Origin of the sequence: Suilimivivens aceti, from assembly GCF_025567405.1 — a bacterium.
GTDB lineage: Bacteria > Bacillota > Clostridia > Lachnospirales > Lachnospiraceae > Suilimivivens > Suilimivivens aceti.
This window is the reverse complement of sequence record NZ_JAOQKJ010000009.1, coordinates 57672-158658: the sequence shown is the minus strand read 5'-3', so window position 1 is coordinate 158658 and position 100987 is coordinate 57672. Positions and strand designations below refer to the sequence as shown.

At 42.3% G+C, this 100987-nt stretch carries 104 protein-coding genes and 3 pseudogenes (1 of these 107 running past the window's edge); 102 read left to right on the top strand and 5 right to left on the bottom strand.

All coding sequences use genetic code 11. The annotated features are described in order from the left end of the window. The first annotated feature begins 219 nt into the window (after positions 1 to 219). The 75 genes and pseudogenes from OCV77_RS12160 (at position 220) to OCV77_RS11795 (ending at position 77317) form a co-directional block, all read left to right on the top strand. A complete protein-coding gene (locus tag OCV77_RS12160) occupies positions 220 to 381 on the top strand; it encodes a cyclic lactone autoinducer peptide (protein ID WP_006859203.1) in 162 nt (53 codons plus the stop codon). A 3-nt stretch (positions 382 to 384) separates the two neighbouring features. Further along, positions 385 to 966 carry an accessory gene regulator B family protein gene (locus OCV77_RS12155; RefSeq protein ID WP_148449037.1) on the top strand — a complete coding sequence of 194 codons (582 nt, stop codon included), beginning with the start codon at positions 385 to 387 and terminating at the stop codon, positions 964 to 966. 374 nt (positions 967 to 1340) lie between these two features. Beyond that, positions 1341 to 1766: an RNA polymerase sigma factor gene (locus OCV77_RS12150; RefSeq protein ID WP_006859205.1), complete on the top strand. Its 426-nt coding sequence runs from the start codon at positions 1341 to 1343 to the stop codon at positions 1764 to 1766. A 705-nt stretch (positions 1767 to 2471) separates the two neighbouring features. Beyond that, on the top strand, positions 2472 to 2867 hold the full coding sequence (locus OCV77_RS12145) for a hypothetical protein (protein WP_015516261.1): 396 nt from the start codon (positions 2472 to 2474) through the stop codon (positions 2865 to 2867). 81 nt (positions 2868 to 2948) lie between these two features. Next, on the top strand, positions 2949 to 3107 hold the full coding sequence (locus tag OCV77_RS16710; protein WP_006859206.1) for an SHOCT domain-containing protein: 159 nt from the start codon (positions 2949 to 2951) through the stop codon (positions 3105 to 3107). A 90-nt stretch (positions 3108 to 3197) separates the two neighbouring features. Beyond that, complete coding sequence (locus OCV77_RS12140; protein WP_262575276.1) at positions 3198 to 4814, top strand: recombinase family protein; 1617 nt, start codon at positions 3198 to 3200, stop codon at positions 4812 to 4814. After that, positions 4786 to 5685 carry a recombinase family protein gene (locus OCV77_RS12135; RefSeq protein ID WP_262575274.1) on the top strand — a complete coding sequence of 300 codons (900 nt, stop codon included), beginning with the start codon at positions 4786 to 4788 and terminating at the stop codon, positions 5683 to 5685. The genes OCV77_RS12140 and OCV77_RS12135 overlap by 29 nt, the downstream gene beginning before the upstream one ends. 12 nt (positions 5686 to 5697) lie before the next feature. After that, entirely contained in the window at positions 5698 to 7344 is a 1647-nt protein-coding gene (locus tag OCV77_RS12130) for a recombinase family protein (protein ID WP_262575273.1), read from the top strand. A gap of 208 nt (positions 7345 to 7552) precedes the next feature. After that, positions 7553 to 8146: a hypothetical protein gene (locus tag OCV77_RS12125; protein ID WP_148448879.1), complete on the top strand. Its 594-nt coding sequence runs from the start codon at positions 7553 to 7555 to the stop codon at positions 8144 to 8146. A 170-nt stretch (positions 8147 to 8316) separates the two neighbouring features. Continuing rightward, positions 8317 to 9273: a hypothetical protein gene (locus OCV77_RS12120; RefSeq protein ID WP_007885387.1), complete on the top strand. Its 957-nt coding sequence runs from the start codon at positions 8317 to 8319 to the stop codon at positions 9271 to 9273. Positions 9274 to 9393: 120 nt separating this feature from the next. Continuing rightward, positions 9394 to 11865 (top strand): HD domain-containing protein, encoded by a 2472-nt coding sequence (locus OCV77_RS12115; RefSeq protein ID WP_148448877.1) that lies wholly within the window; start codon positions 9394 to 9396, stop codon positions 11863 to 11865. A gap of 650 nt (positions 11866 to 12515) precedes the next feature. Next, positions 12516 to 12989: a DUF6075 family protein gene (locus tag OCV77_RS12110; RefSeq protein ID WP_262575272.1), complete on the top strand. Its 474-nt coding sequence runs from the start codon at positions 12516 to 12518 to the stop codon at positions 12987 to 12989. After that, positions 12989 to 13168: a hypothetical protein gene (locus tag OCV77_RS12105; RefSeq protein WP_015516251.1), complete on the top strand. Its 180-nt coding sequence runs from the start codon at positions 12989 to 12991 to the stop codon at positions 13166 to 13168. The genes OCV77_RS12110 and OCV77_RS12105 overlap by 1 nt, the downstream gene beginning before the upstream one ends. Before the next feature lie 32 nt (positions 13169 to 13200). Further along, a complete protein-coding gene (locus OCV77_RS12100; RefSeq protein ID WP_262575271.1) occupies positions 13201 to 13983 on the top strand; it encodes a ParA family protein in 783 nt (260 codons plus the stop codon). Continuing rightward, positions 13976 to 14863 carry a ParB/RepB/Spo0J family partition protein gene (locus tag OCV77_RS12095; RefSeq protein WP_138345479.1) on the top strand — a complete coding sequence of 296 codons (888 nt, stop codon included), beginning with the start codon at positions 13976 to 13978 and terminating at the stop codon, positions 14861 to 14863. Before OCV77_RS12100 ends, OCV77_RS12095 begins: the two co-directional genes overlap by 8 nt. Before the next feature lie 22 nt (positions 14864 to 14885). Beyond that, entirely contained in the window at positions 14886 to 15950 is a 1065-nt protein-coding gene (locus OCV77_RS12090; protein ID WP_117831502.1) for a DUF6017 domain-containing protein, read from the top strand. Continuing rightward, entirely contained in the window at positions 15931 to 16263 is a 333-nt protein-coding gene (locus tag OCV77_RS12085; RefSeq protein ID WP_138345481.1) for a DUF6050 family protein, read from the top strand. Before OCV77_RS12090 ends, OCV77_RS12085 begins: the two co-directional genes overlap by 20 nt. Then, positions 16260 to 16532, top strand: a complete 273-nt coding sequence (locus OCV77_RS12080; RefSeq protein WP_138345483.1) for a hypothetical protein — start codon at positions 16260 to 16262, stop codon at positions 16530 to 16532. The genes OCV77_RS12085 and OCV77_RS12080 overlap by 4 nt, the downstream gene beginning before the upstream one ends. Positions 16533 to 16557: 25 nt before the next feature. Next, a complete protein-coding gene (locus OCV77_RS12075; RefSeq protein ID WP_262575270.1) occupies positions 16558 to 17208 on the top strand; it encodes a hypothetical protein in 651 nt (216 codons plus the stop codon). A 24-nt stretch (positions 17209 to 17232) separates the two neighbouring features. Beyond that, a complete protein-coding gene (locus OCV77_RS12070) occupies positions 17233 to 18387 on the top strand; it encodes a hypothetical protein (protein ID WP_138345485.1) in 1155 nt (384 codons plus the stop codon). A gap of 296 nt (positions 18388 to 18683) precedes the next feature. Further along, positions 18684 to 19157: a PcfB family protein gene (locus OCV77_RS12065; protein WP_262575269.1), complete on the top strand. Its 474-nt coding sequence runs from the start codon at positions 18684 to 18686 to the stop codon at positions 19155 to 19157. A gap of 110 nt (positions 19158 to 19267) precedes the next feature. Beyond that, positions 19268 to 22150 (top strand): DUF4368 domain-containing protein, encoded by a 2883-nt coding sequence (locus OCV77_RS16705; RefSeq protein ID WP_416910558.1) that lies wholly within the window; start codon positions 19268 to 19270, stop codon positions 22148 to 22150. Further along, complete coding sequence (locus tag OCV77_RS12055; protein ID WP_033119194.1) at positions 22147 to 22491, top strand: TnpV protein; 345 nt, start codon at positions 22147 to 22149, stop codon at positions 22489 to 22491. The genes OCV77_RS16705 and OCV77_RS12055 overlap by 4 nt, the downstream gene beginning before the upstream one ends. 135 nt (positions 22492 to 22626) lie before the next feature. Then, on the top strand, positions 22627 to 23457 hold the full coding sequence (locus OCV77_RS12050; protein ID WP_025483373.1) for a TraX family protein: 831 nt from the start codon (positions 22627 to 22629) through the stop codon (positions 23455 to 23457). A 364-nt stretch (positions 23458 to 23821) separates the two neighbouring features. Beyond that, the gene (locus tag OCV77_RS12045; protein ID WP_148447517.1) at positions 23822 to 24064 is read left to right on the top strand and encodes a hypothetical protein; all 243 of its coding nucleotides are present in this window, start codon (positions 23822 to 23824) and stop codon (positions 24062 to 24064) included. Between the two features lie 107 nt (positions 24065 to 24171). After that, complete coding sequence (locus tag OCV77_RS12040) at positions 24172 to 24492, top strand: DUF6572 domain-containing protein (protein ID WP_055260677.1); 321 nt, start codon at positions 24172 to 24174, stop codon at positions 24490 to 24492. Positions 24493 to 24620: 128 nt separating this feature from the next. Further along, complete coding sequence (locus OCV77_RS12035) at positions 24621 to 24980, top strand: DUF3847 domain-containing protein (RefSeq protein ID WP_055260675.1); 360 nt, start codon at positions 24621 to 24623, stop codon at positions 24978 to 24980. After that, positions 24946 to 26442 carry a MobQ family relaxase gene (gene mobQ, locus OCV77_RS12030; RefSeq protein ID WP_055260673.1) on the top strand — a complete coding sequence of 499 codons (1497 nt, stop codon included), beginning with the start codon at positions 24946 to 24948 and terminating at the stop codon, positions 26440 to 26442. The genes OCV77_RS12035 and mobQ overlap by 35 nt, the downstream gene beginning before the upstream one ends. After that, complete coding sequence (locus OCV77_RS12025; RefSeq protein WP_055260671.1) at positions 26439 to 28310, top strand: AAA family ATPase; 1872 nt, start codon at positions 26439 to 26441, stop codon at positions 28308 to 28310. The genes mobQ and OCV77_RS12025 overlap by 4 nt, the downstream gene beginning before the upstream one ends. 142 nt (positions 28311 to 28452) lie before the next feature. After that, positions 28453 to 28611, top strand: a complete 159-nt coding sequence (locus OCV77_RS12020) for a transposon-encoded TnpW family protein (protein WP_004845310.1) — start codon at positions 28453 to 28455, stop codon at positions 28609 to 28611. 41 nt (positions 28612 to 28652) lie between these two features. Next, positions 28653 to 29477: pseudogene (locus OCV77_RS12015) on the top strand (VirD4-like conjugal transfer protein, CD1115 family); the annotation flags it as partial. Between the two features lie 134 nt (positions 29478 to 29611). Further along, complete coding sequence (locus OCV77_RS12010) at positions 29612 to 29752, top strand: Maff2 family mobile element protein (protein ID WP_002594237.1); 141 nt, start codon at positions 29612 to 29614, stop codon at positions 29750 to 29752. A gap of 272 nt (positions 29753 to 30024) precedes the next feature. Continuing rightward, positions 30025 to 30510 (top strand): RNA polymerase sigma factor, encoded by a 486-nt coding sequence (locus OCV77_RS12005; protein ID WP_008818014.1) that lies wholly within the window; start codon positions 30025 to 30027, stop codon positions 30508 to 30510. After that, positions 30503 to 31207, top strand: a complete 705-nt coding sequence (locus tag OCV77_RS12000; protein ID WP_015527904.1) for a zf-HC2 domain-containing protein — start codon at positions 30503 to 30505, stop codon at positions 31205 to 31207. Before OCV77_RS12005 ends, OCV77_RS12000 begins: the two co-directional genes overlap by 8 nt. A gap of 158 nt (positions 31208 to 31365) precedes the next feature. After that, entirely contained in the window at positions 31366 to 31824 is a 459-nt protein-coding gene (locus tag OCV77_RS11995; protein ID WP_023921375.1) for an RNA polymerase sigma factor, read from the top strand. Then, complete coding sequence (locus tag OCV77_RS11990; RefSeq protein ID WP_005921293.1) at positions 31802 to 31999, top strand: helix-turn-helix domain-containing protein; 198 nt, start codon at positions 31802 to 31804, stop codon at positions 31997 to 31999. The genes OCV77_RS11995 and OCV77_RS11990 overlap by 23 nt, the downstream gene beginning before the upstream one ends. 57 nt (positions 32000 to 32056) lie before the next feature. Next, positions 32057 to 32467, top strand: coding sequence for a hypothetical protein (locus OCV77_RS11985; RefSeq protein ID WP_015527903.1), 411 nt, complete (start codon positions 32057 to 32059; stop codon positions 32465 to 32467). A 439-nt stretch (positions 32468 to 32906) separates the two neighbouring features. Then, the gene (locus OCV77_RS11980; protein ID WP_040647222.1) at positions 32907 to 33305 is read left to right on the top strand and encodes a plasmid mobilization protein; all 399 of its coding nucleotides are present in this window, start codon (positions 32907 to 32909) and stop codon (positions 33303 to 33305) included. Beyond that, a complete protein-coding gene (locus tag OCV77_RS11975) occupies positions 33277 to 34896 on the top strand; it encodes a relaxase/mobilization nuclease domain-containing protein (protein ID WP_044945864.1) in 1620 nt (539 codons plus the stop codon). The genes OCV77_RS11980 and OCV77_RS11975 overlap by 29 nt, the downstream gene beginning before the upstream one ends. A gap of 174 nt (positions 34897 to 35070) precedes the next feature. Continuing rightward, positions 35071 to 35265 (top strand): hypothetical protein, encoded by a 195-nt coding sequence (locus OCV77_RS11970; RefSeq protein ID WP_006573562.1) that lies wholly within the window; start codon positions 35071 to 35073, stop codon positions 35263 to 35265. Beyond that, positions 35255 to 35995, top strand: a complete 741-nt coding sequence (locus OCV77_RS11965) for a phage replisome organizer N-terminal domain-containing protein (RefSeq protein ID WP_044945867.1) — start codon at positions 35255 to 35257, stop codon at positions 35993 to 35995. The genes OCV77_RS11970 and OCV77_RS11965 overlap by 11 nt, the downstream gene beginning before the upstream one ends. Next, positions 35992 to 36831, top strand: a complete 840-nt coding sequence (locus OCV77_RS11960; RefSeq protein WP_008402238.1) for an ATP-binding protein — start codon at positions 35992 to 35994, stop codon at positions 36829 to 36831. Before OCV77_RS11965 ends, OCV77_RS11960 begins: the two co-directional genes overlap by 4 nt. Positions 36832 to 36843: 12 nt before the next feature. Next, a complete protein-coding gene (locus tag OCV77_RS11955; protein ID WP_005946147.1) occupies positions 36844 to 37035 on the top strand; it encodes a transposon-encoded TnpW family protein in 192 nt (63 codons plus the stop codon). Positions 37036 to 37169: 134 nt separating this feature from the next. Then, positions 37170 to 38777 carry a recombinase family protein gene (locus tag OCV77_RS11950; protein ID WP_097800099.1) on the top strand — a complete coding sequence of 536 codons (1608 nt, stop codon included), beginning with the start codon at positions 37170 to 37172 and terminating at the stop codon, positions 38775 to 38777. Positions 38778 to 38876: 99 nt separating this feature from the next. Then, a pseudogene (locus OCV77_RS11945) lies at positions 38877 to 38960 on the top strand (Maff2 family mobile element protein); the annotation flags it as partial. A gap of 3 nt (positions 38961 to 38963) precedes the next feature. Beyond that, positions 38964 to 39836, top strand: a complete 873-nt coding sequence (locus tag OCV77_RS11940) for a VirB6/TrbL-like conjugal transfer protein, CD1112 family (RefSeq protein ID WP_138345502.1) — start codon at positions 38964 to 38966, stop codon at positions 39834 to 39836. Positions 39837 to 39848: 12 nt separating this feature from the next. Then, entirely contained in the window at positions 39849 to 40256 is a 408-nt protein-coding gene (locus tag OCV77_RS11935; protein ID WP_055307226.1) for a PrgI family protein, read from the top strand. Further along, positions 40204 to 42675, top strand: coding sequence for a VirB4-like conjugal transfer ATPase, CD1110 family (locus tag OCV77_RS11930; protein ID WP_118413195.1), 2472 nt, complete (start codon positions 40204 to 40206; stop codon positions 42673 to 42675). The genes OCV77_RS11935 and OCV77_RS11930 overlap by 53 nt, the downstream gene beginning before the upstream one ends. Further along, positions 42676 to 45384 (top strand): CD1108 family mobile element protein, encoded by a 2709-nt coding sequence (locus OCV77_RS11925; RefSeq protein WP_262575266.1) that lies wholly within the window; start codon positions 42676 to 42678, stop codon positions 45382 to 45384. Positions 45385 to 45402: 18 nt separating this feature from the next. After that, entirely contained in the window at positions 45403 to 45666 is a 264-nt protein-coding gene (locus OCV77_RS11920) for a DUF4315 family protein (protein WP_055264214.1), read from the top strand. After that, a complete protein-coding gene (locus tag OCV77_RS11915) occupies positions 45641 to 47386 on the top strand; it encodes a CD1107 family mobile element protein (RefSeq protein WP_262575264.1) in 1746 nt (581 codons plus the stop codon). The genes OCV77_RS11920 and OCV77_RS11915 overlap by 26 nt, the downstream gene beginning before the upstream one ends. Positions 47387 to 47388: 2 nt before the next feature. Next, positions 47389 to 48855 (top strand): annotated as a pseudogene (locus OCV77_RS11910) (DNA topoisomerase); the annotation flags it as partial. 11 nt (positions 48856 to 48866) lie between these two features. After that, a complete protein-coding gene (locus OCV77_RS11905; RefSeq protein ID WP_118667849.1) occupies positions 48867 to 50789 on the top strand; it encodes a recombinase family protein in 1923 nt (640 codons plus the stop codon). Beyond that, positions 50786 to 51169 (top strand): TnpV protein, encoded by a 384-nt coding sequence (locus OCV77_RS11900; RefSeq protein WP_005930786.1) that lies wholly within the window; start codon positions 50786 to 50788, stop codon positions 51167 to 51169. Before OCV77_RS11905 ends, OCV77_RS11900 begins: the two co-directional genes overlap by 4 nt. Positions 51170 to 51278: 109 nt before the next feature. Then, positions 51279 to 51527, top strand: coding sequence for a ferredoxin (locus OCV77_RS11895; protein WP_262575261.1), 249 nt, complete (start codon positions 51279 to 51281; stop codon positions 51525 to 51527). After that, entirely contained in the window at positions 51505 to 51795 is a 291-nt protein-coding gene (locus OCV77_RS11890) for a molecular chaperone (RefSeq protein ID WP_253095036.1), read from the top strand. The genes OCV77_RS11895 and OCV77_RS11890 overlap by 23 nt, the downstream gene beginning before the upstream one ends. Before the next feature lie 264 nt (positions 51796 to 52059). After that, complete coding sequence (locus OCV77_RS11885; protein ID WP_262575260.1) at positions 52060 to 52629, top strand: DUF6560 family protein; 570 nt, start codon at positions 52060 to 52062, stop codon at positions 52627 to 52629. Positions 52630 to 52718: 89 nt separating this feature from the next. Continuing rightward, on the top strand, positions 52719 to 54254 hold the full coding sequence (locus OCV77_RS11880) for a plasmid recombination protein (protein ID WP_262575259.1): 1536 nt from the start codon (positions 52719 to 52721) through the stop codon (positions 54252 to 54254). Positions 54255 to 54421: 167 nt separating this feature from the next. Then, positions 54422 to 54931, top strand: a complete 510-nt coding sequence (locus tag OCV77_RS11875) for a DUF5104 domain-containing protein (protein ID WP_003864561.1) — start codon at positions 54422 to 54424, stop codon at positions 54929 to 54931. 207 nt (positions 54932 to 55138) lie between these two features. Then, positions 55139 to 55777, top strand: a complete 639-nt coding sequence (locus tag OCV77_RS11870) for a CHC2 zinc finger domain-containing protein (protein WP_173859827.1) — start codon at positions 55139 to 55141, stop codon at positions 55775 to 55777. Continuing rightward, complete coding sequence (locus OCV77_RS11865) at positions 55689 to 57065, top strand: virulence-associated E family protein (RefSeq protein ID WP_077711718.1); 1377 nt, start codon at positions 55689 to 55691, stop codon at positions 57063 to 57065. Before OCV77_RS11870 ends, OCV77_RS11865 begins: the two co-directional genes overlap by 89 nt. A gap of 248 nt (positions 57066 to 57313) precedes the next feature. Continuing rightward, complete coding sequence (locus OCV77_RS11860; RefSeq protein WP_097780884.1) at positions 57314 to 57511, top strand: hypothetical protein; 198 nt, start codon at positions 57314 to 57316, stop codon at positions 57509 to 57511. 65 nt (positions 57512 to 57576) lie between these two features. Beyond that, positions 57577 to 58251: a DNA topoisomerase gene (locus tag OCV77_RS16700; RefSeq protein ID WP_262575281.1), complete on the top strand. Its 675-nt coding sequence runs from the start codon at positions 57577 to 57579 to the stop codon at positions 58249 to 58251. A gap of 68 nt (positions 58252 to 58319) precedes the next feature. Next, the gene (locus tag OCV77_RS11850) at positions 58320 to 59060 is read left to right on the top strand and encodes a hypothetical protein (protein WP_186867836.1); all 741 of its coding nucleotides are present in this window, start codon (positions 58320 to 58322) and stop codon (positions 59058 to 59060) included. Positions 59061 to 59216: 156 nt separating this feature from the next. Further along, positions 59217 to 59513 carry a hypothetical protein gene (locus OCV77_RS11845; protein ID WP_262575258.1) on the top strand — a complete coding sequence of 99 codons (297 nt, stop codon included), beginning with the start codon at positions 59217 to 59219 and terminating at the stop codon, positions 59511 to 59513. Positions 59514 to 59598: 85 nt separating this feature from the next. After that, the gene (locus OCV77_RS11835; RefSeq protein WP_331488865.1) at positions 59599 to 68127 is read left to right on the top strand and encodes a DUF3849 domain-containing protein; all 8529 of its coding nucleotides are present in this window, start codon (positions 59599 to 59601) and stop codon (positions 68125 to 68127) included. A 432-nt stretch (positions 68128 to 68559) separates the two neighbouring features. Further along, positions 68560 to 69519, top strand: a complete 960-nt coding sequence (locus OCV77_RS11830; RefSeq protein WP_252970362.1) for a hypothetical protein — start codon at positions 68560 to 68562, stop codon at positions 69517 to 69519. 106 nt (positions 69520 to 69625) lie between these two features. After that, entirely contained in the window at positions 69626 to 70198 is a 573-nt protein-coding gene (locus OCV77_RS11825; RefSeq protein ID WP_055288251.1) for a DUF6033 family protein, read from the top strand. A gap of 119 nt (positions 70199 to 70317) precedes the next feature. Then, positions 70318 to 71049, top strand: coding sequence for a hypothetical protein (locus OCV77_RS11820; protein ID WP_262575256.1), 732 nt, complete (start codon positions 70318 to 70320; stop codon positions 71047 to 71049). Positions 71050 to 71065: 16 nt separating this feature from the next. Next, positions 71066 to 71728, top strand: coding sequence for a hypothetical protein (locus OCV77_RS11815; RefSeq protein ID WP_262575255.1), 663 nt, complete (start codon positions 71066 to 71068; stop codon positions 71726 to 71728). Positions 71729 to 71753: 25 nt separating this feature from the next. Beyond that, positions 71754 to 72425 (top strand): hypothetical protein, encoded by a 672-nt coding sequence (locus tag OCV77_RS11810; protein WP_262575254.1) that lies wholly within the window; start codon positions 71754 to 71756, stop codon positions 72423 to 72425. A 69-nt stretch (positions 72426 to 72494) separates the two neighbouring features. After that, complete coding sequence (locus OCV77_RS16910) at positions 72495 to 72659, top strand: winged helix-turn-helix domain-containing protein (RefSeq protein ID WP_331488863.1); 165 nt, start codon at positions 72495 to 72497, stop codon at positions 72657 to 72659. A gap of 12 nt (positions 72660 to 72671) precedes the next feature. Then, positions 72672 to 72824 carry a helix-turn-helix domain-containing protein gene (locus OCV77_RS16905; RefSeq protein WP_331488862.1) on the top strand — a complete coding sequence of 51 codons (153 nt, stop codon included), beginning with the start codon at positions 72672 to 72674 and terminating at the stop codon, positions 72822 to 72824. A 217-nt stretch (positions 72825 to 73041) separates the two neighbouring features. Continuing rightward, positions 73042 to 77106 carry a YodL domain-containing protein gene (locus tag OCV77_RS16685; protein ID WP_262575253.1) on the top strand — a complete coding sequence of 1355 codons (4065 nt, stop codon included), beginning with the start codon at positions 73042 to 73044 and terminating at the stop codon, positions 77104 to 77106. A gap of 4 nt (positions 77107 to 77110) precedes the next feature. Then, the gene (locus OCV77_RS11795; RefSeq protein WP_118413184.1) at positions 77111 to 77317 is read left to right on the top strand and encodes a transposon-transfer assisting family protein; all 207 of its coding nucleotides are present in this window, start codon (positions 77111 to 77113) and stop codon (positions 77315 to 77317) included. Positions 77318 to 77473: 156 nt separating this feature from the next. Here OCV77_RS11795 and OCV77_RS11790 read toward each other — a convergent pair whose 3' ends face one another. The 3 genes from OCV77_RS11790 to OCV77_RS11780 form a co-directional block, all read right to left on the bottom strand. Beyond that, complete coding sequence (locus OCV77_RS11790) at positions 77474 to 78463, bottom strand: Abi family protein (protein ID WP_117831463.1); 990 nt, start codon at positions 78461 to 78463, stop codon at positions 77474 to 77476. A gap of 62 nt (positions 78464 to 78525) precedes the next feature. Next, on the bottom strand, positions 78526 to 79896 hold the full coding sequence (locus tag OCV77_RS11785; protein ID WP_262575252.1) for a relaxase/mobilization nuclease domain-containing protein: 1371 nt from the start codon (positions 79894 to 79896) through the stop codon (positions 78526 to 78528). After that, positions 79845 to 80186, bottom strand: a complete 342-nt coding sequence (locus OCV77_RS11780; RefSeq protein WP_262575251.1) for a MobC family plasmid mobilization relaxosome protein — start codon at positions 80184 to 80186, stop codon at positions 79845 to 79847. The genes OCV77_RS11785 and OCV77_RS11780 overlap by 52 nt, the downstream gene beginning before the upstream one ends. Before the next feature lie 486 nt (positions 80187 to 80672). Here OCV77_RS11780 and OCV77_RS11775 point away from each other — a divergent pair, with 486 nt between their 5' ends. From OCV77_RS11775 to OCV77_RS11730, 10 genes are all read left to right on the top strand, one after another. After that, on the top strand, positions 80673 to 81383 hold the full coding sequence (locus OCV77_RS11775) for a LytR/AlgR family response regulator transcription factor (protein WP_055264237.1): 711 nt from the start codon (positions 80673 to 80675) through the stop codon (positions 81381 to 81383). A gap of 11 nt (positions 81384 to 81394) precedes the next feature. Then, a complete protein-coding gene (locus OCV77_RS11770; protein ID WP_006859239.1) occupies positions 81395 to 82801 on the top strand; it encodes a sensor histidine kinase in 1407 nt (468 codons plus the stop codon). Then, entirely contained in the window at positions 82791 to 83624 is an 834-nt protein-coding gene (locus OCV77_RS11765) for a hypothetical protein (protein WP_262575250.1), read from the top strand. Before OCV77_RS11770 ends, OCV77_RS11765 begins: the two co-directional genes overlap by 11 nt. A gap of 18 nt (positions 83625 to 83642) precedes the next feature. Continuing rightward, on the top strand, positions 83643 to 84203 hold the full coding sequence (locus OCV77_RS11760; protein WP_262575249.1) for a hypothetical protein: 561 nt from the start codon (positions 83643 to 83645) through the stop codon (positions 84201 to 84203). 132 nt (positions 84204 to 84335) lie between these two features. Next, complete coding sequence (locus OCV77_RS11755) at positions 84336 to 84827, top strand: hypothetical protein (protein ID WP_262575248.1); 492 nt, start codon at positions 84336 to 84338, stop codon at positions 84825 to 84827. Positions 84828 to 84887: 60 nt separating this feature from the next. Continuing rightward, positions 84888 to 85505 carry a hypothetical protein gene (locus OCV77_RS11750; protein WP_006859236.1) on the top strand — a complete coding sequence of 206 codons (618 nt, stop codon included), beginning with the start codon at positions 84888 to 84890 and terminating at the stop codon, positions 85503 to 85505. A 43-nt stretch (positions 85506 to 85548) separates the two neighbouring features. Next, positions 85549 to 85971: a hypothetical protein gene (locus tag OCV77_RS11745; protein ID WP_172679188.1), complete on the top strand. Its 423-nt coding sequence runs from the start codon at positions 85549 to 85551 to the stop codon at positions 85969 to 85971. An 80-nt stretch (positions 85972 to 86051) separates the two neighbouring features. Continuing rightward, complete coding sequence (locus OCV77_RS11740; protein WP_262575247.1) at positions 86052 to 86735, top strand: DUF3879 family protein; 684 nt, start codon at positions 86052 to 86054, stop codon at positions 86733 to 86735. Between the two features lie 50 nt (positions 86736 to 86785). Beyond that, positions 86786 to 87064, top strand: a complete 279-nt coding sequence (locus OCV77_RS11735) for a hypothetical protein (protein ID WP_055264245.1) — start codon at positions 86786 to 86788, stop codon at positions 87062 to 87064. Between the two features lie 203 nt (positions 87065 to 87267). Then, entirely contained in the window at positions 87268 to 87603 is a 336-nt protein-coding gene (locus OCV77_RS11730) for a winged helix-turn-helix domain-containing protein (protein ID WP_331488861.1), read from the top strand. A 21-nt stretch (positions 87604 to 87624) separates the two neighbouring features. Here OCV77_RS11730 and OCV77_RS11725 read toward each other — a convergent pair whose 3' ends face one another. Then, positions 87625 to 87882, bottom strand: coding sequence for a helix-turn-helix domain-containing protein (locus tag OCV77_RS11725; RefSeq protein ID WP_006859232.1), 258 nt, complete (start codon positions 87880 to 87882; stop codon positions 87625 to 87627). A 169-nt stretch (positions 87883 to 88051) separates the two neighbouring features. Between OCV77_RS11725 and OCV77_RS11720 the strand changes: the two genes are divergently transcribed. Next, on the top strand, positions 88052 to 88387 hold the full coding sequence (locus OCV77_RS11720; RefSeq protein WP_006859231.1) for a hypothetical protein: 336 nt from the start codon (positions 88052 to 88054) through the stop codon (positions 88385 to 88387). A 93-nt stretch (positions 88388 to 88480) separates the two neighbouring features. Here the strand turns inward: OCV77_RS11720 and OCV77_RS11715 are convergent, their stop codons facing one another. Next, the gene (locus tag OCV77_RS11715; RefSeq protein ID WP_171029199.1) at positions 88481 to 88831 is read right to left on the bottom strand and encodes a helix-turn-helix domain-containing protein; all 351 of its coding nucleotides are present in this window, start codon (positions 88829 to 88831) and stop codon (positions 88481 to 88483) included. A gap of 526 nt (positions 88832 to 89357) precedes the next feature. Between OCV77_RS11715 and OCV77_RS11710 the strand changes: the two genes are divergently transcribed. The 16 genes from OCV77_RS11710 to OCV77_RS11635 all read left to right on the top strand — a co-directional run. Beyond that, the gene (locus OCV77_RS11710) at positions 89358 to 89798 is read left to right on the top strand and encodes a sigma-70 family RNA polymerase sigma factor (protein WP_006859230.1); all 441 of its coding nucleotides are present in this window, start codon (positions 89358 to 89360) and stop codon (positions 89796 to 89798) included. Then, positions 89782 to 90030 (top strand): helix-turn-helix domain-containing protein, encoded by a 249-nt coding sequence (locus OCV77_RS11705; protein ID WP_006859229.1) that lies wholly within the window; start codon positions 89782 to 89784, stop codon positions 90028 to 90030. Before OCV77_RS11710 ends, OCV77_RS11705 begins: the two co-directional genes overlap by 17 nt. A 439-nt stretch (positions 90031 to 90469) precedes the next feature. Then, positions 90470 to 90622, top strand: coding sequence for an SHOCT domain-containing protein (locus OCV77_RS11700; protein ID WP_425609813.1), 153 nt, complete (start codon positions 90470 to 90472; stop codon positions 90620 to 90622). A gap of 64 nt (positions 90623 to 90686) precedes the next feature. Beyond that, on the top strand, positions 90687 to 92612 hold the full coding sequence (locus tag OCV77_RS11695; protein ID WP_262575246.1) for a recombinase family protein: 1926 nt from the start codon (positions 90687 to 90689) through the stop codon (positions 92610 to 92612). Between the two features lie 124 nt (positions 92613 to 92736). After that, entirely contained in the window at positions 92737 to 92952 is a 216-nt protein-coding gene (locus tag OCV77_RS11690; RefSeq protein ID WP_262575245.1) for a replication initiator protein A, read from the top strand. Then, entirely contained in the window at positions 92945 to 93688 is a 744-nt protein-coding gene (locus tag OCV77_RS11685) for a DUF6017 domain-containing protein (RefSeq protein ID WP_262575244.1), read from the top strand. The genes OCV77_RS11690 and OCV77_RS11685 overlap by 8 nt, the downstream gene beginning before the upstream one ends. Then, positions 93685 to 94488: a ParA family protein gene (locus OCV77_RS11680; protein ID WP_262575243.1), complete on the top strand. Its 804-nt coding sequence runs from the start codon at positions 93685 to 93687 to the stop codon at positions 94486 to 94488. Before OCV77_RS11685 ends, OCV77_RS11680 begins: the two co-directional genes overlap by 4 nt. Beyond that, positions 94469 to 95377 carry a ParB/RepB/Spo0J family partition protein gene (locus OCV77_RS11675; protein ID WP_262575242.1) on the top strand — a complete coding sequence of 303 codons (909 nt, stop codon included), beginning with the start codon at positions 94469 to 94471 and terminating at the stop codon, positions 95375 to 95377. The genes OCV77_RS11680 and OCV77_RS11675 overlap by 20 nt, the downstream gene beginning before the upstream one ends. Before the next feature lie 129 nt (positions 95378 to 95506). Continuing rightward, positions 95507 to 95827 carry a helix-turn-helix domain-containing protein gene (locus tag OCV77_RS11670; RefSeq protein WP_074649984.1) on the top strand — a complete coding sequence of 107 codons (321 nt, stop codon included), beginning with the start codon at positions 95507 to 95509 and terminating at the stop codon, positions 95825 to 95827. Between the two features lie 13 nt (positions 95828 to 95840). Further along, complete coding sequence (locus tag OCV77_RS11665; RefSeq protein WP_217798537.1) at positions 95841 to 96155, top strand: hypothetical protein; 315 nt, start codon at positions 95841 to 95843, stop codon at positions 96153 to 96155. Positions 96156 to 96177: 22 nt separating this feature from the next. Beyond that, positions 96178 to 96975 carry a hypothetical protein gene (locus tag OCV77_RS11660; protein WP_262575241.1) on the top strand — a complete coding sequence of 266 codons (798 nt, stop codon included), beginning with the start codon at positions 96178 to 96180 and terminating at the stop codon, positions 96973 to 96975. Between the two features lie 282 nt (positions 96976 to 97257). Continuing rightward, entirely contained in the window at positions 97258 to 97425 is a 168-nt protein-coding gene (locus tag OCV77_RS11655; protein ID WP_262575240.1) for a hypothetical protein, read from the top strand. A gap of 215 nt (positions 97426 to 97640) precedes the next feature. Continuing rightward, positions 97641 to 97829, top strand: a complete 189-nt coding sequence (locus tag OCV77_RS11650; protein WP_262575239.1) for a ribbon-helix-helix protein, CopG family — start codon at positions 97641 to 97643, stop codon at positions 97827 to 97829. Between the two features lie 17 nt (positions 97830 to 97846). Then, positions 97847 to 99289, top strand: coding sequence for an Eco57I restriction-modification methylase domain-containing protein (locus OCV77_RS11645; RefSeq protein ID WP_262575237.1), 1443 nt, complete (start codon positions 97847 to 97849; stop codon positions 99287 to 99289). Beyond that, the gene (locus OCV77_RS11640) at positions 99289 to 100395 is read left to right on the top strand and encodes a DNA cytosine methyltransferase (RefSeq protein WP_262575236.1); all 1107 of its coding nucleotides are present in this window, start codon (positions 99289 to 99291) and stop codon (positions 100393 to 100395) included. The genes OCV77_RS11645 and OCV77_RS11640 overlap by 1 nt, the downstream gene beginning before the upstream one ends. Next, positions 100388 to 100987, top strand: partial view of a BpuSI family type II restriction endonuclease gene (locus tag OCV77_RS11635; RefSeq protein WP_262575235.1) — the 5' portion only. 1947 nt of this gene lie beyond the right edge of the window; the window shows 600 of its 2547 coding nt (coding positions 1-600); its start codon is at positions 100388 to 100390; the stop codon falls past the right edge of the window. Before OCV77_RS11640 ends, OCV77_RS11635 begins: the two co-directional genes overlap by 8 nt.

Here is a 100987-nt window from a genome sequence, read left to right as displayed (position 1 = left end):
CAAAAGTGGAAAGTCGGGTACAAAATTTGCAGGTCGCTTTCAAAATGTGAAACTCGTTTACAAAACGGGAATCTCGGATGACTATTGAACAATGGAATCACAAAACTGGAGTGAACTTGCAACTTATTACAGCAAACCTGCAACTTGTTACAGATAGATTGATTTTTATATGGAAACTGTTAGAGTGAAAATATCAAAAAAAGGAGGGTTTTACTAAAAATGAAGAAAAGAAACTGGATGTACCGACTGAGCAGCAAATCCATGAGTGTGATGGCAGCACTGGCACTTATGGTGACAACCATGGCAACGAACCGTTCCTGCATGTGGTATCTGGGACAGGACAAGATGCCGGAAGATTCCAAAAAACTCAGAAGGTTTTAAATCATGACGAAATGGCTCAGCCATCGTATGGTTGAGCGGGGAATCATAAAAGAGGAGGAGCAGGAATTATACCAGTTTGGAATACGCAATGGTATGATCCTGCTTCTAAACGTTGTGACGGCACTGGTCATCGGTCTGCTCACAGAGCAACTGGCGGTTGTGGCAGTGTTTACCCTTTCTTTTATGGTTCTTCGCAGCTATACCGGTGGATATCACTCAGACAGCAGGATTTTCTGTTACCTTGGTTCCAATCTGGTGCTGCTGGTTCCGGTTTATACACAGGCTGTGTTTTACAAGACATCGCTGGCAAGGCTGCTGGCAGTATTGCTGGTGTCCGCAGGGATCATTTTTTTACTCAGTCCCATGCACAGCAAGAACCGGAAGCTGGATAAAGAGGAACAAAAGCATTTTGGCAGAAAAGCAAGGCTGATCGCAGTCTTGGAACTGGCTGTGCTTGGCATTTTGTGGCATGCAGGCCAGATACCGTATGCTTACGCTGTTTATACGGGCATCTGCATCACGGCACTGTTCATGATCGTAGGAAAAGCACAGCTATGGATACAGTCGCATACCGAAAATGGATAGTCCTTTCCGAACATGCGGAAGGGACTTTTTTTCTGGAAAACAGGAGGGATGACAATCCAAGACGGTAACTTATTACAGGTACCGTAAGACTTATTACACTTATATTGAAGCGAACTTTCTTTCCAAGTATAGTACCGCAAAAAGGCTTAGGAGAAGAAAGGCGTGGCATGTTTTGGGGAATTCATGCCGCACCGGATTGCAGGGGGCGGCAGAAAGGGAAAAGTTCATAAGGATAACATCCGGGTGCAGTTTTGCATGCTTTATTTTGCATGGGAACAGCACCTTTTTTTATTGTCTTTTTCCAGTGAAGTAAAACCCAGAGGTCCTCCAGATGTCCTTCATTTCAAAAAAATTACGAAATGGAGGACATTTGAATGTCAGAATGGATCAGGATCAGAGTAAAGGATTTTTATAAAGATGCAGTTGGTGAACTGGAATACACCTATGTGACCAGAGAAGTCTACGAGGCACTTGTCGATACGTTCCGCAAAGAAGCCCACGCACAGGAAATGCGGGATATCAGACATACGACCAAGGACGGATATACAGAGGGAGAAACGGAAGATCTGGTGGAGCTGACCGGGGAATCGGTAGAGGATACGGTCATCCGGCAGATGGAAATAGAAACCCTGCAGAAAGCAATGCAGTCACTCACCCCAGTGCAGAGAGAGCGGCTGCATTTTTATTTTTTTGAGGGCATGACATACCGGCAGATTGCAGCGAAAGAAGGGGTCGGAGAGAAGAACATCCGGGAGAGCATAAACGGTGCGGTAAAGAAAATAAAAAAATATTTTGATTAATACCCCCTCAAAACGTGTTTTTCTGTGAGTACCTTATGAGAGGAACTTTTTCTGGACAGATGGTCTCTTCCGGGAATCCTCTCATGTCTCGTGTGTGGATACGACACAGGCAGACAAAACGCACATTGAAAAATGCCGGAGAGGAATGCAGGGCTCCGAGCGCAGGATGGAATCACGCCATATCCTGCCAGCCATATCCAGCAGTTCAGATACGTTAGCCGTTTCATGAGCCGTAACCGGGGCGCAGTGACACTCCTGCAGCAATCGGGCAGATGTTCTTTCTGCCAGCCATGCTGTGAAAAAGATCGCATCTAAGGAGCCGAGCGGGAAAGCCGGGGTACAGCCTGTCTGTGGTGGACAGGCGCGAAGAGGGGAATGGCCTATAATGATACACCTTGAGATTAGCCAGCACGCAGTGGTGGAGGTGAGATACCTGTGATGTCTGCCTGTCCGAGTGGCAGGGACCAAAGACAGTCTGGACTGACTGCCCATGAAATGCCGGCTTTGGGATTTTTTCTTCTCTGTTTTGGCGGCGTTTTGGTTCCGGGGAGTAGTGACGAATAGGGACAGACACTTTTTATTTATGAAGTGAAGGATTATGGCAGTAAGACTTAATTACAGAAACCATGCGGCGGAGGGGAACTTCCGCCGTATTCTTGTGGAGTTAAGAAAAGCTGAAAAATGGGGAATGGAGGAAAACAGGAGATGAAGAAAGAAGATACCGAAATGATGTTAAGGATTTTTGAAACGGAGAGGGCAGGATATGCCTATCTTTATCCGAGTGATGGAGGGGAGCGGAAAGAGGACTATATCTCGACCACGGCAGAAAATATCGCAAATTATATCGGCAGCCACATGTTTGAGGCTGAAAAGATCGTCATCACAGATATGTGTGACAGGCTGATATTAGATACCTGCGGCTATTTTATCAATAGCTGTCCGAATCAGGAATTCTGCAAGGAAATCAATCCGTTCTTAATCCCAATCCAGATGGGAGAAAAGGACGCAGGAGAGGTGCTTTCAGTCAGCAGGGATGTATCGGAACAGTATTTCCGGGAAGAAGATGAGGCTGCAACCATGGCTGAAATCGGGATGATGTAAAGGTGTTTCTTCTGGGCAAAAGTGTTTGGCTTGGGAGAATGAATTTAACGTTCTTAAATTGCGGGAGGAAAAAGGGAAAAGATGATGGAAGGCGGAGCGAATGAGGTGCGGTATAAGATTGCCGAATTTCTCTTAAAAAGGATGCATGAAGATAAGCTGTTAACCGAGGAAGAATGGGAAAAAATCCGGGTTTTGAATGTCAAGACTTTCTCCCCGGAATTAGCAAAAGTATATCTGTAATAACACTGGATATATAAAGGACTATGTGGTAGTGTATGTTGCTGACAGGGAGTGCAAACCCTTGAAAATACTGGGAAAGGAGAAAAAAGCATGGCAAAAAAAGTGACTGTCATAAAGGCAGCAAAAGCGCAGAAACATACACAGGAAGAACGCAGGCTGAAAGTGTGCGGATATGCCAGAGTCAGTACCGGCAGTCAGGCACAGGCAACTTCCTATACTGCACAGGTCGAGTACTATACGGAAAAAATCGAGAGCAACCCCCTGTGGGAGTTTGCAGGGGTGTATGCGGATGAAGGAATCAGCGGAACAAACGTAAAGCACAGGGATGAGTTCCAGATGATGATTTCAGACTGTGAGGATGGGAACATCGACCTGATCCTTACGAAATCCATCACAAGATTTGCAAGAAATACGGTGGAATGCATCCAGACCATCCGAAAGCTGAAGGAGATCGGCGTTGGAATCTACTTTGAAAAAGAGAATATCAACACGCTGTCAGAAAAAAGCGAGCTGTTCATTACCATCCTGGCATCGGTGGCGCAGGGGGAATCAGAAAACATCTCAAGCAACAACCGCTGGGCGATACAGAAACGCTTTCAGGATGGAACCTATATCATATCCACGCCAGCGTATGGCTATGGAAAAGACGAGGATGGAAATTTAGTCATCATAGAATCCGAGGCAGAAACCGTAAGGTGGATTTATGAGTCTTACTTAAACGGCATGGGAGTGTATGTGATAGCAAAGGCACTGAACCAGAAAGGCATTCCAACAATCCGGGGTGCAGAAAAGTGGCAGGACGGGGTGATACAGGACATTCTGAAAAATCCCATTTATGAGGGAGATATGCTTCAGCAGAGGACATATACAGAAACAAGGTTCCCATTTGTCCGCAGGGTAAACAACGGACAGAGAAACCAGTATCTCATCAAAGACAGCCATCCGCCAATCGTCACACATGAGGAGGCAGAAGCGGTACGCAACCTGATGGCATACCGGGTGGATGTACTGCACATGAACAAGAGTGACTACACCAAAAGATACCTGTTTTCCGGCAGAATCATCTGCGGAGAGTGCGGAAGAACCTTCCGGCGGCAGAAAATCTACATCGGGAAACCATATGAAAAAATCATCTGGACGTGCAGCGGACATGTGGAGGATAAAGAGCGCTGCTGCATGAAAGCCATCCGGGAGGATGTGCTGCACCGGGCTTTTACAGACATGTGGAACAAGCTGTACACCAATCAGGGAACGATATTAGAGCCGCTGTTAAAAGGGCTGACGGAACTTGTGGCAGCAAGGCAGGACAGTGAGGAAATCAGACAACTGGATAAGGAAATCAAAGATATAAGCGGGCAGAGCCAAATCCTAAATCAAGTCATGAGGAAAGGATATATGGACTCTGCTCTTTTTATGGAGAGCAGTAGCAAGCTTGGCTGGCAGCTGACGGAATGCAGAAGAAAAAAGACACTTTTGACCAGAAAGCTGCGGAGGACAAAAGAAATTGTACGGACCGAACAGCTTATCCAACTGATTGCAGAACAGGACGGATTAAGGGAGGAGTTTGACGAGCAACTGTTTAAAATGACAGCAGAGAAGATCGTGGTCTCCAAGGAACACGACATCACCTTCTGCCTGCACAACGGACTGAAACTGACGGAGAGGGGAGGCGGACAGGATGCAGTGGCACATGCCAATCGGCTATAAGGTTGTGGATGGAAAAATTACCATCTGTGAAGAGCAGAGAAAAATTGTGGAACAGATATTTACAGACTATGACAGCGGGGTGGCGGCAGGCAGGATCGCCCAGAACCTGAAAGGGAGAAACATATGCAATGCAAAAGGGAAAGTGTCCTGGACCCACGCATCCATCGGCAGGATACTGGAAAACCCAAGCTACCTTGGCACAGACTACTATCCGCAGCTCATAGGAGAGGAACTGTTTGAGAGAGTCCAGTGCAGACGGGAAAAGGTGAGGACAGAGCTTGGAAGGGCAGACCACAGGCCCGGCAGGGATGAGAGAATCCTCTTCGGAGGTGTCATCTGGTGTGCAGAATGTGGGGCAGTATGCAGCCATATCCAGCCGAACCACAAAAAAGAGCGTGGCGGCACTGCCAAGTGGAAGTGCAGGAACTATGTGACTGGCAGAGCAAAAAACTGCAGGAACAGTTTTATTACAGACGGGCAGGCAAAGCAGGTGTGTGTGGAAGCCATCAATGCAGTGATACGAAACAAAGGCCTGCTCCGGGTACAAAGGCAGGAGGAAAAGCTCAGCCCTCAGTACCGGGTTCTGGAGCGGAACCTGCAGCACATGAAAGAAGAGCAGGAACGCACAGAGACAGACCTGATGAAACTGCTCTATGAAAGGGCAGAGGAACGATACCGGACGCTGGAGGTCAGGGATGGGGAGTTCCGGACAGAGGAGATCAAAAACATCCTTGCAGGAAAAAAGGAACTGGAAACATTTGATGAAAATTTATATAGAAAAATAATCGCACGCATCTGGGTGCATGGTGGAAACATGGCAGAAGTAGAGCTTATCAATGGGAGCCGTGTCACAGCCGGATACAAGGATTAGGAGGGAGAGCAGATGGCAGAAACAGCAAAAAAGATCAGCATGATACCTGCCAAGGTGCAGTATGACCGGAATGTGAAACTGTCAGAGAAGAAAATGAAGGTCGCTGCCTACTGCCGTGTCAGTACGGAACTGGAAGAGCAGGACAGCAGCTATGAGGCACAGGTGGAGTATTATACCAGCAAGATATCCGAAAATGAAAACTGGAAAAATGCCGGCATCTATGCGGATGACGGAAAGAGCGGAACAAACACCAAAAAGAGGGCAGACTTTAATGCCATGATACAGGATGCCCTTGCAGGAAAGATCGACATGATCCTTACAAAGTCGGTCAGCAGGTTTGCGAGGAACACGGTAGACTCGCTGGTGACCATCCGAAAACTGAAGGAAAAGAACGTGGCGGTGGTGTTCGAGAAAGAGGGGATCAATACACTGGAGGGAACCGGCGAAATCCTTATCACCATCTTGAGCAGTCTGGCACAGGAGGAGAGCCGCAACATCAGCGAGAACATCCGCTGGGGAGTCGTGAGGAAATTTGAAAAAGGCAAGGTCATCGTAAACTGCACAAAGTTCATGGGATACACCAAAAACGAGGACGGGGACTTGGTCATCGTACCCGAAGAGGCAGAGATCGTAAAGCTGATTTTCCGGCTTTATCTGGAGGGCTACAGTACCGGGAAGATCGCAAAGCATCTGGAAGAGCAGGGAATCAAGACCGCCACAGGGCAGGACAAATGGCATTCCACGGTAATAGACAAAATGCTCCGCAATGAAAAATACATGGGAGATGCCTTGCTGCAGAAAACCTATACGGTGGATTTCATGACAAAAAAGAAAGTCAAGAACACTGGAATCGTACCGCAGTATTATGTGGAAGATGACCATGAGGCGATTATCCCGAAGGAGCTGTTCTACAGGGTACAGGAAGAAATGATGCGGAGGGCATCCTTATGCAAGGCGGCTGTCACCCGGAAGAAGAACCAGAGGAGCAGGTATTCCTCCACCTATGCACTGACCGGCATGCTGATCTGCGGAAAATGCGGGCAGGAGTACCGGAGGGTCACCTGGGCGAGAAACGGGAAAAAGAAAGTTGTCTGGAGATGCAGCAACCGGCTGACCAACGGAGTGAAGAAATGCGGGGAATCCGAAACACTGGAAGAGAACGCATTAAACAGGGCGGTGATGGAAGCCATCCACAGGATCACGAGTGATGATATGGAATTTATGGAAAACTTCCGGCAGAACATCATCCATGTCATCGGGAACTACAGCACCGCAAAAGAGTCCGGGGAATACGAAGAAAAGATAAAAGAAAAGATAAAAGAAAAGCAGGAAGAGATGGTGGCACTGATTGCGGAGAATGCAAAGACCGGCTCCTACACACCGAAGTTTGATGAACGCTACCGCACCATAGCAGAGGAAATCAATGCCCTAAAAGAGGCACAGAAAACAGCCAGAAACGAGAAACGGATGGCTGACAGCTATGAACAGAGAATCCAAGATATCGACCATTACTTAAGCACAAGCACCTGCCAGATACCGGAGTTCGACAATGACCTTGTCAGACGGCTGATCTCGACCATCAAAGTGGAATCCAGCGAGAAGCTGCTGATACAGTTCCAGTCAGGTATTGTCATGGAACAGGAGATTCGATATGAGTAAGGCTGCGGCAGGAATGGCAGCAAGTAAATAGGAAACGTTGTTCCTGCCAGTTTATGGTAAGAATAAAATGCCCGATGATCCGGGCGTTTTATTGTTGGCACAAAAATAGGAAAGAACAGCAGGAGCGATATATAGCGGAAAATGAGTAAAGGGAAGTGGATATAGAAAAAGCACATGAAGTAAGTGTGCGACAGGAGGAGAAAAGCGTATGAATTATGAGCAACTGATAGAAGAACTGAGGGAGGAAATGTTACAACTTGTAAACACGAAATGTGATGCACTGCTCCAGATGTACCGGAGTGGGGAGATGCATACAGATAAGAGAGATACGATCCGGGAAAGCAGCCTTATCACAGTATCCCCGGCGGAACTGAAAGGGAAAAGACCACTGGCAGTCCAGTTTGCGCCGGGAGAATGGATAGAGACACCTACATGGAGAAAGGTGGCACAAAAGATTTTGCAGACCTGTAATGAACAGCCGGATATCCATGAGCGGTTTATGGAAATGTGTGGAAAAGTAGCCGGACGCTGGAGGACGATCCTTGGCAGTTCACCGGAAGAAATGGATGTACCGATAAAGGTGGATGAGGAACTTTATTTTGAGGGGAAATTTGACACCGAGGCGATGTTAAACATGTTAGAGAAAAAAGTGCTGGAACCGGCAGGGGTTGATTATAGCAGCATTAAAATCCGGTATATGGCAAAAGTGCAGGAAGCAGCGAAAAATATAGACCATGTACCGGAACAGGATGTTTTGGAACATGAGGAGCAGGAACAACATGTTCCAGTGCAGACAATGTAAAAATGGATGGAATCAAGACTCCGAGTCTATGGCAGGTTTGGAGTTTTTCTTATGTTCATTTTCCAAATGTAAAAATTGATTGTATAAAAGAAATGGGTAAGTTATAATATAGGTGTGGTCAGATGCCTTTTTGGGGATGACTATATCTGTTACAAAAAGGAGGAAGGCCAGTGAATACAGAATTGAAAAATGCAGTGAAAGCAACAGATTCAAAAGCACAGTATGATACGAGTGCAAAGCGTCTGTTAGGACAGAAAAGCATACTGGCACATATACTGGTAAAAACAGTTGATGAGTTTAAGGGCATGAATCCCAAGGATGTGGTCGACTGCATTGAGGGAACACCACATATCAGTACGGTACCGGTAGAGCCTGGACTCACAAATGCAGCCAGCGAAAAAAATGGTGAGAGACTGGTCGGTTTCAACACAGAAAATGAAGAGATCAATGAAGGTCTGGTAAGATTTGATATCGTTTTTTATGTGCGTATGAGAGACGGATTGTCACAGATCATCATAAATGTGGAAGCACAGAAAGATGAGCCGAAGGGATACGAAATCTTAAACCGGGCAATCTTTTATGTGAGCAGACTGATCTCATCACAAAAAGAACGTGATTTTGAGAATTCCAGCTACGATGACATTAAGCGTGTATATTCGATCTGGGTATGTATGAACATGGAAGAGAGCAGCATGAGCCATGTGCATCTCACAAAAGAAGATTTGATCGGTTCCTATCAATGGAAGGGAAATCTTGATCTGCTGAATATCATAATGCTTGGACTGGCAAAGAATCTGCCGGAACATGATGAGACATATGAACTGCACCGTCTGTTAGGAGCGTTGCTGTCACAGGAACTTACAATAGATGAAAAACTAAACATAATTGGAAATGAATACGATATTCCTATTGAGGAGAACTTCAGGAAGGATGTGAGCGTTATGTGTAACTTGAGTCAGGGAATTGAAGAAAAGGGTATTGCGATTGGACGTGCGGAAGGTGAAGCAGGACTTATTATAAAAATGTATAAGAATGGTTTTACAGCAGAGCAGATAGCCTCAGCCACAGATAAGGATATAGAAGAAGTGAAAGCGATTATTGCAGGGAAGGAACCTGCACTTGCATAAAGTTATGTAAGAAAAAGAGAGCCTTTGAGTTTAAATAACTTGGAGGCTCCTGTTATATTAGGAATATTGAAATTAGATGGATATTTGGAATTAGGTAATAACTAATAGAGAGTGATTAAGATGATAGAAAAAGTACAGGAAAGCCATTTATATATGTGGTTAAAGGAAAAAGATAGTAAATTTTTAAGTAAGTTAGATGAAACTATAGAATATGCTAATACGATATTACCGCAAATTAATAATGTTTTTGCAAGTTATACAGTTCATGGTGTAAGACATTCTATAAATGTGATGGAATATATGTATGCACTTGTTGTGGATATAAATAAATTAAGTGAATTAGAAGTAGCATTACTTATATATAGTGCATTGTTGCATGATATTGGAATGATTGCAAATGTGGACGAAATTAAGGAAATCAAAGCAGACCATGCGATATTGGGTGAAAGAAAATATAGTAAAGTACTTGAGAAATATGGGGATGAAATGACCGCTTTGCAAGAGTGCGTAAGGCCGGTACATGGTAAACGTGCGAGAGATTATATTGAGACAAAGATGGATGAAAGGTTATTTTTGATTCCAGAATCAACAAATATTTCATTTAAATCTGAACTTGCACAAATATGCATGTCGCATAATGAAGATTTTGAATGGATAAAAAAGAACTTGCATAATGATGAAAAAAAGGGACATTTTGATCTTAATGCACAGTATATCTCTGTGCTACTTAGAATATCTGACTATTTGGATATTGATGAGCAAAGAGCACCATTATATTTATATAAATATTTGAACCCAAAGGAATTTAGTGATTTAGAATGGAAACAACATTTTGTGATAGAGAACTATGATAAAATAAGAAGAAACCCTAAAACAAATGAATTAGAAATTTTCTTTCAGGGTACAAGTCAGGACCCATCTGTTCATAGAAAACTTTTAAAATACTTTGATGCTATTAATGGAGAATTAAAAAATGCTGTAGATTTATGTGAAAGTTTTGTAGACGAGAAATATCTATTACCATTAAAAACAAATGTAGTAAACCAAATTCAATCGAAGGGTTTTAGTTTTTCTGATTTAAGACTTTCTTTGGATTATAATGCAGTGACCAATTTATTGATGGGAGAGCATATTTATGGTGATAGAAAATATGGGTTAAGAGAATTAATACAAAATTCAATTGATGCATGTAAGACTATGGAAGAATCGGCCACTAAAATGGAAAAATTTAGATATCAAAATTATCAGCCATATATTTCAGTGATTTTGGACAAAGATCGAAAAAAAGTTATGGTTATGGACAATGGTAGTGGTATGTCTATAGATATTTTGAAAAAGTATTTTCTGAATGTTGGTGTATCTTATTATGCGTCAGATGATTATAGGCTACAAGATAGAGAATATTCGCCAATAGGGCATTATGGAATAGGTTTTTTGGCATGTTTTATGCTATCCGATAAAGTGGAGGTTAATACAGTTTATTATAATGAACAGAAAATGAATCGAATTTCATTTGAAAGAAACAGTGAGTACATATGCCTTACTTATGAAGATACTGTAAGACAGCAGGGAACAGAAATAATTTTAGATTATGACCAATGTTTAAGTGTGTTCAATAATAATATAGAAAGATTGGTATCTTTTATAGAAAATAATTTTTTGGATTGTGGAATACCGATTAAAATATCAACAATGGAAAAAGGTGTATCAATGCCATTGGAATGTAATATTAAGAGGATTGAAACAATAATTGCAGAAAACATATGTCTTTCAGAATACTTAAGTGGTATAGAGGCATTCATTGATTGTAGCTATAAACAAATAAATTTTGCAAAATATTTAAGTGACATGAATGGGTACGAGAGTTATTGCTATAATGAAGAGGAGTATTCGGTGGATGAAGAAAATATATCCATTAAAAACTTTGTTAAAGATGGGAAAATTACATTCTTGAAAATTCCGATTATTACAGAAGATGAAGAAAGTGAATTCCTTAAAGCCTATGATGTTTTAGAAGATTACCAAGAAGCACTTGATAAGATAGGAAATTATGAAGCTATAAATATATGGGGAGATGAAGATGAGTTTGAAGATTACGATTTTATAATAGAAGAGTCAAGTGAGAGCATTATTGGTGGATATACATTAGGCGGATTTAGAAATCAGTTTCATCATGGCTCTTTAACACCAGTAAAGCCAGAAATTATAAAAAAAGGGGTTGTCACAGGAGAATCAAATGCTGTTTTGCCTTATAATGAGGAAAATACATTTAAAGGAAGATTTAGTTGGGAAAATACTGATACATGCTATGTTAAGAATGTTTTACTATCAGGATTAAGGATTAAGATACCATATCTTGTTGATGGAGTAATATTAAAGGGAGCCGTTATTAATATTTTTAATCGAGAATTTATCCCGAATGTTTCTAGAAATAATATAAGTGCATCGCAACAGGAAAAATTATCTTATGCAATAGGAAAAGCAATTCATTTATGGATTAGAGATCATGCTGAATTATCTACAGAGCAAAAAGCTTTGTTAGATGTTTTTATTGAGACAAAATATAAAGAGACAAATTATTGTTTAAGATAGTAAATGGTTGGAATAATGCCTCCAAGTCCACAACAGATTTGGAGGTTTTCTTCTGCCCATTTTTATCGGGAAGTAATTTCCCCAATAAACAATTTATGGTACAATATCTTAGAAGTTATCATCAAGGGATGAGTAGTGGACCATAGAGAAAGAGCAGAGTAATCGTAAGCTGGTCTGGCTTACATCTAAAATACAATGCAATCTTTTGCTATGCAGGGGCATAAGAGAGAGCATCATGTCAATTTTTTGCAGCCTCGTCACAGAGGATTGCAACATTTTTCGCTCCCAGAGTAAAGTGAAAACTCTGGAAAGTGCATCTCAATTACCCTATCGACACATGTGGAGACTGTGGTAGCACTACACAGAAAGGATATGTAGAAATCCTTGAATTTACGCACTTTGTAGAGTTTTTCAGCTTCAACAGGATTGCTGAAAATCACAAGGAAAAAGAGCTTGTGAGGAAGGTGACTGTTGTTGTGGCATTAGACCTCGGTTGTGGGAACACAAAGAATTCTGAATATGAAAGTAAATAGAGAACTATCAGATATGTTGATAGAACGTAGGGATACTTGAAAGAGTGTCCCTATTTTTTATATTAGGGCATTCCATTAGGAGTGCCTTTTTCAATTCAATTTAAAAGGAGGTTCACTATGAACAACACAGCGTTAGGAGCAGAAAACAAAAAGGAACAGACAATCAATTTTATCAGCGAAGCACATGAAAAATTCTACTATGAAAAATTAAAAGAGGTACGCTATCAGGATGTGTACCACAAGGCACTTTGCTATTGCCTTGGTATCAGCGATGATACGAGAAGAAATGTTGATAGCATCTATGATTTTAAGACGGGATGTGTAAAAACTGAGTGTTTGCATGAAGGCTGGCAGACCAGTGGCAGTATGAAGGTGGTGCGAATGGCATTTAACCTGTATTGCAATGGCACACCGAGTATAGATGATTACACAAAAACAGAGGAACAGGTAAACGAGTGCAGGCAGTATACAGTGGAGGACTTGTTCTGCTGTGCCTATGCACCTTTCTTTTGGCAGGCGATACAGATCCGCTATCCGGAGTATGCGACTTATAACCGGGAACTGTATGCCTTATTTGGAGGAGCAGACTAATGTTAAAAGTCAGATTGATGGGAACGAAGAATGACATTGTGTGGTTTCAGAAAATCTTACAGCGTCATCCAAAAGTAGAAGTTCTGGAGATATCAGAGCTTTATAGCAATAAAGGGACAAACAAATATTACAGAGCTTATGCGGAAGTGCAGAAAAGCAATGTAAAGAGCAGCAGATAAAAGCAAAATAGTAGAGAATAGGAGAATTTATCATGTGTAAAGTAATAGCAATCGCAAATCAGAAGGGTGGAGTTGGAAAGACCACCACAACAAGCAATTTAGGAATCGGACTGGCAAAACAGGGAAAGAAAGTTTTACTGATAGATGCAGATGCACAGGGCAGTCTTACGGCAAGTCTTGGTATTCGGGAGCCGGACAGACTGGAAATTACACTTGCAACCATTATGGCATCCATTATCAATGATGAGGAAATAAAACTGGAGTACGGCATTTTAAGACATGAGGAGGGGGTGGATTTCATGCCGGGAAATATCGAGCTTTCCGGTTTGGAAACCTCACTTGTGAATGTTATGAGCAGGGAGACGGTGCTTCGTACCTACATAGAACAGCAGAAAGACCGCTATGATTACATTCTGATTGACTGTATGCCATCACTCGGCATGATTACGATAAATGCTTTTACCAGTGCGGACAGTATCTTGATTCCAGTACAAGCAGCGTATCTGCCGGTAAAAGGTCTGGAACAGCTGATTAAAACTATTGGAAAAGTAAAGAGACAGATCAATCCGAAACTGGAGATTGAGGGAATTTTGCTTACAATGGTTGATAATCGTACTAATTATGCTAGGGACATCAGCAATCTGCTGATTGAAAATTATGGAAGCAGAGTGCGGATATTTGAAAACAGTATTCCAATGTCGGTAAGAGCTGCGGAGATTTCTGCGGAAGGTGTGAGCATTTATAAGCACGATCCGAATGGCAAGGTAGCAAGTGCCTACCAATCACTGACGGAGGAGGTGCTTTGCAATGAGTAAGACTGGAAGTGCCGCAAAGGTGAAGTTGAACAGCTTTGATGATTTATTTGGAACGGAGCAGCCACAGACAGGAACAGAGCAGGTACAGGAAATCGCATTGTCAGAACTGCATGAGTTCAAAGGACACCCGTTTAAGGTACTGGATGATGAAAAGATGCAGGAAACGATGGAAAGCATCAGGGAGCATGGAGTATTGATGCCAGGCATTGCCAGACCAATGAAAGATGGCGGCTATGAGATTATTGCCGGACATCGCAGGAGACACGCCTGTGAGCTTGTCGGACTTACTACAATGCCGATGTTCATCCGTGATTATACGGATGATGAAGCTACAATTATCATGGTGGACAGCAATATTCAGAGGGAAGATATTCTTCCGAGTGAAAAGGCAAAAGCTTATTTTATGAAATATGAAGCTGTAAAACATCAGGGTAAAAAAGGAAAAGGCAACAGTCTGGATGAGGTTGGGGAAACTGCAGGAGAGAGTGCAAAAACAGTACAAAGATATATTTACCTTGCCCACTTATCGGATGCACTTTTAGATATGGTCGATAAAAAGAAAATTGGAATCGTGCAGGGTGTAGAGCTGTCATTTCTGACAGAACAGCAACAGGAGTGGGTGCAAGTTGTTCTTGAAGAAACAGGGGTGATCATTTCAACAGTACAGGCATCAAGGCTGAAGGAGTATGGAAAAAGTGATGAACTGACATTACCGATGGTAAGGCTGATCCTGACAGAACCGAAACCGATAGAGCGAAAAGTAACCATCAAGGCAGACAAAATCAGCAGATATTTTCCAGAAGATTATTCCAATGAGCAGATTGAAAATGTTATCTATCAGCTATTGGATGAGTGGAATAGTTCAAACAGTGAGAAATAAGCAGCAAAGGAGGCATGAAAAAGTGGACGAGAATACAAAATTTGATTACTACTATGGAATTGAAGCAGACCAGTTCTCTTTTTATCGTGTCCCCCGGTTGCTGATTAAGGATGAGCGGTTCAAGGGGCTTAGCAGCGATGCCAAGCTCCTGTATGGCTTGATGCTCGATCGGATGTCACTGTCTATGAAAAATGGATGGCTAGACGAGGAAAACAGGGCGTATATCATCTATACGGTGGATGCGATTATGGAAGATTTGGGATGTGCGAAAGCAACCTGTGTCAAGATTATGAAAGAGCTGGATTCCGAAAAAGGGATTGGGTTGATTGAAAAAAAGCGCAGAGGTCTTGGCAAACCGGATATTATCTATGTGAAAAACTTTGCCACAATGTCAGCGGAACAGGAGGAAAAAGAGCCTGAGAATACTGGAAAATCCACAGAAGTTCAAAATTTGAACTTCAAGAAGTCTAATATTGATACTCCAAGAAGTTCAGAAATTGAACTTCAGGAGGTACAGAATCTGAACCACCAGAAGTATAAAAAGCAGACTTCAAGAGGTTCAGAAACTGAACTTGCAGAGGTTCAGGATTTAGCCCCTATTTATACTAACTATAATAAGACTGATATAAATTATACTGATATGAGTTATACCAATCCAATCTATCCATCCGGTGAAGGAAATCAGACCGATGATAGGATGGATGGAGCAGATGCATACATAGAGATTATCAAAGAAAATATTGAGTACGATCATCACATGAAATATGATGAAATAAATGACAGGGAACTGTATGATGAATTATTTGAATTGATCTGTGAGGTTGTATGTGTAAAGCGGACTACGATACGGATTGCGGGGGAGGAGTATCCATATGAGCTTGTAAAGTCAAAATTCTTAAAGCTGAGGAGCAGTCATCTGGAGTATGTGATGGGGTGTATGAAAGACACGACAACAAAAATTTCAAACATTAAGGCATATATGGTTACAGCACTGTATAATGCACCATCAACAATAAATCATTATTATCAGCAGGAAGTGCAGCATGATATGTATGGAGGAGGCTGGCATGAAAAAGGTATTGTTTAGAATTATTATTCCGATACTGATATTAGCTGCCTGGATGATCATGTGCTATCCGGTATGTGCAAGGGCAGATGGGTTTGATTATTTTCTATACTGGATTATGGTAGGATGTCCATATGGAATGCGGAAAATGAGCATGTTTCTTGTTCCGAAGAATTTTGGTATTGCAGGGAGCATTGGCATATTGGCACTAGATTGTATCATTGGTGGGTTGATCGGTGGTATGATTGTTATAATCAGAATTATCAATACAGTTATGGAAATAATAAAATTGATATCAGGAACTTTTGGAGATAATGTCCAGAAGTGTGAGTGAGAAAACAAAAAAGGCGTTGTCAATCGAGTTTAACATTTGAAAATTTGTGGCAGGAATGGTTAGATACGAAATTATTCATCACAGGCAAGAGCAGGAAAATGGAAGGCATGGGGGATGAGGAAATATTTAAGAGTCTGCCAGCAGATGAACGAAAAGCACTTTTAGTAAAGAAAGATGATTTTGCAGCAAAGGCAGGAATAGAAAACAGCGTCAGAGCAGTTATGAGTCGAGAGATTTGTAGCTGTTCTTTTTATTACTTTTTGACATAATGTCCAGGAGTGGAAAGGAAAATGTATGGAATCAATGAGAGATGTGAACAGGGTAATGGAACGGGAGATTAAAAAGGGAAGTAGTCCTTTGAAACTGGACCATATTGAATTTGGAGATTATTCGTATCAGGAGATAATGTCACAGGAGAAATTGTTTGAGGTATTAACATATTTGTTGCGGATAGGTGACTTCAAACAGTATGCCGGAAAGACTATTCTTAATAATGTTTATATGGATCTGCGATGGAAAAAGCCAGCATTTAAGAGAACCAAGACTATTATGGAAAGAAATAATATATTTGCGACCATTAGAAGGTATGTAAAAAAGCTGAAACCGCAGTATAATGGAGATGTATATTTGGAAACGGTCAGATGTTATTTTGATATATCACAGGAAAATCTGGAAAAGTGCCGATATACATATCAAGGGAATGAAACATACGCCTTCCTTATGTCGGACAAGTATATTAGGGCATTGTATACGCATTGTTTGGTGGCAAGAAAAGAATATGCTTTTGACAGTGTAAAATCGAATGGACTTTCGGATATGGAGCTTTCTATGGTAAAATTAGAGGGTGTTAGAGAAGTATTATTTCAGGCATTGTTACTTGATGATGTGAAGTTTGAAGATGACAAGATGTATACGGAGTTAAGCAGTATATATTTATTGTGTTAAAAGGAGAAAGGGGAACTGAGAGAAATGAAGTGTACCATTTTTTATTCTTGGCAATCAGACTTGCCCAACAAAGATAACAGATCATTTATTGAAAATTGTATAGAAAAGGCAATTAGGAAAGAAAAATTGGGATTTGAAGCTGGTTTGACGGTAGCTGTTGATAGAGATACAAAGAAAACGGTTGGTACACCAGATATAGCTGGAACAATTTTTGATAAAATTGCCAAAACCGATATTTTTATTTGTGATATATCTATTATTAATGGAAACGATAAAGGGCGCAAGTGTCCCAATCCTAACGTATTGTTGGAGTTGGGATATGCGGTAAGAACTCTTGGATGGGATAGGATTATTTGCTTCTATAATCTGAAATATGGAGAGTTAAAAAGTGTTCCATTTGATTTGAGTCACCGTCGTATATTTTTCTATAATTCCGATAATGAGAATGAAAAAGAAGAGGTATCTAAGGCATTATCGGTGGGGATAAAAGAGATGATAGCGAAAGGTTTAATTAGTAACCCTTTACGTGATCATATGAAAGGACGAATTGATTATTGTGTATTAGAAATTTTAAAACAAATAAGTTGTGTTTTGGTTAATACAATCACAATGTCTGATGCTTTAGCGAAAGTTCCTGAGGTCTTGAATTTTACAGAAGAGAAAATTATAGATATATTATCCGATAATCATAAGGTATTGGGATTCTTTGCAAATAATGATTTAGAAGAAGTGAAAAGAAAGGGCGAAGCCATTTTTTCTGCAATTACTACATCAAATGTATATCAAGTTGAATGGGCTGTTTTAGTATTGGAATTGATTGATTGGGTAAGAAGATATCAATATCTTATATCTGATAGGGCAAAAAATATATTGTATAGCACTGTTTTAGAACCTGTTCCATATTTGAATGTAGTGGCAGGAAGAGAGCTGCATCCAGATAATCCTAATAATTCCTGTTTGTTATTAAAAAAGATGGGAACTGATTCGGGAAAAGTACTATATGCGGGCACAATGGTGAAGATTGATAAAAGATCCTTAGTATCCCTTTGGTATATAAACGATGCGGCAATAGAAAAATTTGCAAAATGTTTAGTTGATGCTATTAATATGGCAAAAAAGTGGCTTGATAAAACAGAAGGAGAATTTATTTTAGATCCAGATTATTATGGAATTATTTGATAATAAGTTGTTATGAAAAAGTTTTTTGTATGGAAGCATAGAGGAAAGGATATGAACTTGGACAACGCAAAGTAGAGAAATTATAAACATCTTGATACTTGATAAATGATATGATAATTTACAACAGCGTAAGGGCAGTTATAGACCGTAAAGGTTTGTAGTTGCCCTTTTTTGTGTTTATAAAACTTTTGGACAAAATGTCCAGAAGTGGAAAGGAGAACTTATGAAATATTTATTACACAGGCTGTTGGTTCCACCCTGAATCAAATCGGTGCAGATAAGGAAGGAGGTACACCGTGCAGGAGGAAACAACACAGAAAACCATTGCTCTTGCAATCAAGACTTCCAAACTGACCGCAAGCGTGTTACAGAAGGCGATGAAGATGTATCTGGAACACCAGAAGCATAAGGAGCCTTCCCATGGGAAAATCCCGGTAAAAAAGCTGGTCGGTCAGGGAGAGGGTGCAAAGTCCATTGAGGTTACGGATAGCAATATTAAATCCTTTGAGCGTGTTGCAAGGAAATACAATGTCGATTTCGCAGTAAAGAAGGATAAGACCACGGAACCACCCAAGTATCTTGTATTTTTCAAGGGCAAGGATGCTGATGTGATAGCACAGGCATTCAAGGAATTTGTAAAAGTTAATGAGAAAAAGCAACAGCGTCCGTCACTCAGACAGAAATTGAAAGGACTTCAGAAGATTGTTGCACAGAATAAGAATAGGGAGCGAAGCAGAGAGAAAAATAAGGACAGAGGACAGAGCTTATAAGCAAGGTCATTGACGGAATTAAAAAGGATTTACAGTCAATTCCGAAAACTCTCAAAGAAAAAACAAAAGGGGTAAATAAGAAACAGCTTGCCCTGAAGTGCGCTCCCTATGTGATTTTCGGATATGTTCTGAATAAGGTTTCATGGCTGTATGGACAGCAGGCAGGTGACAATACATTACAGAAGGTGTTGGACACAATCAATGGGATTGGAGGTGCGTTCCATAATCCGCTTCCAAGTTTTCTGCCGAGAGATTTACTGGTAGGAGTGGGATGCGGAATAGGATTTCGTATGGTAGTTTATTATAAAGCGAAAAATGCAAAGAAATTCCGGCAGGGAGTGGAGTACGGTTCGGCAAGGTGGGGAACAGCCAAAGATATTGAACCGTATGTTGATCCTGTATTTGAAAATAACGTGCTTTTAACAGCAACGGAACGGCTTATGATGTCGGGCAGACCAAAGCAGCCGAAGTATGCGAGAAACAAAAACATACTTGTAATCGGTGGTTCCGGTTCCGGCAAGACCAGATTTTTTGTAAAGCCGAACCTCATGCAGATGCACAGTTCCTACGTTGTGACCGATCCCAAAGGCACAGTCCTCGTGGAATGTGGCAAAATGCTGTCTAAGAATAATTACCGGATCAAGGTGCTGAATACCATTAACTTTGCAAAATCAATGCATTACAATCCTTTCGCTTATATCCGTAGCGAAAAGGATATTCTGAAACTCGTAAACACAATCATTGTAAATACCAAAGGGGAAGGACAGCAAGCCTCTGAGGATTTCTGGGTGAAAGCGGAAAAGCTCTATTATACAGCCCTGATCGCATATATCTGGTACGAAGCACCGGAGGAGGAACAGAATTTTTCCATGCTGATTGATCTGGTGGATGCCAGTGAAGCAAGGGAAGATGATGAGAATTTCAAAAATGCGGTTGACCTGCTGTTTGAGGAGCTGGAAAAGGAGAACCCGAACCACTTTGCGGTCAGACAGTATAAAAAATACAAGCTGGCGGCGGGTGTTGTATGCTCTAAAAGACTTCTTAATCAAGCGGTTGGGAAGTCTCTTAGAACACACAACCTAAAACCGAAGAAAGGAGCGCAAGTTATGAGAAAAAACGAGAAAATCACAGCTCTGTACGAACGACTGAGCCGTGATGACTTTGGCAAAGATGATGACCAACAGCGTGAGAGCAATTCCATTTCCAATCAAAAGGCTATGTTGGAGGAGTTCGCCGCACGGCAGGGCTTTACGAACATTGTCCATTTCACGGACGATGGCATTAGTGGTACTTGCTTTGACCGTCCCGGATTTTTGGCAATGATGAAAGAGGTTGAAGCCGGGAATGTGGAGTATCTGTGCATCAAGGACATGAGTCGCATGGGTCGTGACTATCTGAAAGTCGGTCAGATTATGGAAATCCTGCGTCAGCGTGGCGTTCGCCTTATCGCCATCAATGACGGCGTGGACAGTGCCAGAGGGGACGATGATTTTACCCCTTTCCGCAACATTATGAACGAGTATTACGCCAGAGACACCAGCCGTAAAATCCGTTCCACTTTCCAGTCCAAAGGCAAGTCCGGCAAGCACCTCACAGGCACAGTCATTTACGGCTATCTCTGGAACGAAGCCAGAGACCAATGGTTGGTTGACCCCGAAGCCGCAGAGGTGGTCAAGCGTATCTTTGCCATGACGATTGAGGGCTACGGTCCGTATCAGATCGCCAGCAAGCTGAAAGAAGAAAAAATTCTCATTCCGTCCGCTTACCTTGCCCAGCACGGCGAGGGCGTGAACAAGAATAAGACTTTCAAAGATGTGTACGGCTGGGGTTCTTCCACCATCTGCAACCTTCTTGAAAAGCGTGAATATCTGGGACACACCATCAATTTCAAGACCCGAAAGCACTTCAAGGACAAGAAAAGCCATTATGTCCCGGAGGACGAATGGACGATTTTTGAGAATACGCACGAAGCCATTATTGACCAGCAGACCTTTGACCTTGTGCAGAAAATCCGTGGGAATGTCAGACGCTACCCGGACGGCTGGGGCGAAGCAGCTCCCCTCACAGGCTTGCTTTATTGTGCCGATTGCGGCGGCAAGATGTATGTCCACCGTACCAACAACGGCAAGCGTATTTCTCAATATACCTGTTCCCAATACAGCAAAGTCCCAGTTGGAAAGCTCTGCACGACACAGCACCGTATCAATGAAGATGTGGTACTGTCCCTTGTTTCCGAAATGCTCAAAGCTATTGCCGAATATGCCAAGCATGACAGAGCCGAGTTTGTCCGTGTGGTGCAGGAAGCACAGTCCAGCCAGCAGACGGCAGAGGTCAGGAAACAGCGGACACGCCTTGCCACAGCAAAGCAGAGAGTTTCCGAGCTGGAAGTCCTGCTCTGCAAAATCTATGAGGACAACATTTTAGGCAAGCTGTCCGACAGCAGATACGCCACTCTGGACGCTCAATACGAAAAGGAACAGTCCGAGCTTACCGCTGAAATCTCTGTTCTGGAAAAGGCTGTCAAGAGCTATGAGAAGCACGAAAAGGACGCTGACCGTTTTATCGCTCTGATTGGTAAGTATGAGAACTTCGACAAGCTGACCATTGCCATGCTCAACGAGTTTATCGAGAAAATTCTTGTGCATGAGCGTGACCGCAAAGGAAGTATACAGACCACACAGGAGGTTGAGATTTACTTCAATTTTGTTGGGCGTTTCGTTCCCCCGGCGTTTGGAGAAGTGGAGCTGACCCCGGAGGAATTAGAAGAAATCCGCAAGCGAGAGGAACGCAAGGACAGACTTCATCAGAACTACTTGAAGCGTAAAGCCAGCGGAGCGCAGAAGCGATACGAGGATAAAATCAAGGAGCGGAAAAAGGCAGAAATCGAAGCCAAGAAAGCCGCCATTCGTGCAGAGGACATTGCAAAGGGCGTGTTCGTCCCTGTCAGCAGCTTACCGCAGAGAGAGCCAATGAAAGGAGTACAATCAGCATGAATATCACTTACACACAGAACGGCGATTATCTTATCCCGAACATCGTTATCCGCAAGACCAAGCCCATCGGACACTACGGCAGACTTCGCAAGGCGTATCTGGAAATGCACCGCCCGATACTGTTCAATGAACTGGTGCTATCCGACAAGCTCTTTGAACATTGTGCCGAGATTGACGAAGCGGCACGAAACCGCATGGAGCTGATCGTGCGGTCACTGGCAGAGCAAAACGGTGTGACTGAGCAACTGAAAGCCGATAATCAAATGGAATGGGTGCGGCAGATGAACGCTTGCAAGGCACAGGCAGAGGAGATTGTGAAAGCAGAATTGATTTATGATTGAGTGAGGAAGTCCGGGCAGAAAACTGTTCGGACTTTTCTCATATATTCCAAAGTTGCGATAGAATTGTTCACGAGTTTTATGGTATAATTTGAATGCGAAAAATCGTAGAATTGGAAGTTGGTAGGAGGTTGCTTTATGAGCCTTGATAGGAAAATAAATCGCATTCAATTTCTCTCAGGAAATTCGCTAAAGGTTATTGCTGTACTGACAATGCTTATTGACCATCTATGTAAAATTGTGCTGCAATGGCTGCTATCAAACTACTGGGGGGCTATGGCAGATAACGGGCAAATGTCGTGGGAGAGATTCCGAGAGATAGATTATTTCATACGGTTTGATTTGCAAAGCATTGGGACGATTGCTTTTCCGCTATTCTGTTTTTTGCTGGCAGAAGGATTCCAACACACAAGAAGTAAAAAACGCTATATTGGGTTGATGCTTGCATTTGCCCTTATTTCGGAAGTTCCATTTGACATAGGTTTCTTTAGTGCGTATTCACGAATGGAAGATACATTTCCGTTTTACTTGAAGTATCAAAATGTATTTTTCACCTTGTTTTTAGGCTTATTGACATTGGTATGCCTTGAAAGATTTTCGTGTAAATCAGACCTACCGGTGGATAGAATAAAATCAGCAGTCCTGCAAGTTCTCAGTGTAGTGCTTTTTTCCGGCATTGCGGAAGGAATCCATTGTGACTACGGTATGCAGGGGATCTTATTCATATCAGCATTTTATATTTGCCGTAATCACCGAATCTATCAAGTGTTGCTGTTCCTTTTGGCTTACATGGGGACAACGGGGAATCAACCGCCTTTATGTACGCTTCTTGCCTGCTTGCTTATTCTGCTATACAACGGAAAGCGTGGTAAACTGAAGCTAAAATACTTCTTCTATGTTTTTTATCCAGCACATATCCTTGTCCTATATTTGATTCAGATAGGACTCGGAAAATACTTACTGAAATGACTAATTGCAGTTTGTCGAGAAATTAAGCCGGAGCAAACCCCTTTAGGAACTAAAGGGCGCACTTCTATACTCTCCTATCGAGAGTAGTGCGTCCTGCGGAGCTTCATTCCCGGTCAGCAGAAGAAAACTGCATGACCGAGAATGTTGCGTCACTTCGTTCCGTCAAGGTGGCTACACCCCCTTGCGCCGCTAATGCGGCTATCCCCTGTGGACTTGCCGTCCGCAAACAGCATAAAATGCTGTTCGCCGCCAGCAAGTTTGAAAGCGACTAAAATGAATCTTATGGAACAAACAAATCGGGACTTACGGGAGGAAAATCGATGGAGCATCATGATATAACGATTTAACATATTTTGGAGGCGTAATGATGACAAGAAAAGAAGTAGAAAGAATTGTTGGGATTTTTAAAAATCATGGTATAGACAAAGAAACAGGGAAAAGAGTGAAAGAAAATGTTATACATGATTTTTTTGACGAAATAGACGATTTGATGGGATATGAAGGAGCTTCTGAAGTTATATTTGTACCGGAAGAGTATGGTCTTGACAAAGAAGCAACAATTCAAGAAATTGTAGATTATATATTGGAAAATCAAAACATCGGGTGAAAAGAAAAATATTGTGGTCAAATATGGATATGATTTCAAACATTGGGACTGACACAAATACATATTTATCGAGTTGCCTTTATAAAGAACTGTAAAGGAGAGATATTGTGGCTGTTGATAACGCAAGTCAGATTGACGCAATTGCAAACGATAAAGAAAATGCTTGTTTGGTACTCCTTATTACCGACCATTTGAATTGGGACAATGAGTTTGAACACTTGAAGATTTTACAAGATAAAATCAATGCGTATGTGGCTTTTATCGAAAGCAAACAGTACGATGAAATATACCCCAATGCTGATTTTAAGATGGCTATGATAGAAATCCATTTCAAGTATGACATAACAGATAGCTGCCAGAAATTTTTGCAAGTAGCTCAAGATCAATTAGGTCAGATAGGGATAAAAATCAAGGCACAGATTAGTTAACATTTTCCAGTTTGCCGAACTGAACACAAAAACCGAATACCAAAAATCAGACCGTTGACTGGTCGCACTATGCGAAAAGTTGACGGTCTTTTTTTATCCCCATTTTTCAAAAAAGGAGGTCAATCACAATGACAAAACCGAAAACCCTCGACCAGCTCCAAGCCGAAAAGGAGCAAGCCGAGACGCAGCTTGCACAGGAACAGCACAAGCTGGAGCGTCTGGAGAACAGAAAGAAGTATCTGGAGAAAGGCGAAAGGCAGAAACGCACCCATCGTCTTTGCAATCTGGGCGGCACGATTGAGAGCCTTGCCCCGGTGGTCAAAGATCTCACACGCACCGAAATGACAGAGCTGATGGAACACATCTTTTCCCTGTCCGAAGTCCAGCGAGCCGTCCGTCACATGGCGATTACCCATATCAGCCAAGCGAACAGAGAAAAGGAGTTGAAAGCCGATGGCACTATTTCATCTGAGCGTCACGCAGACTAAGCGAAGCGCAGGACAGTCCGCTATTGCTTCTGCCGCCTACCGTGCCGGGGAGCGATTGTATAGCGAGTATTACGGCGAATACAGCGACTACACCCGCAAGGGCGGCGTGATCTGCTCCGATATTATCCTGCCGTCCCATGCTCCCCCGGAATTTGCAGACCGTCAGACCTTGTGGAATGCCGTGGAAAAAGCCGAGCGTGGAAAGAACGCCCAGCTTGCATACAGCTTTGACATTGCCTTGCAGAATGAATTTTCCCTTGAGGAAAACATCGCTCTTGCAAGGCAATTTTTGTTGGAGAACTTTGTGAGCCGGGGCATGGTGGTTGACTTCGCCGTACACCAGCCAGACCGTGAGGACGGCGGCATACCCAATCCGCATTTTCATGTGCTTTGCCCCATCCGTCCCATCGAGCAGAACGGCAAATGGGGACTAAAGCAACGCCGGGTGTACGAACTGGACGAGGACGGCAACCGTATCCGAGACCAGAACGGAGAGTTTGTTTTCAACGCCGTTCCCACTACCGACTGGGGCAGTCCCGAAACGCTGGAACATTGGCGTGAAGCATGGGCGGAGATGTGCAATGCCAAGTTTGCGGAAAAAGGTATTGATGTTCGTATCGACCACCGCAGCTATGAACGGCAAGGCGTGGATTTACTTCCCACTATCCATGAAGGCGCAACCGTCCGGGCAATGGAGAAGAAAGGCATACGCACCGAAAAGGGCGAGTTCAACCGCTGGATCAAGGCAACCAATGCCGTTATCCGGGACATCAAGAAGAAAATCGCTCTCCTGTTCGATTGGATTGCCGAAGCAAAAGCGGAGATTGCCAAGCCGCAGGCACCCGACCTTGTTTCTCTGCTGAACGCCTATTACACCAGCCGCAGAGCCGGGGCATATTCGCAGAAAGGTAAGGTCAGCAACCTAAAGGAGATGAACGAGACTTTCAATTATCTCCGGGCAAACGGCATTTACTCCCTTGAAGATTTGGAACACCGTGTCAGCGAACACAGTGCTGCCACAGAGAGCTTGAAGAAAACGCTGGACGAACAGACCGCCCGAATGAAAGCAATTAAGCAGCTCTATGACAGCTCCGCTGCTTTCCAGAACTTGAAGCCTGTCTATGACGGCTTGCAGAAAATCAAGTTTGAGAAGCCCAGAGCCAAGTACAAGGCAGAGCATGAAGCGGAGCTGATACAGTTCTACGCCGCCAGACGAAAGCTGACCGGGGAGTTCCCGGACGGCAAGGTGGATATGAAAAAGCTGTCCGACGAGTATGACGAGCTGGAACAGGCGCACGAAACCACCTATGGCGAGTTTAAGGCTGTCAGAGACGATTTACACCGCCTTTGGAAGGTCAAGTCATGCGTAGATACTGCCGCCCGATTTAACGAGCGTACAGAGGAACAAAAGCTCCAAAATCGACCCCAAACACGACAGAAAAAGGAGGAACTATCCCGATGAATTACACCCAAGCACAGATTGACCGGGCAAATGCCGTCAGTCTGGAAGATTTTCTCCGCACACAGGGAGAGACACTGATAAAAAGCGGACGAGAATACCGCTGGAAAGAACATGACAGTCTGACCGTCCGGGGAAACAAGTGGTTTCGCCACAGCCAGAGCAAGGGCGGCTATCCCATTGATTTCGTCATGGAGTTTTACGGCAAGTCCTTTCCCGAAGCTGTCCAGATGTTGACAGGCGAAAACGGCGAGGGACAGACCGAAGCCACCACAGCACCGCCCACAGCGTTCCACTTGCCCTTGCACAACAGAACAGCCGACAGAGCAATTCAATATCTTTGCGAAAGCCGAGGTCTCAACAAAACGCTTGTTGAGACTTTTCTTCTTTCCGGGGATATTTACGAGGACGCAAAGCGGCACAATGTTGTGTTTGTCGGCAGAGACCGAAGTGGTACGCCGAGATACGCCCATGTGCGAGGAACGGCAGACCCATTCAGACAGGACATTGCCGGGGCTGACAAGTCCTATCCGTTCCGCTATGAGGGAAACGGCAATCAGCTCTTTGTCTTTGAAGCACCGATTGACCTGTTATCATTCATCTGCCTTTATCCGCAGGACTGGCAGACAAGAAGCTATCTTGCCCTGGGCGGCGTTTCTGGCAAAGCCCTTGACCGTTTTCTTTCTGAGCGCAAGGACACCCAAAAAGTGTTCCTCTGCCTTGACAGCGACACCGCAGGAAGCGAAGCCTGTACCCGACTGGCACAGTCCATTCCCAGCGAGATCGCCGTCATTCGCCTTGTCCCGGCAAGGAAAGACTGGAACGATGTTCTCCGTCAGCAAGGGGACATTCCGAGCCGCAAATTCATAGCCGAGACAATCACGCTGCGAGAGCTGCCCACCGCCCAGCCTGTTCCCATGCTCCGCATGGCAGATGTGGAGCTGACGAGCGTGAAATGGCTATGGTTTCCCTATATCCCCTTTGGAAAGCTGACGATCATACAGGGCAACCCCGGCGAGGGCAAGACCTACTTTGCCATGCGTCTTGCGGCGGCTTGCACCAACCGAAAGCCCTTGCCCGGTATGGAAACCCTTGAACCGTTCAATATCATTTACCAGACTGCCGAGGACGGTCTGGGTGATACGGTCAAGCCCCGACTGATGGAAGCAGACGCAGACCTTGAAAAAGTGCTTGTCATTGACGATAGAGACACACCACTGACCCTTGCCGATGAACGCATCGCAAGGGCAATCCGGGAAAACAACGCAAAGCTGGTTATCATTGACCCGGTACAGGCGTTTCTGGGCGCAGATGTGGACATGAACCGGGCAAACGAGGTGCGCCCGATATTCCGCAGTCTGGGAGACATTGCACAGGCTACCGGGTGCGCTATCGTGCTGATCGGACACCTCAACAAAGCCGCAGGAACGCAAAGCACCTACCGGGGATTAGGGTCTATCGACATTACGGCGGCAGTCCGCAGCCTACTCTTTATCGGCAAGCTGAAGGACAGTCCCACAACAAGGGTACTGATCCATGAGAAAAGCTCTCTTGCGCCGCCCGGACAGTCCCTTGCCTTTTCTCTGGGAGACGAGAAAGGCTTTGAATGGAAAGGAGTTTATGACATTACCGCTGATGAGCTTCTTGCCGGGACGGACACCGCCAAGACCGAGAGTAAGACCGCACAGGCAGAAATGCTCATTCTGGAACTGCTTGCAGACGGAAAGAAAATGCCAAGTGCAGAGCTGGAAAAGACGGTCAATGAGCGTGGGATTTCCTCACGCACCATGCGAACGGCGAAAAGCCGTATCGGGGACAGACTTGTGACCGAGAAAGACGGCACAGCATGGGTCTGCTATCTCCGAAACTGACAACAGGAACACGGCAAGCGTGGCAAAGACGGCAAGGTTTTTATAGATACCTTAATGTTGCCGCCTTGCCTTGTTCCATCATACCGACACCGCCCGATGATGAACAGTCACCGGGCATTTTTCATTTACAGGAGGATTTTGAATGAACAATACCGCAACTAACACCGCCACTTGCCCGACTGTCAGAAAGCAGATCGGCAAGACAACCTATATCGTGCGTGTGCATTTCAGCCAGACCGCCAAGGAGACGATGGAGGACAAAATCAAGCGTATGCTTCGTGAAGAAGTCCGCAAAATGTGACTTCTTCTTGAATTTGATGAAAAAGTCCTTGACTTTTCGTCTCTGGAAAGACAGCAAAATCAATTCTGATTAGCTGTGGTGCGAGGTTGGCACCATTTGATATTAAGGAGCTGCGTGACCTGACTTCTTATGATGAACTGGAGCTTGATACGTTGGGAGAGAAAAAGACAGCATTGTTTGTCATTATCTCGGATACCGATGCAACATTCAATTTCATTGTAAGTATCATGTATTCGCAGTTATTCAATCTGCTTTGTGACAAGGCAGATGATGTATATAATGGGAGACTGCCGATTCACGTCCGGTGTTTACTGGACGAGTTTGCGAACATTGGGCAGATTCCGCAGTTTGAGAAGCTGATTGCTACCATTCGTAGCCGGGAAATATCAGCTTCTATTATTTTGCAGTCAAAGTCACAGCTAAAGGCTCTGTACCGGGACAACGCTTCCACGATTGAAGGAAACTGCGACACTACCCTGTTTCTGGGAGGAAAAGAGAAAGATACTCTGAAAGATCTGGCAGAAATCCTTGGAAAAGAAACGATTGACCTTTACAATATCTCGGATACAAGAGGTACGAGCCAGTCCTACGGTCTGAATTATCAAAAGACTGGAAAGGAGTTAATGAGTCAGGACGAGATTGCAGTCATGGATGGCAGCAAATGTATCATGCAGCTTAGAGGTGTGAGACCATTTTTCTCAGATAAGTTTGATATAACGAAGCATAAGCAATACCCGATGTTATCCGATTATGACAAAAAGAATGAATTTGACATTGAAAAATACGTTAAAAACCTTAACAAGCTGCGGTTCAAGCAGAATGATGTGGTGGACGAGGTATGCGATGTCGGAGAGATCACGGCTTAACTTCTGGTCACAATGTCCAGAAGTGACTTTACAACTAAATATTGGAACTATTGTTATGGGAGTTTTTCTGAAAAATCACAAATCAGAACAGCTCCCTTTTTTATTTCATTTTTCAAGAAAAAGGAGACAAACAAATGGGCTTTTTTACAACATCAGTAACAGGACTTAAAACAGTAGTAACCGCAATCGGAGCAGGTGTCGGCGTGTGGGGAGTTATCAATCTTCTCGAAGGATATGGAAACGATAATCCCGGTGCAAATGCTCATGTACGGTAGAGAAGCACAAAGCAAAACAAGGATAGCCAGCCCTGCCACTATTCCGAAGTCAGGGGAACGCAATAGAAAAATTCATAGCTGTATGCTATACTTAATTAGCATTTGAACATATCAAGCTGACACAGCAATCTCTTTACTTGCCGTTAATGCGCGTCTACCAATAGTCCGCACAAAGCAAGAGTAGCGTAAAGGTATAAAAATTTCAAACTTCTTTGTAACGAAATTCCGATTTCTCCGTCTAACCTATGAAGCTGAAGGAGGTGATGACAAGTATGGACTATGAAAAACTCTATAAAGCCTACTATTTACAGGTATACTCGTATACTATTTCTCTTGCCAAAAATCGTGAGATAGCAGAGGAAATCACGCAGAACACATTCTATAAGGCTGTTTCTACAACATCACAATTCAAAGGTAAGTCAGATGAATTGACATGGCTCTGCTCCATAGCAAAAAATCTTTACCATGATGAAATGCGAAGCCGTCAGCGAGTAGCTGATGTGAGTGAAATCAATGACTTGCCATCAAATGAAAATGTTGAGAACTCAGTTGCAGATTCTGACATGGCGTTCCGCATACACCTCGTTCTTCACCGTTTGGAAGAACCATACAAAGAAGTCTTTCAGCTTCGCGTATTCGGGGAACTATCTTTTTCACAAATCGCTGCAATTTTTGGAAAAACAGAATCATGGGCGAGAGTTACTTATCATCGTGCAAAGCTAAAAATTCAAGAAAGGATGGATGAAAAGCATGAGTAAACAATGCGATATTGTTCGAGATATTCTTCCGCTGTATGTTGACGATGCTTGCAGCGAAGCAAGCGCAGAGATGGTAAAAGAGCATTTGAACGCCTGTGCTGACTGTAACGCAATTTATCAGAAATTGCTTTCTCACACGAGCGAAGATGTTCTTCACGAAGAAAGCGAAAGCGTTATTATGCGCCATGAGGCAAAAGAAAAGCAGAGAGGCAGAAAAAAGATAACGATTGCTGTTCTCGTTTCCATCGCTCTTTGTATCATTGCAATTTTTACAGCTCTCTTTCTGTTACCTATAAACATTGCTTATGAGCCTGTCAAAATCGACTTCCCATTTGAGGTTGAAGATGTCGAAAACGTTGAAATGTACCACTATGACGGAGTGCCTGCATCAGCAGAAAAGAAAGTAGTTGTTGCTGAAAATGATATAAAGACCCTGTATGATAAGTTCAAGGGCTTATCCCTAAAAGACAAAACGACTGAGGAAACTGCCGGAGCAGATGTGACCAGCTTTAGATTTAACCTCTCAGATGGAACAAGCTACGATTTGATTTACGCCTGCTATGGGGTTAAAAACGGCGAATTGAAGTCAGCAGCAGGCGGTTTTAAGTATTTCACAAGTGCGGATATCGGCTCTTATTGGAACAATTTGAATACGGAACTTGAGGCAATTCCTATCAATGAGAGTGAATTGCCGTGAGCAGATAGCAAACCCAGCCGAGCCTGTCAACGGTCAAGATGAACGGCGCAAATGCGCCGCCGTTGACAGCCCCGCCCGTCTTTGCTGTTCGGTAATCAAGAGGGCGACAGCACAAGATGCTGCCGCCCTCTGCCATTATTCAGAAAGGGGGATTTTCCATGACCGAACACGAAAAGTATCAAGAACATATCCGGCATACACACGATGCCTTTTGCAAGACTGTTATTCGCCACGCTGCCATAGACGCAGCCCGGAGCATACGGAGCCGCCGCAAGCGGGAAATCTCGCTTGAATATCTGATAGAAGAAAAACACTATCCATTCAGTACCACAGATAAATACTTTGCGGAGCAATCCGGCATGACCAGCTATCCGCTTTTCGTCTGTGGTCAGATGGTGCTTTTGGAAAGTCCAGAGCTTGCCGCAGCCCTGTCCGCACTATCACAGATGGAACAGGAAATCATTTTCTTGTACTACTTCCAACGATTGACGCATAGGGAGATTGGACGGAGATATGGACGGGCTGGCAACACAACCGGGCGGCGTATTCAGATGATTTTACGGCGGCTACGGGCAGAGTTGGAGGGTTTGTCCTATGAGCCAGCTACTTCCCTATGAGACAATCGTTAAGGCAAGCGAGGGCGACCCGGAAGCTGTTGCCGCCGTCCTATCCCATTATGCGGGATATGTCCGCTCTTGTGCGAAAATGGACGGACAGATTAACACGGATATGCAGGAGCATATCGTCAGGCAACTGATAGAAAGCCTGTTGAAGTTCCGCTTTGACCGCTAAACAGAAAAGTTGTATAATTAGAGCCTGACAAATTAAACTTCAATGAGGGTAGAGCAAATGGAACAGATTATCAATTATAGAGACATACCCACAGATAAAAGGATTGACATATTAAATGCTCTTGAGCGAATAGGTTTTTTTCCGGCATACGGCGGCGTGAGAACAATGCAGCAAATTATGGAAAAGTCAGTTCCAGGTTCAGGCCCACAATTCTATTTCGTTTTCCGTGAAAATGAGTTGATAGGGTACAATTTTCTCATTGGGGACACTAAGAAATATAAAGCGTTCCCATGGCTTGCTATTAGCAATATGGATGAGCAGAAGTTGACTGTTTGTGAAGAACTGATGAAAATACAAATTGCCTTTTTTGAAGAACTCGGAATGCAAAAGATAGCAGATCATTGCGTTAGGATTATGGAAGATTACAGAAAAGGAATTGGAAAGCGGAAAGAAAGCGATTGCAGATAAATTCCATTTGAAAAACGGCTGACAATTTAATACCGCCGCCCATCACAGCGGCAGATAAGCAGTAAATCTTGAAAAGGTTTACTGCTTTTTTTGCGCCCATTTTCAAAAATCTTTGGCAAACCACACCGCCGGATTGTTGTAGGGAGCAGACAGGGAAAATAAAAAAATTTTCGCTGCGTTTGCCAAAACGCCCCCTTTTCACCGTTGTAGTGGTGAACAGCGGGCAGAACACGCCGCCGCAATCGCTATATTGGTGGAGCAAGCCAGTATATCCGCAAACCAGAGCCGCCGAGGAAAGCGGTAGTTTTTTAGAGCAAGATTCTACCACGGTGCCAAAATCCGCATATCTGCGGTTTTGCCCCTTTGGTAAATCTTGTTGGGGAGTGCCTTCCCCAAACCCTGCTCATGCGCCCTGTCGGGCGAGAAAGGAGGTCAACGCTTGAAGAAAAAATACAACACACCCCACCGCTGCCATGTGGTCAAAACCCGCATGACCGAGGAAGAATACGCCGACTTTACCGAGCGGCTGAAACACTATGACATGAGCCAAGCCGAATTTATCCGGCAAGCCATTACACGGGCGACCATTCGCCCCATCGTTACCGTTTCCCCGGTCAATGATGAACTGTTGTCCGCCGTTGGCAGGCTGACCGCCGAATACGGAAAAATCGGTGGCAACCTCAATCAGATTGCCCGCGCCCTCAACGAGTACGGCACACCATACAACGCCCTGTCCGTTGAAGTCCGCGCCGCCATTTCTGACCTTGCTGCCTTGAAGTTTGAAGTCCTGCGAAAGGTAGGTGACGCTGTTGGCAACATTCAAACATATCAGCTCTAAAAATGCGGATTATGGCGCAGCCGAGCAGTACCTCACCTTTGAACATGACGAGTTTACCATGAAGCCCACCCTTGATGAAAACGGGCGGCTCATGCTCAGGGAGGACTATCGAATAGCCACGCTGAACTGCGGCGACGAGGATTTTGCCGTTGCCTGTATGCGCTCCAATCTCCGCTATGGGAAGAACCAGAAGCGGGAAGATGTAAAAAGCCACCACTACATTATCAGCTTTGACCCACGGGACGCGGTGGACAACGGTTTGACCGTAGACCGGGCGCAGGCGTTGGGCGAGGAATTTTGCCGGAAGCAGTTTCCCGGACACCAAGCCATTGTCTGCACCCACCCGGACGGACACAACCACAGCGGCAATATCCATGTGCATATCGTTATCAATTCTCTGCGGATAGAGGAAGTTCCGTTCCTGCCTTACATGGACAGACCGGCAGACACCCGCACCGGGTGCAAACACCGCTGCACAGACGCGGCGATGGAATACTTCAAAGCCGAAGTCATGGAGCTGTGCCACCGGGAAAATCTCTATCAAATCGACCTTTTGCATGGCAGCAAAAACCGCATTACCGAGCGTGAGTATTGGGCGCAGCGGAAAGGGCAGGCAAAGCTGGACAAGGAAGCTGCTGCCTTGCCAGCCGAGGAGCAGCCAGCCAAGCCCACGAAGTTTGAAACAGACAAGGAAAAATTGCGGCAGACCATACGCACCGCGCTGTCCTCTGCCGCAAGCTATGGCGAGTTCGCCGCCGTTCTCTTGCAACAGGGCGTGACTGTCAAGGAGAGCCGAGGGCGGCTATCTTACCTCACGCCGGACAGGACAAAGCCCATTACCGCCCGCAAGCTGGGAGATGATTTTGACCGCGCTGCCGTTCTTGCCCTTTTGGAACAGAACGCCCACAGAGCCGCCGAGCAGACCGCAACCGTACCCGAATACCCCCGCAACATAAGGGAGCGTTTGCAGGGCAAAAAAGCTGTCCAAACCACCCCGGAAAAGGACGGTATTCAGCGCATGGTTGACCGGGCAGCGAAGCGAGCGGAGGGAAAGGGCGCGGGCTATGATTGCTGGGCGGCAGTCCACAATCTGAAACAAATGGCGGCTACCGTTGCCGCCTACGGGCAGTACGGCTATTCGCCGGAGGAGCTGGACGCAGCCCTTGTATCCGCCAATGCGGATTTACAGGACAGCACCGCCAAGCTGAAAGCCCTGGACGCTGCTATCCGGGAGAAAAAGGAGCTTCAGACACAGGTGCTTGCCTATGCCAAGACCAAGCCTGCCCGTGACGGTCTGAAAGCGCAGAAAACGGAAAAAGCCCGCAGCGCCTACCGGGAACGGCACGAAAGCGATTTTATCATAGCGGACGCAGCCACCCGTTATTTTCGGGCGCATGGCGTTTCCAAGCTGCCAAGCCATAAAGCCCTGCAAGCGGAAATCGAGCGGCTTACCGCCGAAAAGAACGCCCATTACAACGAATACCGGGAGAAAAGAGCCCGTGTCAAGGAGCTGCATACCGTGAAAAGCAATCTTTCTCAAATCCTGCAAGGCGAGAAAGACAGAGAGAAAAAGCACGAACATGAGCGTTAAAAACCGCCCCGAAACGATACCAAAACGGGGATATGCCCTGCACCCTATCCGCAATACTGCCCACCTTTGAAACGGGGTGCACAGCGCAGGAAATCCCCGAAAATGACACCGAGAAACTACATTTTTACCGACCTATCCGCTTATACCAGCGGAAACGGCAGAAAGGAGCGAGAAATGCCACGCATGAGCAAAAAGCGGCGGTTGGAATGGAGCTTTTTCCTCAACCACCGAAACCGTATTACCTACAATGACCTTTGCCGGGGCTGCACACACGGCTGCAAGCAGAGCTTCCGGGCGATTATCGTCCTCTGCCCCCGGTATTTCTCTAAGAGATGGAAACACAGGGAGGACACCGCCAATGGCAGATAACCGCAAATATTACTACCTCAAACTGAAAGAAAACTTCTTCGACAGCGATTCCATTGTGCTGTTGGAGGACATGAAAGACGGGATTTTGTATTCCAATATCCTCTTGAAGCTGTACTTAAAATCGCTGAAAAATGGCGGCAGATTGCAGCTTGACGAGCATATCCCCTATACCGCCCAGATGATAGCCACGCTGACCCGTCACCAAATCGGGACGGTGGAACGGGCATTAGCCATCTTCCAGCAGTTAGGGCTTGTGGAGCAGCTTGACTGCGGGCTGCTTTATATGACCGACATCGAGCTGATGATCGGTCAATCCTCTACCGAAGCGGAACGGAAACGCGCCGCAAGGCTTGAAAATAAGGCACTTTTGCCGCCGCGGACAAATGGCGGACATTTGTCCGACATTCGTCCACCAGAGATAGAGATAAAGAAAGAGATAGATATAGAGTTAGAAAAAGAGGGAGAGTTAAAGGGACAAGCCATCGCCCGCAGCTATGGCAGATATGAGAATGTATTTCTGACTGATACGGAGCTTTCCGAACTGCAAGCGGAGCTGCCCGAAAAATGGGCGTACTACATTGAGCGGCTTTCCGGCTATATCGCGTCCACGGGCAAGAAATATAAAAACCACGCCGCCACTATCCGCAGATGGGCGGCAGACGATACCGCAAAGGCTGCCCCGAAACAGGGCATACCCGAATACGCCTGCAAGGAGGGCGAGAGCTTATGAGTAATCTGTTTACAGAACGAGTTTTGAATATGGCGGCTGTTACCCCACAGCCGGAGGACTACACGGGCGAGGACGGACTGCTTTACTGCGGCAAGTGTCACACTCCGAAAGAAGCCTACTTCCCGGAAAAGCAAGCCGCCCTGTTTGGGCGTGACCGCCACCCGGCAGAATGTGACTGCCAGAAAGCCCAGCGTTTGGAGCGTGAAGCCGCCGAACAGCGCAGAAAGCACCTTGACACCGTGGAGGACTTGAAACGCCGGGGATTTACCAATCCTACCATGCAGGAATGGACTTTCGCCAACGACAACGGGAAATGCCCGCAAATGGAGATTGCACACTTCTATGTGGAGCATTGGGAAATCATGCGCGAGGAAAATATCGGCTATCTGCTATGGGGCAAGGTCGGCACAGGAAAAAGCTATTTTGCCGGGTGTATCGCTAATGCCCTCATGGAGCAGGAAGTCGCTGTCCGCATGACGAACTTCTCTGCGATTTTGAATGACCTGACCGCCAGCTTTGAGGGGCGCAACGAGTATATCGAGCGTCTTTGCCGTTTTCCTCTGCTTATCATTGATGATTTTGGAATGGAGCGCGGCACAGAGTACGGTTTAGAACAGGTCTACAATGTGATTGACAGCCGCTACCGCAGCCGCAAGCCCTTAATCGTTACCACCAATCTGACATTGGACAGCCTGCAAAATCCGCTGGACACCGCCCATGCCCGGATTTATGACCGCCTTTTGGAAATGTGCGCCCCTATCCTCTTTACGGGAGAGAACTTCCGCCGTGAAACGGCGCAAGCCAAGCTGAACAGACTAAAAGAATTGATGAAATGAAAGGAGTTGCCTATGGCAGAGAACAAGCAGAACACCACCCCGGAACGCCGCCCGGACTGCGTGACAGAGATCCGCATGGGCAACACCGTCCTTGTCGTTTCCGGCTTTTTCAAAAAAGATACCACCGACACAGCAGCCGATAAGATGATGAAAGTGCTGGAGGCGGAAGCCGCCGCAGGACACAAAGCCCAGCTTTCGCCCTAACGCTACAAGCCGCACAGAAAAATCGTCATTTTACCGGGCGGTAAAGAAGCAGAAGCCGCTATACAGACAGCCGCCCCATGTGGTATAATCGAAATACGGAATAGTGGGGCTGGCTGTCGGAAACGGAGGATTTTATGTTAAGACAGACCACCCAGAAAATCACTGCCCTTTATCCAAGACTATCCCATGAGGACGAGCTGCAAGGCGAAAGTAATTCCATTTCCAACCAGAAGCGTATCCTTGAAACCTACGCAAAGCAGAACGGCTTTTCCAATCTGCGCTGGTACACGGACGATGGCTATTCTGGTGCGAACTTCCAAAGACCGGGCTTTCAATCCATGCTTGCGGACATTGAAGCCGGGAAAGTGGCTACCGTTATCGTAAAGGATATGTCACGGTTAGGGCGAAACTACCTGCAGGTGGGAATGTATACCGAGATGATTTTCCCACAAAAAGGAGTCCGCTTTATCGCCATCAACGATGGAGTAGACAGCGCACAGGGCGACAATGATTTTGCCCCTCTGCGGAACATTTTCAACGAATGGCTGGTGAGAGATACGAGTAAGAAAATCAAAGCTGTAAAACGGTCAAAAGGCATGAGCGGCAAGCCTGTTACGAGCAAACCCGTGTACGGCTACCTCATGGACGAGGACGAAAACTTCATCATTGACGAGGAAGCCGCACCCGTGGTCAAGCAGATATACCGTCTGTGCCTTGCCGGGAACGGTCCGACCAAGATAGCCCGTATGCTGACCGAGCAGGAAATCCCAACGCCGGGAACGCTGGAATACCGCAGGACGGGCAGCACACGCCGCTATCACCCCGGCTATGAGTGCAAATGGGCGACAAATACCGTGGTTCATATCCTTGAAAACCGGGAGTACATGGGCTGTTTGGTGAACTTCAAGACGGAGAAACCGTCCTACAAGACCAAGCACAGCATAGAAAATCCCATTGAGAAACAGGCAATTTTCGAGAACCACCATGAGCCTATCATCGACACCCAGACATGGGAGCGTGTGCAGGAATTACGCAAACAGCGCAAGCGTCCGAACCGCTATGATGAAGTGGGCTTGTTCTCTGGTATGCTCTTTTGCGCGGACTGCGGCAGCGTCATGTATCAGCAGCGTTACCAGACCGATAAGCGGAAACAGGACTGCTATATCTGCGGGAACTACAAAAAGCGCACCCATGACTGCACCGCACATTTTATCCGCACCGACCTTTTGACTGCGGGCGTTCTCTCCAATCTACGGAAAGTGACGAGCTATGCGGCAAAGTATGAAGCCCGGTTTATGAAGCTGCTGATCGAGCAGAACGAGGACGGCGGCAAACGCCGGAACGCCGCCAAGAAAAAGGAACTGGAAGCTGCCGAAAAGCGTATCGGTGAACTTTCCGCTATTTTCAAGCGGCTGTATGAGGACAGCGTAAGCGGTCGCATTTCTGACGAGCGTTTCACGGAGCTTTCGGCAGACTATGAAGCCGAACAGCAGGAATTGAAAGAGCGTGTTGCCAGAATACAGGCGGAGCTTTCCAAAGCACAGGAAGCTACCGTAAACGCAGAAAAGTTTATGAACATTGTCCGCAAGCACATGAACTTTGAAGAACTGACCCACACCCTCTTACGTGAGTTTGTAGAGAAAATCGTTGTGCATGAGTGCAGCTACGATGAAAATGGCACACGCAGACAGGATATTGAGATTTACTATTCTTTCGTCGGCAAGGTGGACTTGCCCGAATGACCGCCTGCCCTATCCAATACCAAAGACAAGTACCGGATAGGAAAGGCAAAATTTTTTACACTTCTATTACTTCTTTATCACACATAAGCAAAATCACAGGGCATCAAGCAGCTTATGAGTGGCGGTGGCATCATCATTGTGGCACAGACGGTAATTCCACAGCTTACCACTCTGTTTTCATAATTCATGGGTGGGATCATTGATAAGATTACTGAATTCATAAAGGAACTGTTGCAGGGGTGGGTTCTGACCAACTTTGAAACCATGTTTACCGATGTTAATGACAAGGTAGGCACGATTGCAGGGGAGGTCAGCAAAACTCCCAGCACTTGGAACTCCGGTATTTTTGACATGATAAAAACCCTGTCCGATAACGTGATGATTCCCATAGCGGGCATGATCATCAGTTTTGTACTCGTCTACGAGCTTATTTCCATGGTTATTGACAAGAATAATCTGCATGACTTCAATACGGCAATTTTTATCCGCTTTTTTATGAAAGCGTGTATTGCAGTCATGCTGTTAAGCAAGACTTTTGACATTGTCATGGCTGTCTTTGATGTGGGAAGCCACATAGTCAATTCAGCAGCGGCAACAATCAGCGGGGAAACCAGTATTGATGTTTCAAGCACGTTGCAGACGATGTTCAATGAGCAGTTCTCGGAGATGAGCATAGGCGAGCTGTTAGGACTGGGGATGGAGACCATGATCGTCAGTTTATGTATGAAAATCATGTCAGTCCTTATCACCGTCATTCTTTATGGGCGAATGATTGAAATATACCTTTATGTATCAGTAGCACCTGTTCCCTGTGCAACCGTAACCAACCGGGAATGGGGAACGATAGGAACGAATTATTTTAAGGGGCTTTGTGCCCTTGCATTTCAGGGATTTTTTATGATGGTATGCGTTGCAATCTATGCGGTGCTTGTGGCTGGTGTGGCAGTGTCCGACAACCTGCATACGGCACTCTGGTCGGTGGCAGCATATACCGTTATTTTATGCTTTTCACTCTTTAAGACTGGTTCATTATCGAAATCTATCTGGAATGCGCACTAAGGGAGGAACGATATGGCAATATCCGTGCAGGTGCCAAAGGATTTGTCCGGTATCAAGACAAAAGTGGCACTGAACTTGACAAAGAGACAGATCATTTGTTTCAGCGGTGCGGCAGTAGCCGGTATACCCTTGTATTTTTTAACCAAGGGACTGATCGGAACATCAGCCGCATCACTTCTTATGATGGGAGCAATGCTTCCGTTCTTCTTTTTTGCGATGTATGAGAAAAACGGGTTTCCGGCGGAGAAGATTTTGTATTTTATGCTCCGGCAGAAGATACTCACACCGGGCATAAGACCATACCGGTCAGAGAACTTATACAAGCAGTTGGAAGAAAAAGAAAAATTACGAAGGGAGGTTCGTTATCTTGAAGAAAAAGCAAAAGGCAGAACCGGAAAGCCGCAGAAAAAGCAGTTATAAAGGCAATAGCAGGAACAACAGTAAAAGTGGCGGTCTTACCTTTTCAGAAAAAAAGCGTCTTATACAGTTAAAGCATATTTTATCGGGAAAGAGCATTGAGAAAGAAAAGCCGACTACCGCACAAAGGACGATCACTTTTGAAAAGATGTTCCGTGACGGTATCTGTCAGGTCAGCCACCGTTATTATACAAAGATGGTGGAATTTTTTGATATAAACTATGAGCTTCTGGAAGTGGATGACCAGGCGGACATACTGGCACAGTACAGCAAGCTTATCAATTATTTTGATCCGTCTGTGAAGTTTGAACTGGTGCTTTTCAACAGGCAGGTCAACGAGCAGATGCTTACAGAACAGTTTGACATTCCGTGGCAGGAGGATGATTTTAACGACATCCGTGAGGAATACACGGAGATGTTAAAGAAGCAGGCGGCAAAGGGCAACAACGGTATCATCAAATCAAAATATCTGATTTTTGGTGTAGAAAGCAACGGCTACAAGGAAGCCAAGAGCCGCCTTAACAACATTGAAAAAGATGTCATACGGAACTTAAACAACATAGGAACCCTTGCGAGGGGACTGGACGGAAAGGAAAGACTGCGCATCCTGCATGAATATTTTAATCAGGATACGATGGAGCCTTTCCGTTTTTCATTTAAGGATTTGGCAGAATCCGGTAAGTCGGTCAAGGACTATATTGCACCGCCGGGATTTGATTTCCGCTATCCGAACCGCTTTAAGTCGGGGAATATGTATGGCTGTGTGTCCTATCTGGATATTATCGCACCGAAGTTTACGGACGAGCTGATCAAGCATCTTCTGGATATTGATGCTAATCTTACGATTTCCATGCACATGCAGACGGAAGATCCGGTAAAGGCAATCAAGAAGTTAAAAGCGGTTATTTCCAATATCCAGAAAATGAAGATTGAAGAGCAGAAAAAGGCAGTCCGAAGCGGCTATGATATGGATATTCTTCCAACAGACATCGTGACTTATGAAAAGGACACGCTGGAATTTCTCGATGATTTGAATACGAGCAACCAGAAGATGATCAACATGACATTCCTTATTACCTGTTATGGCAGAACCAAGCGGGAACTGGAGAGCTTAATGCAGAGGGTGTCCGGTATCATTCAGCAGGCAAACTGTGACCTCAGATGTTTACAGTATTTGCAGGAACAGGGACTTATGGCATCCGCACCGATTGGATGCAATGAGACAGGCATTGAGCGTACTCTTTCCACAAAAAGCACCGCAATCTTAGTACCATTCTGCACACAGGAGTTATTTATGCCTGCACCGGCAATCTATTACGGATTAAATGCACTTAGCAACAACATGATTATGGCAGACAGAAAAAGGCTCCGTACACCAAACGGAGTTATCTTAGGTACTCCCGGAAGTGGTAAGAGTTTTAGTGCAAAGCGTGAGATTTTAAGCTGTTTTCTTATCACAAAGGACGATATTATCATCTGCGATCCGGAGGGAGAGTATTTTGCTCTTGTGGCAGCACTACATGGACAGGTGGTAAAACTTGCCACCAATTCCAAAGACTATCTGAACCCTATGGATATTCAATTGAGCCATAAGGGGGATAAGGAAGCATTAAAACTGAAATCTGATTTTATCATAACATTATGTGACCTGATCGCAGGTGGCAAGGACGGTCTGGAGAACGATGAGAAAGGTATCATCGACGAATGTATCCGTCATATTTATGACAAGTATTTTGAAAATCCGGTGCCGGAAAATATGCCGCTGCTGGAAGATTTATATGATGCCCTGTTAGCACACAAAAATCCAAAGGCGGAGCGTATCGCAAACAGCCTTGTGCTGTATGTGCATGGTTCCCAGAATTACTTCAACCACCATACCAACGTAGACAGCGGCAATCGTATCATGTGCTTTGACATCAGAGATTTGGGAAACCAGTTGAAAGAGCTGGGTATGTTAATCGTGCAGGATGCGGTTTGGAACAGGGTATCGCAGAACAGGGAGCGAAAGATTGCTACCCGTTATTACTGTGATGAGTTCCACCTTCTTCTGAAGGAGAAGCAGACAGCTATTTATTCCGTGGAAATCTGGAAGCGTTTCAGAAAATGGGGCGGTATTCCGACAGGTTTGACGCAGAACGTGGGCGATTTTCTTCGTTCTGAGGAGATTGAAGGTATTTTGGGTAACAGCGATTTTGTGTATCTGTTAAATCAGAATGCCAAAGATCAGGCAATTCTCGCTGATAAGCTGGGACTTTCTGATAAGCAGCTTTCCTATGTCACCAACTCCGAGCCGGGAAGTGGTCTGATACTGTTTGACAATGTGGTAATTCCATTTGTAGACAAATATCCGACAGACACCAAGACTTACAGAATTATGAATACCAAGCCGGAGGAATCGGTGCAGAAGGAGGACGCAGTGTAAATGGCAGAAAAAAGACAGAAGAAGCAGGCGGCAAAGGCATTTGAAAAAGAGACATTTTCCAAAGATAAGGAAGTGACTGGAGTAAAACATATAGAACACAGGCAGGACAACACCTTTTCTGTGGAAAACCAGTTTAGTGCCAGCGAGAAGCCTGTGAGCAATCTGCCAAGGGATGCGAACCATGGCAGTCGTACAGGAAAAGCAACTTCTGGTCACAGCGTCCAGAAGTCAGAGTTTAATACTGGGACAGAATACAGGAAAAATAATAAGAAAAAATATTACCGACAGCAACAACAGGACACTTCTGGTCACAATGCCCAGAAGTCGGAAGCCGAAGAGGAAAAGACATTCTTAAAGGAAAACAGCTTTATCAATGAGGAAAACGGTAATGCTACAAATTTCCATACAGAGGACGCAGACAGTTTTCAGGACAATTACCACGTTAGAAATACCTACCAACGGTCTGAGGAAAAAGGAAAATATCACAAAAGGCGTGTGCAGAGAGAACATGCACACAGAGAGCGTGCAAAGTCAGAAAATGCAAAGCAGTCCGATTATGGAGATCTTCAGACAAAGGACGCCACATTTTCGCAGGGGCAGGCGGACGAATTTACAGACCAAAAAGTACAGAAGGCTTTTGATAAGTCGGAAAAGAACCGCCGAAAGTTGCAGAAAGCAAAGGACAAGATGCCGACAAAGCGGCAGTATGAGATGAAGCGTGTCTTTGATGAACAGACCGGAAAAGCAAAGTATGTTGTGGTTCCGGTGGATGTGGAGAAGCCATTTAAACCGGATGGACTGGGAAAAACTGCGGTTCACAAGCTCCAGACCGAAAATATGTATTTTGTGCATCGCAAGATTGCAGAGACAGAAAAGGATAATTCTGCTGTGGAGGGCGCACACAAGACGGAACAGCGAGCCGAGGATATTTACCACTATATGAAGTATCACCGCAAGAGCAAGGCACAGAGAAAGCGTGACCGCTTAGAGCGATTGCACAAAAAACAGGTTACAGCGGATATGAAGCTGGAGTATGAGAAATTCATCAGTGAAAATCCACATCTAAAGGGCAACAGTCCAAAGAAGCAGTTGCAAAGGCAGCTACAGAAACAGCGCATCAAGCGTGAGTATGCCAAGGCAAGGCGGGTAGGAGCAGAAGCCAAGACTGCAAAGGAAACATTTACAAAGACAGCCAATGCTGCAACCGGGATTGCAAAGAAGTTACAGGAAATTGCCACGAAAAATAAAACACTGATTATCACAGTGGGTATTTTTGCACTTCTGCTCATTATGATCATGTCGGCACTATCAAGCTGCGGTTCCATGTTTACCGGAACTGTGACAACAACGATGGCAAGCACATATCTTAGCCTTCCGGCAGAGATTGATGCAGCAGATTTATCTTTTACAGAAAAGGAAATGGAACTGCAAAATAAGATTGACCGGATTGAAACTGATTATCCGGGATATGATGAATACGATTATAACCTTGGTGCAATCGGGCATGATCCGTACACACTGATCAGTTATCTTTCCGCAGTCCATACGGAATTTACTGCCGCAGGAATAGAGAGTGAGATTCAGGAATTATTTGATGCCATGTATTCACTCACTACCGAGGAAGTAGAGGAAACACGGACAAGGACAGTCACAAAGACCGGAACCAGAATAGTAACAAATCCGGACGGGACTACCCATACCGAGGAATATGAGTACGAGGAGGAAGAAGAATATACCGTAACAATTCTTCGTGTCACACTTACGGTCACACCGCTTGAGAGCATTGTAGCCGGACGCATGGACAGCGAACAGACGGAAATTTTTGGAGCCTATACGGAGACAAAAGGCGGCTTACAGGTCTTTGCTTCTCCGGTTGATTATTACTGGTATTACTATATCAGCAGTTATTATGGCTACCGGAAAAATCCAAACACCGGAGCCGAGGAGCTTCACAGGGGTGTGGATATAGCGGTGCCGACAGGAACGTTTGTATATGCGGCACATGATGGAACGGTAACAGAAGCAACTTACGATTCCTATTATGGAAATTATGTGGTGATTACGGACAGTAAGGGATATACCACAAAATATGCCCACATGGACAGCTTAAATGTGTCCGCAGGGCAGAGTGTAAAAAAAGGTGACAATATAGGCAAAAGCGGAAATACAGGAAGCAGTACCGGAAGCCACCTTCATATCGAATGTCTGTATAACGGGGAATATTATAACCCGTTATTTTATTTTGAAGCAGGAGAACAGACCATTTATGGAGAAACAACGGGCGGCACCGGAGGAGGAACCAGCAATGTGATACCGCCGGAATCCTATGATGATGCAACCGTACAGACGCTTATGCGTGAAGCAAACAGGTATCTGGGAATGCCATATACTTTTGGCGGCACAGCTCCGGCTAGTTTTGACTGTTCCGGTTTTGTATGCTGGGTATTTTCAAACAGTGGCGTACATAACCTGCCAAGAACCACAGCACAGGGCATTTATGACCAGTGTACTCCGGTATCAGCGGCAGATGCAAAGGCAGGGGACATTATATTTTTTACAGGAACCTATAATGCAGGACGTCCGGTTACACACGTTGGTATCTACTGTGGAAACGGTACGATGGTGCATTGCGGTGATCCAATTCAGTACACATCAATCAATACTTCTTACTGGCAGAGCCATTTCTATGGTTTTGGAAGATTGAATTAGCGAAGGGAGGAATTATTTTTGTCAGTAGAACGAATCAATTCACAGCTTAAAAAGGTCAGAGAGCAGATAGCACAGCTACAGGCAAAGGAAAAAGACCTTGCAGAACAGAAACAGATGGCGGAGGATGCCGAAGCCATGAAGATCATACGAAAATATAAAATCTCATCGGAGCGTTTGCAGATGTTAAACAAGCTCAGTGAGGATGAAGTCAGAAATTTATTACAGAAACGGGAACAGGAAAAGGAGGTTTCAATCAATGAAAAACAGGAAATTATCGGCTAGGGCGGTAGTGTCCCTTATGCTGTCGGCAATACTTTTTTGTATGCCGATGGGGGCATTTTTTGCCAACAGGACAAATACGATAGAGGTTCATGCGGAGGATACTGCCGAGCAGAAAACGGAAAGTGCAAGTGACGCAGAAAATACAGTTACACCCGGCAATGGCAGGGAAGAAAATTCAGGAACAGATACCGGAGAGGGAAAGACGGAAAATTCCACAGAAGGCACAACAGAAGATTCGCCTGAAGAAACACAGCCTGCCGCAAAATGCACCTGCAAAGAAAAGTGCAGCCAGTATGCGGTGGATGAAGATTGTGAGGTGTGTGCAAAGAACTATAAGGAATGTACCTATATCAATCCGAGCGTAAAAATCACAATCAATACACCTTCTGGGTGGCATAACGATACCACTAAGGTGATAGTCAAAGTAGAAGATACGATAGTTTCCGGTAATTTTACCGTTCAGACAGTAAAGGCGAAAGTCGGGCAGAATGGAAGCTGGACAGATATTACCGAGGATATGTACATAGAGATTTCCGAAAACAGCACTATTTATGTGCAGGTCACAGACCAGAAGGGCAAGACCTATGAGAAAAATCGCTATATCAAGTGCTTTGATTTTACGAAGCCTACCTTAAATGCGGCAGTCAGCGATGGTCTATTGAGTATTCAGGCACATGATACGGATTCCGGTATCAAGGCAATCTATGTCAATGGCTATGAGTTTACCGACCATACGAATGGTGCTTTGAATATCCGTCTGCAACAGTTTGATGCAGGATATCAGTATTTCACGATTTCAGCCATGGATAATGCAGGAAATACCTCAGAAATCTATAAAACAGCCAATCCGTATTACACCGATCCGGAAAACAAGGACAGCAATGAAAAAGATCCGGCACAGCAGCTCCCGGTGGATGCGTCGGCAACCAAACCTAGCTCTGCAACCGCACAGGTCACAGAACATACAAAAACGGATGTGAATGGAAATACAGTTTCCCAGACAGGCAGTGGAACAAATTCAAGCAGTTCCGCAATAGCAAAGCAATCTCCAAGTATGGGAGATACTTCTAAGGATACCGACCAGAGCAGTGACAGCCAGACTTCTGAAAAAGGCAAGGAATTTTATACAATCCAGACTGCATCAGAAAAGGTATTTTATCTGGTGATTGATCGTGACGGGGTAGATGAAAAGGTATATTTCCTTACCGAAGTCAGTGAAAATGACCTGTTAAATACCACAACGGATAACAGCGAGACACTTCCGAAAAATTCAGCAGCATTGGAATCTGCAATTCCTACCAAAGACAGTGCATTGTCAAATAATAATGCAGATACCACAGGAGATAAAACACAGGGAGCAGAAAGTGTTGAGGACAGCACCGAAGATAGCACGGAAGATACAAGTGAGCCGAAAGAGGATACCGCAAAAGCAGATGGTTCCGGCTTTACATATATTTTAATAGGCATTGCTGCGGTAGCTGTGATCGGAGTGGTATATGTTGTGAAGTCTAAGAAGAAAAAGGAAAACTTCATTGATGAGGATGAAGATGAGGACGAGCTTGACGAGGACTATGATTATGAGGACGAGGACGAAGCCGAGCAGGATTCAGACGAAGCATTCTTAAATGGTGGCGATGATACAGAATCAGAGGACACAGGCGAGAATGACAGTGAAGATAACAGTGACAACGATAATGATGAAGAAAACGGGGAGGAATAGAGATGGAGCTTGTAATTGCAGAGAAGCCGAGCGTGGCACAGAGCATTGCGGCAGTTCTTGGTGCCACACAGCGTAAGGACGGTTATTTGGAAGGCAATGACTATCTGGTATCATGGTGTGTGGGACATCTGGTAGAACTGGTACAGCCGGAAAGCTATGAGGAAGCATGGAAGAAATGGAGTTATGACAATCTTCCGATCATCCCACAGGAATGGCAGCATGAAGTGAAAAGTGATACGAAAGCACAGTATCAGATTTTGAAAAAACTTATGCATGATGACAGGGTGGATGCAGTCGTGTGTGCTACCGATGCCGGAAGGGAGGGAGAGTTGATCTTCCGCCTGACCTACAACATGGCAGGGTGCAGAAAACCGATGAAACGATTATGGATTTCTTCCATGGAGGAGAGTGCTATCCGTGACGGCTTCCATAATCTTCGTCCAGGCAGTGATTATGACAATCTGTACAAGTCAGCACTATGCAGGCAGGAAGCAGACTGGCTTGTGGGTATCAATGGCACTAGGCTTTTTACGGTATTGTATGGTGGCAAGGCATTAAAGGTCGGCAGAGTGCAGACACCGACACTTGCCATGCTGGTAGACCGTGAAAGTAAAATCATGAATTTCAAGAAAGAAGCCTATTATATGGCTCATATCATGGAAAATGGTCTGGATGCTGTATCGGAGCATATCAGTGATAAAACGGAAGCAGAGAGGATTGCAGGAGCCTGTGAAAACGGACAGGCTCTTGTCACTTCTGTGATAAAGGAAGAAAAGTGGGTGGCACCACCGAAACTCTATGACCTTACCACACTCCAGAGGGATGCAAACCGTCTGTTTGGCTTTACTGCCAAGCAGACATTGGAATATACGCAGAGCCTTTATGAGAAAAAGTTAGTAACATATCCGAGAACAGACAGCCAGTACCTTTCCGATGACATGGAGGGAACAGCGAAAAATGTGATTGAAGCAATTTTCAATTCGCTGTTATTTGAGCAGAATATCATGTTCAATCCAGATATTAAAAGAATTTTGAATAGCAAGAAAGTGACAGACCACCATGCAATCATTCCGACCATGGAGATCATCAAACAGGACTTAAAGGTGATTCCTGAGAGTGAAATGAAGATCCTTTCATTATGTGCGAACCGTCTGCTGTGTGCAACCGGGGAGAAGCACATTTATAATTCCACAAAGGCAGAGCTTACCTGCAACGAGATTGTGTTTAAGGTATCCGGTAAGGAAGTATGGAAAAATGGATGGAAGGAATTTGATGATTTCTTCAAAAATTCCTATAAGACCACAGAGGATAAATCGGATGCCGAGGAAGAAAAGAAGCTGCCGGAGCTTCGTGAGGGCATGATGATTGCAGTGGAGCAGACAAAGGTTTCCGAGCATTTCACACAGCCACCGAAACATTATACTGATGTGATATTTTGTGAGCGTAAGGAGTGGATAGGAATTGAAGAAAGGAGTTCAGCATGAGAAGAAAAAAAGATAGAAGCAATGGCATTACTGCTTTGTATGAAAGACTGTCTCGTGATGACGATAATGCTGGCGAGAGTAATAGTATCGTTCATCAAAAGCAAATGCTTGAAGATTATGCTATAAAACATGGCTTTACGAATCTTGTTCATTTTACCGATGATGGTTGGAGTGGAGCAACTTTTGACAGACCTTCATGGAACAGACTTGTTGAAGGTGTTAAAAACGGAGAAATCACTGCCTGTATCTGCAAGGATATGTCCAGAATTGGCAGAGATCATCTGCAAGTAGGTTTTTTCACTGACATTCTGTTTAGAGAAAAGGAAGTTCGATTTATAGCAATCAATAATGGTATTGACAGTGACCGTCAAGAAACCAGTGAGTTTGCCCCTTTTCTGAATATCATGAATGAGTGGTTTGTCAGGGATACAAGTAAGAAAATTAAAGCTGTACTGAAATCCAGAGGTTCTTCCGGCAACGCTCATACAAGTAATATCCCACCATACGGCTATTTGAAAGACCCAGAAAACCCCGACCATTGGATTATTGATGAAGAAGCTGCTGAAGTAGTCCGCAGAATTTATCGTATGACTATTGAGGGAAAAGGACCTTATCAGATAGCAAGAGAACTTTCAGAAGAAAAAATTGAAAGACCATCTTATTATCTTGGCAAAAAGGGACTTGGAAATCATGCAAGCAACTATGACAAAGAAAATCCGTATATGTGGCGAGGAAATCAGGTTACTACTCTGATTGCCCGACCAGAGTATATCGGAAAGACTGTCAACTTCAGGACATTCAAAAATTCCTATAAGGACAAAAAGACGAAAAGGGCAGATAAGGAAGATTGGGTGGTTTTTGATGATACACAAGAGCCTATTGTCGATGAAGAAACATGGATGCTTGCTCAAAAGTTAAGACAGAATGTAAGAAAAGCAGACCCTATGGGTGAGCCTAATGTTCTAACCGGAAAGATTTACTGTGCTGACTGTGGTGCGCCGATGTATAATCACAGGCAACGAAAAGGGCGTGAAAGAATATACTATACTACCAAAGGCGAAAAGCGGATAAGCCATTCAAATCCGGCAGATTGTTATGAATGTTCCACTTATAATCTTGCTTATCAGAAGTATGACCGGCATTGTACTTGCCACCATATTTCAACAAAAGCACTTAAAAGCATCATTCTGAAAACCATACAAGAGACTTGCCATTATGTTTCTTTGAATGAGCAGGAGTTTGTCTATTCTCTGCAAGAAGAATCGGCGATGAAAGATATTGCTGTTTCTGAAACTGTAAAAAACCGCATTGAAAGAAATCAGAAGCGAGTTCACGAACTGGATATGCTTATCAGGAAAATCTATGAAGATAATGTGATTGGAAGATTGCCGGACAGACTTTTTCAGAGTATGCTTACTGATTATGAAAATGAGCAGAACGAGCTGAACAAGATTATTGAGACTGACACCGCTGATATGCAACGGATTATAGGCGGTCAAAATAATGTGGAGCGTTTTCTAAAGCTGGTTAAAAAGTATGAGAACATTACAGAACTTACTCCTGCCATGATAAATGAATTTATCGACAAAATTCTGGTTCACGAGCCACAAGGAAAAGGTGCAGACCGCACCACAGAGGTGGAGATATATCTTAACTATGTCGGGCAATTTCAAGTACCTGTGGAGCAGCATGAACCAACAGAGGAAGAAAGGATTGCTGCTGAAAAAGAGGCGGAACGACTTCGCAGAAAACGAGAATCCAATCGTAAGTATATGAAAAAGATTCGTGAGAAATCAAAAGAATTTGCGGAGCATGAGCGTATAGCAGAAGAAAAAAGTTCTGATAGCAATGTGTGTGTTGAACAGAACGCCACAAGCAAATCAAATCGGCAAAAAGTGAAAGGAGAAAAAATAGCATGACAGAATTGAAATCACGAATCCATGACAAAAGCAACGGTCTGGACTATGTTCTTGTGGGCGATTACTATGTGCCGGACTTGAAGCTACCGGAGGAACACCGCCCTATCGGTATGTGGGGCAGACTGCACAGGACATATTTGGAGCAGTACCGCCCTACAAGGTTCTCTGCCCTCTGTTTATCCGGCGAACTGCATACTTACCTTGCTGACCTGGACGAACAGGCAACGGAAAGATGCAGCCTTATCATTGAGCAGATGAAACAAGCCGAGGGTGTGACCGAAACCATGAAAGCAGACAATCAGATGTTGTGGGTACAGTCCATGAACTCTATTCGTAACCGAGCCGAAGAAATCATCAGACAGGAAATGATTTACTGCTGATTTTATCAAGTCCAAAACCAACAAATTTATATCGTAAACGAAGCGACAGGTATTTCCTTATGAAGTGTCTGTCGCTTTTCATTTATCAAACTTTAAGGAGGAAAACACAATGAAGATGAACCGGAATGAAATGGAAGCCCTTTATGCCTTTGGCTGTCCGAACCTGAAAGCAACTGTCGAGCGTTTGCGTATGGTAGCTGCCCTTGCACCCGATCCAGTGGCGAAGAAGCTGTTTTATATGCTTTCCGTTAAGCTGAGTGCTGAAGGTGTTGAAAGGTGGTATCGCTGCTTTTACTGCAAGCTGCGTGTGTTGAAAAACCATAGGGAGGGCTGCTATGACAAGACTGACAAAGATTGAGAAAGAAACAATCGTTCTCTTTAATGAGGGCGAGGATAAGGCAAATATCTACACCCACAATGCCGGATTGAAAAAGAGGTTGGCTGCTTTTGCTAAGAAGTACCCTGACCTTTGCAGACTGGAAAAATCCAATGCTCAAGGCGGTGTTTCTTATGAGCTGGCAAAATCCCGTCTGTCTATCCGCTTCCTGCCGCCTTACAGTGAGGAACGCAGACAGAAAGCCAGCGAATATGCGAAAAAGCATGGGCTGAACAGTCAGCAGGGATAATGTGATAATCAGGGCTGATATGCGGTTAAAATGTCAGGTGCAGACCTGATGTTTTGACCGTTGCCTATCGTCTGCAAGGAAAGTATCGGGGACTATGGATTTTGCGGAAATGTGCGTTACAGGGCTTGAACAGGAACTCTGCACACAAAATTTTTTCTTCCATTCTTTAAGTTGATGAAGTATAATGAGATATGAAAAATTGAGGTTTTTAATACTCGATTTCAAACAATCATTTTTATATAGCTGGAACTATGGAGGGCAAAAATGAATAATTTTTTACGAATGTGTTTGAATATAATTACACAAATAGGTCCCTATTTAGTTGTACTTCTTCTTTTGAAATATCTTGTAAATCTTCAACAAAAGAGAGCTAAAGAACGAGAGGAAGAACAGAAAAAGGGAATAATTAGGACGCATTATATAATAAAAACCGAAAAAGTACTTACTATGTTTTTTGTATTGGCGGTGTTTCTTTTTGGGGGAGCTACGGTAGCCAGTGCTATTCAACAAGATGATTTATTGCCACCAATTGGTTTTAGTATTTTCTTTATTGTTTCTTTAATCGGCTCATTGAACATGATTATGTGGAAACTGGAAGTGAACGGAGATGAAATCACATGGCGTTCAACTTTTGGAAGAAAGAGAACTTTTCGCTTTGAAGATATTACATATTGTGAGAGAAAGAAAGGTTCTATGCGTGTATATGTAAATGGAGAAAAATTATTTACCATTGATAGTAATATTGACAAAGAAGAATTTATGGAGGACATAAAAAGGAGAAGAATCCCTATAAAATCTTACTGGGCAAATCAGCATAAGAAAAATCGTAAATGACATAGATTTTATAACAGTACAATATTAGATAACTGAATATGACCGTTAAGGTCAGATGAAGAAACCGATGTATTGAGCGTAAAGCGATCATGCGTCGGTTTTTCTTTTTGCAAAATAGTCCGGTGGACTGTTTTGTAAAACCGAAGGAACTGACAGAGCTTGGGACGGGGCGAAGTCAGTTTGTTCGGGCGGGAGTACAGAGGGTGCAACCCTTTGTGCATGGGTACAGGGAATGCAATATCCCTGTGCAGGTCAAGGGCGGCAGCCTTGCCCAGTTAAGTGGCGTTTCGCCACTTAGTACTGGGTATTACTTGACGCAGAAAGCCGCAAGGAATCAGCTTCGCTGCCCTTCTCCCCTGTCGGGGAAATCAAAAAGAAAAGGAGGAACTCATGTGAAATTAACAAGGCACAATGGACGAGCTGGAAAGAATGGCGTTTATAATCCGAAGCACAATGACCGCAGTTTTGACATTGCCAACAGCGAACACATTGACGAAGAACGAGCCAAACAAAATCTCTATTGGGACTGTTACAATGGCTTCCGCAATTTCAAAAATCCCGATAAGGAAAATGAGCTGTCTGCCACTTTTGAAGATGTGGAACAGCTTTTTTATCGTCAGCGGTATCGTGATTTTGTAACCGGACAAAACGAAAGAAATGTGAAGAACCGACACCCTGAAAGGAATAAGGAAACCGGTGATTTACTCAAAAGCAAAAAGACCTGTCCAGAGGAAACGGTCTATCAGATTGGAACACTTGATAATCATGTTCCACCGGAACTGCTCATTGAGATTGTCACAGAATTTATGGAAATCGTAAATGAGCGTTTCGGCTCTCATGTCCATATCCTGAATTGGGCGCTGCACTTGGATGAAAGCACCCCTCATATTCACGAGCGTCATGTGTTCGACTGTGAAAATCAATATGGAGAGATTGCCCCACAACAGGAAAAGGCTTTGGAAGCATTGGGGTTTGAACTGCCGGAACCGGAGAAGCCAGTCGGAAGAAAAAACAACCGCAAGATGACTTTCGATTCAGCTTGCCGAGTGCTGCTGTTTGATGTGGCGAAAAAGCATGGCTTACAACTGGAAGAAGAACCGGAATATGGTGGTCGTGCATATCTGGAAAAACAGGACTATATTCTTTTCAAGCAAAAGGAGCAACTGGCAGCACAGGAGCAAAAGTTGGAAGAACTCACGATGAAGATTGAAGATGTGGAAGCTTTGGTGGACGAGGTTGCCGATATTGCCTATGACAAGGCGGTTGAGGTCGTTGCTGATACTGTAAAACTGGAAACGCACAAGGAGGATATTAAGCTGGTGGAGCAGTCTAAGGCGTGGGTTCTCTCCCCTGAGCGTAAGGCTTCAAAGAAAGAAGTTGAGTATGCAGTGAAACGATTGGATGGCGTGATTGCCAGAATCACAAATGCTATGAAATCAACTATTCAGAAAATCCAAACTACGCTGATGAAACCGGAGGTCAAAAAAGCCGGAACGGAGCAAATCAAGAAGAAAGCCAAAAGTTCCATTATAGAGCAGTTGAGCCGCAAGAAGAAGGAAATGGCAGAGCGTGAAGTCAGCCGGACAATTCCGGCGAAAAGCAAAAAACAGGATATGGAACTTTAAGGCACTTGCTATTTTCGTTTTGAAAATGACAGGTGCTTTTGCTTTAGGGAGCAGGAAAATATCTTCCATTCTTTAGGTTGATGAAGTATAATGATAGTAAGAAATTTTTTGTAATGACCTTAATCCAATAAGTGATTTTGCAATTATCAAGTAAAGGATGTAATTATATGAAAAAGGTATTGTTGTTTTCCAGTGTGATTATGATACTCGGTTTAACAGGCTGCTCTAACAAGTATTTCAATGACTGGTTTAGCTCTGAACAAAATGAAACGGATAAAATATGTCAACAAGTTATTGAGGCATATAAGCAACAGGATTCAGAGAAACTCAAATCTCTATTTTCCGAAGAAAGCAAAAAGAACATTGAGAATTTAGACACTGAAATCTCTGCTTTTTTCGATTATATTGAGGGCAGTATCCAAAGTTTTGAGGGCGATTGTGCATCATCAAGTGAAAGCAACTATGGTAAAAGGAAAACGGAATTGGATGGTATGTATCTCATATTGACAGAGAAGGAAAGGTATTGTATGAATTTTTATATGTATAGTGAGGATGATGAAAATGCCCAAAATGTGGGGATATATAAAATTGAAATTGCATTGGAGAGCGAAGTGGCTGAGGATAATTTTATATGGGATAATCCCCCAAACGGTATTTTTGTTGGAGGACAAAATTGATTTTTGTTATGAGAGAACATTAAAGTATAAATTTCGGATGGTATAAGAAAAACTGACTACAATTAAATCTTCACAGCTTTACTAAGCAGGAGATCCGAAAAGGTCTCCTGCTTTTTTGCATCCAAAATTAAATATGGAACTTTAAGGCACTTGCTATTTTCGTTTTGAAAATGACAGGTGCTTTTTTCGTTTCAGGAAAGGAGTCACATGAATGTATTTGAAATTGTAAAAGAAAATGTTACTGCCCGACAAGCCGCAGAAGCCTATGGCTTGAAAGTGGGTCGCACAGGTATGGCGTGTTGTCCGTTTCACTCGGATAAGTCCCCCAGTATGAAGCTGGATGAACGCTATTACTGTTTTGGCTGCGGAGCAACCGGAGATGCTGTTGATCTGACAGCGAAGCTATTCGGTATCGGGCTGAGGGAAGCTGCTGTCAAACTTGCTGAAGATTTTGGTCTTAACTATGACAGCCGACAAAAGCCCAGTGTCCGCCCTCGTATTCGTGAGCCGACACCGGAGCAGAAATATCAAAAAGAAGAAAATCATTGCTACAAGGTGCTGACAGATTATTTTCATCTTCTTAGAGAATGGGAAAAGAAATACGCTCCTAAACAGCCGGATGAGGAATGGAATCCCCTGTTTGCAGAAGCACTGCATAGGAAGAACTATATCGAATATCTGCTTGATATTCTTCTGTATGGTTCATTGGAGGAACGAAAAGCACTTGTGGCAGAACAGAGAAAGGAGGCGTTGAAACTTGAACAGCGAATTGCAGAACTGTCAGCAGACAGAACCATGTACAGTAGAAGAAATCCGAAACAGCTTAGAGCAGAGCGAGAAAGGTAAGGTTTATAATACTGCCGCAAATTATAAGCGTGTTCTGCAATATGACCCACTTTTGAAAGGGGCTATCCGAAAAAATCTTCTGACCGAAAGAATCGACATTGTGAAGTCCCTCGGCTGGTATCGTGACAGCCCGACATTGACAGATGTGGATGTGAAATATCTGCTCCTATATTTTGAAGAAAACTATGGATTGACCGTAGAGAAGAAAATCATAGACGCAGTTGCGGTTATTGCTAATGAAAACCGTTACCACCCTGTCTGTGATTTTCTCAATGCCCTGCAATGGGACGGAACGGAACGCATACGCTTCTGTCTGCACCGTTTTCTCGGTTCTGATACAGATGATTACACCTATGAAGCATTGAAGTTGTTTCTGCTGGGAGCTATCTCACGAGCCTTTAAGCCGGGGTGCAAATTTGAGGTAATGCTCTGCCTTGTGGGCGGTCAGGGAGCCGGAAAGTCCTCTTTCTTCCGTTTGCTTGCGGTCAATGATGATTGGTTCTCTGATGACTTGAAAAAGCTGGATGATGAAAATGTGTACCGCAAAATGCAGGGGCATTGGATTATTGAAATGTCGGAAATGATTGCAACCGCCAACGCTAAGAGCATTGAAGAAATCAAGTCCTTTCTGAGCCGCCAAAAGGAAACCTATAAGATACCCTATGAAACACATCCGGCAGACAGAAAACGACAATGTGTGTTTGGAGGTTCTTCTAATACCCTTGACTTTCTTCCCCTTGACAGAACAGGCAACCGCCGCTTCGTTCCGGTTATGGTCTATCCTGAAAGGGCTGAGGTTCATATTTTGGCAGATGAACAGGCTTCCAGAGAGTATATCAATCAGATGTGGGCAGAAGCTATGGAGATTTACAGAAGCGGCAATTTCCGTCTGAGATTCAGTCCGGCTATGAACGATTATCTGAAAGCCCACCAAAAGGATTTTATGCCGGAGGACACAAAGGCAGGACAGATTTTAGACTATCTGGAACGCTATTCCGGCAGCATAGTCTGCTCTAAGCAGCTTTACAAGGAAGCACTGGGGCATGATTATGACGAACCGAAACAATGGGAGCTGCGAGAGATCAACGACATTATGAATAACGCTGTCACAGGCTGGAGGGCGTTCAGCAATCCGAGATATTTTCCAGAGCCTTACCGCAGACAAAAGGGCTGGGAGCGTATCAGGAACGACAACGAGCCTGACAACAGCATGGATGGTTTTCAGGAAATCCCGACAGAGGAAATGGAACAGTTAGGGCTTCCGGAAGAATGGTTAAAGCAAAAATAAAAGTCCGTTGTCGCTTCGGTTGTCGAGCCGGTTGTCGGTCTGGTTGTCGGGCAAAAATCCCGAAAGCCTTGATATTGCGGCACTTTTCCCTCTCTGACAACCATGACAACCAATATTATAGAGAAAAAGAAAATAGTAAAAAGATAGTATCGCCCGATAAAGAAAAAAGGTTTTTTGATGTCCGTTGTCGGAACTTCGTTGTCAGACCTTTCCTTGTCGGGCTTTTTTCATTTAAGGAGGAATATCGTATGACAAATATTGTGAACAGTACACTACCCATCCCAAATAACCATTCGGAGAAAAACAAACCGGATGGAGTTTTTGTGATTAAGCAAGGCAAAACAAATTATAAAGTCAAAGTGTTTTTTGACCATAGTAGCGGTTTGACTGCGGAGGACAGGTTGAAACGCATTATTCAGGCAGAAGCAGAGAGAGAATCTGCGTAAGTAATATGAAAAATATCCACGCACCCCCTTGACAAAAGCTTTCAGAAGATTCCCTTTTGTCGGCAATGGAGCGAGCCGGAGCAGAGGATATGGGTGATGAGGTGGAGAGAAAAGGACTTGGCACACCTGCCACCAGAGCCGATATCATAGAAAAGTTGGTAAAAGACGGATTTGTGAAACGTGAGAAAAAGCAGATGATCCCGACAGAGGACGGAATGAAGCTGATCACGATACTTCCGGATGTAGTAAAATCTCCGAAACTGACCGCTGACTGGGAGAATGAGCTTACTCTTGTATCCAAAGGAGAAGTTGCTGCAGAACAGTTTATGTCAGGTATTGAAGCAATGGTAACTGATCTTGTAAAGACCTATCACAGCGTTAGTGATGAACATAAAGCCATGTTTGGCACAGGTAAGGGTGGACAGGAAGTGCTAGGCAAATGCCCGAAGTGTGGTGCTGATGTAGTCAAGGGAAAATTCGGAGCGTACTGTACCGGGAAGTGCGGTATGAATGTCGGCAAGGCACTTGGGGTAACACTTTCCGATACACAGGTCAAGAGCCTGCTTCAAGGGAAAAAGATACTTGTAAAAGGATTAAAAGGCAAGAAGGGTAGCTATGATGCGTACCTGATTCCAGAGAGTGTACAGGAATTTTCCTATACGAAAGATGGTAAAGAAATCAAGGGATTCCAGTATAAGTTTAAGATGGAATTTTCTCAAAAGGCAGGAAAGCGAGGGTAGAAATGTAGCTGTGATTGTGGTATAGTTGGGAAAATATCGGAATTTGTAAAGTTAAGGAGAAATACTTAATGTGGTTAGACAGAAATGAACTTGTATCACTTGATTTGAAGTTGACATCGGACTATGGTGATATCATACCAAAAATACAAATAGGTTATGATCTATTTAACCTTATTGAACATAATACCAGTATAGATACAGAAACTAAAATCAATTTAAAAGAGAAAGCAGTAATATGTCATCAGAAAATCAAAATGATGTTGTTTGCAGAAAAATGTGCTATTGAAAATTTAAATGAATTTGAAGTCTCACAGAACATGGAAATGCCTTGCCTTTTTGGAGATGATGAAACAACATTGCTTTATCATACTGAAAGTACAATCCTTTTTGCAAGAAATGCATTAGATGTAGTAGCTACTATTTTTCATTGTATGGCTTTTCATGAAAGAAATGATAGTTTCAATAAATTCACAAAGAAAATATTGAAGGATGAAAATGATAAATTTATTTATTTAAAATCATATCTTTGTGAAATAGATAAACTTGATACACATGCTTTTCGTTTACTCTGTGGTAGCGAGAGAGGAAGATCATTAAGAGATCAAATCGTACATCAAACTAATATTAAACTTGAGTATGATGAGTATAAAGAAGGTAGCAATAAAGAGAAGTTATTCATAGTGTTATATAAGGGTGAAATTGTGATTTGTTATAGAGAATTTATGAGGAACTTTGTTATGGAAGTTGTAGAAATGATTTCATCTATTTCACAAAAATTCATTCTCGACGAATTAGAAAATCAACTATAATGGGAAATGTAATAGACAATTCTCTATTTGTGGATGTCGAGAAATTTAATTTAGCGGTACGACATTATACCACATACAATTTAATAACAACACAGCGTTAGAGCGTAAGGGAAAACCTGTACGCTCTAATTTTTTATCAAAAACGGAGGAAAACACATGGAAGAAACAAATGTAACAATGACTACAGAGGAAATGCAGGGTGAGCCTGCGGCAAAGGAAAATGAGACAAAGGCGGAGAAGTTTATCCGTATTGGCGAGTACCGCATGAATAAGGCGGTTGATGCTATTGGCAGACTGGAGAATCTTGCAAATCGAGGTTCCTACGAATATACACAGGAACAGGTAGATGCTATGTTTCAGGCATTAGAGGGGAGGGTTGCGGAAGTTAAGGCGAGATTTACGCCTAAGAAAGCGGTTGAGAGTAAGACTTTCAGCTTTGGTACAACAGAATAGGAATGTAACGGGAAGTAAGGGAAAGGCAGTCATGTAGTGTATGTGGCTGCCTTTTTGTCGTATCTATGACAGGAAGGAGAACTGCGTGAGAAAATATGATTTTATATCGGCTCTGGCAAAAGAGACAGCAGCCGAGGTTGTCAAAAATCGTGAGGAATGGATGAAATACCTTACCACAGCGGCAAGGCTGTATAAGTATCCGTTCCGGGAACAGCTTTTGATCTATGCACAAAGACCGGACGCAACAGCGTGTGCTTCCATAGAGCTGTGGAATGAGCGTATGCACTGCTGGGTAAACAAAGGGGCAAAAGGTATCGCACTTTTGGACGAGGATGATGCACATGGAAAGCGTCTGAAATATGTATTTGATGTTTCAGATGTCCATGCGGCAAGGAGAATCGGACGGTATCCGGAACTCTGGGAATTACATGAGGAACATAAGGAAGATGTAATTAAGCGTCTGGAGCAGACTTATGGTGCTACCGATGATAAGAAGCTGTTTGAAGAAAGACTTATAGAGATAGCTGAGAGGATTGCGGCAGATTATTATGAGGAATTGTTGCCGGATTTGCAGTACATGATCGAGGGCAGTTTTTTAGAAGGACTGGACGAGCAGAATGTCGGTATCCGCTTGAGGGAGACATTATCGGACAGCATTTCCTTTACACTTTTATCTGCCTGTGGTGCAGATATGCAGGAGTATGGTTCGGAATTTTCTTTCGATTTTATCCATGAATTTAATTCCATGGACACCCTTGCAGTACTTGGAGATGCAGCCAATGAGCTTGCAAAACCGGTACTTTTAGAGATTGGAAGAACCATAAGGGCATATAACAGAAGCCACGAACAGGAACAAACAGAAAATTTAACGCAGAAAGGACTTGCAAATACTTCTGAAATAGACTACAATGCGTTAAAGCGTGAAAGCGAGAGCGGACATGAGGAATATATTGACAACAATCAAAACAGCGTAGAAAGGGGCAATAGCAATGAATCTGACATACGAGAAGAATGGGGATTATCTGATCCCGACATTACAGGCGGACAGTCAGCCGGAGGGAACCGTAACGAAGTACGGAATGATGAGGGAGACTTATCTGAAGGAGAACCACAGGGGCGTGTACTCAGCGTTTCTTCTGAAAGGGACATTGAAAGAACACCTGCTGACCATTCAGAAGCAGGCAGAGGAGAGAATGGAGAAGCTGATAAGCCAGATGGCGGCAACAGAGGGAGTGACAGAACAGCTCAAGGAAACCGATCAGATGCTTTGGGTAGCGAAGATGAACAGCATTCGGAACCGAGCAGAGGAAGTGGTTCTGGGAGAACTGGTTTACAGTCTGTAACAGACACAGATGATCTTCTCCGGGGAGAAGCACCGGAACCCACCTTTACACAACTCAGCCTGTTTCCTTCTTTTGAGGAGCAGGTCGGAACAGTCGCAGCAGCGGAAGCAAGTATGAAATATACCATGCCCGCTGCTTTTTCTTTGCCACAGAATGAGCTTGAAACCATTCTTCGCAGTGGTGGAGGAAAACAGCACAGCAGAAAGCGTATCTTTGCAAAGTACACAGAGGGCAGAAATGCCGAGCAGATGGTGGATTTTCTGAAAAATGAGTACGGACAGACCGGAAAAGGTTTTGAAATCAATGGAAATCCAGTATCAGTGTGGTTCGATGAGCATGGTATGAGCGTCGGCTATGGAACACAGGCAAGGGAAACACCGATTGTCACGATGGATTGGGAAGATGTGGAGAGCCATATCCGTTCCATGATCGAAAATGGTACTTATATGAGTGCCAGTGAAGCATTTCTTGTAGATACACAGGAGAGAAATCGTGTTGCCAATCAGATCTATTTCTTCCTGCGAGATGGAATGGATGAAATGCCGGAGGAGCTTGGCTTAAAAGCAGGAAATTATCCGGAAAGTGAAGCAAAACTCATGGAGCTTCTTTCCACCCATGAGGGCAGGGAACAGCTTAAAAATATCTTGGAAGATGCGGCAGAGCGACTTGCATCGGGTGAAGCCGAATTAAAATGGCGGCATGTGAAATCACCGGAATATCTGTTATCGGAGATAGCAGACTTTGACAGGGAGAGACTGGAATTTCCATTGCCGGATGCGGTGGAGGTAGCACAGGAAGATTTTATCACACAGGATGAAATCGACTATGCACTTGGCAGAGGAAGCGGCTATGAGCATGGAGCTTTCCGCATTTATGAGTATTTCATGGAAGGACATGACCAGAAAGAAACAGTTGCTTTTCTGAAAAATGAATATGGTATTGGCGGCGGTTCCGGTGGACTTCCAGGCAACGATGATTCCCATAATGAACATGATGGAAAAGGTATCCGTCTGGAGAAGGGCAGCTATGGAAATCCGTATGCAAAAGTGCTTCTGAACTGGAATGTAGTCGAGAAAAGGCTACGTGAGCTGATCCATGAGGATAAATATTTATCTCCACAGGGGAAAGAAAACTACAAGGCATACAAGGAAGAACAGGCAGAGAAAGCAAGACAGCGAGAGCTTTCCCGTCTGGAGCATGGACAGCGACTTGAATGTAAGAAGGACATCGAAGCCTTGATTGCCGAGAAATTCAATGGTTTTGTGCTTCCGAGGAATACCGCAGATGAAATCATAGATAAATATGGCATTGACTGTGTGGAATTTGTTCTTGCAAATACCGTCACGCATTTTGATTATGATGGGCGGTTTTCGCAGAACAATAAGGAATGGGCAAAAGGCATTGTTGCGGAAAATGAGTGGCAGAATAATGATCTGATTTTAAGTTCACATCCGGCAGTATTGGACGGATTTACCAATCAGGCAAGAAGATATATCAATGTATTGTGGGAAAAAGAAAAGGAAGCACAGGAAAAGGTCACGATTGATGGATATGAGTGTGCTCTGGTTGATCAGTGGGGCAGTGAGGAAGAAAAATATCTGCTTGGAAATAACATTGCGGATAACAGCTTTTATTATGCACAGGTCAATGGGAAAACCTTTGAATATGACCATAAGCCGGAGCGTAGCGAGGTAGAGGACGATTATATCAATGCCATTGCAGAGGAAGATATTGACCGACACGAAGCAGAGGTGTTTTCAAGGTTTGAGGGGACGGATGGTATCGCAGGGCCGGATGAAACTGAGCCACAACAAGAATTTTCACAAGAGGAATCGCAGAAATTATCATGGCATGTGGTACATGATGCAGATGATGAATATGGCAATCCGACACAGTGGAGTGCAACCTTATCAGAGGGAATATTCCTTTGGATTGATAAGGAAGTGGACGGATATGCTATTTATGATACGGCAGACACCACCCGTCCGGCATTGGAGACATTTTCGACTTTGCAGGAAGCAATGGATTGGGGGAATGAGCTTGCAGAAAGTGGCAGGGAAGCAGAGACGGAGTTCTCTGATGAAAGGGAGCAGACCGAAGATGAACTGGACAACATAGACACGCAGGCTGCCCGTGAGCGTCTGGAGAATGGAGAATCAGAGCAAGAGACTGAAGATATGCTGTCGCAGGTGCTTACCGGAGAATGGGAGCCGCTTACACCTTCGTCAGAGGAAAAACAGCCTGCATCAGAAAGGCAATCAGCACAAGAAAGGGCGGTATCAGCACCAGATAAAAGTAACGCTGTCAATTTCCATATCAGCGATGACCGATTGGGTGAAGGCTCTCCAAAAGAAAAATTCCAGACAAATATTGCAGCAATCAAGATGTTGGAGCAGATCGAGGGCGAAAACCGTTATGCTACACCGCAGGAACAGCAGATTTTATCCCAGTATGTCGGCTGGGGTGGTCTTGCCGATGCGTTTGACGAGAGCAAATCAAACTGGTCAGCAGAATATCACCAGTTAAAGGAACTGCTATCACCGGAGGAGTACCGCATGGCAAGGGAGAGTACCTTGAATGCCCATTATACAAGTCCGGTCATTATCCGCCAGATGTACGAAACATTGGAGAAAATGGGATTTTCCAAAGGAAATGTACTGGAGCCTTCCATGGGTATCGGCAACTTTTTCGGTATGATGCCGGATTCCATGAAAGAAAGCAGGCTTTACGGAGTAGAGCTGGACAGCATTACCGGACGCATTGCAAAGCAGCTTTATCCGCAAGCAGATGTGCAGATCAAAGGCTTTGAAAAGACCGATTATCCGAATGATTTCTTTGATGTGGCAATCGGAAATGTGCCTTTTGGTCAGTATAAAGTGGCAGATAAGCAGTATGATAAAAATAATTTCCTGATCCATGATTATTTCTTTGCAAAGACGTTGGATAAGGTGCGTTCCGGTGGTGTGGTTGCTTTTATCACAAGTAAGGGAACTATGGACAAAGCAAGTCCGGAGGTCAGAAGATACCTTGCACAGCGTGCAGACCTGCTAGGTGCGGTGAGACTTCCGAATACCGCATTTAAGGCAAATGCAGGAACAGAAGTGACTTCGGATATATTATTTTTCCAGAAGCGTGACCGCATGGTAGAGCGTGAGCCGGACTGGGTACATCTGGGAGAGGATGCAGATGGCATTGCAATGAACGCTTACTTTGCACAGCATCCGGAGCAGATCGTAGGAAAGATGGAAATGGTATCCGGTCCTTATGGCATGGAAAGCACCTGTAAGGCAGATGACAGCAGACCATTTGCGGAGCAGTTAGCGAAAGCACTTCAAAACATTACGGGACAGATTGATACGATTGATCTGGATGAGGAGCTTGCGGATGATATGAGCAGGCAGAGTATTCCGGCTGATCCGTCCGTTAAAAATTTCAGCTATACCGTAGTTGAGAATGAAGTGTATTACCGTGAAAATTCTGTCATGAAGCCTGTAGAAGTATCAGACACCGCAAAAGAACGTATCAAGGGAATGGTGGCAATCCGTAACTGTACGCAGGAGCTGATTGATATGCAGCTTGAGGAATATTCCGATGCGGCAATCAAGGGAAAACAGGCGGAATTAAACACATTATACGATTCTTTCTCGAAAAAATATGGTCTGATCAATTCGCAGACGAATAAGAGAGCCTTTAATCAGGACAGCAGTTATTGCCTGTTGTGTTCTTTGGAAAAACTTGATGATGAGGGCAATTTCAAGGGCAAAGCGGATATGTTCACGAAGCGTACCATTAAAAGGGCAGAGGTGGTCACAAGTGTGGATACTGCAAGTGAAGCATTGGCAGTATCTTTAGCAGAGAAAGCTAAAATCGACCTTGATTATATGGCAGAGCTGACTGAAAAGGACAAGGATACGCTGATTGAGGAGCTTCGTGGTGTTATTTTCCAGAACCCGCTTACCGATGTCTGGGAGACAGCAGACCAGTATCTCAGCGGAAATGTGCGTGAGAAACTTGCCATTGCAGCAACCTATGCAGAAAATCATCCGGAATATGCTCCAAATGTGCAGGCTCTTACGCAGGTACAGCCGAGGGAGCTGGACGCATCGGAGATTGAGGTGCGTATTGGTGCCACATGGATTGATCCAAAATATATCAATGATTTCATGCGTGATACGTTCCAGACACCGGAGCATTTATTCCGCAGAGATACGATTGGGGTGCAGTTTTCGGGTGTGACCGGAGAGTGGAACATTAAAGGGAAAAACGCTGATTTTGGAAATACGCTTGTCAACATGACCTATGGTACAAGCCGGGTAAATGCCTATAAGATACTGGAAGATTCCTTAAATCTGAAAGACACAAGAGTTTATGATACCATTGAGGAAGATGGAAAGGAAAAAAGAGTTCTTAATAAAAAGGAAACCATGATTGCAAGCCAGAAGCAGGAAGCGATAAGGGAAGCATTTAAGGACTGGGTATTCCGTGATCCGGAGCGCAGGCAGACACTTGTGGCAAAATATAATGAGCTTTTCAATTCCACCAGACCAAGAGAATATGACGGTTCACATCTGAAATTTCCGGGTATGACACCGGATATTGAATTAAAGCCGCATCAGAAAAATGCGGTTGCCCATGTGCTGTATGGGGATAATACCCTGCTTGCACACTGCGTTGGTGCCGGAAAGACCTTTGAAATGACAGCGGCGGCAATGGAAAGCAAGCGTCTGGGACTATGCCAAAAGTCATTATTCGTGGTGCCGAACCACCTGACTGAACAATGGGCAAGTGATTTCTTACGGTTATATCCAGGAGCAAATATCCTTGCGGCAACGAAAAAGGATTTTGAACCCGCCAACCGTAAGAAATTTTGTTCCCGTATTGCAACAGGTGATTATGATGCCGTTATTATCGGGCATAGTCAGTTTGAAAAAATCCCGTTATCACAGGAAAGACAGGCAGCCACAATCGAAAAACAGATTGATGAGATTGAGCTTGCTATTGATCAGGCAAAAAGAGACAACGGGGAGCGTTATACCATTAAGCAGATGGAAAAATCGAGGAAAGCATTGCAGGTGCGGCTTGACAAGTTAAATGACCAGAGCCGTAAGGATAATGTCGTGACTTTTGAGCAGTTGGGTGTAGACAGGCTGTTTGTGGATGAGAGCCACAATTACAAGAACCTGTTCCTTTATACGAAAATGAGGAATGTGGCAGGCATCGCACAGACAGAAGCACAGAAGTCATCTGATATGTTTGCCAAGTGCCAGTATCTTGATGAAATCACAGGCGGCAAGGGTGTAACTTTTGCGACCGGAACGCCAATTTCCAACAGCATGACGGAGCTTTATACGAATATGCGTTATCTCCAGTATGGTACGCTTCAGAAGCTGGGACTGGGACATTTCGATGCGTGGGCGGCTTCTTTTGGGGAAACACAGACCGCCATAGAACTTGCACCGGAGGGAACCGGATACCGGGCAAAGACAAGATTTGCGAAGTTTTTCAATCTTCCGGAGCTGATTGCACTTTTCAAGGAGAGTGCGGACATTCAGACACCGGATATGTTAAAACTTCCTGTGCCGGAAGCAGAGTATGAAAATGTGGTATTAAAGCCGAGTGAATTTCAGAAAGAAATGGTGGCGTCTCTTGCGGAACGTGCTGAAGCAGTCCGGGACAGACAGGTGCAGCCTTACGAGGACAATATGCTAAAGATTACCAATGACGGAAGAAAGCTGGCACTTGACCAGAGGCTGCTCAATGATATGCTTCCGGATGAGGAAAATTCCAAAGCGGCAACCTGTGTGGAGAAAGCCTATGAGATATGGGAGAACACCAAAGAGCAGAAGTCAGCACAGTTGATTTTCTGTGATCTTTCTACACCGAAAGGCGATGGCACTTTCAATGTGTATGAGGATATAAAAAACAAGCTCATGGAAAAGGGAGTGCCGGAGCAGGAGATCGCATTTATCCATGATGCCAATACAGAACTTAGAAAAGCGGAGCTGTTTGCAAAAGTAAGAAGCGGACAGGTTCGTTTTTTATTAGGTTCCACAGCAAAAATGGGAGCCGGTACGAATGTGCAGGACAGATTGATTGCACTGCATCATCTGGATGTGCCTTGGCGTCCTTCTGATATTGAACAGCAGGAAGGTCGTATTTTACGACAGGGCAACCAGAATGATAAGGTCAAGATATTTCGTTATGTTACGGAAGGTACGTTTGACAGTTATTCGTGGCAGCTCATCGAGAATAAACAGAAATTCATCGGACAGATCATGACCAGCAAATCCCCGGTGCGAAGCTGTGAGGATGTGGACGAAGCGGCACTTTCCTATGCAGAAGTCAAGGCACTTGCCACAGGTAATCCCTACATAAAAGAAAAAATGGATCTCGATATTCAGGTATCGAAGCTGAAACTGATGAAGGCAAACCATACCAGTCAGAAGTACAGGCTGGAGGATAACATCACACAACATTATCCGCATCAGATCGCCATTTTCAAGGAGCGTATCGAAGGCTTTACCGCTGATATGAATAAATATGCGAAAAATAAGCCGGAGGATAAGGAGCAGTTCTTTATGCAGGTGGGTGGAAAATCATACACCGACAAAAAGGAAGCTGGAACTGCAATCATAGCCATGTGTAAGGAGATTAAAGGCATCAATGCCAGTGCGGATGTAGGTGAATATCTTGGATTTAAGCTGAATGTAACCTTTGATTCTTTTAACAATAAATTTGTGATGAATGTCAAAGGTGCAATGAGCCACCCGATGGAAGTCGGCTCTGATCCGCTTGGAAATATCACAAGAATCAACAATGTACTGGAAGCCATGCCTTCACAGCTTGAGGAAGCACAGATGAAGCTATCCAATGTGAAACATCAGCTTGAAACAGCAAAAGCGGAGGTAGATAAGCCATTTCCACAGGAAGCGGAGCTATCTGAAAAGCTGGAACGTCTTGCAGAGCTTAATGCCCTGCTTAACATGGACGAAAAAGGAGATGATGCGATTGGCATGGATGACGATGCTGCAGAACCGGAAAAACCACAGGAAGATGTGAAATCGGTGGATAAAAAAGGTGATGAGGTTGCGGATATGCCGGCAAAGCAGAGTAATCTTGGAAAAACAGTTACGGATAGTAAGCTGTCAGACCGACCGGCAGAACGGACTTCATTGCAAGAGAAGCTCGCAGCAATGAAGGCAAGGGTGTCCGGGACACCTGCAGGAAGGGATGCAGCAGATAAGGCAAAGAAAAAAGAAAAAATTTTATAGGAAAATCTATTTTATTCCCAAGTTTATTCCCAACCTGTCAGCGCTATTTGGGTTGGGAATATTGAAAAGTGTTATAGCAGTTTATGTAAGGGCAGTCCGTAGTGGCTGCCCTTTATCGTGCAAAGATGGAGATCATTTATGGCAGACAATTGTTATTGGTAGGAGCATGTGGCAATGAGGATTGGCAGATGTTACCGTTTTGCTTGGATGCGCAATCAGAAATTGTATCAGATTGTGAAAATGCAAAGGAGTATCGAAAACTTATAGGGTTACAGATATAGTAAGAGGCACGCCCAAATTTCAGGTTTCGTTCCATTCTGTAAAGAAAAATGAATAAATGTCGATAAATATTATGAGCTAAGGATGGCGTCTGTTTTCAAGGGATTGAATGTGAAAATAGACGCTGTTTCTGTTTGGATTGGAGGTTATATTATGAGAATACAAGCGGCAAATACATTTTATATAGGTACTTACTCTGTTTTGAATACGAAGTCATCATTTCCATATGCTGTGAAAGTTGAAGGTTACGGAAATACAAGAAACCAAAGGAGTTTATTTCAGTTTGCACATGTGACAATAACAGAACATATGGTAAATGCAAAATATGGTACAAAGATTACAAACGGTCCGAGAGTGCAGATGCAGACCGCAGGTAGTAAGAAAAAAGAAGATTGGACTGAGGTTTCCAAAGAACAGTTGGCAGAAGTAAAACTACCGGCATCATTTGATAAATTGAAAGAACAAAATTCTTATTTTTATCATGGAGAAAACATATCGGATTATGAACTAGTGCAAACTGCAGTAGCATTGGGGAAAATGGAATTACCAACAGATGAGAAAAAGTGTATCCTAGACAGAGTTGCAATGGATGCATTTGAAGTGCTTGTCAGAGACCAGGCGGCTCCAAAAAACTCATGGTCAAATACATTGTATTCGGAAGATGGAAAATATACCTTTACAAAGACTGAAAGCGGAAGATGGCAGATGCATTTGATTGATGATGCTGCCATAGGTGCATCTTTGGAAGATATAGCAAATTGGATGATGAGCGGCACGCCCAATAGAAATATTGAGACACGCTACCTAAATTATCTTCATACTGTTGATCCGGATTTATATAATGTGGCGATGCGAATAGGTTCCGAGGTTCGTTCTTATGGTTTTATGGAGGATTTACATCAGCAGGGAGTATTAAGTGATAGTCAAAATCAGTATGATATGAGTCTGTTGGGTATGTTATTCGGTAAAGATGCGGATAGTATGCGTATGATATTGAATGGGTGTAAGGAGTCTGGTAATTTTTTGGAATTATTGGATTTGTATAGCCCAGATGGAGCAAAATCGTTGGATAAGCTTCGGGAACAGCAATATAAGCACGGTGGAATTGTTTAATATAGCGAGTTTTATGACAGGATATGAAAAAGCAATTAATTCTCGAAGTATAAGAGTGTGAAACACTAATGTAGCAACGGAGGTAAAGACAAACAGCAAGGACAAAGTGCAGGAATATTATGAGAAACTGTGTAAAAAGTTCCCGGAGATTACTTTTAATACGGGTAGCAGTCTTATGAGTGGAAATGAAAATAAAGTGGTAATAAATCTTTCTAGCGAATGTCTAAAGAAAATGGCAAATGATCCGGAATTTGCCAAGAAAGTAGAGTTTAATTTAACTGGTGCAGTACCGGGACAGAATAGAATGTTTGCACAAGCCAAAGCTGATAATGCAGTGATACATGGTGTTACAACTGTAATAGATGCCGATGGGAATGCTTCTGTTACTTGCGGAGGTATGACAAGAACCAGTGGTTCAAAACAAAATTCAACTATATTGAATGCGGAAAAGAAACAAAAAGAAAGATTATTGAAAAAGCGTGAGGAAAGAAAAATCTCAGAAGAAAAGGCAGCTAAGAGACGGGCAGAGAAAAAAGCGCAGTTGGAGAAGCTGACAGAAGATGAAACGTTTACAATATCGGCTACTGGCACTGATGTAAAAAGTGTTACGCAGAACCTCTTAGCTGCGGTTTCTGGTACATCTGCGCCGACAGGGGCAAGTTTTGATATAAAGGCATAAGGAGAAATTGTTCATATTCCGCAAGGCGCATAAACCTTTGCTTTTGCGGACTGCCCGGACTTATTGCAAGGGGGCAGGGGCGGCAATATAAAAAATTGATGACAATGGAGGATTAGGAAATGGCTATTAATGGAGTCGGACATAATTATGATTATTTCGGAACGACTACAAATTATATACGGGGAAAAGCAACTGTTAGGGAAGCAATCTCAAAGACGGTGGAGCAGTCGGCAAATCTTTCTATTTCTGATGCAGGAAGAAATATGCTGCGGGAAATGGCAAGCAAATTTGAACCCGATTCGGATTATACCAATGTCAGGGAACTGACAATACAAAATACAAATGAGGTTGCTTGGGAACACTATACCGCAATGCGGGATATTAGCAGCCTAACATTAAAAGACGGGAATTATAATGTTGAAGATGTGATGAAATCTATAATGGATACATATGAAACCCGTTATAATGAAATCGTAAAAGAACATGAAAATGGAGATCGTGAAGTTTCCTACGAACTTACGGGGAAAAGGTCATTGACACTTGACGAAGATTTAGCCGGATTGGACGAAGCCTTTAAAATGCGTCTGGCAAATTTAGAAGGATATATTACCTGTCAACAAACCAATAAAGCATTTGAAAACGCGGACAGTTCATGGTATTTCCGTAGAAATAGCCCTCAAAATGAAGTAAAAACACAAGATAAGGCTCAAATGTTTGATACAAAATATCAGAAAACCGCAGTATCAATAATGGAGCAGGCTAAAGAGAAGTTTTTGGTAGCCTTTAAAAGTATAAATTACAAACAAGGAACAGCAACAAGCATACTATCGGATATTATGAAAAAGTGCTGATAAAGGAGGATTAAAAATGGCTATTAGTGGAGTAGGACAGAGTTATTATCAGAACAATGTTGCAATAACGAAAAGTACAAAGAGCGTAAACAGCACGGGAGAAACGGGCAATACAAAGGAATTATCAGAAGCGGAAGAAATGGCGATTGTCAAAAAGGAATTTTATGCTGAAATTGATAAGATACCCAGAAATAGAACTATAACCAATGTGGCTATCAACATATCAGAGGAAGCATTTAAGAATATGAAAGATGATCCGGAGTACAGGGAAAAGATATTATCAGCACTTAAACGTGACTTAACTTCGTCCTTTGCACCGTTGGAAGCTTCTATGGTGCTCACTGTAGGAGCTACTGCTAAAGATTATAGGGGCGATTCATGGTCTGGTGTTAATAATCAATCGGAATTTTTTGCTCGTTCACAAAACAGTTTTTATAAAAAGACAAGCAACAAGAAAGATAGACAAAAAGAGCTTTTGGAAGAATATCTGGAAAAACGGGCGCAGGTTAAAAAACAGCAGCAGGAAATGTTGAATGAAAAGATTGCAAAGCAGGAACAGGAAAGAAGCCGATTATTACGGTCGTGGAACAATGAAAGGCTGTTGTCAAAAGCGTCTAATGCTTATGAAGCAAATGCTATGACGGAAGCGGTTACGGATAGTGCTTTTTCGCTTGGATAGTGATTTTAAGTAAGGAGAAAGAGATATGTCAATTACATTTTTAAGTAATCCTATTCATCTGCCGGATTTTTTCAAGTTTGATAGGGAATATTTGGGAAAACAGGAAAGCCAAAATGAAGACCAGAAAGTGTTTCATAAGGATATTTTAGAGGTTTCTCAATTATCGAAAAACAGGGAAAATTTAATGGATAAAATTAAGCATACAGTTGTGCATTCGGTTACATCGTTCAGCGATATGAGAGCCGGAATATTAAAAGAAATTAGGGAAGAAAAAGGGCAGTATGACTATACTGATGTTGTAAATGCCTGCGGATTGAGTTATGCAAGGCTGTATTCTGAAATTGAACAGCGCTATGAAAATGAACAGTATTATAAGGTAGATGGGACGCCGCTGACAAAAGAAGATGAGATAGAGTGGCTGGATATACAATTTGAGCAGGAAGCGGCATGGCAGAAATCCTGTGCAAGAATAGCAGCCCAGGGGCAGGTCATTCAGGGGAAAATTTTTGAAATGCCAACAAAAGAGATGGAAGAATTGGAAGACAGCTTTTATCAAGCGAAGGATGCTTATATGAAGCTGTACCGGGAAAGCAGGCAGGTGGGGAAGCCGCTTGTTTTGCAAAATTATATATTTGGCAATGGCCGGATGTATGAAGTGCTGAACAGATTAGGTAATTTACAGGAGAGGGTGGAATAATGCGGGTTAATTTATCCAACAGTTCATTGCAGAACAGATATTTTTCAGGAACAGGAAGAAGTCATTCAGATGTCAGGTATGAACGAGCATCTGTTGAATTTCAAAGGTCTTATGATAGATGAGGTTCAACGGGTAATCATTCGGGAAAATCAGGAGATAGAGCTTACATATACCGAGTTTGAAATCTTGAAGCTTTTTGCAAAGCATCCGGGAATAGTGTTCAGTAAGGAATAGATTTATGACATTGTGTGGAAAGAATCCTATTCCGGCGATTACAACATCGTCATGAGCCATATCCGGAATATTCGGGAGAAGATAGAGGATAATCCTAGCAAGCCAAGCTATATACAGACTGTTTGGGGAGTTGGTTATCGGTTCAATAAAAATTTAATAGCATAGAAACAGGCAATTAAGAAACAAAATCTTGGTTGTCTTTTTTATTTGTAAAAACATTTACAGTGACAGGTGCAGAAAGGAGACAGGAGTACATTGCAGAAATCAAAACGAATACGGGCAGTAATGATAAAGGTTTATAAGTGAATATCGTAGTTATGCAAAGGCAGTCAATAATGGCTGCCTTTTGTCATGCAAAAAATAAGCAGATGGAGGAAATACTATGGCAGAATCTAAAACAGAAAAACAGAAAGTACAGGAAATAACGGAGAAGCTAGAGCAGGGTATCAAGGAGCTTTTTGAAAGCGAGAAGTACAAGACTTATCTGAATACCATGTCAAAATTCCATAATTACAGCTTTAACAATACTATGTTAATTGCGATGCAAAAGCCAGACGCTACGTTAGTGGCCGGATTCAAGGCTTGGCAGAAGAATTTTGACAGGCACGTTAAGAAGGGGGAAAAGGGTATTCGTATCCTTGCCCCGGCACCCTATAAAATCAAAGAGGAGAGGGACAAGATTGATCCGGTCACACAAGAACTTTTACTTGATAAGGACGGAAATCCGCAGAAAGAAGAAGTCGAGATAACAATTCCGGCATTCCGGGCAGTATCCGTTTTTGATGTGGCGCAGACAGACGGAAAGCCGATACCGGAACTTGCGGCAAAGGAGCTTCTTTCAGATGTGGAAGGGTATCAGGATATGATTCGTGCAGTAGAAGCCATTTCACCAGTACCGATTGAACTGGAGGAGATAGCCGGAGATTCCAAAGGCTACTATGACAGGGAAGCAAAGCGGATTGCGGTGCAGGAAAACATGAGCGAGGGCCAGACCTTAAAGACCATGATCCATGAGGTGGCTCACTCCAATCTGCATAGCAAGGAAGTGGAGCAGGATGAGCAGATGAAAAAAGACCGCAATACCAAAGAAGTGGAAGCTGAGAGTATAGCTTATACAGTATGTCAGCATTTTGGAGTGGACACTTCCGATTATTCCTTTGGATATATTGCCGGATGGAGCAGTGGCAGAGATACCAAGGAACTGAGAGCTTCCATGGATACGATACGCAGGACAGCTTCGGAGTTGATTACCGGGATAGAGGAACAATTACAGGAATTACAAAGGAACAGGGAAGTATCACAGGAACAGACAAAGGAAAGTATTCTCCTCATACAGAATACTGACCTTTCAGAGTTCAGTCTGCTTGATGTATATGGCATGGACAGACCGGAACTGATGCAGGCATTGTCAGAAATGACAGACGATGACAAGTTGAGCATACAGGCATATTTGGAAAGCAGGGGTGCATGGACAACGGAAATCGGCAATCAGGATTCCAGAGAGTACGGAGAGTATCATCTGGATGTGCGTTATAACACAGATACAGATGAGCTGATTGATATGAAGGAGAGAAAGGCGGTCTATGATAAGGCAATGGAGCCGATCAATGCCGATGATGTGGTTGTTAAGTTCGCTTCCATTTTTGAAAGCGAATGGGAGGTTTTGAAAATCACAAATATGTTGAGGGATGATGTCAGAAAAATGCTCAAAGATATGGCTTCTCTTGATGAAAAAGAATGGGATGGCAATTACCTTTCATATATGGAAAAACAGGGAGCGGAAATCACGTTACTTGCGTCCAGTAGTAAGGAATTAAATGGAAATATGCCGGACTTTTGGGATTATGAATACGATTTTGATGCAGGTCTGACGGATGCGGAGGAATTGTCTGTCATGCAACAGGCAGAGCATATCATTAACCGGTTGGAGCATGGACAGCCTGCCTTTTCCGATGATGAAAGAAATCTGATTGTGAATTATGCGTATAAGCTTGGGGATATGGAGAAAACAAGGGAGCTTGCAGAACATATCTATGCACAGGAAGTGGATGGAAATCAGGATGTCGCATTAGCAATGATTGATGCACAGGCAGAAATCGACGCACTTCCGGATAGCATGGTCAGCATATCCGAAATGCAGGAATATGGCTATACGTGGAATGAAATGCTTCCGTTGACGCAGGAGAGAGCATTGGAACTGTTCGATGGTGACTTGCCTGTGTATCTTTTGCATACGGATGGTTCAGAGAGTACTGTAGCTGATAGAAAACAGATTTTAGAGCATGATGGAATGTGTGGAATAGAAAAAGGGGACTGGCAGAATGAACGGAAACTTCGCATGATGCAGGAAGAATTATCAGAGAGTGATTCCAACAGGGAAGCACAGCTTTTGTATGGAAATACCGATAAATATGGAATTTTCCAGTTAAAGGATGATCCGGAACTGGATAAGTTCCGTTTTGAGGGAACGGAAAGCCTGAAGCGTATGGGAATAACCAAGGATAATTTTGATGCAGTATTGCCGGAAAATTATAAGCTCGTGTATATGGGAGAACTGGCAGAATTGCAGGGGCAGACACAATCGGAAACATTGGAAGCAATCTATACAAAGTTCAATATTGACCATCCGGCGGATTACAAGGCACATTCCCTGTCGGTCAGCGATATTGTGGTATTACATGAGAACGGGGAAAACACTGCACACTTTGTAGATTCTTTTGGATTTACAGAACTGCCGAAGTTCATGCTGACACTGGAGGGCAAAGAGAATGAGATAGAGACGGAGCTTGCGGTTCATATCGCAGACCGTTATATCCTCATGCATGAATGTGATGAGGGATACGATTACTCCATTCTGAATGAGCAGTATCATTTACTGGATGGCGGTGTCTACGATAACCCGGATATTACGATTCAGCGTGCAATGGATATGGTGATTGCGGATTTGAAAGAACCGAGGTTTTCAGCGGTCACAGAGCAGTATTATCGTGATGAATTTTTGCAGGGCGAGGTGTATGCAGGTTCCGAAGCAGAGATTGTTGATTTTGAGGAACTTTCGGAGAAAGCCGAGGAAGTGGAACAGGCAGATTTGGAAGCAAAGCAGGCAGAATTTAGAGAGAACAATCCGGATGTGGTTGCAGATTTCCGGGCAAGGACGGAAGAACTGTTTCACAGTCTGGACGGACAGAGTGCGGAAGATATTGAAAAAACAGTGTATGCTTATGTGCAATCGCAGATTGATGAATACGGTCTGGATGCAGAAATTGTGGATGTGGTGGTATCCGGGAGCCGTTGCAGGGGCATAGAAAAGGAAAATTCAGATTTGGATGTAGTAGTAGAATACACAGGTTCCACCAGAGAAGATGACCTTTTCAATATGCTGCATGAGGACAGCATTTATATCGCAGGCATTCAGGTGGATATTAACCCGATCACAGAGGGCAGAACCGGAACACTGGAGACATATCTGCCGGAGGTGGAAACCTACCTGCAGGAGAAGGCACAGCAGGAGCAGACCAACAATCAGCTTGTCACGCAGGGCAGAGAAAACGCACTGGAACAGCAACCGGAAAAAGAAAAAATGATAGAAGAAAAGACACTTTCAGAATTGGAAAAAGAGCCAGTGGTTGAACCGGAGACAGTCCATATCACATTTACGGTTGCAGAATGTGGCGAATTTCACACTATGGGAGAGTTCCATGAGGGTATTGAAACGATAGAGGAAGCTATGCAACTCTACAATGTCATTGATCCGTCCCGTATGCACGGAATCCCTTCGCTTGGTGTAAATATGCACATTGACGGTACAGAAGAATGGGAAGATGAGGAAGCGGATATTGTCAGAGGAAATTGCATAGATGTGGATTTTCTGAATTACACACCAGAGCTTCGGGATACCCCCACAGTGCAGGATGCCCTTAAAAAACTGATTGCAGCATATCCGGATAAAGAGGTTAATGACAGGGAGACAAAGGAAGCAAAGATACAGACGATTGCGACAGAACTTGACCAGTTATCCTATGATATTGACACTTTTGAATATAGAGACTCGGTACCGGACAGGGAAGCACAGGTTCAAATGATTGCAAATGATATAAGAAGCGGTAATGTGAAGCCATTACAGATTTTTTTGCAGACATCTATTGATGAGGGAATTGACGAGGACAGCGAAAGACAGGCAAAAGAGCTGATTGCTAAGCTGGCAGAATATAAACCGCTTGCCAAAATCGAGGAGCTGGAGGAACAGAATTATAACATGATTGATGACAGGCTTAATAATGGTGTGGAGAAATTCTATCGTGAGGAAGAAAAGAAAGAACAGGCGGAAAAACCGCAGGCTCGTTCTTCCTTAAAGGAGCGTCTGGTAGCTAAGCAGAAGGAAGTGGCACAGGGCAAGAAAGATTCCAAAGAGCAGGAAAAATCAAAGAATACACACAGGGAGATGTAAGAATATGAATAATCCATTTACAGTTGAAGAAACAAATTTGATATGTATTTTCCAGAGTGACAGCAGAACAAAAGTTATAGAGGATATTCATAAGGCTATGAAGCATATCGACGATGATGAGCTTGTGGAATTGTCGGTGCGTGTGGCAGGAAAACTGGAAAGCATAGGTGATGAAGAATATGCCAGATTAGTGTTGGAAGCGGCAGAATAAAAATATGGTAGTCATTAGGTGCCCCTTTTGACTACCGTTTTTTTGTTAAAAATTAAAGAGGAGCCGGATCACTCCGACTCCTCCAAGTATGTGTCCGCAAACACATACCCCAATTGCTATCTATAATATACTATAGGCAGGTAAAATATGCAAGCATTATATGGAATTTTTTAAGATGTTTAAGCGAGAGAACAAATCAGGATGAATCGAAATAGCTGAAACATTCGGGTTTACAGAAGATTCGTATTCTCTTGTAATCTTTTCAAATTCACGGATGAATGATTTGATCTCTGTTTTAGAGACTTTCAGTAATTTTAAGTAGTAACAGATAAGGATGATGTAATCGCCGATTGTTTTGAAATTTATGTATGGCATCCCCATTTCTAAAATCAGGCATTGTTTCATTGGTCTTGAAGGGTCCATTTTTTTGAAACGGGTATCATATACCACATCGTTGTGAGCAATGGCATTTCTTAAATCTTTTAAGGCATATACATATTTATAAAGTAATTCCCGGTAAGTATCACTTGATAGATTGATGCCGATTGCACGGGATACTTTTTCACGCATATCAATGGTCAGGCATGAAAGCAAATATCCAAAATCGCCCATAGTGAGAATTTCAAATATTGCCCATAAAGGAACTTCATTGTAATTGACATTATTGTAAAAATGAGTGATTTTCGGATTCTCTTTTCGGTATGCAGCAGCAATGGCATTTTGTATGGAGCCTTGAAGATTTAGTTTGTTGTTCTGGTATTTCTTTTTTATATCTTCACGGGTTCCGGCTGGTGCATTTTTGTAGCTGCTGATTGCTTTATCGTACATATCATAGATACTGCTGGAATCAATTTCTGACATAATGGTGTTCAAAGCAATATTTTTAAGCGCAGTTTCTATAAACATCATTTTTCCATATAAAAGAGATTTTAATTTTGTATCATATTGAATGGTTGCGTTAATCTCATTATATGAAGTGAATGGAAGTCTGTTAGAGGAAGATACAAAAAAACGGTATCCTTTATATCCATGAAAATATCCGGTATTGATGAGCTGTTGTTTTTGTGAACTTCCTGAGATGGAAATTCCATTATCCCTAAGATGCCGCATTAAAGCATCGGGTGATTTATAATCTGTATTTGCCATAGTCTCTCCTAAACATTTGTAATAATAAATTAAGTATAATACATGCGTTAAACATTAACAAGCTACAAGATGGGATTATTCTTTTTCCTGGACTGCTCGGAGGTAAAATCGGGCTGTGTCTGACCGAGGTATTGATTCAGATTTTCCAGTTTTCGGTTTAATGATTGAACCTCTTTTTCACAGTTCTTGTAGGTGGAAGTCAGTTCATTTTTCTGTTTCATTAGTTCCTGATATTCCGCTTTTAGCTTATCAACATTCAATCCTTTTAAGTTTATCCCAGTCTGCTCAAGTACACGTCGTGCACCGCCATATAGAATGAGCTGGCTTTCGTATCGGCGGAAATATGCGTCTGGATTCTTTGACTTTTTGTAGGCGATGTGATAGGAGCGGTTGGTTTTGTACTGCTCGGCATATTTGATGATTTCTGCAAGGTCTTTCATGTGGTGTTCCAGTTTCACAACGCTCTGTTTGGCAGATTTTCTGGCTTCGGTTTTCACAGTAATCTGATGCTTCAGATCGGAGAGAGAACCAACTTCATTATAGCTTTGTGCAGCAATCTTCAAATTCTCGATAGTTGCCCATTGCTGAAGTCCGGGACTGTTTTGAAATTTTTCATCCAAGGTATCAATGAGCCTGCGGGCAGAGTAGTCTTTTTTCGGAATGACAGATTTTCGCTCATGCTTCATTTCGATGCGTTCCCGGATACGTTCCTTTGTGTATTCCTTACCAAGCGATTTCGTACTGCCACGGACAAAACGTTCTTTATCCAGAGGACGGAAAGAGATGTATTTGGCAGCACCTTCTTCAAAAGATTCTCCTTTAATTTCATATCCTTTGGCTCTCATTAAAAGTAAGAAATCTTCGTATGTGGAAGCAGACTTGATGCAAAAATTGATGTCTCTTCTAAGCTGGGTTTTCCAAGTAGAGCCATTCTGATCAGACTGCCATTCTTTGTATTTTTTACCACGTTCACCACCCGGAATGATGATGGAAAGGTTATGCGCTTTGCATAGTTCATCACTTAGTTTCCGTATGTGGTAATACGACTGTTTGCAGTCGTGATATTTGTTATGCTCGATGTTATCAGCAGCACAAAATATGATGTGATTATGAATATGTCCTTTATCAATGTGTGTGGTGAGAACATACGAATATTTCCCTTCTAAAACCTTGTCAGCAAGTTCTTTTCCAATGCGGTGAGCTTCCTCATAACTGACTTCTCCCGGAGCAAAAGCCTGTATCAGATGATAGGCTTTGTTAGGACTGTTCTCTCTGCAATGGTCAAGGGTGTACTTAAAGTCAATCGCTGCTGTTTCTGGCGCACACGCAAAAGATGAAACATAGATTTGCTCATCTGTTTTGTCGGGATTGCAGATGTAATCTATTGCTTTATCAACGGTTGCTTTGATAGCATGGATTTTTGTGTATGCCATACTTTATTCATCAACTCCTTTACTTCATTCATATCGTCCTGATAGATGTTTCTGGTACTGTTTACTCGCTTTGCAATCTGATTCAGACTTGAGCTGATTCGTCCAAGCTCTGTATTATAATTTCGCAGATAACTGTAATCGACATCATACACATATCCATATAAAATCAGTTTGCGTAAAAAGGCTGACATGCTTTTCATGCCGGATGCTTTGAACTTGGTATTGAGAATGTATTGCTCATCATCACTGAGATAAAATTGCACCGGATTAGTGCGGTTTCGGTTTGCCATTGTGCCACGTCCTTTCTAAATTTGGGTACAAAAAAACTGCTGTAAAATGTTCGATTTTTACAACAGTCTGTTTCATGTTTTATTCAATTTTGGGTGTAATTACCCATAGCAAATTGTAGCAAAAACGGCAGGAAAGGTCAATGCATTTCGACGGTAAAATGAAGAGTAATCGAAGAAAAATCGAGAGAGGGTTAGGGATACTTCCCTATGGAAATTCAACTACACAGACGATAGGAAAGTGTGGGGGATTTCGCCTGTGTCATGACACAGGCAGTGCTTGCTATGTGTGTTTTCGACACTCCAAAAGGGTGTGTCGGTGTTCCGATTGCTTAGGCAATCTGATTGGAACACATATCTTGGGCTGATAGAATTACTTTAGCTATTTTTTGTCCACTTGCGCTATTAAACTGTCCATTTGCGCTATCGGCTTCAGAAATTTTTATATAATTTCCGATATAATAATCGAAAAGAAAAAAGAGGTGGAACATGATAAGAATTGCAATATGTGATGATGAAAAGAACATACGAACCTATCTTTCATCACTTGTCAGGAAACAGAACATAGAATGTGAAATCACAGAGTATGCTTCCACTGATGAATACCTGTCAGATCAAAAGGAGCATGATTTGCTGTTTCTGGATATTGAAATGAAAAGCGTTGCGTCCGGTATGGACGGTATGAGCATGGCAAAACAGATCAGGGCAACGGAGCTTACAAAGCAGCCAATTATTATATTTGTTACAGGCTATGAAAAATATGTCTATGATGCTTTTGATGTAGGAGCATTTCAATACCTGTTAAAGCCTATTGATGAACAGAGATTTGCCCAAGTTTTCCGGCGGGCAGCCGAACAGATTATATCAGAAGCGGAGCAGCAGAAGAAAACGCTGGTTATCCAATATGCCAATACGAGCAAGGCTATACCGTTAGATCATATTTACTATCTGGAAAGCCAGAGCCACAAAGTTGTAATTCATATGAATGAGGAAGAACTGGAATATTATGCAAAGCTCGGAGATTTGGAAGAAGAATTGCAGGGACAGTTTTTCCGTATTCATAAGGGATATTTAGTCAATCTTGCCTGCATAGATGAGTACAACAAGACAGAAGTAACGCTTGTCAATGGAGATAAGCTGCTGATTTCAAAATATAAATATCCGGACTTTGTAAAAGCATATCTCCGGTATATGCAGTAGGAGGACAGCGGATGAGTGAAACAGAGTTTGTGTTGTTCCAAAATATAATAGGCGGAATTGAAACTTTTTTATATGCAGTCTGTCTGACAGCTTTTTTCTATCCATTTATGACAGAAAAGAAAGAACGACAGGGAAGTAAATTAAAAAAGATACTAATAGTTTTTGGAAGTTATATAGCCATATCCCTTATTGGAAACTTTGTTCCTGCTTATGGGTGGTTAGGTTTGATGATTGTAATAATTTTATTGACGGCATCTTCTGGCTATTTAGGCATGAATAGAAATTTTACATTTTTTATGGGGATTATATTTTTCTGCATTAGAAATTTAAGTATGCTGATTGTGGAAAGTATAGATTTCTTTACAAGCAGATATTGGGTGCAGGAAAAAACATTAGTAGAGGATATTTTTCGTAATGCATCATTGAATTACATTTTTATTGCCGCATTTAGAATCTTCTTGTTTTTAATTATGCTTTTTGTTGTTGGACACCGATTAGGAAAACAAAAGATAGAACTGCAAATAAGGGAATTGTGCTATCTGATTTTGACACCGATAGTAGCAATTTTATTTGGAAATATTATTGTCCGGCTTTGGATAGTGGTGAAAGATGATTTGATTTTTCAACTTTATGAACAATATCCAATATTTCTGGGAATAGTGCCAGTAATTGCAATTTTATTCTATGCAGGAATTTTAATCACAATAGTGTCCTATCAGGAGATGGAAAAACTTCAGGAAGAAAAGAAAAAGCATTTTATTGAAGAACAACAGGTTCATTCAATACAGGAGCGAATGGAGGAAGTAGAGCAGTTTTATAACGGAATACGGCAGATGAAGCATGAAATGAGAAATCATTTGACGAATATCAAGGGACTTATGGAGAGTGGCAATTATGAGGATATGCAACAATATCTGTCAAAAATGGATGAGAGTATGAATGTGTTTGAGATAACTATTCAGACAGGCAATGCTGTTACGGATGTGATTGTAAATGATAAGCAGAAAGCAGCAAGCAAACAGGGAGTACAATTTCAATCAGAGTTCTCTTATCCGGTATCAGACAGATATGATGCGTATGATATTGGAATTATCGTCAACAATTTGTTGCAAAATGCACTTGAAGCCTGTGAAAAAATGAATACGGGGGAAAGATATATTACGCTGTCTGGAAAACAAAAAAGAAAATTTTTTCTGATAGAAGTAAGAAATTCTTTTGACGGGGAAATCAAGTTTGATAGCAATACAAATCTTCCAGTTTCCGATAAAGAAAAAGATATTTCCTTACATGGAATAGGATTATCCAATGTAAAGAGAGAAGTAGAGAAGTACATGGGAGATTTAGATATTAAGGTAAAGAAAAATGAGTTTAGTGTAACAATATTGTTACAAGAAAGGAGAACAGAAAATGAGTATTAGTGGTGTAAATGGTATTGGCGCAACTGCCTACGCTTATATGAACAGCAGTATGAAAACAACAGGGGAAGGCAATTTTGCAAGTGAAGTACAAAAGGCAGGGGAAAGTCAGAATACAACAGCAACTGCCTCTGCATGGGCGGGGGATATGGTTATTCCGTATCCGCCAAATTATAGTGGGTTTACATATGATAGCTCCATTTCCAATAAGTCGAAAGAGGAAATGACAATGGATGAATATAAGCAGTGGGTTATGAATGAAATGTCACAGATGCCTGTAAGTGCGTGGGTTCGTTCTACATATTCATCGGGAGCAACAGTGATTAAAGAAGAAGCATTTGAAAGGATGAAAAGTGATCCGGAGTATGAAAACTATGTTTTGAACCGGGTTCGTTCAGCATATTCAGTAAGCAGCCTGCCTGCCGGATCAAATAATGTCAGCTATGATGTTATCGGAGCATCGCCGGAAGAATGTTATGGATATGCAGGACCAGTAGGAAACAGTAGTTCCAATATTTCAGGTAATGAGAAATCGTGGTGGGAAAAACGACATGAAAAAATGGAAGAATTGTTAGCGGAGCAGGAAAAAGAAGCACTTAAAAGGGCACAGGCACGCAGGGCACAAGCACAGGAAAATTTTCTCCAAAGTCAGTTGGAAAGTAGGCAGAGATTGCAGAGTTTTTTCATGGAAAAAATGCAGAACGAGCAGGGCACTGTAAATATGTCGGCTTTTCAGTCAGCAAGTGTTTCTGCCTCCGCTGTATCAGCCTACGAGGATACAATAAGTACATTTAGTAAGAGCGTGATAGAAAGTCAAAAGCTTTAAACGAGGAGGTTTAAAAGTATGGATATACAGGCACTTGGAATGCTGAGTAATATAACAGCAATTGTGCAAAAACAAAATGTGAATACTATTTCAGGTGATATAAATGTAGAAAAGGATTTTTATGGGACTCTAAGGGAACAGCAGATAAACTGTGTAAAAGAAGATATATATAATAAATTTCATATTGATGTGGGAGCTGCAAATGGCTATTTTGAGTGTTATATTCCAAGTGATGTGCTATATAAAATGAATACAGATACAGCATTAAGACAAAAAGTTTATGATATGCTTGCAGATTATAGCAGCGATAAATTCAAACTAACGATGCAGACACTTAATCCGCCTGTAAAAAAATGTACACTGGTTTTTGATGATAATGGTGAGATAGTTGCCACATTAGAGCCAGATGTAGGTGGAGAGAAGGCGATTTCGGAGAGGTCAAAGAATACTGAAAAAGTAAGGATAATGAATGCGAGCGATATAAAATCCTTATTGCAAAACGATATACAGGAGATGATTGAAGAGATAGAAAGACAAGGAGTTATGGCAACGGAATATAAAAAGAAAAGTATTTTATAAATAATGTAAAAAGAGAATGCTTGGACTCAAAAAGAGAAAGCATAAGCAATTCTGACTGACAGAGGAATTGCAGAAACAGGTAGCAGCCGGAAACGGAGTTTTAAGATATTGAATTGCAAGGTGGTGAATAAATTGAAAAAAATAGTTTTAACAATTACAAGCATTTTTATAATAATAATTAGGTTTTTAATAGCAAATGATATGGGTCAAAGCGCTTTAAGGCACGATGACACATCTATAACAAATAATATATTGAATAGTAAAGAGGAAACATTTCAAGGGGTAAAAAGTAATAAAGATAGCTATGAGAGTGACATAGGATATGCAGATAATGATTTGGTGTTTCGGGAGTATTCTTGGGGGTATCGTTTAGAAAAAGGATATGAGATACTAATTGAGCAAGATAAGATTATTGGTGAAGTAGAAAACACGCAAACAATAGTTGTATTTTGGAATGATAGTGTGTATAAAGAGTTTGCTTTTGATGGCAACGATATTGAGTTTGAAATAGATAAAAGTGGCAATTACAGTTTTTATGCAATTGATTCAGATGGTAACTCCTTTGATATTATGTCGATAGTAAAAGCGTATAAATCAGCAGATGGAGGTGTAATGCCATTGTAATCAGATGTGAGTATAAGTGATTCTAGCTGACAGAGGAATTGCAGAAAGGTTGAAAAAATTATGGATATACAGGCACTTGAAATACTGAGTAATTTAGCGGCAATTACAACAAAGCAAGGTTCAGGAGATGCCGAAGTTGTTTCTGGGGACTTTAGCAGACTCTTAAATGAAATAAATACTATGCAGAGTGTTAGCGATATGCAGGAGGAAATTTGCAAAAAGTTTAATGTTACACTTCATGTTGTAGATTATGCATGTAATACGACAGACCAAACTGCCGAAAATTTTGATCTAGCGATGCTTGACAGTGGGAAATTTTATGGAGCTGGAAATGTAGTCATTTCTAAGAAATCTCTATTGAGAATGCAAACAGATAGTAGGTTTAGGCAAAAAGTATATGAGTCAATAGAAGGATTGGGCTGTACGAGTAAAATGACAGGAGGAATTGTAAAAAGTACAGGAGTATTTATTCACGAAGATGGAACAGGCGGTTACTGGACGGAATTTGACTGGGGAGACGAGGAAGATAATGGAAAAGGGAAAAAACTGTTAATTAGTAAAAAGCCTTTAAATGAATTTTTTCAAGAGCGCAGCAATATAGGTTATCAGCTGACAGAAAATGATATAGAAAATATTATGCCACTCATGATAACGGGGTATTATAAAAAACAGGAGTAATATTTTTTGAGTTAGAGTAATGCTTGAAGATGCCTGTAAAGAAATGGGATTATCTGATGAAGCTGCAGAACAGATAACAACTGCATACGGTAAACAGGCAGAGGAGAAAATCAATAAAGTGAACAGTATGGTTGAGTTTGTTGCAAAGCAGGTAAAAATTGAAAGAGAGAAATTCTATCAGGAGCATGGAGAACCTGCTTACAGAGTGGGAAGCTCTCCGGCAAGGAATACGACAGGAAAAGACAGCGTGGAAGTAAATAAGGAATCGAACAGTGATATTTACAAGATGTTTGCAAATCTTGATGTAAGCAGCAAAGAAAACTTCAAAAGCAGCTTTGAAAATGCGCTGGCAGGGTTCGGAAATTATTTTGTTTCTGATCCGATTGAAAATTATAATGGAACAAGTCGGGAGCAGATGCAGTTAGATGAACTGGTGAAACGATTTCAGAACTTCTTAGAAGTATAGGCATCAATTTGGATATAAAGATTTAAAATTAGTTGTAATGAAACGGATTTCACATTTAATTTGACAAGGAGGTTGCAATTATGCCGAGAATTACAGATTACAGTTTCTTATTTCAGAGTATGTTTGGGACATCAAGGATGAATTTAGTCAACAACATTCAGTTGTCCCAAATTAACAGTAGCTCCGTACAGGCACAACTAAAAGCAGCAGGGATTGACACAAACAGTAAACAGTACAAAGCGGCACTTAGCAAAATGATGAAAAATGGAAATGGTGCAATGTTTACGAATGTTCAGGCGATCAAGAATCTAATGAGCCAGTATGATAAAAATGGAGATTGGGTTGATCCGAATACCGGATTAACAGGGCTTGCTGTAACTGATGAGAACAGAAATAGTTATAAACATATCATCTCTATTCCGGAGAGCAGCCGGGAAGAAATGTTTGAACTGGCAAAGAAGGAATTTTTAAGGGATAATGGCACTCTGAATGGTGATACCACAAAGAGGGAAGATGTATATGTTAACTTATATAGAAAAATGAACAAAGATGACCGTTTGTCAGCGGGATGGACAATGGAGCAATATGAACATCAATACAGGCAGGCATTTGCAGCAGCGGCGAAAGCTGCTGATCCCTCATGGAAAGCGGGTGATCCGATACCGTCTGGAGCATTGGATGGCATTACAAGAGAGTCCATTGAAAGCACACTTGCAAAAAGTGGAAGCAGTTTTGTGAAGAAATCAATAGACGTCAGTATTTAAAAACTGTAGCATTAAATAATGCTTGCGGAGCTAAGGGATAGGTGGCTTACATGGGTAAATATAAAGTATTAGATATTTTTTCTTTTTTACCTGCTAATGTGATAAGTTTAGAACAATTAGAAAAAATGTTTTTAGATAGCTTATCAGAAATATCTAATAATACAAAATTGGGTAATGAAGAAATTGTTGTTACTTGTAGTTCTCAATCTCGGTTTACTGAAAACATAAAAGAATGTGCCACAGAATTAAAGAGTGAGGGAAAGCAAGTAGCATATATCGTATGCAACGAAAAAGTAATTTCCGTTATAGGATATAGGGAAAATGAATAAGAAAAAACAAACAGCAGATAACATACTGCTGGGCTGGATATGGGAATCATTCTTTTGAATTTTCCAGAACTTAGGCAGTATATAAAAGTAATAAGGCAGGTGATGTGTATGGGAAAATGTTAGTTCTGACATTCGAAGATAATGAGGATGATATGATGAGCCACATATTATCGTTGATAAATACTAGAGAGGAAATCATTCAGATGTCAGGTTTGAATAATCATCTATTGAATTTCAAAGGTCTTAAGATTGATGAAGTTCAACGGGTGATCATTCGGGAAAATCAGGAGATAGAGCTTACTTATACGGAATTTGAGATTTTCAAGCTTCTTGCAAAGCATCCGGGAATAGTGTTCAGCAAGGAACAGATTTATGACATTGTGTGGAAGGAATCCTATTCCGGCGATTACAACATTGTCATGAGCCATATACGCAACATACGAGAAAAGATAGAGGATAACCCGAGCAAGCCTGTTTACATACAGACGGTATGGGGTGTAGGCTATCGTTTCAACAAAAATTTAAGCAGCGGTCTGTAAAGAACAAATACAGATCACTGCTTATTTTTCATTTCTGACACCTAAAAGATATTCACAAGATACATGAAAAAATTCAGCAAGGGCAACCACTTCATAATCCGGTACAAAGCGTGTCCCTTGTTCTATTCGTAATACGGTCAAATCGCTAAATTCATATCCGGCAAGCTGGAGCTGTTCTGCCAGTGCTTTTTGCGATAGCTGCCTTTCAGTTCGCAATTCCTTTACTCTCTGACCTATCAGATTTTTGGAATTGCTTTCTTTATTCCAGTAAATTTTCATATCATCACAAACTTTCTAAAGATGAAGTGCCACATGATTGATTTTACGGAATAATCTTGATAATATACTTCTAAAGATGAAGTACGAAAAAATATTGTTGTAAGAAATTTTAGGATTGATAATACTGCTTGTAAAATGCAATACTTATTTAGAGAAAGGTGGACACAAAATGAATGAAGTATTTGAAAGATTATCTGATGTTTTTGAGGAGCTTCGAAGCGATGCAGGCGAACGGGAGTATTCCATACAGACAGAGGAAGCAAAGAAGGCGGATAAGGAACTGAAAAAAGAAAACCGGGAATATGAAAAATTCTTATCTGACCTTTCTACAGAGCAGAGAAATTTTTTAGAAAACTATATGGATATTGTAGACCATGCACACTTTCAGGAACAACAGAGAGCCTATTATCAGGGGATAGTAGATGCAGTACAGATACTTGCTGGACTTGGGATTGTTAAAGAGAGTGTTAAGGTAAAAGAGTTACTGAATACAATAATGAAATAAGTAAGCAGGGTGGAGCGTTTAATCATGGAATTTCCACCCTGTTTTTCTTCAGAATAATTCAGAAACAATCCAGAAAAAATCGAAATCTTTCTGCTATTCTGTCTCATGGGTTTTATATGTACGAAGATAGGCTTCCACAAGTGCAAGAATAGTGGTGATCTGATCGTCCGTACATTCTGAAAGATAAACCAGCAGCCTTTGGTAATCCAGATTATCGGTTGGAGCTGCCGGATAAAAAAACGGATCAGCAGAGATATGTAAAGCACGAATGAGTTGTCCGAGTTTTTCAAGACTTGGAACATTGCCATGATTTTCAATCTCTTTGATATATCTTGATGAGACACCGGATTTTTCGGATAACTCATCATAAGTCAGCTTTTGGTCTAATCTGGCTTTCTTCAGGCGAAAACCCATGTCTTTATCAATTTTCTTAGATTTAGCCATATCATGCACCTCCGTATATAGTGTATAGTTCACCATTTAAAAAGAAAATGAACTAATAACACACTATATAAGAGGGGAATAATGCACTTTAATAAAATAAGAAACTTTGGATATTGCATATAAAAAAACGCAGTATTCAAAGGTTTTTTCTCATGTTTTTTATCCTTTGAATGTGTTTAGGAGAGTTATGTATTCTGAACCATTGAAAGGATATTTTTGTATTTGGAAAATATTATCCTGCCCATTGCGTGGAAGGACAGGTAAATAGGTCGCATTTTAAGTAATGTGGCAAATTCTACAATTGAAAGTGTACTATATACACTCGTAAAATGTGGAGAAAATTTAATATCAGATATGAACAGCGTCCTGTGGGTGTGTGCCTGCGAGGACGTTTTTTGTATACAGAAAAATTTCTATAAAAATTTTTCAATCCACCCGAACATCTCCCCGGTTTCATTTGGGAGATACACCGGAAGGGAAAAAGGGCAAAAGCCTTGGCATTCGGAACGGGAGGAGGTGAACTCGTATGGGGCAACCTTCTTCTAAGGATGAAATGACTATCCGGCACCAGTTTGACCGGTTATGCCAGATGGCATTAAAAGGCGAAGCTGTAAATTATTACAAACACATGGACTATCGCAGGAAACACGAAGTTACATTCTCTGAACTGTCGGAAAAGGAGTTGAGCAAATTATTTACTATGGATGAGTATGGAACAGAATATCATCATTTTGAAGTGCATGGCTATGACATTGAAGTAAAAAATACTCTGATTGCTGAAGCTTTGAAGGAACTTACAGAAAGAAAAAGGAATGTTATTTTACTTTCATATTTTATGGAAATGAGCGATGCAGATATTGCAAGAGAAATGAATCTGGTTCGCAGTACCATTCATGAACACAGGACACGCTCACTTGAAATTTTGAAGAAGATCATGGAAGGAATAGCAGATGAAAAAGATGTATAAAAGCAGAAATGAGGAAAATTTGTTGCCTTTCCATATTATAAAGGCAGCATCAGAGGGCGATGTAAGTGCCATCAATACAGTGTTAAAACACTATGAGGGATACATAATCAAATTGTCTACCAGAAAGTTATATGACGAAAGCGGACAGGTGCATTACTGCATTGATGAAACGCTGCGTCGCAGATTAGAAACAAAGCTGATCACAAAGATATTGGCTTTTGAAGTTGCATAACAGGCGGTTAGCATTGTCCCTTTCCATTCGCTGATTGCTGCGTATGCACCCTGTACCTTGACAACTGAATATTTTTTGCATACAGGACGTGAGGATATGTGGAGCCACTAGGTAGATTCGCCAAGATGTACCTGCTCTTTGATAGGAGTGAATGTGAGGAAATGTTGAAACATTACATTGAAGCAAAGGTATGGAGCGAGAAGATCTGACAAAATGTGTGGCAGTAACACAGGGCGATGAAGCATATCCGTGATAATGATACTTCCGGATTGTAAGGAAATTTGCAGTCCGGTCAATTTGAATGACGGTGCAAGACCGATGTGGGCAGAGTAATGATCTGTCACCTGTATTGCATTTTTATCTGCCTATGAGAGCCAGCAAGAGAATTGTGGGTTGTCATTGGCAGATAAAATGCGTGTTAAAATATGAGGAGGTGGGTGTGATCGAAAAGAAAAGATTGCTAAGATATAGTATGCAATTATCTATGTTAAGACAGTTGCTAAATAAGAAGTTGATTAGTGAATTTGAATATAAAAAAATAAAGAAACGTTTAATGAGAGATTATAATATTGTATCTGATATTACAGCTTGACTTGTTGAGTGTGTTGCAATATAATCTATATGAACACTACGGAGGGAATACAAAAGGAGAGAGCATGGAAGTAGAAGTTATCAAGGCGAATAATCCATTTGATGAGTCAGCAAAAATAAGAAAGACTGACCGCCTGAGAGTAGCAGCATACTGTCGTGTCAGTACTGATGATGAAGATCAGATAAAAAGCTATAATTCGATGGTTAAATACTATACAGAACTTATAAAAAATAATAATCAGTGGGTATTTGCAGGAGTATATGCGGATAAAGCCATTACAGGTACAAAGGTAGATAAAAGAGAAGATTTTCAAAGATTGATACAGGATTGTATGGATGGTAAGATAGATATGGTTATTGCCAAGAGTCTTCCACGTTTTGCCAGAAATACTTTAGATACATTGAAATATGTAAGAATGTTAAAAGAAAAAGGCATAGCAGTTTATTTTGAGGTTGAAAAAATAAACACAATGAAAGACGGCGAATTTCTTATGACTATATTAAGCTCTGTTGCACAACAAGAGGTAGAGAATACTTCGGCTTATGTGAAAAAGGGCTTAAAGATGAAAATGAAGCGTGGTGAATTGGTCGGATTTCAGGGGTGCTTAGGCTATGATTATGATGTTGCAACAAAATCTCTTTCTATCAATGCAAAGGGTGCAGAAACTGTAAGATATATTTTTGACAGATATGTTGCAGGTGCAGGAAGCACAATGATTGCAAGAGAATTAAATGAACAGGGAATAACCACTATAAAAGGAAATCCATGGACAACATCAAGCGTTATGGGTATCATCAATAATGAAAAATACAAGGGCGATATTTTACTTGGAAAGACATTTACAGTTGATCCCATTTCTAAAAGACGATTGGAGAATTTAGGAGAGGAAGATAGGTTTTATATAAGAAATCATCATGAACCTATTATTTCAGAAGAAACCTTTGCTAGAGCACAGGAAATCAGAGAACGCAGAAATGGTGGAAGAAAATCCCCTACACCGGGGAAACGAGAAAAATATAGCAGACAGTATGCATTTAGCTGTATGTTGGAATGTGGTTTCTGCGGAGCAAGTCTTTCCAGACGAAGATGGCATAGCAGTTCAAAATACAAGAAAACAATATGGCAATGTGTAAAGTCAACGAAAAGTGGCAAAAGATATTGTCCGGATAGTAAAGGAATACCAGAACAGGTAATAGAAGAAGCTTTTATTGAATCCTATAAAATGCTTTGTTCTGATAATAAAGATGTATTAGAAGAATTTATTACAAGAGTTGAAAAAACTTTGAGTGAGAATACTGCAAGAGATAAACTTATGAAATATCAGAAAAGTGCAGATAATCTTCAAACGAAGCGGAAGGCACTTTTGGAGAAATACTTAGAAGGAATTGTTTCACAGGATATATACGAAGAAACAGATGTTGGATATGAGAGAAAGTTATCCGACATAAGAGCGAATATAGAAATGCTGGAACAACAAATGGAAGATGAGGTATCTCTGAAACGACGAGTGGAGGATTTTAAGAAAGCATTATCACAAAATGAAGTGCTTCAAGAGTTTGACAGAGGTATTTTTGAAAGTATTATTGAAAAAGTCATAGTCGGTGGCTATGATGAAGATGGAAACAAAGATCCCTATAAAATTACTTTTATATATAAAACAGGATTTAGAAACGAGGTTGGAAACGCAAAACAGCGTTTTGACAAGACAAAGAGCGTAGGGGATAAGGCAAAAGAATTGTGTTCCCATATCGCAGACGAGGTAAAAGATGTGTGTTCCTATGTTAGTGACAACACATGTGGAGACTGTAGTGTTACTGCAAAAGGTGAATTAGTAGAAGTCCTTGAATTTACGCACTTTTACGAGCATTTCACGTTTGAAAAGACCGATTGGTCAGAGCGTGGAAAGCATCTGAAAAAGTATATTCGGGTAATTGTAGCTGTTGAACTCGACACAGTAGGTGCGAAACGAACGCCTACGTCGACACAGTAGGTGCAAAGCCTGAACCTGTTAGATAAAACAAAATAAGAATCGTCGGAAGACGCTTAGCTTACAGCATTTCCTGTGAGTTAAGCGTCTTTTTATTTCTGCAAAACAAAAGAAAGGAGGTACGCCAATGGGTTTTGATTATTTCTACGGAAGAGGAACAGAACAGTTTGCATTCTATCAAGTGCCGAAGATGTTGATTACAGATGATAGATTCGCAGGTATCACAATGGATTCTAAGTTCCTGTACTCACTCTTGCTGGATAGATCATCCTTGTCAGCTAAGAATGGATGGCTTGATGAAGAAGGTCTATATCTACTACACCTTGGAGCAGATCATGGCTGATATGCATTGCGCAAATCAGAAGGCTACAAAGCTGCTCAAGGAGTTAGAGACAAAGGCAGGGCTTATTGAACGCCAAAAGCAAGGGCAGGGGAAGCCAACAAGAATCTATGTGAAAGATTTTGCAACAGGACTGCATGGGGATGGAGACAGAAAGAGCAAAATCGTGACTCATGAAAATCATGATTCACAGACTCATGAAAATCGTGAGTCCAGAGATGTGAAAATCACAAGTCCGGACTCATGGAAATCATTCACTAATAATACTAATACTAACCAAACTGATTTTAGTCAGACTGATCTAATCAATCTATCGGCGGAATCAGCAAATCCAGGAGTAAAGGTGGTTAGGATGGATGATCCGATGCGAATCAGAAAACAGTATGAGAATTATCTTAGGGAGAAGCTAAGCATAGACATACTTATCCAGAGCAATCCCTATGAAGTCGGACGAATCAATGAAATTTTTGATCTTATGGTTGATGTCTTATGCAGTACTGCAAAGACAATCCGTATATCAGGAGATGACAAGCCGGTAGATGTTGTAAAAGCCCAGTTTATGAAAATTGATTCAGGGCATATGGAGTACATATTGGATTGCTTTAAGAACCAAATCACAGATATCAGAAATGTGAAGCAGTATCTACTCGCAACAATCTATAACGCACCATTAACAATCGATCATTATTACACGGCCAAGGTCAGCTATGACATGGCACACTGGAAGGAGACAGTATGAAAAAGCAGTCAACAATCATTGCTGTGGTAAATCAGAAAGGCGGCACAGCTAAAACAACAACGGTAGAGAATTTAGGAATTGGACTTTCAAGACAGAATAAAAAGGTTTTGCTTATAGATACAGATCCCCAGGCATCACTGACGATCAGCCTGGGGTATCCGAGACCTGATGACCTGGAGCTGACACTCTCAGATCTTCTGAATGGAACAATAAGTGAGAATCCAGTGGCATTGGATGAGGTATTGATCCATCAGCAGGAAGGTATAGAGTTGATTCCTTCAAATATTTCACTTGCAGGACTTGAGGTGTCGCTTGTGAATACCATGAATCGAGAACGTATTCTTAAGCAGTTCTTGGAACCACTTAGAGAGCGATACGATTATATCCTTTTAGATTGTATGCCTAGTTTAGGAATGCTTACCGTAAATGCTTTGGCTGCTTCTGATGCAACATTGGTTCCTGTTCAAGCCAATTACTTATCAGCTAAGGGATTAGAGCAATTGCTCTCTACAATCAATCAGGTTAAGCGTCAGATTAATCCTAAACTGTGCATTGAAGGAATTCTAATCACTATGGTAGATGCCAGAACGAATTATGCCAAGGATATCAGCAACTTAATTAGAAATACGTACTGCAACAAAATCACTGTATTCAAGACAGAGATACCGAGATCTGTCAGAGCTGCAGAAACGAGTGCGGAGGGAAAGAGTATTTTTGCCTATGACCCTTCAGGAAAAGTAGCAGAAGCGTATGAATCATTAACACAGGAGGTGCTGAAATATGACCAGAAGAGGAACTAACATTAGCTTAAAGAGCTATGATGATATTTTTACAACCGAAGAGAATAGACAAGAGACCGGTGAACATGTAGTGAGTATTCCAGTGAATCAGATCCATGAATTCAAAAATCATCCTTTTAAGGTTTTGGATGATGAGGATATGAGAAAGACTGTAGATAGTATTCGAGAGTATGGAGTATTGGTTCCGGTTATTATTCGTCCTGATGGAAACGGAGAGTATGAAATGATATCCGGCCATAGAAGAAGGTATGCATCTATCTTAGCAGGAAAGGAAGAAATACCGGCAATAGTTAGAGAGATGGACGACGACACGGCTACAATCTTGATGGTAGATTCCAATTTGCAAAGAGAACATATTCTTCCGAGTGAAAGAGCGAAAGCTTACAAGATGAAAATGGAAGCTCTTAAGCACCAGGGCAAGAGAACAGACCTTACTTCGTGCCAAGTTGGCACGAGGTTACGTGCAGATGAAGAGTTAGCAAAGCAGACCGGTGAGAGTGCAAGAACAGTTCAGCGATTTGTACGATTGAATAATCTTATACCGGAGCTTCTTGATCTAGTGGATGAAAAGAAGATTGCCTTTAATCCTGCAGTAGAACTCTCTTATATGAAGCCTGAGGAACAGAAGGAATTCTATGAGGCTATGGAACTTGCTCAGACAACACCATCCCTGTCACAGGCCCAAAGACTTAAGAAATCGAGCCAGGAAGGAACATGTACTGCTGAATTAATAGAAAGCATTATGGATGAAGAGAAGAAGAATCCTCTTAATCGAGTGGTGTTTGATAGCAATATTCTTCAAAAGTATTTTCCTCAGAAAACCTCAGCAAGAGAAATGGAAATGCAGATCCTTCAGTTGCTTGAACAATGGTCCGGAATGAAGGCATAACATCATGAATCCAGGCTCATGATTTTCATGAGTCTGGAATTATCTGTGAATTCAATGTCAGAAATACTGACATTGATCAGCAAATGTGTTATATTGAAGATGTCAGAAAAGCTGACATGGAGGCGCAGCATGGATAAAACCATTGGTATTAGATTAAAAGAAGCAAGAAACAATGTAGGCATGTATCAAGAGGATGCTGCACGTAGTATGGAAATGTCACGCCCAACGCTTAGTGCGATTGAGGCAGGGAAAAGAGCAGTTACAGCAGAAGAAATAAAAGATTTTGCAGGCTTATATCATGTGACAACAAATTGGCTGCTCTTTGGTGCAGATCAAGAGGAGGAAAATCGTATGCAGAGGCTTGGAGCATATTATCAGCTGTTTATGAAGCTGAGTGGTCAGGAACAGAAGGAAGTAATTCAGTTTATGGAGCAGATCCTAAGTAAATAAGGAGGTGCCAACTATGATCGCATTGAGAGTATTTGGAAGTGTTCTTCATTTCTTATTGAAGGTGGTACTGTTACCGGTACAGATTGTACTTACGATTCTTATTTGCATGATTGATTTTGCAGGTGGCGTATTTGGTTTTATCTTTGGACTAGTAGGTGGATTTATTATTTTGGCCGGGCTTAGCTGCTTGTTTATGCCACCGGTAGACTGGAAGCTGTTTATCGAAGCAATGATTGCAGGAACGGTTATTGGTTCATTACCAAGAATGGTTCGCTATTTTGGTGAGTCTGTTTTGATTGGAATGAAAGGATTATTAGCAAAGATATAAAGATATTAAAGGGGGAAAATGTTTGAACGAACAAAAGGTACAGTGTAGACTGTGTGAACAGTATTTTAATGATGAAGACATGAGTGAGGAGCATTATCCAGCTCATAGTGTAGGAAATGACGATATTATTGAACTTGATTTAACAAAGTTCATGGATACTCTTATGGGAGATAATCCTGAACTAAAAGAAGCAATCAGCGCTGCAATCAAAAATGGAGAAGATCCAAAAGAGTGCGCTGATAAGTATTTTGATCAGCATTTGGCCAAAGACCTATATCCAAAGGGAAGAACTGCAAGAACTTTGTGCCGTAAATGTAATACTTTTCTTGGGAAATACGATGAAGCGTATAAGAAATTCTATTCAGAAGATGGTGATCCGAAGAAAGTAAAGGGATTTCAGAAGCAAACAAAAATACAGATTGTTAAGGCGATATTTGCTAAGTTCCTTTCAATCCCAGAAGCGCAGGATATACATTTTGATTTTCTGGATTTTATTCGTAATCCGGAGGAGATGGAGTATCACGGCGCTTGGAAATTGTATTTTATTAAGAGGGATTATTCAACAGATCTGATTGGATTAAGTGATATTCCGACAGGAAAGATTGATTGGAATGGAGACGGTAAGATGATTGTATTTGAATTATCGGATGACAAATTTATCTTCAATCTTTGTAATTTTGAGAAATTCCCTGAATTTGAAATGAACGATATTTTTGATGTTATGGAGAAAAACTACAGTCTGGTAACTGGAATACATGGTAATAAAGGTAGCTTTCACGAGAATTTTGTTATGACACGTATGTTTAAGGGAATGAAATAGGATGAATAAAAGGCAAAGGGTACTAATTGTCCACCTTTTGGGTACTAATTGTCCACTTGCCATCCATTTTCTTAAGAAAATCCCTGTGATATTATTACAATGGATCTACTGAAGTGAAGCAAACAACTTCCTCAGAGGTCCATTTTTTCTGCAGAAATTTAATAAGGTAATTGAGAGCGTCAGCTCGTGATCGTAAGGTCGCGAGTCTGGCGCTTTTCTTTTGCCCGAAATCAGGTGACGACCTGGAACACAACACTATGCAAAAGAAAGGAAATCAAACTTATGAACAGTGAAGAACTTAAGGACAGAGTTAAAGATGATCTTGGTCAGATGCTTGAAGCGCACGGAATTAAAGCGGACATCAGTGAACATCATGTTGAGAAGTTAAATGCTTCTTACGAGGCACTTAGCATTACACCTTTAATTTCTGCAGAATACAGAAGTCTTTAGCGCTCACGAAAGTGGGTGCGTAGCCTGATCGCCTTGCGGTCTGTTCTGGGGGATTGGGGGCTACCCCTCAACAAGCGTTTTGAGCTTTCCGGTACCGGAAAGCACTGCTTGCCAATAGTAATCAGCACTTTATGTAATACAAAAAGTAATTGAGTTTTTGTATTACATAAAGTATACTGTATGAGGTGCATTGTTTTTTCTTTTAGGAGGGCACTATGAAGAAAATGGGACGACCTAGGAAAGAGAACAATATGGGTAAGGTCTGTACAATAAGATTAGATGATCAAACTTTAGAACGTTTAGAGATATATTGTGAGCGGCTGAATATTGCTAAATCAGAAGCGATTCGAACAGCAATTAATGAGTTAGTGGACGAATGCAATATAAAGGATGAAACGGAATAATATATAGGAGACTAGCTATGGATTTAGGGCAAGTGTTCACTACAAAGATAATATCGAATTATATGGCATCGCTACTATCTAATGACAAAAAAAGAATATTGGAACCATGCTTTGGTGGTGGCGCATTTATAGAGGCATGTTTAGAAGCTGGATTTGAGAATATTGTAGGATGTGAACTAGATGGTGATCTATATGAGACGGCAAAAAGGAAATATCCTGAACTTGAACTGATTAAAGGTGACTTCTTAAAATACGAACCGACAAATTTATTCGATGCAATAATAATGAATCCACCTTACATTCGCCAAGAAAAGATTGATGATTTGGTGAGTTTTGGAATAACCAAAAAAGAAATACGAAAGAATCACATATATAATGGATTGCCATCTACTGCAAATATGTACATGTATTTTGTTATTAAAGCGATCAGTCTATTGAATCCAGGAGGAGAGCTAGTAATCATTTTTCCGGGAACTTGGATGGACGCAAGAAGTGGAAAATCTTTTGAGAAGCTTATAAAGCAGCAAGCAAGTATTATAGAAAAAATATATGTTTCAGGGGATGTATTTGATGAAAATGCATTGGTAGATGTCGTAATTCTAAAGATGATTAAAGATTTATCAAAAAGCATTTGCACTATTGATAAACATCTTTCTCTTGTAGAAGGCGAATTAAGAGAACAGGCAGTCGAAGCATATCAACAAGAGTTAAACTTCCCAGCACCGTTTTCAAAATATGCTAGCGTAAGGCGTGGGTTATCAACTGGATGGAATAAGATGTTTATAAATCCGGAGGGTATAGATGATGCATCTGTATTAGTTGATATTATTTCATCACCTAAGAGTATAAAGGGGTATGCTACGAAAGGTGCAGATTTCGATAAACTCTTAGTTATTTCAGATGGGAAGAAGTTGTCTGGAAAGTTACAACAATATTTAGAGGCCAATAAGCAAGAACTTTTGAATGAAAAAAAGCCCAAAACATTATATGAGAAATGTAGTGTTGATAGCAATTGGTTTAGGATAAATGAATTAAATAGTGAAGGAATACTATTTGGATATATTATTCGAAATGATATGAGATTTGTATTGAACGATGCTGGAGTGGTGGCAAGAGATAATTTTTACATTATCAAACCGAGAGAGAACATTTTTGTTACTTTATCATTGATGAATAATTGCTATACTTATTACCAGTTGGAAAAAATGGGGAAGAAGTATGGAGCTGGTGTGCTTAAGATACAAAGATATGACGTGGAAAATTTGATGTTTATCGATTTGGATTATGTATCAAAAGAAGATTTTTTCAAATTGGAAACGTTAGGAAAAAAGTTAGTAGACACAAGCGATAGGAACTTGATATTTGAGATAACAAAAGTAATTTCAAATTATGCCAGTATGTCATATGAAAAATTAATGAGTGAATTCGGGAAAATCAAAAAAAGAAGGTTGGAGGCATAATGATGAAAATTGATGTCGTAAGTTTGTTTTCTGGCGGTGGTGGCTTAGATTTGGGATTCAAAAAAGAAGGATATAATTTGGTCTGGGCCATAGATAATAATCCCAATGCCATTGCAACATATAAAAAAAATGTACATGAGAATGCAATCTGCGGAGATATCAATGAGATAAATCTAGATGATATACCTAAAGCAGATGTGATTATTGGAGGACCGCCATGTCAGTCGTTTTCATTGGCTGGTAATAGAAATGTTGAGGATGCAAGAGGCCAGCTAGTGTGGAGATATCTTGAAATAATAGAGCATGTACAGCCCAAGGCATTTGTTTTTGAAAATGTAACTGGATTACTATCAGCTAAGAATTCAAATAAAGAACATATTATTGAATTGCTCAAGCAGGCCTTTCGTGATAGAGGATATACGATAAATGCCAAAGTACTAAATGCGGTTGAATATGGCGTTCCGCAAAAGAGGAAAAGAGTTATTATTGTGGGCCTAAGAAATGGTGAGACTTTTGATTTTCCACTTCCAACTCACGGTGAGGCAGATGGGCTCCTTCCATATGTGAGTGTGGAAGAAGCATTAGGTGATCTACCAGCTGCGGTGGTTGATGAGAATGCTAGGGTTAAATATTTGACTGAAGCAAAAAATGGATATCAAAAGTTGATGAGAAAAAATGCAGGAGAGGATGTTTCAGAGCATTTTATTTCTAAACTTAGTGAACTTGATAAGTATATTATCAAGCATGTTAAGCCAGGTGGGAATTATATGGATATTCCAGCTGACGTGAAATCTGAAAGAATAAGAAGACTGCAACGAGACGGAGGACATACAACTTGCTATGGTAGACTGCGACCAGAATGTCCATCTTATACAATCAATACATATTTTAATCGACCAAATGTTGGATGCAATATTCATTATTCAGAGCAGAGATTAATTACAGTTAGAGAAGCTTTACGATTACAGTCATTTCCAGATGACTTTGAAATTGTATCAACAAGTAAGCAGGGGCGTAATTTAATTGTGGGGAATGCAGTTCCTCCAATTTTAGCAGGGGTAATAGCAAAGAAACTAAGGGAGTATTTGGAGGGAGAAAATGATTAGTTATAGCGATTCTGAAGTCGGAACATTTCATCCAATATGTGAAAATGCAATTAATCAGGCACTGGTAAATTTGGGCCTTAATACAACTTATCGTGCGGTTCATCATCGAATGACAGGTTCATTAGAGATGGATTATGTTATTGAAAATATTACGACCGGAAAGTACTTATGCGTTGTAGAAGTGAAGCGTACACCTGCGGCAGTGAATAGTACTCGATATCAATTTCAGGTAATGTCATATGTACAAAGTAATGTAGGAATAACAGAGAAGCCTTTCTATATTTTAACAAATCTAGAATGCGCATATTCTTATAGATATGATGCTAGTAGACCCAGTGCTTATCAACAGGTTTTAGAACCAGGATTTGAGAAAATAGCTTCGTTCAGTGTAGATGATGAAATAGCTGTTAAGAATAAAATGGCTTTATATTTCGAAAGCAAAATTCAAGATTTTGTAGCGGATATTTATACTTATCAATTAAACTTGGCAGAGTTTGTGGTTCATATGGAGCCATTAATAAGCGATGATAAGAAATGGAAAACACACCTGGCTGTATTACTGTATGAGTATATTCGAGGATCATTTACACAC

What these genes read in the sequence shown, in the direction of transcription:
- OCV77_RS12160 (WP_006859203.1), top strand. Translation starts at nt 220, where the DNA reads ATGAAGAAAAGAAACTGGATGTACCGACTGAGCAGCAAATCCATGAGT.
- OCV77_RS12155 (WP_148449037.1), top strand. Translation starts at nt 385, where the DNA reads ATGACGAAATGGCTCAGCCATCGTATGGTTGAGCGGGGAATCATAAAA.
- OCV77_RS12150 (WP_006859205.1), top strand. Translation starts at nt 1,341, where the DNA reads ATGTCAGAATGGATCAGGATCAGAGTAAAGGATTTTTATAAAGATGCA.
- OCV77_RS12145 (WP_015516261.1), top strand. Translation starts at nt 2,472, where the DNA reads ATGAAGAAAGAAGATACCGAAATGATGTTAAGGATTTTTGAAACGGAG.
- OCV77_RS16710 (WP_006859206.1), top strand. Translation starts at nt 2,949, where the DNA reads ATGATGGAAGGCGGAGCGAATGAGGTGCGGTATAAGATTGCCGAATTT.
- OCV77_RS12140 (WP_262575276.1), top strand. Translation starts at nt 3,198, where the DNA reads ATGGCAAAAAAAGTGACTGTCATAAAGGCAGCAAAAGCGCAGAAACAT.
- OCV77_RS12135 (WP_262575274.1), top strand. Translation starts at nt 4,786, where the DNA reads ATGCAGTGGCACATGCCAATCGGCTATAAGGTTGTGGATGGAAAAATT.
- OCV77_RS12130 (WP_262575273.1), top strand. Translation starts at nt 5,698, where the DNA reads ATGGCAGAAACAGCAAAAAAGATCAGCATGATACCTGCCAAGGTGCAG.
- OCV77_RS12125 (WP_148448879.1), top strand. Translation starts at nt 7,553, where the DNA reads ATGAATTATGAGCAACTGATAGAAGAACTGAGGGAGGAAATGTTACAA.
- OCV77_RS12115 (WP_148448877.1), top strand. Translation starts at nt 9,394, where the DNA reads ATGATAGAAAAAGTACAGGAAAGCCATTTATATATGTGGTTAAAGGAA.
- OCV77_RS12110 (WP_262575272.1), top strand. Translation starts at nt 12,516, where the DNA reads ATGAACAACACAGCGTTAGGAGCAGAAAACAAAAAGGAACAGACAATC.
- OCV77_RS12105 (WP_015516251.1), top strand. Translation starts at nt 12,989, where the DNA reads ATGTTAAAAGTCAGATTGATGGGAACGAAGAATGACATTGTGTGGTTT.
- OCV77_RS12100 (WP_262575271.1), top strand. Translation starts at nt 13,201, where the DNA reads ATGTGTAAAGTAATAGCAATCGCAAATCAGAAGGGTGGAGTTGGAAAG.
- OCV77_RS12095 (WP_138345479.1), top strand. Translation starts at nt 13,976, where the DNA reads ATGAGTAAGACTGGAAGTGCCGCAAAGGTGAAGTTGAACAGCTTTGAT.
- OCV77_RS12085 (WP_138345481.1), top strand. Translation starts at nt 15,931, where the DNA reads ATGAAAAAGGTATTGTTTAGAATTATTATTCCGATACTGATATTAGCT.
- OCV77_RS12075 (WP_262575270.1), top strand. Translation starts at nt 16,558, where the DNA reads ATGGAATCAATGAGAGATGTGAACAGGGTAATGGAACGGGAGATTAAA.
- OCV77_RS12070 (WP_138345485.1), top strand. Translation starts at nt 17,233, where the DNA reads ATGAAGTGTACCATTTTTTATTCTTGGCAATCAGACTTGCCCAACAAA.
- OCV77_RS12055 (WP_033119194.1), top strand. Translation starts at nt 22,147, where the DNA reads ATGAATATCACTTACACACAGAACGGCGATTATCTTATCCCGAACATC.
- OCV77_RS12050 (WP_025483373.1), top strand. Translation starts at nt 22,627, where the DNA reads ATGAGCCTTGATAGGAAAATAAATCGCATTCAATTTCTCTCAGGAAAT.
- OCV77_RS12045 (WP_148447517.1), top strand. Translation starts at nt 23,822, where the DNA reads ATGATGACAAGAAAAGAAGTAGAAAGAATTGTTGGGATTTTTAAAAAT.
- OCV77_RS12035 (WP_055260675.1), top strand. Translation starts at nt 24,621, where the DNA reads ATGACAAAACCGAAAACCCTCGACCAGCTCCAAGCCGAAAAGGAGCAA.
- mobQ (WP_055260673.1), top strand. Translation starts at nt 24,946, where the DNA reads ATGGCACTATTTCATCTGAGCGTCACGCAGACTAAGCGAAGCGCAGGA.
- OCV77_RS12025 (WP_055260671.1), top strand. Translation starts at nt 26,439, where the DNA reads ATGAATTACACCCAAGCACAGATTGACCGGGCAAATGCCGTCAGTCTG.
- OCV77_RS12020 (WP_004845310.1), top strand. Translation starts at nt 28,453, where the DNA reads ATGAACAATACCGCAACTAACACCGCCACTTGCCCGACTGTCAGAAAG.
- OCV77_RS12010 (WP_002594237.1), top strand. Translation starts at nt 29,612, where the DNA reads ATGGGCTTTTTTACAACATCAGTAACAGGACTTAAAACAGTAGTAACC.
- OCV77_RS12005 (WP_008818014.1), top strand. Translation starts at nt 30,025, where the DNA reads ATGGACTATGAAAAACTCTATAAAGCCTACTATTTACAGGTATACTCG.
- OCV77_RS12000 (WP_015527904.1), top strand. Translation starts at nt 30,503, where the DNA reads ATGAGTAAACAATGCGATATTGTTCGAGATATTCTTCCGCTGTATGTT.
- OCV77_RS11995 (WP_023921375.1), top strand. Translation starts at nt 31,366, where the DNA reads ATGACCGAACACGAAAAGTATCAAGAACATATCCGGCATACACACGAT.
- OCV77_RS11990 (WP_005921293.1), top strand. Translation starts at nt 31,802, where the DNA reads ATGAGCCAGCTACTTCCCTATGAGACAATCGTTAAGGCAAGCGAGGGC.
- OCV77_RS11985 (WP_015527903.1), top strand. Translation starts at nt 32,057, where the DNA reads ATGGAACAGATTATCAATTATAGAGACATACCCACAGATAAAAGGATT.
- OCV77_RS11970 (WP_006573562.1), top strand. Translation starts at nt 35,071, where the DNA reads ATGCCACGCATGAGCAAAAAGCGGCGGTTGGAATGGAGCTTTTTCCTC.
- OCV77_RS11965 (WP_044945867.1), top strand. Translation starts at nt 35,255, where the DNA reads ATGGCAGATAACCGCAAATATTACTACCTCAAACTGAAAGAAAACTTC.
- OCV77_RS11960 (WP_008402238.1), top strand. Translation starts at nt 35,992, where the DNA reads ATGAGTAATCTGTTTACAGAACGAGTTTTGAATATGGCGGCTGTTACC.
- OCV77_RS11955 (WP_005946147.1), top strand. Translation starts at nt 36,844, where the DNA reads ATGGCAGAGAACAAGCAGAACACCACCCCGGAACGCCGCCCGGACTGC.
- OCV77_RS11950 (WP_097800099.1), top strand. Translation starts at nt 37,170, where the DNA reads ATGTTAAGACAGACCACCCAGAAAATCACTGCCCTTTATCCAAGACTA.
- OCV77_RS11940 (WP_138345502.1), top strand. Translation starts at nt 38,964, where the DNA reads ATGGGTGGGATCATTGATAAGATTACTGAATTCATAAAGGAACTGTTG.
- OCV77_RS11935 (WP_055307226.1), top strand. Translation starts at nt 39,849, where the DNA reads ATGGCAATATCCGTGCAGGTGCCAAAGGATTTGTCCGGTATCAAGACA.
- OCV77_RS11925 (WP_262575266.1), top strand. Translation starts at nt 42,676, where the DNA reads ATGGCAGAAAAAAGACAGAAGAAGCAGGCGGCAAAGGCATTTGAAAAA.
- OCV77_RS11915 (WP_262575264.1), top strand. Translation starts at nt 45,641, where the DNA reads ATGAAAAACAGGAAATTATCGGCTAGGGCGGTAGTGTCCCTTATGCTG.
- OCV77_RS11905 (WP_118667849.1), top strand. Translation starts at nt 48,867, where the DNA reads ATGAGAAGAAAAAAAGATAGAAGCAATGGCATTACTGCTTTGTATGAA.
- OCV77_RS11900 (WP_005930786.1), top strand. Translation starts at nt 50,786, where the DNA reads ATGACAGAATTGAAATCACGAATCCATGACAAAAGCAACGGTCTGGAC.
- OCV77_RS11895 (WP_262575261.1), top strand. Translation starts at nt 51,279, where the DNA reads ATGAAGATGAACCGGAATGAAATGGAAGCCCTTTATGCCTTTGGCTGT.
- OCV77_RS11890 (WP_253095036.1), top strand. Translation starts at nt 51,505, where the DNA reads ATGACAAGACTGACAAAGATTGAGAAAGAAACAATCGTTCTCTTTAAT.
- OCV77_RS11885 (WP_262575260.1), top strand. Translation starts at nt 52,060, where the DNA reads ATGAATAATTTTTTACGAATGTGTTTGAATATAATTACACAAATAGGT.
- OCV77_RS11880 (WP_262575259.1), top strand. Translation starts at nt 52,719, where the DNA reads ATGCGTCGGTTTTTCTTTTTGCAAAATAGTCCGGTGGACTGTTTTGTA.
- OCV77_RS11875 (WP_003864561.1), top strand. Translation starts at nt 54,422, where the DNA reads ATGAAAAAGGTATTGTTGTTTTCCAGTGTGATTATGATACTCGGTTTA.
- OCV77_RS11870 (WP_173859827.1), top strand. Translation starts at nt 55,139, where the DNA reads ATGAATGTATTTGAAATTGTAAAAGAAAATGTTACTGCCCGACAAGCC.
- OCV77_RS11860 (WP_097780884.1), top strand. Translation starts at nt 57,314, where the DNA reads ATGACAAATATTGTGAACAGTACACTACCCATCCCAAATAACCATTCG.
- OCV77_RS16700 (WP_262575281.1), top strand. Translation starts at nt 57,577, where the DNA reads ATGGAGCGAGCCGGAGCAGAGGATATGGGTGATGAGGTGGAGAGAAAA.
- OCV77_RS11850 (WP_186867836.1), top strand. Translation starts at nt 58,320, where the DNA reads ATGTGGTTAGACAGAAATGAACTTGTATCACTTGATTTGAAGTTGACA.
- OCV77_RS11845 (WP_262575258.1), top strand. Translation starts at nt 59,217, where the DNA reads ATGGAAGAAACAAATGTAACAATGACTACAGAGGAAATGCAGGGTGAG.
- OCV77_RS11830 (WP_252970362.1), top strand. Translation starts at nt 68,560, where the DNA reads ATGAGAATACAAGCGGCAAATACATTTTATATAGGTACTTACTCTGTT.
- OCV77_RS11820 (WP_262575256.1), top strand. Translation starts at nt 70,318, where the DNA reads ATGGCTATTAATGGAGTCGGACATAATTATGATTATTTCGGAACGACT.
- OCV77_RS11815 (WP_262575255.1), top strand. Translation starts at nt 71,066, where the DNA reads ATGGCTATTAGTGGAGTAGGACAGAGTTATTATCAGAACAATGTTGCA.
- OCV77_RS11810 (WP_262575254.1), top strand. Translation starts at nt 71,754, where the DNA reads ATGTCAATTACATTTTTAAGTAATCCTATTCATCTGCCGGATTTTTTC.
- OCV77_RS16910 (WP_331488863.1), top strand. Translation starts at nt 72,495, where the DNA reads ATGTCAGGTATGAACGAGCATCTGTTGAATTTCAAAGGTCTTATGATA.
- OCV77_RS16685 (WP_262575253.1), top strand. Translation starts at nt 73,042, where the DNA reads ATGGCAGAATCTAAAACAGAAAAACAGAAAGTACAGGAAATAACGGAG.
- OCV77_RS11795 (WP_118413184.1), top strand. Translation starts at nt 77,111, where the DNA reads ATGAATAATCCATTTACAGTTGAAGAAACAAATTTGATATGTATTTTC.
- OCV77_RS11790 (WP_117831463.1), bottom strand. Translation starts at nt 78,463, where the DNA reads ATGGCAAATACAGATTATAAATCACCCGATGCTTTAATGCGGCATCTT.
- OCV77_RS11785 (WP_262575252.1), bottom strand. Translation starts at nt 79,896, where the DNA reads ATGGCATACACAAAAATCCATGCTATCAAAGCAACCGTTGATAAAGCA.
- OCV77_RS11780 (WP_262575251.1), bottom strand. Translation starts at nt 80,186, where the DNA reads ATGGCAAACCGAAACCGCACTAATCCGGTGCAATTTTATCTCAGTGAT.
- OCV77_RS11775 (WP_055264237.1), top strand. Translation starts at nt 80,673, where the DNA reads ATGATAAGAATTGCAATATGTGATGATGAAAAGAACATACGAACCTAT.
- OCV77_RS11770 (WP_006859239.1), top strand. Translation starts at nt 81,395, where the DNA reads ATGAGTGAAACAGAGTTTGTGTTGTTCCAAAATATAATAGGCGGAATT.
- OCV77_RS11765 (WP_262575250.1), top strand. Translation starts at nt 82,791, where the DNA reads ATGAGTATTAGTGGTGTAAATGGTATTGGCGCAACTGCCTACGCTTAT.
- OCV77_RS11760 (WP_262575249.1), top strand. Translation starts at nt 83,643, where the DNA reads ATGGATATACAGGCACTTGGAATGCTGAGTAATATAACAGCAATTGTG.
- OCV77_RS11750 (WP_006859236.1), top strand. Translation starts at nt 84,888, where the DNA reads ATGGATATACAGGCACTTGAAATACTGAGTAATTTAGCGGCAATTACA.
- OCV77_RS11745 (WP_172679188.1), top strand. Translation starts at nt 85,549, where the DNA reads ATGGGATTATCTGATGAAGCTGCAGAACAGATAACAACTGCATACGGT.
- OCV77_RS11740 (WP_262575247.1), top strand. Translation starts at nt 86,052, where the DNA reads ATGCCGAGAATTACAGATTACAGTTTCTTATTTCAGAGTATGTTTGGG.
- OCV77_RS11735 (WP_055264245.1), top strand. Translation starts at nt 86,786, where the DNA reads ATGGGTAAATATAAAGTATTAGATATTTTTTCTTTTTTACCTGCTAAT.
- OCV77_RS11730 (WP_331488861.1), top strand. Translation starts at nt 87,268, where the DNA reads ATGTCAGGTTTGAATAATCATCTATTGAATTTCAAAGGTCTTAAGATT.
- OCV77_RS11725 (WP_006859232.1), bottom strand. Translation starts at nt 87,882, where the DNA reads ATGAAAATTTACTGGAATAAAGAAAGCAATTCCAAAAATCTGATAGGT.
- OCV77_RS11720 (WP_006859231.1), top strand. Translation starts at nt 88,052, where the DNA reads ATGAATGAAGTATTTGAAAGATTATCTGATGTTTTTGAGGAGCTTCGA.
- OCV77_RS11715 (WP_171029199.1), bottom strand. Translation starts at nt 88,831, where the DNA reads ATGGCTAAATCTAAGAAAATTGATAAAGACATGGGTTTTCGCCTGAAG.
- OCV77_RS11710 (WP_006859230.1), top strand. Translation starts at nt 89,358, where the DNA reads ATGGGGCAACCTTCTTCTAAGGATGAAATGACTATCCGGCACCAGTTT.
- OCV77_RS11705 (WP_006859229.1), top strand. Translation starts at nt 89,782, where the DNA reads ATGAAAAAGATGTATAAAAGCAGAAATGAGGAAAATTTGTTGCCTTTC.
- OCV77_RS11695 (WP_262575246.1), top strand. Translation starts at nt 90,687, where the DNA reads ATGGAAGTAGAAGTTATCAAGGCGAATAATCCATTTGATGAGTCAGCA.
- OCV77_RS11690 (WP_262575245.1), top strand. Translation starts at nt 92,737, where the DNA reads ATGGGTTTTGATTATTTCTACGGAAGAGGAACAGAACAGTTTGCATTC.
- OCV77_RS11685 (WP_262575244.1), top strand. Translation starts at nt 92,945, where the DNA reads ATGGCTGATATGCATTGCGCAAATCAGAAGGCTACAAAGCTGCTCAAG.
- OCV77_RS11680 (WP_262575243.1), top strand. Translation starts at nt 93,685, where the DNA reads ATGAAAAAGCAGTCAACAATCATTGCTGTGGTAAATCAGAAAGGCGGC.
- OCV77_RS11675 (WP_262575242.1), top strand. Translation starts at nt 94,469, where the DNA reads ATGACCAGAAGAGGAACTAACATTAGCTTAAAGAGCTATGATGATATT.
- OCV77_RS11670 (WP_074649984.1), top strand. Translation starts at nt 95,507, where the DNA reads ATGGATAAAACCATTGGTATTAGATTAAAAGAAGCAAGAAACAATGTA.
- OCV77_RS11665 (WP_217798537.1), top strand. Translation starts at nt 95,841, where the DNA reads ATGATCGCATTGAGAGTATTTGGAAGTGTTCTTCATTTCTTATTGAAG.
- OCV77_RS11655 (WP_262575240.1), top strand. Translation starts at nt 97,258, where the DNA reads ATGAACAGTGAAGAACTTAAGGACAGAGTTAAAGATGATCTTGGTCAG.
- OCV77_RS11650 (WP_262575239.1), top strand. Translation starts at nt 97,641, where the DNA reads ATGAAGAAAATGGGACGACCTAGGAAAGAGAACAATATGGGTAAGGTC.
- OCV77_RS11645 (WP_262575237.1), top strand. Translation starts at nt 97,847, where the DNA reads ATGGATTTAGGGCAAGTGTTCACTACAAAGATAATATCGAATTATATG.
- OCV77_RS11640 (WP_262575236.1), top strand. Translation starts at nt 99,289, where the DNA reads ATGATGAAAATTGATGTCGTAAGTTTGTTTTCTGGCGGTGGTGGCTTA.